Raw genomic sequence first — 115,343 nt, 5'->3', positions numbered from 1 at the left:
TGCAACGTCCACGGCAGATCAGACCGCTCCTCAACCCGCGAGAACACCGACACCGAACGCCGACCCACAGCATCCCCAGCTCCCACCACCACCTGAACCTGCACACCACCCGACACCGGCACCACCAACGGCGCCTGAAGGGCGAGTTCCTCCAGCACCCCGCACCCGGCGTTGTCACCAGCGCGGATCGCGAGCTCTACAAAAGCGGCACCGGGAAAGATAACCGAAGTCCCGATCGCATGGTCGGCGAGCCAGGGGTGCGTGGCGAGGGAGACGCGGCCGGTGAGCACCACACCGTCCGAGTCGGCGAGCATGACCGCTGCGCCGAGCAGCGGATGTCCGGCAGCGATCAGGCCTGCGGAGGCCACGTCCGCCCGGCTCTGCGGACTTTCGACCCAGTACCGCTCGCGCTGGAAGGGGTAGGTGGGCAGGTCGATGCGGCGGGCGCCGGCGCCCGCGAAGAACGCCGACCAGTCCATCACCACACCAGAGGCATGGAGTTGGGCGACTGCGGTCACCAGCGCGGCTGGCTCCGGCCGGTTGCGGCGGGTCGCAGCGACCAGTACGGCATTCTCGCCAACCACCGATTGCTGCGCCAACCCAGTCAACACACCATCCGGGCCCAGCTCCAGGAACCGACTGACACCGTCCGCCTCCAAGGTACGCATGGCATCCGCGAAACGCACCGGTTCCCGCACCTGCCGCACCCAGTACTCCGGCGAGGCCAACTCCGCGCCCAGCACACCGGTCACCGTCGAGACCACCGGGACCGACGGCTCCCGATACTCCAACTCCCCAGCCACCGCAAGGAACTCGTCGAGCATCGGCTCCATCAACACCGAATGGAACGCGTGCGACACCGCCAGCCGCGACGTCTTACGGCCCAGCGCCCCGAAATGCGCGGCGACGTCGAGGACCGCGTCCTCATCACCCGAAACCACCACCGCCTGCGGCCCGTTCACCGCCGCCACGCCAACCCGGTCACCCAGCAGCGGCACAACCTCCGCCTCACCCGCCTGCAACGCCACCATCGCACCGCCCTCCGGCAGCGCCTCCATCAACCGACCACGCGCCGCGACCAGCCTGGCCGCATCCTGAAGGGAAAACACCCCCGCGACGTGGGCGGCGGCAATCTCACCGACCGAATGCCCCGCCACGAAGTCCGGGCGCACGCCCCACGACTCCACCAGACGGAACAACGCCACCTCGAACGCGAACAACGCCGGCTGCGCGAACCCCGTACGGTTCAACAACCCGACGTCCTCACCCCACACCACCTCCCGCAACGGCCGGCCCAACCACCCGTCCAACTCCGCCACCACCGCGTCGAACGCCGACGCGAACACCGGGAACGCCGCGCACAGCTCACGCCCCATCCCCAACCGCTGCGCACCCTGACCCGTGAACACAAACGCCGAACGACCCGTGCCACTGCCACGGCCGACCAGCACACCCGGGTCCGGCACACCCTCGGCCAGTGCACTCAGCGCCCGCCGCAACTCACCGGCATCGGAACCGACCGCAACAGCCCGATGCTCGAACACCCCGCGTGACGTCGCCAACGAGAACGCCACATCCAACAGCGCCTCATCGCCCACCAGAGACAACAACCGCTGCGCCTGCGCCGCCACGGCCCCCGGCGTCCGCCCCGACACCACCCACGGCACCACCGGAACCGGCACAGGACCGTCGGCCAGGACAGAGGCCTCGACGCCCCCCTGGTCCGGCGCCTCCTCCACGATCACATGCGCATTCGTCCCGCTCAGACCGAACGAGGACACACCCGCCCGGCGCGGACGCCCCTCGGCGGGCGGCCAGGCGCGGCTGTCCGAGAGCAGCCGGACGTGGCCGGCCTCCCAGTCGACCTGTGGTGTCGGCCGGTCGACGTGGAGGGTCTTCGGCAGGGTGTCGTTCCGGATCGCCATGACCATTTTGATCACGCCGGCGACACCGGCGGCGGCCTGGGCGTGCCCGAAGTTGGACTTGATCGACCCCAGCCAGAGGGGCTGATCCGCGGACCGGTCCTGCCCGTACGTCGCCAGCAGCGCCTGCGCCTCGATCGGGTCACCCAGCCGCGTCCCCGTCCCGTGCGCCTCGACCGCGTCGACGTCCGCCGACGACAGGCCCGCGTTGGCCAACGCCTGCCGGATCACCCGCTGTTGGGCCGGACCGTTGGGCGCGGTCAGACCGCTGGACGCACCGTCCTGGTTGACCGCGCTGCCGCGGAGCACGGCGAGCACCTGGTGGCCGTTGCGCCGCGCGTCGGACAACCGCTCCAGCAGCAGCACACCCGCACCCTCGGCCCAGCCCGTACCGTCCGCCGCACCGGCGAAGGACTTGCACCGGCCGTCCGGCGCCAGGCCCCGCTGCTCGCTGAAGTAGAGCAGCATCTCGGGCGTGGCCATCACCGTCACCCCGCCGGCCAGGGCGAGCGAGCACTCCCCCGACCGCAGCGCCTGCGCCGCCAGGTGCAGCGACACCAGCGACGACGAACACGCCGTGTCGACGCTCACTGCGGGGCCCTCCAGGCCCAGGGTGTAGGCGATCCGGCCGGAGACGAAGCTGCCTGCGCTGCCGCCGTCGTAGTCGTGGTACATCACGCCCGCGTAGACCCCGGTACGGCTGCCGCGGAGGGCGGCGGGGTCGATACCGGCGCGCTCCAGCGTCTCCCAGCAGACTTCCAGCAGCAGGCGCTGCTGGGGGTCCATCACCAGGGCCTCGCGGGGCGAGATGCCGAAGAAGGCCGCGTCGAAGTCGGCGGCGTCGTAGAGGAACCCGCCGTCGCGGGTGTAGCTCTTGCCGGGCCTGCCGGGCTCCGGGTCGTAGACGGCGGGGTCCCAGCCGCGGTCGGCGGGGAATCCGCCGACGGCGTCGACGCCGTCGGCGACCAGCCGCCACAGGTCCTCGGGCGAGGCGACGCCGCCCGGGAAACGGCAGCCCATGGCCACGACGGCGACGGGTTCGGTGGCGGCCGCGGTCAGCCTGCCCGATTCCTTGCGCAGCCGTTCGTTCTCCAGCAGCGACTTGCGCAGCGCGTCGACGACCTGCTCAACCGATGTGGTCACGTCACCCTCGAATTCGTCAGTCAGGTCGGTCAGTTGCCGTCGCCGGCCGCGAGGGCCGCGCGTACCAGGTCGTCGATGCCCATGTTCTTGATCGCTTCGGTGCGGTCCTCGGGCTCCCCGCCGTCCGTGCCGCTCTCGGGCCGTTCCGAACCGTCTTCTGCTGTCACGAGGTTCAGCAGCGCGTCGAGCAGGCCGGCTTCGCGCAGTCGCGCGACGGGGATGGACTGCAGGGTGCGGCGGACGGACTCGTCGTCGGGCGGTGCCGCGGAGGCCGTGGCAGGTGCGGCCACGGCGGCGGGGAGCAGTTCGGCGAGCAGGAACCCGGCCAGGTCCTGGGAGTTGGGGTAGTCGAACATCAGCGTGGCGGGGAGCCGCAGCCCGGTGGCGGTACGCAGCCGGTTGCGCAGTTCGATGGCTCCGAGGGAGTCGAGTCCGAGTTCGGTGAAACCCCGGGTCCGGGGGACGGCGGCGGGGTCGTCGTGGCCGAGGACGGCGGCGGCGTGGCCGAGGACGAGTTCCAGCAGGTACCGGTCTCGCTCGACCGGCCGGAGCGCGATGAGCCGGCGCTCCAGCGTGGCGGTGTCGACCGCGGGGCTGCCGGTGCGCGTGCGACGGCGCGGGCCGGGGCCCGCCAGGCCTCGGAGCAGCGCGGGTACGTCGGCGGCCCGGTCACGCAGGGTGGCGCGGTCGAGCCGGACGAGTGCGAGGACGGCGTGCGGGGCGCGGAGGGCGTCGTCGAAGAGGGCGAGGCCCTCGGCGAAGGAGAGTTCGGTGACGCCGGAGCGGTTCACCCGCCGCAGGTCGGCTGCGCCGAGTTCCTCGCCAGCGTCCGCGGTGCCCTCCCACAGGCCCCAGGCGAGGGACGTGGCGGGCAGTCCTCGGGCGGCGCGGTGTTCGGCGAGGGCGTCGAGGAAGACGTTGGCGGCGGCGTAGTTGCCCTGGCCGGCGGCGAGCACCATACCGCCGGCCGACGAGTAGAGGACGAAGGCGGTCAGGTCGAGGTCACGGGTGAGTTCGTGCAGGTGCCAGGCCGCGTCGACCTTGGGGCGCAGGACCCGGGCGACCTGCTCGGGGGTGAGCGCGCCGACGAGGCCGTTGTCCATGACGCCGGCCGCGTGCACCACGGCGGTGAGGGGGTGCTCGGCCGGAATGTCGGCGAGCAGGGCGGCGAGTGCGGTGCGGTCGGCGGCGTCGACGGCGGCCAGGCGGACGTGGGCGCCCAGCGCGGTGAGCTCGTCGTGGAGGGTTCGCGCGCCGGGTGCCTCAGCGCCCCGGCGGCTGGCGAGGACGAGGTGGCGTACGCCGTGTCCGGTGACCAGGTGGCGGGCGAGCCGGGAGCCGAGCAGACCGGTGCCACCGGTGATGAGTACGGTGCCCTGGGCGTTCCAGGCGGCGACTCGGCCGTTACCGGCGCCGGCCGGGGCGACGGCGGTGAACCTGGGCGCGAGGTACTTGCCCTGACGGATCGCCAGTTCGGTCTCTTCCGTGGCCTGGGCGGCGGCAGCCAGGGCGCGCGTGGACTCGGGGGTCCCGTCCAGGTCGACGACGGCGAAGCGGCCGGGGTTCTCGGCCTGCGCGGACCGTATGGCGCCCCACAGCGGGGCCTGCGCCAGGTTCACGGAGTCGGCGGGGTGCCGGGTGGTGACGGCATGGGTGGTGACGAGGGTGAGCCGGACTGCGGCGAACCGCTCGTCGGCGAGCCATGCGCCGAGGATGGCGAGCAGGCGTCGGGTCCCTTCCAGGACCTGGGCGGGGAGACCTTCCGCGCCGGCGCCGGCCTGCCCGGCCGGGTCCGGGCAGGCCAGCAGGACCGTCCCGGGGATGGGCCGGCCCGCGTCGGCCGCGGCGCGCAGGGCGGCCAGGTCGGGGTAGGAGCGGTGGGCGGCGTCGAGCCCGTGCGGGAGCGAACCGATGACGGCGATCACCGGGTCTCCGGACGCGGACTCGGAGTCCGGCTCGGACACGGAAAGGGATGCGGATAGGGATGTCGAGTCGGGCTCGAGGGCCGGCGGCTCGACGGGCCGCCAGGCGATGTGGAAGAGGGAGTCGTGGGGTGCGCCGCCGGCCGCGAGCTGGTCGGCGGTGACCTCACGGACGACCAGCGACTCGACCGCGGCGACCGGCGCGCCGGTCGGGTCGGTGACGGCGAGCGCCACGGCGTCGGGCGCCGGTTTGGTGAGGTGCACCCGCAGCACGGCGGCGCCGGGGGCGTGCAGGCGGACGCCCGTCCAGGCGAACGGCAGGGCGGTGCGGTCGGCCTCGGCGCGGCCCTCGTCCAGGACGCGTTCCACGTGCAGGGCGGCGTCGAGCAGCGCGGGGTGGAGGCCGTACGCGGCGGCGTCTGCGCGGTTGTCCGGGGGCAGCGCGACCTCGGCGAAGAGTTCGTCGCCGCGCCGCCAGGCGGCCTTGAGGCCCTGGAAGGCCGGACCGTAGCCGTAACCGAGCGCGGCGAGATCGGGGTACAGGCCGCTGACGTCGACGGGGTGGGCGTCGGCGGGGGGCCAGACGAGGTGCCCGTCGGGGGCCGGTCCGGTGCCCGTGGCGAGGATGCCGCGAGCGTGGCGGGTCCACGGCCGGTCGGCTGCGAGGTCGGCTGCCCGGGAGTAGACGGCGACGGCGCGCCTGCCGGGTCCTTCGCCGCCGTCGGCGGTGTCGCGTTCGGGTCCGACGACCACCTGGACGGCGACGCCGCCCAGCTCGGGTACCGGCAGCGGCGCCTCCTGGGTGAGTTCCTCCAGCGCTTCGAGGCCGGCGGCCTGTCCGGCCCGCAGGGCCATCTCGACGAAAGCCGTGCCGGGCAGCAGGACGGTGCCGAGCACCCGGTGGTCGGCCAGCCAGGGGTGGGTGTCCAGGGCGAGGCGGCCGGTGAGTACGGGCGCACCGGTCTCCGGGGAGTGGAGCACGGCGCCGAGCAGCGGGTGTCCGGCGGCGGTCTGGCCGAGTCCGGCGGCGTCGCCCACGGGGGCGGACGCGTCCAGCCAGTAGCGGCGGCGGTGGAAGGCGTAGGTGGGCAGGGCGACGGGGGCGGGGCTCTGCGGGCCGAAGTACGCGGCCCAGTCGGGGCTCCGGCCGTCGGCGTGCAGCCGGGCCAGCGCGGTGGCGAGCGTTTCGCTCTCGTCGCGGTCCCTGCGCAGGGCGGGGAGGACGAGCGCGGTGTCGGCCTGGTCGGTGAGGCAGTCCTCGGCCATGGCGCAGAGCACGCCGTCGGGTCCCAGTTCGAGGTAGCGGGTGGTGCCCTCGGCTTCGAGGAAGCGGATGCCGTCGGCGAAGCGGACCGCTTCGCGGGCGTGCCGCACCCAGTACTCGGGCGAGCACAGTTCGTCGGCGGCGACGGCCTTTCCGGTGAGGGTGGAGACCAGCTGGTGGGTGGGCGGGGCGTAGCGGAGTCCCTCGGCGACGCGCCGGAGGTCGGCGAGCATCGGGTCCATCAGCGGGGAGTGGAAGGCGTGTGAGACCTGGAGCCGGCTGGTGCGGCGGCCCTGGGCCCGGAGGTGCTCGGCGACGGCGAGGACGGCCTCCTCGGGGCCGGAGACGACCACCGAGCGGGGACCGTTGACCGCGGCGATGCCGGTCCCGTCGGTGAGCAGGGGCTGGACCTCCTCCGCGGCTGCCTGTACGGCGATCATGGCTCCGCCGGCCGGCAGGGCCTGCATCAGCCGCCCCCGGGCGGCCACCAGCGTGGCGGCGTCGGCGAGGGAGAGGACTCCGACGGCGTGGGCGGCGGCGAGTTCGCCGACGGAGTGGCCCAGGACCCGGTCGGGGCGCAGCCCGAAGGCCTCGACGAGGCGGAAGAGCGCCACTTCGAGGGCGAACAGCGCCGGCTGCGCGTACCCGGTCCGGTTCAGCAGTTCGGCTTCGGGTGAGCCGGGCGGGGCGAACATCAGCTCGCGCAGGGGCCGGTCGAGGTGCGGGTCGAGTTCGGCGCACGCTGCGTCCAGGGCGGCGGCGAAGGCCGGGTGGGCCTCGTGGAGGCGGCGGCCCATGCCGGGGCGCTGCGCGCCCTGACCGGAGAAGAGGAAGGCGGTCAGGCCGCCGGTGCGGGTCCGGCCCCGGACCACTGCCGTGCCGTCCGCCGCGATGCCATCCGGGCCGGCGCCGACGGTGCCGGAGGCGAGGGCGGCGAGGGCCTGCAGGGCGGTGCCGCGGTCGGTGGCGAGGACGACGGCGCGGTGCTCCAGGGCGGTGCGGGTGGTCGCCAGGGAGTGGCCGAGGTCGACGAGGTCCGTCTCGGGGTGGGCGGTGAGGTGGGCGTGCAGCCGCTCGGCCTGGCCGGGCAGGGCGGCGTCCGCGGCGGCGGACAGCACCAGCGGCACGGCCGTGGCCGGCGTCCGCCGGGGCCGAGCGGGGGCGGCGTCGGGGGCGGTCGGACCGGCCGGATCGGTGGCGGGCGCCGGTTCGGGGGCCTGCTCGACGATCACGTGGGCGTTGGTGCCGCTCAGGCCGAAGGAGGAGATCCCGGCGCGGCGCGGCGCGGACCGCTCGGGCCAAGGCCGGGCCTCGGTGAGCAGCCGGACCGCACCGGCCGACCAGTCGACCTCGGGCGAGGGCCGGTCGACGTGGAGGGTCCTGGGCAGGACGCCGTGACGGATCGCCATGACCGTCTTGATGACGCCGCTGACTCCTGCGGCGGCCTGGGCGTGGCCGATGTTGGACTTGATGGAGCCGAGCCAGACCGGGTCGTCGTCGGAGCGGCCCCGACCGTAGGTGGCCAGCAGGGCCTGGGCTTCGATCGGGTCGCCGAGCCGGGTGCCGGTGCCGTGGCCCTCGACGAGGTCGACGTCGGCGGGCCCGAGGCCCGCGGCGGCCAGGGCCCGCTGGATCACCCGCTGTTGCGAGGGGCCGTTGGGGGCGGTGAGGCCGTTGCTGGCGCCGTCCTGGTTGATGGCGGAACCGCGGATCACCGCGAGGACCTGGTGGCCGTTGCGCTGCGCGTCGGAGAGCCGCTCCAGGAGCAGCACCCCGAGGCCCTCGGACCATCCCGTGCCGTCGGCGGCGCCGGCGAAGGCCTTGCAACGACCGTCCGCGGACAGGCCGCGCTGCTGGCTGAACTCGACGAAGATCTCCGGGGTGGACATCACCGTGACGCCGCCGGCGAGGGCCATGCCCACCTCGCCGTTGCGCAGCGCCTGGCAGGCCATGTGCAGGGCGACCAGCGAGGAGGAGCAGGCGGTGTCCACGCTGACGGCGGGGCCCTCCAGGCCGAGCGTGTAGGCGACGCGGCCGGTGAGGATGCTGGCGGCGGTTCCGTTGCCGAGGTAGCCGGCCAGGTCGTCGGGGACGTGCGCCAGGCGGGTGCCGTAGTCGTGGTACATGACGCCGGCGTAGACGCCGGTCTGGCTGCCGCGCATCCGTGCCGGGTCGATGCCGGCGCGTTCGAAGACCTCCCAGGAGGCCTCCAGCAGCAGGCGCTGCTGGGGGTCCATGGCGAGGGCCTCGCGCGGTGAGATGCCGAAGAACGCCGGGTCGAAGTCGGCGGCGTCGTAGAGGAAGCCGCCGTCGCGGGCGTAGGTCCGCCCGGGCAGGCCCGGTTCGGGGTCGTAGACGCCGTCGATGTCCCAGCCTCGGTCGGTGGGGAACCCGGCGACGGCGTCGCGGCCGTCGGCGACCAGGTCCCACAGGTCGTCGGCGGATCGCACCCCGCCGGGGAAGCGGCAGCTGATGCCGATGATCGCGATGGGCTCGTCGTCGCGGACGGCGGCGGGCGCCGGCGGGGGCGTGTCCGGGGCGGCGGGTCCGTCGGCGAGCTGGGCGGCGAGGAAGTCCGCGGCCGCGCGGGCGGTGGGGTGGTCGAACACGAGGGTGGCCGGCAGCCGCAGGCCGGTCGCGGTGTTGAGGGCGTTGCGCAGTTCCACGGCGGCGAGCGAGTCGAAGCCGAGGTCCCTGAACGCCCGGTCGGGGCCCACCGTGCCGGCGTCGGCGTGTCCGAGGACGGCGGCGACATGGGTGGCGACCAGGTCCAGCAGGGTGCGTTCGCGGTCCGCCCCGGTGAGCGCGCCGAGGGTGCGGCGCAGGTCGCTGCCGGCGGCGGGCCGGTCGCGGCCGGCGGACGGGCGGGCCGCGGGACGGGCGGCGGCCCGCAGCAGTGGCGGGATACCGTCGCCGCGGGCGTGCAGGGCGGCGGGGGCGATGTGCAGCGGCGCCAGCGCGGCGTGTCCGGTGCGCAGCGCCTCGTCGAGGAGCCGCAGGCCGTCGGCGGCGGTCAGCGCGGGCAGGCCGAGACGCTCCATGCGTTCCAGGTCGGCTGAGCCGAGTTCGCCGCCGAGGCCGGTGTTGACGGCCCACATGCCGTAGGCGAGGGAGGTTGCGGGCAGGGCGGCGGCGTGGCGGTGGTGGGCGAGGGCGTCGAGGAAGACGTTGGCGGCGGCGTAGTTGCCCTGGCCGGCGGGCAGCACCAGGCCGCCGGCGGAGGAGAAGAGGACGAAGGCGGTGAGGTCGGCGTCGCGGGTGAGTTCGTGCAGGTGCCAGGCGGCGTCGGCCTTGGGCCGCAGGACGGTGTCGAGCTGACGGGAGGTGAGCGAGCCGATCAGGCCCGGGTCGACGACCCCTGCGGCGTGCACCACGGCGGTCAGCGGGTGGTCGGCGGGGACGGCGGCGAGCAGCGCGGCGAGCGCGTCCCGGTCGGCGGCGTCGCAGGCGGCCACGGTGACCTGGGCCCCGAGTTCCTGCAGTTCGGCGCGGAGGGTGGCGGCGTCCGGGGCGTCCGGGCCCCGCCTGCTGGTGAGCAGCAGGTGGCGTACGCCGTGTTCGGCTGCCAGGTGGCGGGCGACGAGGGCGCCGAGGCCGCCGGTGCCGCCGGTGACGAGGACGGTGCCGGTGGTGTCCCAGGGCGAGGGTGCGGCTGCGGCCGGTACGAGGGCCCTGGCGAGCCGGGGTATCCGGGCCTGTCCTTCGCGCAGGGCGAGTTCGGGTTCGCCGAGGGCGGCGGCGGCGGGGAGCGCCTGCCGGGACTGCTCGGTGTCGTCGGTGTCGACGAGCAGCAGGCGGCCGGGGTTCTCGGCCTGGGCCGCGCGGACCAGGCCCCAGACGGGGGCCTGGGCGAGCGCCGTGAGGTCGGCGTCCGAGGTGACGGCGACGGCCCCCCGGGTGACCACGGCCAGGGTCGCCGTGCTGAAGCGCTCGTCGGCCAGCCAGCCCCGGATGAGGTCGAGGACGTGGCCGGTGGTGGCCCGGACGGCTCCGGGGAGGTCGCCGGCGTCCGGCACGGGGCAGGGTGCCAGGACGAGGTCGGGCAGGTCGCCGGCGTCGGCGGCTTCGGCCAGCGAGGCCAGGTCGGGGTAGCCGGGCGTGCCGGCGGGGCCCGCCGGGACGGCGCCGAGCACGGCGCAGCGCGGCGCGGCGGCGGGATCGCCGGCGACGGGTGTCCACCGGAGCTGGAGGAGGGAGTCGGCGAGGGTGCCCCGGGCGGCGTCGAGCTGGTCGGCCGACACGGGCCGGGAGATCAGCGACCGGACGCTCATGACGGGTCGTCCGCTCTCGTCGGCGACCGCCATCGCGGACTCCTCGGCGCCACGGATCCGGCGGACCCACACGCGCAGAGCGGATGCTCCGGAGGCGTGCAGGCGAACGCCGCTCCAGGCGAACGGGAGCAGGGTGTCGGAGCCGCCGTCCTCCTGCTGGTCGACCAGGATGTCGGCGTGCATGGCGGCGTCGAGCAGGGCCGGGTGCAGGCCGTAGCGGGCGGCTTCGCCGCGTACCGCGCCGGCTTCGGGACCGTCGGGGAGGGCGACCTCGGCGAAGAGTTCGTCGCCGCGGCGCCAGGCGGCGCGCATGCCCCGGAACGCCGGGCCGTAGTGGTAGCCGCGGTCGCGCAGCCGGTCGTAGGCGCCGGTCAGGTCGACGGGGGTGGCGCCGGGCGGCGGCCACTGGGTGAGGTCCACCGGCGGTTCCTGGTGCCCGGGGGCGAGGAAGCCGGCGGCGTGGCGGGTCCAGGTCTGCTCGGCGGGGTCACCCGGCGCGTCGTCGCGTCGGGAGTGGATGTGCAGCGTGCGGCGGCCTGACTCGTCGGGCGGGCCGGCGACGACGCGCAGGGCGACGCCGCCGTGTTCGGGCAGGACGAGTGGTGCTTCGAGGGTGAGTTCTTCGAGCAGGTCGCAGCCGACCTGGTCGCCGGCGCGGATCGCCAGTTCGACGAAGCCGGTGCCGGGGAGCAGGACGGAGCCCAGCACGCCGTGGTCGGCGACCCACGGCTGGCCGGATCGGGAGAGCCGGCCGGAGAGGACGACGGCGCCCGATTCGGGGGACAGCGCGGCCGCGCCGAGGAGGGGGTGTTCGACGGGGTCGAGTCCGGCGGAGCCGACGTCCCCGGCGGCAGGCGCGGCGTCCAGCCAGTAGCGCTGCCGCTGGAAGGGGTAGGTGGGCAGGTCCAGGTGGCCGTGACCGCGGTCGCCGAGGAGGGTCTCCCAGTCCACGGCGGTGCCGCGGGTCCACAGGGCGCCGACGGCGGCGAGCAGGCAGCGTTGCTCGTCGCGGTCGCGGCGCAGGAGCGGGACGAAGGCGGTGTCCCGGTCGGCGCCGACGGACGCACCACCGAGGGCGCTGAGTGCGCCGTCGGGGCCGATCTCGGCGAAGGTGGTGGTGCCCTCGGCGGCCAGCGTGCGGACGGCGTCCGCGAAGCGGACGCTCCCGCGGACATGGCGCACCCAGTAGCCGGGCTCGCACAGCTCGTCGGCGGTGGCGAGCCCGCCCGTGAGGGTCGAGACAACGGGAATCCGCGGCGGCCGGTAACCGAGCCCCTCGGCGACCTGGCGGAACTCGTCGAGCATCGGCTCCATCAGGATTGAGTGGAACGCGTGCGACACCGCCAGCCGCGACGTCTTGCGGCCCAGCGCCTCAAAATGCGCGGCGACGTCGAGGACCGCGTCCTCGTCGCCCGAGACCACCACCGCCTGCGGCCCGTTCACCGCCGCCACGCCAACCCGGTCACCCAGCAGCGGTGCGACCTCCGCCTCACCCGCCTGCAGCGCCACCATCGCACCGCCCTCCGGCAGCGCCTCCATCAACCGACCACGCGCCGCCACCAGACGAGCCGCGTCCGGGAGGGAGAACACCCCCGCGACGTGGGCGGCAGCAATCTCACCGACCGAATGCCCGGCGAGGAAGTCCGGACGCACACCCCACGACTCCACCAGACGGAACAACGCCACCTCGAACGCGAACAACGCCGGCTGCGCGAACCCCGTACGGTTCAGCAGCCCGATGTCCTCACCCCACACCACCTCCCGCAACGGCCGGTCCAACAGCCCGTCCAGCTCCGCCACCACCGCGTCGAACGCCGACGCGAACACCGGGAACGCCCCGCACAGCTCACGCCCCATCCCGAGTCGCTGCGCACCCTGACCCGTGAACACGAACGCGAGCCCGCCCTCCTGTACCGTGCCGGCCGTCGACAGGCCGTCCAGGGCGGCGGCGAGTTCGGCGCGGTCGGTGCCGACCGCCACCGCGCGGTGTTCCAGAGCTGCCCGGGTGGTGGCCAGTGCCCTTGCGGCGGTGGCGAGTTCCTCCTCCTGCAGGTCTGCGGTGAGGGCGTGCAACTGCGCTGCCCGGGCCTGCAGGGCGGCGGGCGTCCTGGCGGACAGCACCCAGGGCAGCGGGGGGCCGGCCGGTTCGGACGCGCCGCCCGGGGGCAGCAGGTCCGCGGCGGCCGCGGGGGGCAGGTCCGGGGCCTGTTCGACGATCACGTGGGCGTTGGTGCCGCTGATGCCGAACGAGGAGACACCCGCACGGCGCGGGTGCCCGTTCTCGGGCCACGGCACGGCCTCGGTGAGCAGCCGCACGGCCCCGGCGGACCAGTCCACCTGGTCGGAGGGCGTCTCGGCGTGCAGGGTGGCCGGCAGCGTGCCGTGCCGCATGGCCGCCACCATCTTGATGATGCCCGCGACTCCGGAGGCGGCCTGAGTGTGGCCCATGTTGGACTTCACCGAACCCAGCCACAGCGGCCGGCCGCCCTCGGGGCGGCCCTGGCCGTACGTGGCCAGCAGGGCCTGGGCCTCGATCGGATCGCCGAGCCGGGTGCCGGTGCCGTGGCCCTCGACGGCGTCGACCTCGGCCGGGGTGAGGCCGGCGTCGGCGAGGGCCTGCATGATCACCCGCTGCTGGGCGGGGCCGTTGGGCGCGGTCAGCCCGTTGGACGCGCCGTCGGAGTTGACGGCGGAGCCACGCACCACCGCCAGCACCTGGTGACCGTTGCGCCGCGCGTCGGACAGCCGCTCCAGGAGCAGCAGCCCGACGCCTTCGCTCCAGCCGGTGCCGTCGGCGCCGGCGCCGAAGGACTTGCACCGGCCGTCGGCCGCCAGACCGCGCTGCCGGCTCATGTCCAGGAAGGTGTCCGGGGTGGACATCACGGTGGCGCCGCCGGCCAGGGCGAGCGTGCACTCTCCTCGGCGGAGGGCGTCGGCGGCCCAGTGCAGGGCGACCAGCGAGGAGGAGCAGGCGGTGTCGACCGTCACCGCGGGCCCCTCCAGGCCCATGGTGTAGGCGACCCGGCCGGAGGCCATGCTGGCGAGGCTGCCGTTGCCGTGGTAGGCGGCCACGTCCTCGGGGAGCGGGCCGAGCCGGAGCCCCCAGTCGTGGTACATCACGCCGGCGAAGACGCCGGTGCGGCTGCCCCGCAGGGTGGTCGGGTCGATCCCGGCCCGCTCTACGGCCTCCCAGGCGGCCTCCAGCAGCAGCCGCTGCTGCGGGTCCATCGCGTGGGCCTCGCGGGGGCTGATACCGAAGAAGTCCGGGTCGAAATGGGCCGCGTCGTACAGGAAGCCGCCCACGGTGGAGTACGTCCGACCCGGCTTGCCGATCTCCGGGTCGTACAGGTCGGTGGCCCAGCCGCGGTCGGTCGGGAAGCCCGAGATGACGTCGGCACCGGCCGACACCAGGCGCCACAGGTCCTCGGGGGAGGTGACGCCGCCGGGGTAGCGGCAGGCCATGCCGACGATCGCGATCGGCTCGTCGGTGGCGGGCCGGACGGCGACCGCGGCCTCGGGGGCGGGGCCGGCCTCGCCGAGCAGCCGGTCGCCCAGGTGCCGGGCCAGTGCGGCTGCGTTCGGGTGATCGAAGGTCAGGGTGGCGTTCAGGCGCAGTCCGGTGGCGGCGGCGAGCCGGTTGCGCAGCTCGACGGCGGCGAGCGAGTCGAAGCCGAGCTCGTTGAAGGCCTTGGCGGCGTGGACCTCCCCGGCGCCGTCGTAGCCGAGCACGGCGGCCGCATGGGTGCGGACCAGATCGAGCAGGATCGCGGCGCGGTCCGCCTCGGCGAGCGGCGCGAGGCGCTGTGCCAGGGGGACGGCCGCCTGCACGGGCCCTCCGGTCGCGGTGGGGCGGGCGGGTTCGCGGACCAGGCCGCGCAGGATCGCCGGGACGCCGTCGGAGCGGTCCCGCAGGGCCCGGGTGTCCACCCGCAGCGGCAACACGGCGGCGCCGGCGTGGGCGAGCGCCTCGTCCAGCAGCCGCAGGTTCTCCGCGAAGGTCAGCGGTTCCAGGCCCAGGCGCCTGATCCGCTGGACGGCGGTGTCGTCCAGGCCGGCGCCCATGCCGGCGTCCCCCGTCCACAGGCCCCAGGCGAGCGAGGTGGCCGGCTGCCCCGCGGCGGCGCGGTGGACGGCCAGGGCATCCAGGAAGAGGTTGGCGGCGGCGTAGTTGGCCTGGCCGGCGCCGTCGAGCAGGGTGGCGGCGGAGGAGTACAGGACGAAGGCCGACAGGTCGTGGTCGCGGGTGAGTTCGTGCAGGGCCCAGGCGGCGTCGACCTTGGGCCGCAGCACCGTCTCCAGCCGCTGCGGGCCGAGCGAGCCGACCAGGCCGTCGTCGATCACGCCGGCGGTGTGGACCACGCCGGTCAGAGGGTGCTCGGCGGGGATCGCCGCCAGCAGCGCGGCCAGCCGTGAGCGGTCGGCCACGTCGCAGGCGGACGCGGTGACCGAGGCGCCCAGCGCGGCTAGTTCGGCGAGGAGTTCGCGGGCACCGGGGGCATCGGGGCCCCTCCGGCTGGTGAGCAGCAGGTGGCGTACGCCGTGTTCGGTGACCAGGTGCCGGGCGAGGGCGGCGCCGAGGCCGCCGGTCCCGCCGGTGACCAGGACGGTGCCCGCGGCGCTCCAGGGCATGGGCCGGCCCGGGTCCGTCGAGGTGGCCGCGGCCAGCCGGGGCACCAGGATCTCGCCGTGCCGCAGGGCGAGTTCGGGCTCGTCGGCAGCGACGGCGAGGGCGGCGGCCGAGGCGAGCGCGGTCTCGGAGGCGTCGGTGCCGTCGAGGTCCAGCAGCACCAGGCGGCCGGGGTTCTCCGCCTGGGCGGAGCGGACCAGGCCCCACACGGGTGCCTGGACGAGATCGGGCTGGGCGCCGTCCTCGGTGGCGACGGCGCCGTGGGTGGCGATCACCAGCCGGGAGTCGGAGCGGCGCTCGTCGGCGAGCCAGCGCTGCACCACGGCGAGCACCTCGCCGGTGACCGCGCGGACCGCGGCCGGCGGGGGTTCCTCGCCGCTCCGCAGGACGCGGTGGAGCACCAGGACGGGAGTGCCGCCCGCCGGGCCGGCCGCCTCCGAAGGACCGGCCGGGGCCGGGGGTTCGGCCGACGTCGGGGAATCGGCCGAAGGCGGCAGTTCGGGCAGGGCGGTCGCCTCGCCGTCGGGGGTGCCCGGCATCGGCTGCCACCGCACCCGGTACAGCGAGCCGGGCCGGCCGGCCCGGGCGGCCCGCACTCCGGCGGCCGGGACCGGGCGTACCACCAGGGAGTCCACGGAGGCCACCGGCGCTCCCGTGGAGTCCGCGATCGCCAGCGAGATCTCGTCCCGGGACGGCGCCACGATGCGGACCCGCACCGCATGGGCGCCCGCGGAGTGCAGGGTCACCCCGCTCCAGGAGAAGGGGACGCGCGGTGGCCCGGGGGCTGCCGCGGCCGAGTCCGAGGCATGGTCCGAGGCGTGCAGCGCGGCGTCCAGCAGGGCCGGATGCAGGCCGTACGCGGCGGCGTCGGCCCGGGTCTGCTCGGGCAGGGCCACCTCGGCGAAGACCTCGGAGCCGCGCCGCCAGAGCGCCCGGACCCCCTGAAAGCCGGGTCCGTAGCCGTAGCCCTGGTCCGCCAGGTCCGCGTAGAGGCCGCTGACGTCGACGGGTCGCGCGTCCGCCGGCGGCCACGGGCCGCCCAGCGCCGCCAGTGCCTGCGCGGCTGTGGCGGCGGGCGTGGCGGCGGGCGCCAGCACGCCTTCGGCGTGCCGCACCCAGAGGTCCTCCGGGGCGGAGTCCTCGGGACGCGAGTAGAACTCGACCGTGCGCCGGCCGGCGGCGTCGGCGGGGCCGACCACGACCTGCAGGGCCGTGCCGCCGGCCGGCGGCAGCGGCAGCGGCGCGTGCAGGGTCAGTTCGTCCACCCGGGAGCAGCCGACGTGGTCGCCGGCCCGCACGGCCAGGTCCACGAATGCCGTGCCGGGCAGCAGGGCCACGCCCGCGATCACGTGGTCGGCCAGCCACGGGTGGGAGCGCAGGGATACCCGGCCGGTCAGGACGGCTCCGTCGGAGCCGGCCAGGCCGACCGCCGCGCCGAGCAGCGGGTGTCGGGCGGCGATCTGCCCGAAGCCGGACGGGTCGGTGCCGGACGGCGGCGCGCTCATCCAGTACCGCCGTTGCTGGAAGGCGTAGGTGGGCAGCGGGACGCGGTGCGGACCGCGGTCCGGGAGCAGCGCGGACCAGTCCAGGGTGGCGCCGCGGGCGGTGGCCAGGGCCACTGCGGAGAGGGTCTCGCGCGGCTCCGCCCGCCCGCCGCGCAGCAGCGGCGCGAACACGGCGTCGTCGGCGTGGGCGGGCAGGCAGTCCGGTCCCATGGCGCTCAGCACCGCGTCCGGTCCCAGCTCCAGGAAGGTGCGCACCCCCTGGTCGGCCAGCCAGCGGACGCCGTCGGCGAAGCGCACCGCCTCGCGGACGTGGCGGACCCAGTACTCCGGCGAGCAGAGTTCCTCGGCGTTGGCCAGGCGCCCGGTCAGGTGCGACACGACCGGGATCCGCGGCGCGGAGTAGGTGAGGATGCCGGCGACCCGGCGGAAGTCGTCGAGCATCGGCTCCATCAGCGGCGAGTGGAACGCGTGGCTCACCCGCAGCACCCGGGTGCGCCGGCCCAGGTCGGCGAACCGCGCGGCCAGCGCCAGGGTCGGCTGCTCGGCCCCGGAGATCACCACCGAGCCCGGGCCGTTGACTGCGGCGATGCCCACCTGGTCGGTGAGCAGCGGCCGGACCTCCTCCTCGGCGGCCCGGACTGCGACCATGGCGCCGCCGGCCGGCAGTTCCTGCATCAGCCGGCCGCGGGCCCCGACCAGGGTGGCGGCGTCCTCCAGGCCGAGGACTCCGGCGGCGTGCGCGGCGACGATCTCGCCGATCGAGTGCCCGGCGAGGAAGTCCGGCCGTACCCCCCAGGATTCGACCAGCCGGAACAGCGCCACCTCGACGGCGAACAGGGCCGCCTGGGCGTACATCGTCCGGTCGAGCAGGGCCGCCTCGGCAGTGCCCTCCTCGGCGAAGAGCACGTCCCACAGGGAGACGTCCAGTTGGAGGTCGAGGTAGCCGACGGCCTCCTCCAGGGCGTCGGCGAAGACCGGGTACGCGCCGTACAGCTCGCGTCCCATCGCCAGGCGCTGACTGCCCTGCCCGGTGAAGAGGAAGGCCAGCCGGCCCGCGGAGCGGCTGCCGGTGTACGCGCCGGGGGCCTGCGGCTCCCCTGCGGCGAGGGCGCGCAGGGTGCGCAGGAGGGCGGCCCGGTCGTCGGCGACCACGACCGCGCGGTGCTCCAGCGCGGCACGGGTGGTCGCCAGGGAGTGGCCGAGGTCGGCGAGCGGGGTGGCCGGGTGGGCCGACACGAAGGTCAGCAGCCGGTCGGCCTGGGCGCGCAGGGCGGCCTCGGTGCCGCCGGAGACCATCAGGAGGGTCGGGGGCCGGGCCGCGGACCCGTCCGGCGCGTCCGACCCGTCCGGCGCCTCCGGGGGCTCGGGTGTCTCGTGCGGGGGCTGCCCGGGCGCGGGGTCCGGGTGCGGCGGTTCCTCCAGGATGACGTGTGCGTTGGTGCCGCTGATGCCGAAGCCCGAGACGGCGGCGCGGCGCGGCTTGGCGCCGGGCTCCCAGGGCACCTCCTCGGTCAGCAGCCGGACCGTTCCGGCCGACCAGTCGACGTTGGGCGAGGGGGCGTCAACGTGCAGCGTCCTCGGCAGCACGCCGTGCCGCATCGCCATGATCATCTTGACGATGCCCGCCACTCCGGCGGCGGCCTGGGTGTGGCCGAGGTTGGACTTCACCGAGCCCAGCCAGAGCGGGTCACGTGGCGACCGGTCCCTGCCGTAGGTGGCGATCAGCGCCTGGGCCTCGATCGGGTCTCCGAGGGTGGTACCGGTACCGTGCGCGTCGACCGCGTCCACCTCGCCGGGGGTGAGCCCGGCGGCGGCCAGTGCCTGGCGGATCACCCGCTGCTGCGCGGGGCCGCTCGGGGCGGTCAGTCCGTTGCTCGCGCCGTCCTGGTTGATCGACGAGCCGCGGATCAGAGCCAGCACCGGATGCCCGTTGCGCCGGGCGTCCGACAACCGCTCGACGACCAGCAGCCCGGCTCCCTCGGCGAAGCCGGTACCGTCGGCGGCCGCGGCGAACGCCTTCACCAGACCGTCCGGGGCGAGCCCGCGCTGTTTGCTGAACTCCATGAACAGCCCGGGGCCGCTGAGCACCGTCACGCCGCCGGCCAGGGCCAGCGAGCACTCTCCGCGAAGCACCGACTGGACGGCGAGGTGCAGCGCGACCAGCGAGCCGGAGCAGGCCGTGTCGAGGGTCAGCGCCGGGCCCTCCAGACCCAGCGTGTACGCCACCCGGCCGGAGGTGACGCTGAGGGCGCTGCCGGTCACCAGGTAGCCGGCCAGCTGCTCGGGGGCCTCGTGCATCCGCACGCCGTACTCGGTCGCGCCCGCGGCCACGAAGACGCCGGTCCGGCTGCCGCGCAGCGACGAGGGGTCGATCCCGGTGCGCTCCAGGGCCTCCCATGCGGTCTCCAGCATCAGCCGCTGCTGCGGATCCATCGCCAGCGCCTCGCGCCGGCTGATACCGAAGAACTCGGCGTCGAACCCGGCGACGTCGTGCAGGAACCCGCCGATCCGGGTGGAGCTGCCGCCGGCCGCGCCGGGACCGGCGGCGAAGAGGGCGTCGAGGTTCCAGTCCCGGTCGGCGGGGAACTCGCCCACCGCGCTGCGGCCCTGCGAGACCAGCTCCCACAGGTCCTCGGCGGACCGCACCCCGCCCGGGAACCGGCCGCTGAACCCGACGACGGCCACCGGATCGTCGTCGGACCGCGGCTGCGCCGGGGCGTCCCGGTCCACCGGCTCGGCCGGAAGTCCCAGCACCTGCGCGCGCAGGAAGCCCGCGAGCAGCGCCGGGCTCGGATGGTCGAAGGCGATCGTGACCGGCAGCGCCAGCCCGGTGGCGGCCGTCAGCCGCGCGTGCAGTTCGACCAGGCCCAGCGAGTCCAGCCCGAGGTCCAGGAAGGGCCGCCGGGTGTCGGTGATCGCGCCCTCCCCCGGCCGAACCCGGCTCACGACCTCCTGTGCGTGTCCGCTCACCAGGTCGAGCAGCAGCCTGATCTGCTCCGACACCGGCAGTTCCGCCAGGCGCCGCGCCAGGTCCGGACCGGGCTCCGCCCCCGTGCCGGGCGCCTGTTCTGGATCGGGGACGATGCCTGCGGACCGGGACATCTGCACACTCCAAGTTCGGCGTCGTTCGGCGTCGTTACGGCGTCGCTCGTGCGGGGGAACCGACCACGGCCGGAATCGCACGCTACGGCGGTGAAAACACGCGGCGGCACCCCTACGGACCCGGGTGTTCCCACCCGAGGCCGCGGAGCCGTCGCGGCCGGGGGTCGGATAGGGGTCCGGCAGGGGTTTCCCCCGTAGCGCCGTCCGCCGGTCAGCGGATTGAATGGGCGTGCGCCGGGTCGCCCGCGGTCCGGGCCCGGCTCCCGGGCCGTCCGCACAGGCCGGAGCGCGCCCCCGAGCGGCGGCGCGCCCGTACACAGGCCGCCGTTCGAAGAGGAAGTCGGTGAGGGCCATGACGAGCTTGTCCGCCACGAAGGGCACCTGGGTACGGCGGTTCCACCCGGCCGACGACGCCGCGACGCGGCTGGTCTGCTTCCCGCACGCCGGCGGCTCGGCCACCTACTACTTCCCGGTGTCCCAGGCACTGTCGCCCGGCATCGACGTGCTCGCCGTCCAGTACCCCGGCCGCCACGAGCGGCGCACCGAGCCGTGCATCGACGACCTGCGCAGGCTCGCGGACTGCGTGGTGGACGAGCTCCAGGCGTGGACCGACCGGCCGCTGGCCCTGTTCGGGCACAGCCTGGGTGCCACGCTGGCCTTCGAGGTGGCGCTGCGTCTGGAGGCGGCCGGCACGGTGCCGCAGGGCCTGTTCGCCTCCGGCCGCAGGGCGCCGTCACGGCACAGGGAGGGCCGGGTGCACCTGGGCGACGACGCGGAGCTGATCGCCACGCTGCAGCGGATGAGCGGCACCGACCAGCGGGCGCTGGCCGACGACGAACTGCTCGACATGGTGCTGCCCGCGCTGCGCGGCGACTACAAGGCTGCGGAGACCTACCGCTACCGGCCCGGCCCCCCGCTGAGCTGCCCGCTGGTCGTGCTGACGGGTGACAGCGACTCCGAGGTGACCGAGGAGGAGGCCGAGGCGTGGCGGGAGCACACCACGGGCTCGTTCGCCCGGCACCGGTTCACCGGCGGGCACTTCTTCCTCAACACCCACGCCCGGTCCGTGATCGGGCTGATCGCTGGTCATCCGGCGCTGCGGTGACCGAGCCCGGCGACCGGACCGCCTGCGAGAAGGGGACTGCGATGGCGTACCGGGCGCACGGGGTACCGGGGCGGGCGACCTCCCCCGAGGACGGCGGCAGCAGGCGGTGATCGAGGAACTGCTGCCCGCGCAGGTCGAGGCCGCCGAGGCCTTCCACGACCCGGCCGAACCACCGCCGCTCTTCCCCGAGGAGGAACGGCTGGTCGCCGGCGCCGTGGCGCAGCGCCGCCAGGAGTTCGGCACCGTACGGGCCTGCGCCCGCACCGCACTGGCGCGGCTCGGCGTCCCCGCGGCGCCGATCCTCCGGGGCGAGCGCGGGGCTCCGCGCTGGCCCGCCTCCGTGGTGGGCAGCATGACGCACTGCGCGGGCTACCGGGCGGCCGCGGTGGCCCGCAGTGTCGACGTGGTGACGATCGGCCTCGACGCCGAGCCCGACGAGCCCTTGAAGAACGGCGGGGTGCTGGACCTGGTGACCGTCGCCGAGGAACGCGCCTGGCTGGCGGGCGCGGCCGCCCGGTGGCCGGACGTCCACTGGGACAGGCTGGTGTTCAGCGCCAAGGAGAGCGTCTACAAGGCGTGGTTCCCGCTCACGGGCCGCTGGCTGGACTTCGAGGAGGCCGTGATCACCGTCGATCCCGGCGCGGGCACCTTCGCCGCCCGGCTGCTCGTCCCCGGACCGGAGGTGGCGGGGATACGCCTGCCGGGATTCAGCGGCCGCTGGCTGATCCGCGACGGACTGATCCTCACCGCGATCGTGGTGGCCGCGGCATCCCCCGCAGCCGGGGATGACGGCGGTTCGCGCGCTCACCCCTCCACTCGTCGGGGACCCGCGTTCAGGGCGGGGTACAGGACGAGCGAGGAGGCGACGCCGACCGCCCAGCCGTAGTCGGCGAGGGGTATGAGGACGGGGTTGACGGGGAGAACGGCGGGGCCGGACTCCGATGACAGGGCCACTCGCCCGATGCCGTGGTCCGAGAGCCGGTCCCGGCACTCGTCCGTGGTGAGCTACGTCAAGGTGGGGTGCGCCCCCGGCGGGGGCTGCCCGGGCGGGAGGCCGGCGCGCCCGTCCAGGAGTTCGCCACCGGTCATCAGCGGCACGGCGCACACGCGATCGCCGCACGGACGGTCACTGGTCGCCGGTACCCGAGTGGCGCGGACGACCGGACCACTCGGGTTCCACGGCCTCCCACTCCTGCTCCCAGGCTGCCGCCGTCCGCCGGTTGATCACGCGGCACCCGAGGGCGTAGCCCGTGACGGCGGCGCCGGACAGGGCGGCCATGGCCCCCGCCCCGGAGAGGGCGGCACTCGTGGCGATCTCTGTTCCCGGACGGGGCGGCGCCACCGGCTTGCCCCGGTCGTCCACCCAGAGCCCGACCGTCGCCCCCACACCGGTGTCCGGAGGGACTTCGACCGTCCCTGCGCCGTGGACCGCGGCCGGGAACTCCCAGACCGCCTGGGCGTGGAAGACGCCCATCGCGTCGGCCTCGTCCTCCACGGCCTCCGCGACGGTGCTCGCGGTGATCCGGTGACGGTGTTGCTCCTCGTACCGGGCCTCGCTCTCCCCGGCCCGCAGGACGGCGAGGGCCGCCAGCAGCGCGGGGACGAACGCGACGAGCAGTGCGGCCGTGAGCGCGACGACGAGGCGGCTGCGCTGCACGTCGGCCGGGCGGGTCGGGGGGCAGGGATCCCGGCCCGCCGCCCGGCGGATGTGCCGCCGGAGGGTGGTCCGGCCGACGCGCCCGGTGGACCTTCGACGTCCGGGTGTCATGGTGCGCCTCCTCCGAGGGAGGGCCGGGGGCACGTGCGCGGGCCCGAGGGCGGGAACGACCTCATGATCCGAACCGGGTGCCGGTGACGAACTCCGGGTGGATCCTCAGGTAGCCCAGAGCCGGCTGGCGTCCCCACCGCCGGGGGCCCCGATCGCGCAGGTCCGCGACCGTCGCGGGATCGCTCACCGTGTGGGACCGGCCGACGATGAGCACGGTCCACCCGCGAAGGGTCTGCTCGTCGAAGCGGTCCGCCTGGAACCCGACCACCGCCCCGTCCATCAGATCCGCCCGCCAGCCCGTCGGCAGGGGGATGACCACCTCGCCGACCGCGTCCAGGGTGAAACTGGCCGGCGTCACGGCGGGCATCGCGTCATCGGTGTGGATGAGGCGCCCGATCGCCGTCTGCCGGAGCAGGTCCAGGCTCTGCTCCCGCGTGCACTCCTCGACTGCGGCACCGGCCACCGGTCGTGCGTCAGGAGATGCCATCAGATCCCCCTCCGCCGCTGCCGCCGCTGGGCTCACGGCAGGCGGTCGCACGGTGTGCCGGAGGACGGGACGCGCCGGGCCGCCCGAAAGTGCTCCGGCGGACCGGGGCTGACGCGCTCAGCGATCGCCGCAGCGCAGGCAGCCGGCCTCGGCGGCCCGAGGGCTGGGCGCGGGGGTGTCTCCTCTGCATGGCGCCGGCCTCCTACCTTGAAGTCCAGTGGGCGGAAACCCCCGCCTACTGGTCAGCGTGCGCGCCCCCGACGCCTCGCGGCTGGGGCCGCTCGGGCAGCCCGGGTGCGCCGAACGGCCCTACTCCTCCTCACTCCTCCTCCTGCTCGTCGGGCTCAAGGCCGGCAGGAGGTCTCCCGCCCCAGTGGCTGGGGATCAGGCGGAAGGCACGACGGCAACGGGGCAGTGGGCGTGGTGGACGACGGCCTGGCTGACCGACCCGAGCCGGCTGAAGGGACCCCCCGTCCTCCCGTGGCGGCCCACGACGACGAGCTGGTGCGTCTTCGACAGAGCTACCAGGTGCTTGGCGGGCCCGGACCGTACGACGTCCTCCTCGACCGGCACGTCGGGGTACTTCTCCTGCCATCCGGCCATGACTTCGGCGAGGAGCCGCTGCTCCTCCGCCTCGACGTGGCCGGCCTCGTACACCGGTGGAAGCGCGTGACCGGGTCCGAGGACGAGCGGGGAGCTCCAGGCGTGCACCGCGCGGAGCGGCAGGCCGCGGCGGCGGGCGGTGTCGAAGGCGAACTCCAGGAGTTGCTCGGACGGGTCGCGCCCCTCCACCCCGACCGCGATGCCGCCGGTCGACGCCTCGCCCGTCGACGCCTCTCCGGTGGACCGAACGACCACGACGGGGCAGGCGGCGTGGGCGGCGACATGCAGACTCGTGGATCCGACGAGCAGTTCCCGGAAGCCACCGGAGCCCCGGGAGCCGACGACGAGCAGGGCGGCTGCGGCGCTCAGCGCGACGAGTGCGTCGCGCGGGCTCGCGTCCACGACCTCGCTGCCGACCCCCAGGTCGCGGTGACGCCCGGCGGTCCGCCGCGCGAGCAGCTGCAGCGCTTCCTCCTCCGCCTTCCTGGCCGCCGGTGCGTCCGGCGGGGGCGCCGCCCGGGCCGGCTCCCACTGCCACGCACGGACGAGATGCAGAGGCAGTCCCCGGGACTTCGCCTCGTCCGCGGCCCAGTCGACGGCCGCGCCCGCGCTCGCGGATTCGTCGACGCCGACGATCACTGGATGTGCCATGACATGCTCCTTCGCTCCGGAAAGACCGGGCTCCGGGCCGGGGCCGACTGTCGCCGGCCCTGGTTCCGATCGTCGGACGGCACTCTCCTGCCGTCAACCGGCGCCGCCGTCCTGCTCGCGGGCTGACACGGGCCCGGGCGCCGGCGCGATGCCGCTCAGCGCGGGCCGGGCCGCGGCTCCGGCCGGTCGGGCTGAGGCAGCGGTACCCGCCAGAGCAGCCTGGTCCCGCCGTCGGGGCCCGCTCCCGCCCGGAAGCTCCCGCCCAGGCGCTTGGCCCGCTCCGCGAGGTTGGCGAGGCCGCTGCGAGGCCCGCCGGGCGGGAGGCCGACGCCGTCGTCGGTGACCGTCAGCCGCAGCTCTCCGTCGGCGCTCAGGGCCACCTCGACCCTGCGGGCGTGCGCGTGGCGGACCGCGTTCGACAGGGCCTCCCCCAGGACGGCGACCACCTCGTCGGCGACCGGCGGCGGCACCCGGAGGTCCAGGAGCCCGTCCATCCTCAGCCCGGGCGCGAAGCCGAGGCCGGCGGCGGCCCGGTCGACCGTACCGACCACCCTCCCCCGCAGTCCGTGCGCGGCCGGGCCGCGCTCCCTGGTCCGCAGCCCGAAGATGCTGGAGCGAATCGTCCGCACGGTTTCGTCGAGGTCGTCGATGGCCCGCAGCACCCGCTCCGACGCCTCGGGATGCTCGATGAAACGCGTTGCGCCCTGCAGGGTCATACCGGTCGCGAACAGCCGCTGAATCGCCAGGTCGTGCAGGTCCCGGGCGATCCGGTCGCGCTCCTCCAGCAACGCGACCTGTTCGGAGTCCCGGCGGTGCTCGGCCAGCTCCATCGCCAGGGCCGCCTGTCCCGCGAAGCCCGCCAGCGGCGCCGACTCCTCCGGTCCGAAGACCGGCCTGCCCGCCGCCCGGGCCAGCATCAGCACCCCGCTGACGCCGCCGGCCACCCTTCCGATCGGCACGGCCACGGCCGGCCCGAGGCCGGCCCATCGCGGCGGCCCGGCAGTGATCCTCGGGTCCTTGTGCACGTCGACGGTGGTGACCAGCCCGCCGGTCTCGACGGCGGCGCCCACGAAGGACCCCTCCCGCGGCAGGACGAGACCGCGGTGCCTGTCGGCCTCCAGCCCCAAGGCGACCCGCACCTCCAGGCTGCCGCCACCGGGGATGAGCAGGGCCACGACGGTCAGGTCCGCGCCGGCGATAGCGGCCGCGCGCGCAATCAGCAGGTCCAGCACCTCCTGCTGCGAGCTGCCCGACAGGAGACTGCTGGTCACCTCCGCGCTCGCCGCCAGCCAGCGCTCGCGGAGCCTCGCCCGGGTGTAGAGCCGGGCGTTGTCGATCGCCACTCCGGCCGCCACGGCCAGCGTCGCGAGGATCGACTCGTCCTCGGCGTCGAACTGTGCGCCGCCGCGCTTCTCGGTCAGGTAGAGGTTGCCGAACACCTTGTCGCGGACCCGGATCGGCACGCCGAGGAAGCTGTGCATGGACGGGTGGTGCTCCGGCACGCCGTACGAGGACGGGTGGTCGGAGATCTCCGCCAGGCGCAGCGGTGCGGGGTGGCTGATGAGCTCGCCCAGCAGCCCGTGCCCCTGCGGGAGCGGTCCGATGCGCTCGATCTGCTCCCGGTCGAGACCGACGGGGATGAACTGCGACAGCCGCTGGTCCTCGCCGATGACGCCCAGCGCCCCGTACTCGGCGTCCACCAGGGTGACGGCGGCCTCGACGATGTGCTGGAGCACCTGGCCCAGGTCGAGGTCCCGGCCGACCGCGAGCACCGCCTCCAGAAGACCGTGGATGCGGCTCGTGGTGCCGCGCGCCGCGTCCGGACGCGCCTGCAGCGCGCTCAGGAGGTCGTCGAGCCCCGGCTGCGGCGGACGGACGGGGCCCGGCTCCGAGGGTGAGCCCACCAGATCGCTCCGTTCGCATCCGCCGTGTGCTGCCGCTGCCCCCGGGCTCCAGGGTAGGGCGGCCGTCCCGCGCTGTCCCCGCGGACCGCACCTCGTGCCCACGGCGTTGCGGTGCCCGCACGGGCAGCGCTCACAGGGTCCGACCGGGCATGCCGGTCGTCACCGAGGCCCTGCCGCGTCGGGGGTGCCGCCGGGCTCGGGACCGCCCTGATCGAGCCGGAACGGCGGGTAGGTGTCGGTCATCAGTGCGGCGTACGCGGCGACCCGCAGCACCCAGCGGTCGAGGCCGACGACGAGATCGTGGATGCCGGGTGGATACCGGCCGGTCACGGCCAGGGCGACGCCGGCGAACAGCACCAGCAGCATCACGAGGCCCCCGCTGACCCAGTCCTCCTTTCCTCCCCCGACGAAGATCGCCACAAGGGCGTACTGCGGCAGCGCCAGCAGCCACCACTTGACCAGCACCAGGCCGCGCGACAACTGCCCGGGGTAGGCGATGTCCAGGCGCGCCGGGTAGTCGGGCTCCTCCGCCAGGCTGAACGGCGGGTACCGGTCGGTGCCCAGTGCCCCGTACGCGTAGTAGGACACCCGCCACGACCAGCGCAGCACGCCCAGGTTGAAGTCGAAGACCGGGCGCGGATAGCGGCCGGTGAAGAGGATCGCGAAGAAGGCGGCCACGCTGAGCAGGAAGAACGCGATCCAGAGGAAGAACAGGACGATCCAGTGCGGGATCGCCAGGATCCACTTCACCAGCCACAGCCAGCGGGACAGTGGCAGGTCGAGCCGTGCGTCCACGCGCACCGGTCGGCCGGTCGCCGAGAAAGCCATACGGATCATCTCCCTGGGATGTTGCCGGGGTCACCCGACCTGGACTGTGCGTATCACCGCGCACCGGGCCCGTGGTCCTCGGCGTCCAGGACGTCCGGCACCGCCAGCCGGGGTGTCGGCGGTCCTTCCGGCCCGTAGCCGAAACGTATGAGCACCTGCACGTGGCCCGGGCCCTGCCGCGGGCTGCGGGCGGTGCTGCGCAGCTCCGGCCATTCCATGGCCTGGTGCAGGATCGATGCCCGCACCTGGTGCACGGTCGCGACCAGCAGCACATGCTCCAGTGCCATCCCGGCGCGGAGCCAGTCCACCGGCGCATCGCCCCGGGTGGTGAGGACGGCGATGCACGGCTCCGCCTCGAACGGCGCCGGCGGCAGGGGCACCGACGGGTGGATGGCGGAGAAGTCCCGCATCGGCATCCGCCCGGCGCTGTCCTGCGGACCGAGCGCGACGGGGGGAATCCCGTACGCGGGGGCACCGGGCCCCTGGATCCAGCTGCGGCTCTCCGTGCTGCGCAGGGGATCGGTGGTGTTGCGGCGCTCGGCCTCCGCGGTCAGCCGCAGCAGCCCCGCTCTCTCCGCGCCGGCCGGGAAGCGCAGCAGCGCCTCCTCCGCCGTCGCGGTCTCGGCGAGCTCGTCGAGCACCGCGGCCGGAACCGGCGGGCCGGTGAACGGGGACCGGACGCTGTGCCGCCGCCAGATCGCGCCGTAGAGCGCGGCGGTGCCGGGGAGCTGGGTGCGGGAGGGCTCGTCGAGCTCGATCGCCGCCATCAGGTCGGGTTCGGTGGAGTCGGGCAGCAGCCGCACCACCGGTGCCCAGCCCATCCGGCGGGCAGCGATGCGAAGGTTCAGGACCGCCGCTCCCACGGAGATGTGCAGGGCACGCCCGTCGGGGTCGGTGACCGGGAGCGCGCGCTCCCGGAGCGCGCGCACCTGGAGCGCGCGCACCTGGAGCGTCGACGTGGCCCGGTCCAGCCGGAAGTGCCAGGGCTGGCTGTTGTGGATGGACGGGGCGGCGACGGCGGCGGAGACCAGTCTCTCCAGCGCCGCGGCGTCGAGGGCCAAAGTGTCCATGGTGTTCTCCCTGGATCTGCGGGCTCAGCCGGCCGCCGGCCCGGCGGGGCCGCCTCTCAAGGTGTCGAGGCGGTGCCGGTACTCGCCGGCGTCGATCTCGCCCCGGGCGAAGCGCTCGGCGAGCAGCTGCTCCGGTGACGGCGGCGGGGTGGCCGGCCGGTCGGGCGGGCGCTGCTGGGGCGGGTGGCCGAGGTAGCGGGTCAGGGCGACGGCGAGGACGACCAGCAGGCCCAGGACCAGTAGCACGCTGATGGCCATCAGGCCGAAACCCCAACCGCCCATGTCATGGTCGTTCCATTGCCTCATCGCGGGCTCCCGGTCGCGGGTGCGAAGTTGTTTCCTCACTCCTCACGGTGCGCCTTGCCACGGGATCCTGGCTTGGGCCGACCGGCTCAATCTGCCGGGCCGGGCGGGCTCAGTGCGGCCCGCCCGGCCGGCCGCCGGGGTCGGCGTGGGCGGCGATCACGGCGGCCTGCAGCCGGCGTTCCACGCCGAGTTTGGCGAGCAGCCGCGACACGTGGTTCTTCACGGTCTTCTCGGCGAGGTAGAGCTCCTGGCCGATCTCCCGGTTGGTCCTCCCCTCGCCCACCAGCGCCAGGATCTCCCGCTCGCGCGGGGTCAGCCGGGCCAGGGCCGCCTCGCTCCCGCTCTCGTCGTGGTGGCGCAGGCTCTCCATCAGTCTGCGGGTGGTGGCCGGATCCAGCATCGACTGCCCGGAGGCCACCGTACGGACCGCACCGACCAGATCGGCGCCCTTGACCTGCTTCAGGACGTATCCGGCGGCACCGGCCATGATCGCGTCCAGCAGGGCGTCGTCATCGTCGAAGGAGGTCAGCATCAGGCACGCCAGCCCCGGCATCCGGTCGCGCAACTCGCGGCAGACCGTCACCCCGTCGCCGTCCGGCAGCCGTACGTCCAGCACCGCGACCTGCGGCCGCAGGGCGGGTACCCGGGCCAGTGCCTCCGCGCAGGTGCCGCCCTCACCGACGACCTCGATGTCCGCCTCGGCCCCCAGCAGGTCCCGCACCCCGCGTCGCACCACCTCGTGATCGTCCAGCAGGAACACGCGCACGGGCTGCCCGGCCTCGCGGGCTTCGGTCACGTCCATCGATCATCTCCTGCGCCGGACAGCACCCTGGTTCGATTCTCCTCTCAGCCACCGCGTTCCGGACAGCACGGCACCCCATCTGGTTCATATTCATGAACTTCAATCAGATACAAGTCTATTGACGTGCCCTCAGCAGGCCCCTAGGGTCCGACGAAAGCACTTTTCCCACCCGGATGTGGCATCCGGCTGTACGAACCGTTCACGTATCCGAACACGTCGCGTTCCCCCCACCCCGAATCGCGACGGCGGCGCCGACCCCGTGCGCCGCTCCCCCCACGCGCCGTGCGGCACTCCCGCACGGGCTGCGGGGACGGATCCGCCATCCCCACCGTGCAGCTCCCCCACCGCTCGTTCCGCCGACCACCCCGGTCGGACGAACCCACCCATCTGGAGAAGATCGATGCAACTCAGGGCAGTCATCGCGTCCGCAGTCCTCGTGGCCGGCGCACTCGTCACGATGTCCGGCACGGCGCAGGCCGCGACCACCACCCGCTACGAGGCCGAGAGCTCCCCGGCCACCTGCGCCGGGACGGTCGACTCCGACTGGGCCGGCTACTCCGGCAGCGGGTTCTGCAACGGCACCAACGCGGTCGGCGGCGTCGTGCAGTTCACCGTGAACGCCCCGGCCGCGGGCACCGCGACGCTGAAGGTCCGCTTCGGCAACGGCACCACCACCGCGCGGCCCGCAACCCTCACCGTGAACGGATCGGCGGCCTCGGCGGTGTCGTTCGAGAGCACCGGCGCCTGGGCGACGTGGGTGACGAAGACGCTCACGGTGCCGGTGAACGCGGGCAGCAACACCGTCCGGTTCACCCCGACCACCGCCGCCGGCCTGCCCAACATCGACTACCTCGACGTCGAGGTGGCGGACACCACCACGCCGCCGCCCACCGGCAGCGCACTGTACGTGGCGCCGGGCGGCAGCGACGGCGCGGCCGGAACGCAGTCCGCCCCGACCACGCTCACCTCGGCGATCAGCCGCGTCACCCCCGGCGGGACGATCTACCTGCGCGGCGGGACGTACTCCTACGCGCAGACGGTCACCATCCCGGACGGCAAGAACGGCACGTCCAGCGCCCGCACCACGCTGTCCGCCTACCCCGGCGAGACCCCGGTGCTCAACTTCGCGGCGCAGGCCGAGGACCCGGCCAACCGCGGACTCGCCCTGAACGGGTCGTACTGGCGCATCAACGGCATCGTCGTCGAGCGCGCCGGCGACAACGGGATCTTCGTCAGCGGCAGCAACAACGTCATCGAGCGCACGGTGACGCGGTTCAACCGCGACTCGGGGCTGCAGATCTCGCGGGTCTCCTCCAGCACCCCCAGCAGCCAGTGGCCGGCCAACAACCTCGTCCTGAGCTCGGAGTCGCACGACAACGCCGACGCCACCGGCGAGAACGCCGACGGCTTCGCCGCGAAGCTCACCGTCGGCACCGGGAACGTCTTCCGCTACACGGTCTCGCACAACAACATCGACGACGGCTGGGACCTCTACACCAAGACCGACACCGGTCCGATCGGCCCGGTCACCATCGAGGACTCCCTCTCCTACAACAACGGCACCCTCAGCAACGGCACCGTGAACGCCAACGGCGACCGCAACGGCTACAAGCTCGGCGGCGAGGACATCCCGGTCAACCACGTCGTCCGGCGCAGCATCGCCTACAACAACGGCCACCACGGGTTCACCTACAACAGCAACCCCGGCACGATGACGGTGTCGAACAACGTCAGCATCGACAACGCCGAACGCAACTTCTCGTTCGACAAGGGCACGTCGGTCTACCGGAACAACACGTCGTGCCGCAGCGGCAGCGGGTCGAACGACAAGACCGTCGGTGACGCGGACAGCTCGAACCAGTTCTGGGCCGGGACGAACGGGTCCCGGTGCTCCTCGTACACCGGCGCCCTGAAGTGGTCGTTCGCTGCGGACGGCCACCTCGTCGTGACCTTCGGCGGCGCCGTGGTGACGCCGTAGCCGCCGCCGACGGCCGGCCCGCCGGCCCCGGGCGCCACCGGGGCTGAGGGGGCCCGGCAGCGCGGACACGAGCAGGAACCGGGCCGGCCCGGACCGCTGGGGGCGGTCCGGGCCGGCGCTCGTCCGACTGCCCCGCAGGGGTGCCCCGGGCTCGTGGCCCGTCCGGTGGCCGTCAGGCGGTGGTGTTCTCCTGCTCCGCCTCGACCTCGGCGTTCCACTCCCGCTTGGAGGCCTGCCAGCCGTCCTCGTTGTGGCCGAGCCGCCAGTAGCCGGAGATCGACAGGTCCTCGCGCGGGATCTGGCGCTCCACCCGCAGCAGCGCGCGCAGCTCCTTGACGAAACCCGCCTCGCCGTGGACGAAGGCGTGCACCCGGCCCGGCGGGAACTCCAGCCCGCGCACGGCCTCGACCAGCAGCTCGCCGACCGGCCGCCCGCCGCGGTGCAGCCACACGACGTCCACGTCGGAGCTGAACTTCTGCTCCTCCTCGGGGCCGGTGACCTCGATGAACGCGCGCACCTCGGCGCCGGACGGCAGCGACTCCAGGGCCGCCGCGATCGCGGGCAGGGCGCTCTCGTCGCCGGCCAGCAGGTGCCAGTCGGCGCCGGTGTCGGGCGCGTAGCCGCCACCGGGGCCGTTGAACCGGACGACGTCACCGGGCCGGGCGCGCACGGCCCACGGGCCGGCGAGGCCTTCGTCGCCGTGGACCACGAAGTCGAGTGCCAGTTCGCGCAGGACGGCGTCCCAGCTGCGCACCGTGTACGTCCGGGTCACCGGCCACTGCGCGCGCGGGAACTCCTCGCGGATCTGCTCCAGGTCGAAGGGCTCCGGGTAGCTCACGCCCTCGGCCGGGAACAGCAGCTTCACGTAGTGGTCGGTCGAGGTGCCCGCCGTGAACGCGGCGAGCCCCTCCCCGCCGAGGACCACCCGCTGCATGTGCGGGGTCAGCCGCTCCGTGCGGACGACGTGCGCGGTGTGCGGCTTGCGGGGCCTGCGTACCGGTTGCTCTGCCATGGGCCCTCCTGGGCTGTCGGTGTCCGGGGTCGTCAACACAGCACGCTAGCCCGTCCGTCCCGGAGCCCGTGCGGCCCCCTCCGGCCCCCGGCCGTGCACGGACCGGACCGCGGGCCCCGGCCGGGAGGATGCCTCCCGCGTCGCACGGCAGCACAATGGGCGATACCCACCATTTTCTACCGGTTCCCACCGGATCGGAGACATCCGTGAAGGACCTCGAATTCGAGCAGAAGCGTACGTTGACCCGCCTTGAGGCCGCCGATCAGCTCGCGGCACTCGCGGCCGCGCTGAGACACGGTGGCCGCGCCGAACTCGAACTCGGCCCCGGCAAGCTGACCCTGCACATCCCCGACGAGCTGCGCAGCGAGGTCGAGGTGGAGGTCGGGGACGGGCAGATCGAGCTGGAGATCGAACTCAAGTGGTCCACGGCCCCGGCCGGGGAAGCCGGGGCCGCTGCCGGGGATGACGCTGACTGAACCCCGGCGGCGGCGGGTCGGCAGCTCGGCCGGCCACCGATCCGGTCCGCCCGGTCGGCACCGCAGGCGCCGTGGACGCCGTGGACGCCGTTAGGGCGAACCGGTGGTCGGCGGCCCGCAGAGGTGTGCGGGCGGGGGCGGGGTGGGACGGGTGCCCCGGGTGGCGGTCCGCGGCCCGAACCGGCGACGAAGGGGCGCGCGTGATCACCACCACCGAGACCGGTGTCACCCTGGAGGTGAACGGCGAACGCCACGACCTCCGGCTCGACAACCGGTGCACCCTGCTGGACGTGCTGCGCGAGGAGCTGGGGCTGACCGGCGCCAAGAAGGGCTGCAACCACGGGCAGTGCGGAGCGTGCACGGTGCTCCTGGACGGCCGGCGCGTGAACAGCTGCCTGGTGCTCGCCGTCACGGCGGACGGCTCGGCGGTGACCACGGTCGAGGGCCTCGCGACCGCCGGCGGCCTGCACCCGGTGCAGCAGGCGTTCCTCGACCACGACGCCTTCCAGTGCGGGTTCTGCACCCCCGGGCAGCTCTGCTCCGCCGTGGGGCTGCTCGCCGAGGCGCGGGCCGACGGCGAGGTCCTGGAGGAGTCCGCGGTACGGGAGCGGATGAGTGGCAACATCTGCCGGTGCGGCGCCTACCCGCACATCGTGCGGGCCATCCTGGAGACGGCCGGATGAGGGAGTTCGCCTACCTGCGGCCCACCGACCCGGCGGAGGCCGTGCAGCTGCTCGCCGGCGCGCCCGAAGCCCGCTACCTGGCCGGCGGCACCAACCTGGTCGACCTGATGAAACTGGGCGTCGAGCGGCCCCGGCTGCTCGTCGACCTGGGCCGGCTGCCGCTCGGCGGCGTCACGCCCACCGAGGACGGCGGCCTGCGGATCGGCGCCCTGGTGCCCAACGCCGACCTGGCGGCCGACCCACGGGTGCGCGCGGCGTACCCGGTGCTGTCGCAGGCGCTGCTCGCCGGCGCGTCCGGGCAGCTTCGCAACCGGGCGACGACCGGCGGCAACCTGTTGCAGCGCACCCGCTGCCTGTACTTCCAGGACACCGCCAAGCCGTGCAACCGGCGCAGCCCCGGCACCGGCTGCCCCGCCCGCGAGGGCGTGCACCGCGACCTCGCGGTGCTGGGTGCCTCCGAGCACTGCGTCACCACCCACCCCTCGGACCTCGCGGTCGCGCTCGCGGCGCTCGACGCCGTCGTGGAGCTGCTCGGCCCCGACGGCGCCCGTACCCTGCCGGTCACCGACCTGTACCGGCTGCCCGGCGACCGGCCGCACGAGGAGCACCGGCTGCTGCCCGGCGAGCTGATCGCCGCCGTCACCCTCCCGCCTCCGGCGCCCGGCGCGCGGTGCGCCTACCGGAAGGTCCGAGACCGTGCCTCGTACGCCTTCGCGCTCGCCTCGGCCGCGGGCGTCCTCGCGGTGCGGGCCGGCCGGGTGGCGCACGTGAGGCTCGCCCTCGGCGGGGTCGCACCGAAGCCGTGGCGCGCCTGGACGGCCGAACAGCGGCTCGTCGGCGGGCCTGCGGACGAGGCGTCGTTCACGGCCGCGCTGGAGGCGGAGCTCGCCGACGCCCGGCCGCTGCGCGACAACGCGTACAAGGTGCCGCTGGCCCGCGGCCTGGCCGTGCGCCTGCTGTGCGACCTCGCCGCGAAGGGAGCGGACCGATGAACGGCCACGAACGTCTGGAGGGCCGGGAGAAGGTCACCGGCACGGCCCGCTACGCCGACGACCGGCGCCCGCCCGGCTGCCTGTACGCCAGCCCGGTGCCCGCCACCGTGGCGCGGGGCTCGGTCACCGCGATCGACACCTCGGCGGCCCTCGCCGGCCGTCACGTGCTGGCGGTGCTCACCCACCTGGACGCCCCGCGCCTCGCGAAGGCCGACGACCCCACGCTGGCGGTCCTGCAGTCGGCCCGCGTCGCGCACCGCGGGCAGTACGTGGCACTGGCCGTCGCCGAGACCCTGGAGGCGGCCGAACAGGCGGCCGCCGAGGTGCGGGTGACGTACGCGGCGGAGCCCCACGACGTCGTGCTGGTCGAGGACCACCCCGGCATCTACGCCCCCGAGCAGGCCAACGGCGGGCACCCGGCCGACCGGGTCCGGGGCGACCTGGACGCCGCCTGGGACGCCGCCGAGGTGCGGATCGACGCGACCTACCGGATCCCGCCGCTGCACAACCACCCCATGGAGCCGCACGCCGCGACCGCCTGGTGGGAGGACGGACGGCTGACCGTGTACGACTCCAGCCAGGGCACCGGGGAGGTGCGGCGGACGCTGGCCGCGCTGTTCGGGCTGGAGACCGGGCAGGTGCTGGCGGTGAGCGAGCACGTCGGCGGCGGTTTCGGCTGCAAGGGCACGCCCCGGCCGCACGTGGTGCTGGCCGCGATGGCGGCCCGGGCGGTGGGCCGGCCGGTGCGGCTCGCCCTGCCGCGCGCACAGCTCGCCGCCGTGGTGGGCCACCGCGCGCCGACCGTGCAGCGGGTACGGCTGGCGGCGCGCCGGGACGGGCGGATCGAGGGGCTGGCCCAGGAGATCCTGACCCGGTCCTCGACGCTCAGGGAGTTCGTGGAACAGGCCGCGGTGCCGGCCCGGGTGATGTACCGCTCCCCCGCGTCGCGGACCACCCACCGGGTGGTGCGCCAGGACGTGCCGACGCCGTCCTGGATGCGGGCCCCGGGCGAGGCTCCGGGCATGTTCGCGCTGGAATCCGCGATGGACGAACTGGCGGTGGCCTGCGGTGTCGACCCGGTGGAGCTGCGGCTGCGCAACGAGCCCGACACCGAACCCGACAGCGGCCGGCCCTTCTCCAGCCGGCACCTGACGGAGTGCCTGCGGGAGGGGGCCCGCCGCTTCGGCTGGGAGCGGCGCGGCCCGACGGGGCACGCCGAGGGCCGGCTGCTGGTCGGTACGGGCGTGGCGGCGTCCACCTACCCCGTCCTGATCGGCCCGGCCGCAGCCGAGGTGCGGGCGGAGGCCGACGGCACCTTCGTGGTGCGGGTCAACGCCACCGACATCGGGACGGGCGCCCGGACGGTGCTCGCGGTCATCGCCGCCGAGGTGCTGGCCGTGCCCGTGGACCGCGTCCGGGCGGAGATCGGGCGCAGCGACCTGCCGCGCGGCGGCGTGGCGGGCGGCTCCAGCGGTACTTCGTCCTGGGGGTGGGCGGTCCACGCGGCGGCGTCCGGGCTGGCGCGGCGCCTCGCGGACGGTGGCCCGGTGCCCGCGGAGGGCCTGTCGGCGAGCGCCGACACCCAGGAGCTCGTCGGGCGGGGCTCGGAGTACGCGCGGCACGCGTTCGGCGCGCAGTTCGCGGAGGTGCAGGTCGACCGGGACACCGGCGAGGTACGGCTGCGGCGGCTGCTCGGCGTGTTCGCGGCCGGGCGGATCCTGAACCCGCGCACGGCCCGGTCGCAGCTGGTCGGCGGCATGGTGATGGGCGCGTCCATGGCGCTGCTGGAGGAGTCCACGATGGACGCCCGGTTCGGCGACCACGCGGAGCGGGACCTCGCCTCGTACCACGTCGCGGTGAACGCCGACGTACCGGACGTGCAGGCGTACTGGATCGAGGAGGAGGACCGGCACGTCAGCCCGATGGGCTCGAAGGGCATCGGCGAGATCGGCATCGTCGGCACGGCCGCGGCGGTCACCAACGCGGTGCACCACGCGACCGGCGTGCGGGTGCGAGACCTGCCGGTCGGCACCCGCTCCCTGCTCGGGCGGCTCGGCGGGCCGTGAGCCCCGGCGGCGCGCTGCCCCGCCGGCGGCGGCCGGGCCGGCTCCCGGGCGGACGGCGACGGACGGCGACGGACGACGACGGCAGTCGGGAGTCGGGGTCGGGAGTGCGCGACGGCGTGAGCCGGGCATGCGAACGATTTCTCGGGGCAGGCGGAGCGGGCCCGGAACGCCAGGAAGAACACCCTTGCCCCGGAGGGCAGATGGCCGACCTCGGAACAACCCTGCGCGACACCGCACGGACGGCAGCCTGATGGGCGGCCCGACAGGGATCCTCATCGCGCTGCTCCTGCCCGTCGGCTGCCTGATCGCCGTACTGGCACTCGGCCGCCTGGAGGACCGCCTGCTGAAACCGCCTGCGCACCGCCGCCACCGCGCCGTCGGAAACCCGGCCGGCAACCCGGCCGGCACGCGGCGCCCGGTGCGGGCCGGTGCCGGCCGCACCCCGGAGTAGCGGACGCGGGGCGCACGCTGTTCGCGTGCGCCCCGCCCCGGGACCGGGATCCGCCGGCCGCGTACTACCAGCGGTACCAGCGGTTGCGGCTGCCCGAGGAGTGCGTACCGCGGGCCACGAAGCCCACCAGCCAGACCACCAGCACGATGATCGCGACCCACCAGAGGATCTTGAGTGCGAAACCCGCACCGAACAGGAGCAGCGCAAGGAGCAGGACCAGAAGAAGGGGAACCATCGAAACCTCCGCAGTGAGTGTCGGAGAAGCGGCTGCCCCGCCCCGGTCTGCATATTCGTAGGAATCTTCCCGGCCCGGCGGGGCAGGCGCCCCGCCGGCGGACCAGTCACCGGGCACCCGCCGGTGAGTCCCGCCCCCGCACCCCGAAAGGCCAGAGATGAACGGCAGTTCCCGCCCGGCCGACCCGCCGGACAACGCCGGCGGCCCGGGACGGGACGAAACCGTTCAGGAACGGGCGGACCGGCTGTGGAACGAGACCCTGCAGGAGGTCCGCGTCACCCAGACCGGCGCACAGATCCTCTTCGGTTTCCTCCTCAGCGTCGCCTTCACCCCCCGTTTCGCCACGCTGCAGAGCTTCGACAAGACCCTCTACACGGTCACCGTCGTCCTGGGTGCCTGCGCCACCGGCGCCCTCATCGCACCGGTGGCCTTCCGCCGCTATCTCGCCGGCCACAACCTCAAACCGCAGCTCAACCGCACCGCCGCCACACTGATCAGCACCGGCCTCGCGCTCCTCGCACTGACCATCGGCGCCGCGCTCCTGCTGCTCCTGCGCACGGCGACCGGCAACCCCACCCTCGCCTGGATTCTCAGCGGATCCGTACTGGCCTGGTTCGCCACCACCTGGGTCCTGCTGCCCCAACTGCTCCTGCACCGCGCCGAGCACAAGCACGTCGACTCCGACCGCTGACCCCGGCACTCACCCCGACCGATCCCGGCCACCGACCCCGGCCACCGATCCCGGCCTGCGGACGGGCGAACCCGCAGGATGCGGCTCCCGTCGCGAAATGGGGGTAGAGGGGGTTCATGCCCCGACGAAGCGATCGCTCCTGCCCCCTCCAGCGCCTGATCATGCAGGCGCACGCGTGGAGCAGCCCCGCTGCACCACCGACGGCTGCACCACCTGCGGGCGCTCCGCCGACGGCCGACCGTCCGAAGTCACCGTCGCCGCCTGCCGAACGACTGGCCGCGTGGTGGGCAGCCCGGGTCTTGGCGGAGAGGAGGAGCTCGCGCGGATAGGGGCGGTGCCACCGTCCTGGTGGCCGAGCGGCAGTGGCACCCGCCCCTCGTCAGGGGATGTCGCCGATCCAGCGCAGCACCTCGGGCCGGCCGCGGACGGGGTCGTACAGGGATCGTCCGCCGGGATACCGGCACCCCGCGCACGACAGGGCCAGACCCTGCGCGCGCTCGTCAGCGGTCAGCAGCGAGGCCTCCACGAAAGCGCCGTCCAGCGGGCCCCCGACCAGCTCCACCACTGCGAGCCCGTCCCCGTGCCGCGCGGCACGGCCGGGGCCGGGGCCGGGGGCCCACAGCCAGCCCTCCAGGTCCGGCCAGGACGGCTCCACGGGCTCCCCGTTCCCGCCAGTCGATCCGGCCACGCCGGTCCTCCTTCGGACGCTCCCCTCCGGCGCGCGCCGGCCGATCGACCGTCTACCCCGTACCCGGCCCGCGACCCGTGCGTCCTGGCTACGATCGCGCTTCGCCGACGTCTGCGGGGGCCGGCGCTACCCGGGCGCGTGGTCCGTCCTGCCTACTGGACGATCACGACCTCCAGGGTGCGAGGTCCGTGGACTCCCTCCACGCGGTCGAGTTCGATGTCGCTGGTGGCGGAGGGGCCGGAGATCCAGGTCTGCGGGCGGGCCGGGTCGAGCAGCGGGAGCGCCTGCGGGACGGAGGCGACCACCTGGCCGGCCAGCACGACGCAGATGTGGTGGTCGGGGACGAGGGTGAGCAGGCGCCGGCCCTGGCCCGGGCCGGCGTCGAGGACGAGGGTGCCGGTCTCGGCGATGGCGAGGGCGCAGCCGGTGATCACGCTGTCGGTGTCGTCGAGTCGGCGGGCGGTCAGGGTGCCGTCGTCGGGCAGTTGACCGGCGGTGGTCTCGGTGAGCCAGTCCTGCGGGAGGCCGGCGGGGACGACGAGGGTGCGGGTGCCTCGGTCGGTGAGCAGACGGGCGAGGAGGGCGGGCAGGGCGTCGGGGGTGGTGCGGTGGACGAGGGCGCGGTAGTCGGTGAGGTTCTCGGCGAGGAGGTCCAGGAGGGCCTGGGGGTCGTCGGGGGTGTGGGTGTGGAGGTAGTCGCGTCGGACGGGGTGGTCGGCGGGTTGCTCGTCGGTGGGGATGTCGGTGAGGGCGTGGCGGATGCGGGCGAGGACGGTGTCGCGGGAGGTGCTCATCGGGGGCCGTCCTTGCGGTCGCGGTTCTTCGCCCACCAGTCGCGGAAGGGTTCGGCGGGCATCTCGGGCAGGTCGCGGGTGTCGGTCCAGGCCTTGGCGGGGCCGATCGGCAGTCGCCTGGGGTGCAGGGCACGGCTCTTCGCCGCCAGGCGTTCGGCTGCGGTGAGCGCGGCGGGGTGGTCCAGCAGCCAGGTCGCCGCCTTCATCGCGGCCCGCTCGACGCGGTGCCCTCCGGATTCGACGACCTGTTCGCGCAGGTGGACGAGGACTTCGGGGATGTCGATGGCGACCGGGCACACCTCGTAGCAGGCCCCGCACAGGGTGGAGGCGAACGGCAGCGAGGCGTCCACCTCGCTCTGCAGGCCGCGCAGTTGGGGGGTGAGGATGGCGCCGATCGGGCCCGGGTACGGGGAGCCGTAGGCGTGGCCGCCGGCCCGCTCGTAGACCGGGCAGACGTTCAGGCACGCCGAGCAGCGGATGCAGCGCAGGGCCTGGCGGCCGACCTCGTCGGCGAGGGTGTCGGTGCGGCCGTTGTCGAGCAGGACGAGGTGGAACTCCTGCGGACCGTCGCCGTCGGTGGTTCCCGTCCAGGTGGAGGTGTAGGGGTTCATCCGCTCGGCGGTGGAGGAGCGCGGCAGGAGCTGGAGGAACACCTCCAGGTCGCGCCAGGTCGGGACGACCTTCTCGATCCCGACCACCGAGATCAGCGTCTCCGGCAGGGTCAGGCACATCCGGCCGTTGCCCTCCGACTCGACGACGACCAGGGTGCCGGTCTCCGCGACCAGGAAGTTCGCGCCGGAGACGGCGACCTTCGCGCGCAGGAACTTCTCCCGCAGGTGCAGGCGGGCGGCCTCCGCCAGGTCGGCCGGGCGGTCCGTCAGCCCCTCGGGGGCCGGGCGGCCCCAGCGGCCCATCGCCCCGGCGAAGATGTCCCGGATCTCGCTGCGGTTCTTGTGGATCGCGGGCACGAGGATGTGCGAGGGCAGGTCGTCGCCGAGCTGCACGATCAGCTCGGCCAGGTCGGTCTCGTAGGCGGTGATGCCCTCGGCGGCCAGCGCCTCGTTCAGGCCGATCTCCTGCGTGGCCATCGACTTGACCTTGACCACCTCCCGCTCGCCCTTCGCGTGCACGAGGTCGGCGACGATCCGGTTCGCCTCCGCCGCGTCCGCCGCCCAGTGCACCACTCCCCCGGCCGCCGTCACCGCCTCCTCCGCCTGCAGCAGGTAGCGGTCGAGATGGCGCAGCGTGCGGTCCTTGATGTCCTTGCCGGCTGACCGCAGTTGGGCCCAGTCGTCGAGTTCGGTGACGGCGGTGGCGCGTTTGTCGCGGATGGTGCGGGTGGCGCGGGTGAGGTTGGCGCGCAGCTGCGTGTTCTGGGTGGAGGTTTTCGCGGCCTTCGGGAAGGCCGGCATGCCCAGGTAGGTGCCGCTCATACGAGGGTCTCCGTCTCAGTCGAGGCCAGGATCTCGGCCAGATGCACCGCCCGCATCGCAGCCCCCTGGCGGCGCAGCGTGCCGTCGATGTGCAGGAGGCAGGAGTTGTCGGCGCCGCAGAGCACTTCGGCGCCGGTGGCGACCGCATGGCGGACCTTGTCGGCGCCCATCGCGGCGGAGACGTCGGGGTTCTTCACCGCGAAGGTGCCGCCGAAGCCGCAGCACTCCTCCGCCCCCGGCAGCTCCCGCAACTCCAGGCCCTTCACCGCCTCCAGCAGGCGGCGCGGCCGGTCCCCCAACCCCAGCATCCGCAGGCCGTGGCAGGACGGGTGGTAGGTGACGGTGTGCGGGAAGTACGCGCCGACATCCACCACGCCCAGCACGTCCACCAGGAACTCCGTCAGCTCGTACACGCGCGGGACCAGCGAGGCCGCCACGTCGCCGAGTTCACCACCTCGGCCCTCCGCCGCCGCCTTCGCGCCGATCCGCGGATAGTTGTCGCGGACCATCGCCGCACACGAGCCCGACGGCGTCACGACGTAGTCGTAGCCGGCGAACGCCCGCCCCATCCGGCGGACCAACGGCTCCGTCTCCCGCCGGTACCCGGTGTTGAACTGGGGCTGCCCGCAACACGTCTGCCCCGCCGGGAAGTCCACCTCCACACCCAGGCGCTCCAGCAACGCCACGACGGCCCGGCCGGTACCCGGATGGACGGCGTCGTTGACGCAGGTGATGAACAGTGCCACGCGCATCGCAGCTCCCTCGTCTCTCCCGGTGGAGTGGGGGCTCGTACGACGCCGGTGCCCGGGCCGCCGCGAAGGCCACGGGCTGTCGCCGCCGCGCGGTGACTGCCGACGACGAGCCGTCACATCTCGTGCCGGTCGGAGACGATACCCTGCGCCCCTGCCTGGACCAGGCTGTTCCGCCTTCTCCGTCGGGCAGGCGCGGCAGGACTGCGGGGAGTCAGGCGTCGCGGCTCAGCCGGCGGGCGGCTCAGGGCGGAACGGAGCGCGGCCCGGGCGCGGATGCAGGCGCGGGTGTGTCAGAGCCTTTCCTCCAGGCGGATCGCCTTCCGGAGCGCTTCCTGGGCTTCGCCCCCGTGGCCCTCGTGCTGTTCGAGGAGGGCTCCGGCGATCGCGTCGAGTTTGCGTTGGAGGGCGTGCTCCGCACGGCGCTCGGCGTTCTTGAGCAGCGCCAGGAGGAGCAGCGTGACCGCGGTCATGGTGTCGCCCACGAGGATCTGCCACTCCGTCGAGAGACCGGCCGCGTGAGCCGCGACGAACGCCGCCACCAACAGGACGCAGAACACGGAGAACGCCGGTGAGCTGGTGAGATTGGAGGCGGCTTCGGCCAGCCGCTCGAAGCGGCCGCGCGCGCCGTCACTGCGCTCGGCGGGGTGGGAGAGCGTCATGCCTTCTGCCTACCATTCGTCGTCTGCCGCCGGGCCCGGCGCCACGCGGGGCGTCGCCGTCCCCGTTCCGGGGCGATCGCCCGGACAGGCCGCCGCAAGGGCGGGCCGGCGGGCCGCGACCCCAGGCGACGGTTCGCTGCGGTGACCCTGCGATCCGGCTCACCGGTTGTGGCGCTCACCGGCTGCTCCGGTCGTCGTCGGCGCAGCCGCGGATCACGGCGAAGGCCGCTGCGGACAGCAGGGCCCAGCAGCCGGTGAATGCCCAGAACACGGCGGCCGCCGAAGTCCGGAGCCCGGCCGCCGTCAGCCCGAGGCCCAGCGCGCCCAGTGCCAGGACGGTGCGCGGGCGCAGTCCGCAGACCACGTCCACGGCCCGGCCCCGCAGCTCCAGAGCGGCCCTGCGCAGGGCCGCGTCCAGATCACGGCGTCCCGGCTGTTGAGGCTCCGCCCCGGCCCGTACCGCCTGTTCCCGCCCGTCCGTCATCACGTGCCTCTCCGTGCCGCAGCAGCTGTCCGCCGGAACGGCTGCCCCGGATCCGCCCGGCCAATCGCCCGGAGTGACGGCCGAGGCGCTGAGGGCGCGAAGGCCTGGGAGGCCGAGAAGGCGGAGAAGGCGGACCTGGTCGGCAGGGTCGTGGCGGCGCTGGCCGTCCGCACCTGCGTCAAGGCGTCACGGCACGGTCCGACTGTCCCGGACCGTCTGTGCAGAGGCCCGGGACGGTGATGAGAGGCCCCGCCGGTTCGCAGCCGCCACTCGGCACCTACCCGCCCAGCCGCCGGATACCCGCTTCCGGGAGTGACGGCGGCCGGGTGGCCCGGAGCTTCGGGTTGGTGAGGGCGGCGGGGTGGACGGTGCCGGTGCCCCAGCGGTGGTTGGCGCGGTCGATGACGGGCTCCAGCGTCCGGTTGTTCTCGGTGGCCGTGTCGAGGGTGAGCTGGACGAAGCCGTGCTCGGCCGCGGCGAGGCCGTTGACGCGGGCGGTGACGGCGCGGATCCGGGCGCGCTGGAGGCCGAGTGCCCCGAACAGGGCGTACAGGGTCTCCTGGAGGAGCGGGGTGTGGGCGGTCGCCTCCCGCAGGGTCCGGGAGCGGGTGGTGGTGCTGCGGTCGGCGTAGGTGATCTGCAGCTCCACGGTGCGGGCGGTCTTGTGGCCGGTGCGCAGGCGGGCGCCGAGGTCAACGGCGAGCCCGAGGAGCGCCTGGCGGACCTCGTCGGGGTCGAGGACGTCGCGGTCGAAGCGGCGGCTGGCGGCGATGCTCGTCGGCGGGCCGGCGACCGTGACGCCGCGCGGGTCGATGCCCTGGGCGCGCTGGTGCAGGAGCCGGCCGGTGCTGCCGCCCGCGATCCGCTGGAGGGTGGCGAGCGGCAGGCCGGCGAGGTCTCCGACGCTCTCGATGCCGTACCGGCGCAGGCTGCGGGCGAGCACCGGGCCGACGCCCGGCAGCGCCTCGACGGGGCGGCCGCGCAGGAACCGGCCGGTCGCCTCCGGGCCGGCGTCGAGGATGCGGACCTCGCCCGGGGCGCAGGTCTCGGCGGCCATGGTGGCGAGCATGCGGTTGGGGCCGCCGCCGATCGCCACGGTGAGGCCGTAGCGGGCGAGCAGCCGGGTCTGCAGCAGGTCGGCGAGGCCGGCCGGGGTGCGGTCGAAGTAGCCGAGCGCGCCGGTGACGTCCATCAGCGCGCCCTCCGGCGGCAGGGCCTGCGCGACGGGTGAGACGTCGGCGAGCGCGGTGAACAACTGCGCGTACACCTCGAACGAGGGCCGGGTGAAGTGCAGGTGGAGGATCGCCCGGTCGCGGGTCATCCGGCGCTCCCCTGGCTCGCGTGCCACAGCCGCCCGGCCCCCGGGCCGGGGGCGCGGCGTCCGGCGGTCGCGTCCGGCTCGTCGTGGGCGGCCTGCGGCTGCGGGCCGGCGGCCAGCAGGGCGCGCACCGCGGCGGTGCCGCCGGCGGCGTGGGCGTCGGCGACGTCCTGCAAGTTCCACGCGCAGACCCCGATGACCGTCACGGACCTGCCGCGGCGCGAGATCGTGCCGCGGGCCAGCAGCAGGAAGTGGTGGAAGAGGTTGTGGGCGGCCTGTTCGTGGGTGTCGTCGAAGTAGGTGAGGTCGACCTGTCCGCCCTCGGATCCGTCGTCCAGGGAGACGAAGATGGTGCGGCGCCCGGAGCGCATCGGCGGGGTCTGGATGGCGACCTTCGCTCCGGCCACCAGCACCGCCTCCCCCGCCGGACAGTCCTTCAGCCGGTGCGAGGGGGTGACGCCGAGTTCGGCGAGCAGCGGGTGGAAGGGCTGCATGAGGTGGCGGCTGGCGTCCATGCCGATGACTTCCAGTTCGGCCTGCGTCTCCTCGGCCGTCGTCATCACGGGCAGGCCGCTCGCCCCGGGCTCGGGCGGTGCGGGCGCCGCGAGGACGAGCTGGTCGGGGATGGCGGTGGTGCGGTGCTGCCGGTGGAGTTCGTCGACCTGCAGCAGGAGTTCGCGGCGGTGGGCGCCGGGGGCGAGGGCGTCGAGGGCGCCGATGCGCACCAGGCGGTCGGCGACCGGCTGGGTGGGGCGGGCGCGGGCCCAGAAGTCGGCGACGTCGGTGTAGGGGCGGCCGGCGGCGATCCGGGCGGCCTGGTCGTCGGTGATGCCGTGGACGTCGGCCAGCGAGATCCGCAGGCCGAGCCGTCCGTCGGGGAGCCGTTCGGTACGGTAGTCGGTGCCGGAGTGCTGGACGTCGACGGGCAGGATCGGCACGCCGCGGCGGCGGGCGTCGGCGAGGACGAGCCGCTTGGGGTACATGCCGGGGTCGTGCTCCAGCAGGCCCGCGTAGAACGGCGCCGGGTAGTGCGCCTTCAGCCAGGCGGACTGGAGGGTGGGCAGGGCGAAGGCGACGGCGTGCGCGCGGGCGAAGCCGTAGGCGCCCATGTTCCTGAGCATCTTCCAGACCTGGTCGACGACGTCCGGGTGGTAGCCGGCGGCTGCGGCGCGCTCGCGGTACCAGGCCTCCAGCGCGGGCATCCGCTCGGCCCTGGACAGGGCCCGGCGGGCCTCCTCCCCCATCGCGAGGTCGGTGCGGGTCATCGTGGCGAACACTCCGGCGACCTGCTCGTTGAAGATGATCACGCCGTAGGAGGAGCGCAGCCACGGCTCCAGGTCGGGGTGCGGGTAGGTGACGGGCTTCTCGCCGTGCCGGCCGAGGAGGAAGGGCCGGATCATGTCGGCCTGCACCGGGCCCGGGCGGAACAGCGAGATCTCGGCGACCAGGTCGGCGAACGTGGACGGCTGGAGGCGGCCGAGCAGGTCCTTCTGGCCGGGGGACTCCAACTGGAAGACCCCGAGGCTCTCGCCCTCGCACAACAGCTCGTAGGCGGCCGGGTCGGTGAGCGGGACGTGGGCCCGGTCGTCGAGGTCGATCCGCCGCCCGGTGGTGCGTTCGATCTCCTGCACCGCGTACGCCATCGAGGACTGCATCCGGACGCCGAGGACGTCGAGCTTGAGGAGGCCGAGGCCGTCGCGCTCGACGTCCTCCTTGTCGAACTGGGTGGCGGGGAAGCCCTCGGTGGCGGTGGGGACGACCGGTGTGCGGCGCAGCAGGGTGTCGTCGGAGAGGATGACGCCGCAGGGGTGCATGGCGGTGCCGCGCGGGAGCGCGTCGAGGCCCTCCACCAGGTCCCAGAGGGGGCCGTAGCGGTGGGCCTGCCCGGCGACCTGGCGCAGTTCCGGCAGTTCGCGCATCGCGGTCCTCACCGAGCGGGCGGTGATGTGGGGGAAGGCCTTGGCGAGGCGCCCGACCTCGTCGGGGGGCAGGCCCAGCGCGGTGCCGGCGTCGCGGATCGCCCAGCGGACCCGGTAGGTCTCGGGCATGGAGAGGGTGCAGACCCGGTCGGTGCCGAAGCGCTGCATGATCCGGCGGTAGACGTCGAGGCGGCGGGCGGACTCCACGTCGATGTCGATGTCCGGGAGGGAATTCCTCCTGAGGTTGAGGAACCGCTCGAAGACCAGCTCGTGGTCGAGCGGGTTGGCGAAGGAGACGCCGAGCAGGTGCACCACCAGGGAGCCGGCGCCGGAGCCCCGGGCCTGCACCCGGATGCCCATCTCCTTGACGTCGTCGACGACCTGGGCGACGGTCAGGAAGTACGTCGGCCAGCCCAGCGTGGAGATGACCCGCAGTTCCTCCTCCAGCCTGCGGCGCATCGTGGCGGAGCGGTCGTAGCCGTGGCGGACCATCGCCGCCTCGCAGCGCTCGCGCAGGGTGCGCGCCGAGGTGCCGGGGGCGGCGCCGATGACGTGCTCCTCGGGGAAGTGCACCCGCCCGATCCCGAGGTCGGACTCGGGGTCGAGGCGGCAGTCACCGGCGGTGCGGGCGGTTGCCGCGAGCAGGTGCGCCGCCGCGCCCTCGCCCTGGCCGGCCGCCCGTACGACCTCCTCGGCGAGCTCCGCCATCTCGGCGGCGCCCTTCAGGGAGCGCTCGCCGTTGCAGGTGCGGCCGGGCTGGATCGGCATGAGCAGGCGGGCGGAGTCCAGGACGTCGGCGACCGGTGCCTGCTCGCGGTCGGTGTAGCGGACGGCGTTGGTGAGCACCGCGAGGACGTCCAGTTCGCGGGCGAGGCCGACGGTGCGCGCGGCCAGCCGCAACGAGCCCGCTCCGGTGCCGGTGCGGCGGTGGTGGACGGCCTCCAGGCGCAGGTGCGGGCCGAAGACCTCCCGCCACGGTGCGAGGAGTTCGGTGGCGCGGTCCGGGCGCCCGTCGGCCAGGGCCCGGACGGGCTCGGACGCGGGCCCGAGGAGAACGGTCAGCCCCTGCGGGTGCTCGCGCAGGGCCGTCCAGGGGACGACGGGCTGGCCGCCGCCGGCCCGGTCCCGCTCGGCCCAGGCGGCGGTGATCAGCGCGCAGAGGCCGGCCCAGCCGGCCGCGTCACGGGCCAGCAGGGTGACCCGGGGCGCCGACTCGTCGACGAAGGCCCCGCCCCGGGCGGGGCTGCGCCGGCCGGACGGCTGCGCCTCGCGGGCGGCCGGGCGGACGCGGGCGACCGCGAGGTCGGCGCCGAAGACCGGCCGGATGCCGGCCTTCGCACAGGCCTTGGCGAAGCGGACGGCGCCGGCGACGGTGTCGCGGTCGGTCAGGGCGAGGGCGGTGAGGCCGAGCTCGGCCGCGCGCCCGGCCAGCCCGTCCGGCATCGAGGCGCCGTAGCGGACCGAGTACCCGGAGGCGACGTGCAGATGCGTGAACAACGGTGGTCGCCTCCCAGCTCCACGACCCCCTGACTCATCTCCGGCGCCCCCACCTCTCCGTCCACCCTAGAGCTATTCGAACAAGAAATCGAACACGAATCGGCCGGCACCGGTGCGCGTTCACCTGTACGGACGCAGTGCACCAGATCGAACACGGAGCGTCACCGCATCCGGGCATCCACGAGCACCGCATGAAGAGAGGAGCGATCCGCCATGTGCGGCCACAGGGCCATCCCCTCGCACGGGCGACCCCCGTCGGCACACCAGTGCGGGCCGGCAACAGGATGTTAACCGGACCAGCACAATTTCCTCCCAGGTACAGGCTTTGCCTTCCGCATGCCCATGCTTTACTGACTCTTGACGCAGCATCAGGTCACCGGGGGGTCACCGACGGTCAGCGGCGCGCGGGTCACCCGTGCCCGGCGCCCGACTCAGCCCTCAGGGCCCACCGATCTGCGCCGACGGCCCTCTGCCCGATCCGACCGCCCGCCCCCGCCGTCCACGGCGAGGAGGCAGAAGGAGGCACACCCTCATGGACCCGCTGATCGACCGCGCCCGGGCCTTCCCGCAGCGCGCCGGCCTGGCCGGCCGCGAGCTCGACGGCCTCGCCACCGGCCAGTCACCGCAAGCGCTCTTCATCACCTGCTCGGACTCCCGGGTGGTGCCCGCCCTCATCACCGGAGCAGACCCCGGCGATCTCTTCGAACTCCGCACCGCGGGCAACATCGTCCCGCCGTACCGCACGGACACCGCCGCCGGCGAGACCGCCACCATCGAGTACGCCGTGGACGTCCTCGGCGTGCGCGACATCGTGGTGTGCGGCCACTCGCACTGCGGGGCAGTCGGCGCGGTGGTCCGCGGCGACGACCTCAGCGTGACGCCCGCCGTCCGCTCCTGGCTGCGCAACGCCGACCGCGGCGTTCTGCGGGCCGACGGGACGGACGTCTTCGACCCGACCGTCGCCGGGCCGGTGCAACGGCATGTCCTCGCGCAGCTGGACCAGCTGCGCGGCTACCCGGGCATCGCCCGGCGGCTGCTCGACCACCGGGTCCGGCTCCACGGCTGGTTCTACGAGGTCCACACCGGGCTGGTGCTCGCGCACCGCGCCGACTCCGGACTCTTCCTCCCGCTGTGACGGGGCCCCTGCCCACCGTCCGCACCATCTATCCGAGGACCTGATGATTCGTCGTCCCGCCCTTCGGCCCGCCGCCCACCGCCCCTCCGGCCGATTCCGGCCCGCCCACCTGCGAGCCGACCTGGCCGCCTCCCTCGTCGTCTTCCTGGTCGCACTGCCGCTCTGCGTCGGCGTGGCCGTCGCCTCCGGCGTCCCGGCCGAACTCGGCCTGGTCACCGGCATCGTCGGCGGACTGCTCACCGGGCTGCTGCCCGGCAGCAGCCTCCAGGTGTCCGGCCCCGCCGCAGGGCTCACCGTCCTGGTGTTCGCCGCCGTCCAGGAGTACGGGATCGCCACCCTCGGCGTGATCACCGCCGCCGCCGGGCTGCTCCAGCTCGCCATGGGCGCCCTGCGCCTCGGGCGGCTGTTCCGCGCCATCTCGGTCTCGGTCGTCCAGGGCATGCTGGCGGGAATCGGACTCGTGCTGATCTCCGGCCAGCTCTACGCCCTGGCCGACGCGAAAGCGCCCAGGAGCGGACTCGACAAGCTCACGGGCCTGCCCGGCCTCCTCGCCGACACCGCCACCTCGTCGCAGGCACTCACCGCCGCCGCCATCGGCGTCGGCACCATAGCCGTCCTGGTGCTCTGGCCCGGACTGCCCGCCCGGGTCCGGATCGTGCCCGCGCCGCTGGTCGCCGTCGCCGCGGCCACCGCCGCCACCGCGCTGTTCGACCTCTCCGTCGGCAAGGTCGAGGTCGCCGGCCTGGCCGGGGTCGTCGACCTCCCCGGCGGAGAGGACCTGGCTGCGCTCGGCAACGCCGGCGTCCTCGGCACCGTGCTCGCGTTCGCCCTGATCGCCTCCGCCGAGAGCCTGTTCAGCGCCGCCGCGGTGGACCGCCTGCACGACGGCCCGCGCACCCGGTACGACCGGGAGCTGATCGCCCAGGGGGTCGGCAACACCGTCTGCGGCGTGCTCGGCGCCCTCCCGATGACCGCCGTCATCGTGCGCAGCGCGGCCAACGTCCAGGCCGGGGCGCGGACCAAGGCCTCCCGCGTGCTGCACGGCCTCTGGCTGCTGCTGTTCGCCGCGCTGTTCCCCGCCGCCCTCTCGGTCATCCCGCTCGCCGCACTGGCCGGCGTCCTGGTGCACGCCGGGGCCAAGCTGGTACCGGCCAAGGCGCTCGTCCCGCTGTGGCGGGCGCACCGCGGGGAGGCCGTGATCCTGGTGGCCACGGCGGTCGCCGTCGTCGCGACCAATCTCTTCGAGGGCGTGCTGCTCGGCCTGCTGCTCGCCGTGCTGAAGAGCGCCTGGGACACCTCGCACCTGCACGTGGACGTCGACGAGCCCGGGGACGGCACGGTCGGGGTGACGCTGGCCGGCAGCGCCACCTTCCTGCGCCTGCCCCGGCTCCTGGACACGTTGGAGCAGTTGCCCGCCGGCCGGATCGTCCACCTGGACCTCACCGGCCTGCGCCACCTCGACCACGCCTGCCGCAGCGCGCTGGAGGCCTGGGAGGAACGCCACAACCGGGTGGGCGAGACCGCTGTCGTGCGTGTCCCGGCCGCCGTCTGACCGACCGTCGACTCCCCTGCCGGAGCGGTGCGGGCCGCCCCGGCAGGGCACCCCGGGCCGGGGTGGGCGGGAGTGCGCGACCCCGCGTCCGCGTACTGTCTTCCTCGTGTCAGCCTCACCTCTTCATCGTGTCGCCGTCCTTGTCCTCGAAGGCGCGAAGCCTCTCGATGTGGGCATCCCCGCACAGGTGTTCACGACGCGCGCGAGCATGCCGTACGAGGTGCGGGTGTGCGGCGCGGCGCCCGGGCCCGTGACCGGCGGCGACGGCCTCTCGTACTACGTCGCGCACGGCCTGGACGCGCTCGCGTGGGCCGACATCGTCTTCGTACCCGGCTACCGGTTCCCGGACCGCACCGAACCGCCGCAGGCCGTCATCGACGCGCTGATCGCCGCCCACGACCGGGGCGCGCGGCTCGCCGCCATCTCGACGGGCGCGTTCGCGCTCGCCGCCACGGGCCTGCTCGACGGCAGGCGCGCCACCACGCACTGGCACTACACGCGGGCACTGGCGGCGAAGCGCCCCCTCGTACGGGTCGACGAGAACGTGCTGTTCGTGGACGAGGGCAGCGTGCTGACGTCGGCCGGAGCGGCCTCGGGGATCGACCTGTGCCTGCACATCCTGCGCGGTGATCTCGGCGTGGCGGCGTCCAACCACGCGGCCCGGCGCCTGGTCGCAGCGCCCTACCGCAGCGGCGGTCAGGCCCAGTACGTGCCGCGCAGTGTGCCCGAGCCGCTCGGCGAGCGGTTCGCCGCCACCCGCGAGTGGGCGCTGCGGCGGCTCGGCGAGCCGCTGACGCTGGAATCGCTCGCGCGGCACGCGGGGGTGTCGCCGCGCACCTTCTCGCGGCGCTTCGTCGAGGACACCGGGCACACGCCGATGCAGTGGGTCATGCGCGCCCGCATCGACGTGGCCCGGGAGCTGCTGGAGCGTTCGCAGCGCGGTGTCGAGCAGATCGCCGCCGACGTCGGTCTCGGCACCGGCGCGAACCTGCGGCTGCACTTCCAGCGCATCCTCGACACCACGCCGAGCGAGTACCGGCGCACCTTCGCCCAGGGCGAGTAGCCCGCCGCACGGCGTGGCGCGATCCTTTCGAACCGTGGCGATCACCATGCTGTCACCGGTGGCGGCGCCGGGAGAACCTTGTTCCGAACCCGAAACCGGAAGGAAACACCCATGACTCGCATCGCCATCAACGGATTCGGCCGCATCGGGCGCAACGTGCTGCGCGCGCTGCTGGAGCGCGACAGCAACCTGGAGATCGTCGCCGTCAACGACCTCACCGAGCCCGCGACCCTCGCCCGGCTGCTCGCCTACGACACCACGGCGGGCCGGCTCGGCCGCCCGGTGACCGCCGACGGGGACACCCTCGTCGTCGACGGCCGGCGCATCACCGTACTCGCCGAGCGCGAGCCGGCGCAGCTGCCGTGGGCCGAACTCGGCGTCGACATCGTGCTGGAGGCGACCGGCCGCTTCACCTCGGCCAAGGCCGCCCGTGCCCACCTGGACGCAGGTGCGAAGCGGGTCCTGGTCAGCGCGCCGGCCGACGGCGCCGACGTCACGCTCGCGTTCGGGGTCAACACCGACGCGTACGACCCGGCCCTGCACACCATCGTCTCGAACGCCTCGTGCACCACCAACGCGCTCGCGCCGCTGGCCGCGGTGCTCGACGATCTCGCCGGTATCGAGCACGGCTTCATGACCACGGTGCACGCCTACACGCAGGAGCAGAACCTTCAGGACGGCCCGCACCGCGACCCCCGTCGCGCCCGCGCCGCCGCCGTGAACATCGTGCCGACCACGACGGGCGCCGCCAAGGCGATCGGGCTCGTCCTGCCGAACCTGGAGGGCAAGCTGTCGGGCGACTCGATCCGGGTGCCCGTCCCGGTGGGGTCGATCGTGGAGCTCAACACCACCGTGGCCCGCGACGTGACCCGCGAGGAGGTCCTGGCGGCGTACCGCACCGCGGCGGAGGGCCCGCTCGCCGGCGTGCTGGAGTACTCGGAGGACCCGCTGGTCTCCTCCGACATCACGGGCAACCCGGCCTCGTCGATCTTCGACTCGGCCCTCACCCGCGTCGACGGCCGCCACATCAAGGTCGTCGCCTGGTACGACAACGAGTGGGGCTTCTCGAACCGTGTGATCGACACGCTCGAACTGCTCGCCGCCACCGGCTGAGCGGGGCCCGGGGCGCGCGAACGGGAACACGCCGTCCGACGGGCCCCTGTCAGCCCCCGGCCCAGGCGTCCGCGGCCTCGGCGACGTCGGCCTCGTCGTCGGCGCGCTGCAGGCCGTGGAGGACGCCGTAGCCGAAGGTGTCGCCGCCCCGGGCCCGCACCTCGGCGACCAGCTCCAGCAGCGACTGCTCGGTGACCCTGGCGTCCTGGCGGCGGCCCAGCGCCTGCTGGACGTGCTTCGCCCGCCTGCCGAGCCGCTTCGCCGGCCGGCCGGCCGAGGCGCGGTGCACCTCTGCGGTGTAGCGGGCGCGCTTGGCGGCCTTCCGCGCCCCGTGCAGGGCGGCGTCGCGCTCCGGGCCCGGGGGCAGCTTCAGGGCGCGGGCGAAACGGCGGCCGGTGCGGCGCCGCTCACGCAGCAGGATCCGCCGGGCCCGCCGGCCGCCGCGCGAGGCCTTCGCCCGCAGCGGCGGCCGCTCGGCGAGCTCCTCCAGTTCGTCGAGCAGCGCGAAGTAGCGGCGCCCCTCCATCACGTGGACGGCGGCGCGGTGGGCGTGCGCGTAGCGGTGGCCGAACCAGTCGCGCAGCTCCGCCGCCGTCTGCTCCGGCCGGGCCGCGAGCGGCAGGGACTGCGCCTGCGCGACCAGGCGCTCGCCCGTCGTCTCGGCGTCCCTGGCCCGCCCCAGCACCTGTCCGAGCAGGCGCAGTTCCTCGGCGACCGGGTCGGTGCGCGCACCGACCAGCAGGCTCCGGTGCGCGGTGAGGGCGCTGCGGAGGCGGCGGGCGCAGACCCGCATGCGGTGCACGGAATCGGGCTCGTCGATCCGCACGAGCCCGTCGAGCGTGAGCAGGTCGGCGACCTGCTCACGCAGGTAGGCGGTCAGGGCCGCACCGACGCTGCCGGCGGGCGGGGCCGGCTGCGGCCCGGCCGGCCCGGGCCCGGTGGACCGGTGCCCGGGGCGTCCCGGGGCGAGGTGTTCCGGGGCGGGGTGTTCCGGGGCGCGGCCGTGCGCGGCCAGGGCGCGGGCGACCTTGGAGGCGGCTGCCGACCGTGCCAGACCGGCGTCCTCAAGGCGGGCCCCGACGGCGTCCAGGAGCTCGGCCGGGCCTCCCTCGGCCAGCTCCACCTCGGTCTCGGACCATGCCACGGGCCCGGGGAGGGCCTGGCGCCCGGAGGCCGGGGCAGCGCCCTCGGGCAGCTCGGCCGACACGTCGTCGCGGGTCAGCTCGGCCAGGGTGCGGCCGTCGGCGCCGAGCAGCAGTTCGCGCTCCCGGTGCGTCCGCAGGCGCATCACGGGGAGCAGCCGTCCGCCCCGGGCGAGCGCGGCGGTACGGGCGAGGAGTTCGGGCGGCGGCCCGGCCCCGGCCGGGCCGGGCGGAAGGCGGTACTCCGTCCGGTGCTCGCCCTCGGCCCCGGCGCCGGCCGGCACCTTCAGGTGCCACCCCGCGTCGTCCCCGCCGGTGCGCCTGCGGAGTGTGCGGCCGTGGGCCAGCAGCCTCAGGTCCGCGGTGTCGTAGTAGAGGGCCTCAAGCGTCTGCGCCCCGGCCGTCCGGAGGTCCGTGACCTGCGGCAGACCGGCCGGGTCCAGGGCCTGGCCGGGCTTGCCGTCGTAGCTGCGCTCGGTCTCCTGGTGGATGGACGCCATGGAGTTCGCCTACCCGGTCCGGGGCTCCTCAACCGGCTGCCCGGCACGGCGGTACGGCACCCATAGGTCGTCGGAGGCCCGCCGGAGCCGGACCCGGCCGGTTCACGTCGCGAGTACGGCGGCCGGAGCGGATCCGGCCCGGGCGGTGAGGGTGCGGCTGTAGCGGCGCAGCAGAAGGACGGCCGTGGTGGCGAGGCCGATGAGCAGGCCGAGCCAGAGGCCGCGGGTCTCGCCGCCGAGCGGGTAGGCGAGCAGCCAGGAGGCGGGCAGGCCGACCAGCCAGTAGCCGACGAGCGTGATGCGGAAGCCGCTCCTGGTGTCGTCGAGGCCGCGTAGCAGGCCGACGCCGATGTTCTGGGCGCAGTCGAAGAACTGGAGGGCGGCGACGACCACCAGCAGGCCGGTGGCGATCTGCAGACCCTGCCGGTCGGTGGCCGAGCCGGCGTCGAAGTAGGGCCGCAGGACGAGGTGGGGCACCGTGAGGTAGGCGATGCCCACGACCGTCGTCACCACCGCGCCGCAGGCGAGTGCGGTGTTCTTGATGCGGCGGGCGGCGCCGTACTCGCCGAGGGCGAGTTCACGGCTGACGTTGATGGAGGCCGCGTGGGAGAGGCCGACGGCGACCTGGAAGACGATGTAGATGAGCTGGTTGACCGCGGTGTGCGCGGCGAGCGCGGCGGCGCCGAAGCTGCCGGCCAGCAGCGCCGTGACGGAGAAGAAGCCGGCTTCGGAGCCGTAGGTGGCGGCGATGGGGGTGCCGAGGCCGAGCAGTCGGCGCACGGTCGGGGCGTCGGCCTTCCAGAAGTCCGGGCTGAGCAGCGGGGCGAGCCGCGGGTCGCGGCGGGCGCTGGTGTACAGGGCGAGGAAGGAGAGCAGGTAGACGGTGCTGGTGGCGACGCCGATGCCGGTGAGGCCGAGCTTCGGCAGCCCCCAGGTGCCGTGGATGAAGGCCCAGTTGAGGGCCGCGTTGACGGCGACGGAGGCGATGGTGATCTGCAGGAGGGCCTGCGGGCGGCGCATGCCGACGGTGAACTGGCGGATCGCCTGGAACCAGAGGCAGGGCAGCAGGCCGGGGGCGAGGGCCGCGAGCATGCCCTGGGCCCGGTGGGCGACGGCGGCGTCCTGGCCGAGGACGGTCGCCGCCTGGCCTATCAGGATCATCAGGGCCGCGCCGGCCAGGCCGGCGAGGGTGGCGACGGCCATGGCCGCCCGTACCAGGCCGCGGACCTCCTGGTCGGACCTCGCCGTCGCACCGGGGTCCGGTGCCGTCGCGCCGGGGCCCGCTGCCGTCACGCCGGGGCCCGGGCCGGAGTCCGGGGTGGCGAGTTCGGCGCGGGCCGCCGCGGCCGCCACCTGGTTGCCGACGGAGGTGACCAGGCCGACGCCCATCGTGCGGAGCTGGTTGAAGATCACCAGGGCGAGGCCGCCGGCGGCGAGGGCCTCGGTGCCGAGGACGCCCATCATGACGGTGTCGGTGGTGGTGAGGGCGACCTGGGCGAGCTGGGTGAGGGCGAGGGGGACGGCGAGGGCGGCGAGGGCGCGGCTGTCGCGGGCCAGGGTGGTCAGCTGCTGCTGCATGGTGGGGATCACGTTTCTGAAAGTCAGGGCCTGCGGAGTTTGGTGAGGGTCTCGTCGATGTCGGCCTCGACAGCGTCGTCGATGAGGTTGCGGGCGTTCATCCAGTCGTCGTTGAAGACGGTGTCCATGTACTTCTCGCCGCCGTCGTTGATGAAGGCGACCATAACGGCGCCCGGCGGGAGGGCCGGCAGGCGGGTCAGGGCCTCGTGGACGACGCCGCCGGCGGAGCCGCCGATCAGCAGGCCGGTGCGGCGGGCGACGACGCGGGCGGTGGCGAACGCCTCGACGTCGCCGACCTTGACGCCTTCGTCGATGAGGTCGAAGTCGACGAGCAGTCCGAGGGTGGCGCCTTCGGGGGTGCCGGTGCCGGACTGGTAGTAGTCGTGGGCGGGCGGCCCGAAGGCGATGGACCCCTTGGGTTCGACGCCGATGACGGCGACCCCGGGGGCGTGCTTCCGGAGCTCCAGGGCGGTGCCGCACAGGCCGCCGCCGGTGCCGACCGCGCCGATGAACACGTCGACGCGGTTGTCGAGGGCCTGGGCGATCTCGCGGCCGACGGCGTAGTAACCGACGGCGTTGCTGGGGTTGTTGTGCTGCTCCGTGAAGAAGGTGTTGTCCTTCCCGCGGGCCATGTCCTCGGCGAGCTCCTCGCGGGCGGCGGTGTTGAGCTCCTCGCCGCCGTCCTCGGTGACGTGGACGAGTTCGGTGCCCATGGCCCGCATGCCGCGCAGCTTGTCGACGGCGGCGTGGTTGTCGACGACGGCGGTGAAGCGGTAGCCGCGTTCGGCGGCGACCACGGCGAGGCCGAGTCCGGTGTTGCCGGAGGTGGACTCGATGATGTGGCCGCCGGGCCGCAGCTCGCCGCGCTCCTCCGCGTCGGTGATCATCTGGCGGGCCATCCGGATCTTGGCGCTTCCGGTGGGGTTGTACATCTCCAGTTTCAGCAGCAGGCGGGCGCCGTTGTCGGCGCGGGCGAGCTCGAACAGCGGCGTGCAGCCGATCAGGTCGGAGATCCGGGTGACCACCGGTGGGCGGAACAGGGCGTCGGTCATGGCAGGGGGCTCCGTCGGGGGCGGGGTGGGGGCGGGGTCAGCAGGCCGGGCGGTGGTCGAGCCGCCAGCGCGGCCGGCCGTCCGCCCGGTGGACGACGACCTTGGGCGGCAGTGGCAGGTCGTGGAAGGGGGACTCGTTGGAGTCCATCTGGTAGCCGGCGGTGTTGGGGTAGACGAGCAGGTCGCCGGCCCGGGGCCGGGTGGGGAAGGCGATCTTGCGCCAGGTGAGCAGGTCGGAATCCAGGCAGCTGGCCCCGCCCACGCAGGCCCGGTACTCCGGGCCCGTGCGGTGACGGCCACCGGTGAGGAGTACCGGGTCGGGCAGGAACTCGCTGTCGAACCACTGCTCGGACAGGCTCAGGCTGGTGCCGTCGACGGTGACGATCCCGTACCCGGCCCGGTCCTTGACGCCCTGGACGGCGAACACGGACGATCCGGCGCCGGCCAGCAGGGCGCGGCCCGGTTCCAGGAGCAGCATGACGCCGGCTTCGCGCAGACGGGCCGCCAGCGTCGCGCCCGTACCGTGCGGGCGGGCGGCCAGGACGGCGCGCAGAGCGTCGGCCCCGGCGACGGGCGAGTGGTAGGGGTAGAAGTCGTCCGGGGCGAAGGACTTCCGGGCGTGGTAGTCGTCCGGGCCCTGGGCGGCGAGGAACGCCTCCCAGTGTCCGGCCGAGGTGTAGTCGACGGCGAAGCCGCCGCCGATGCTGATCCGGTCGGCCTGGAGCCCCAGGATCCTGGCCTTGAGGCAGAGTTCGACGAGTTCGCCGGCGAGGTCGGCGCGGGGCTGCACCGCGTAGCCGGACAGGTGGAAGCTGAAGCCCTCCATCCGGATCCGGTCCCCGGCCTCGGCGCAGCGCAGCAGGGCGGTGTCCAGCTGCTCGTCGTCCAGGCCGAACCGGCTCCTGGGCTGGGAGGGCGGGAACCGGCGCAGGAGGACGCGGACCGGCCGCGGGGTGTCCAGGTGCAGGACGCGCTCCAGCTCGTCGAGGGAGTCGACGGCGATCAGCGCGCCCTGGAGAGCGGCCACCTGCAGCAGTCGGCCGGCCTTGGCCGGTCCGGTGACGACGAGGTTCTCGCCGCGTACGCCGTGGCCGAGGGCCTCGCGCAGTTCGCCGTGGCTGGCGACGTCCACGCCGGCGCCCTGCCGGGCGCAGCGCTCGACGAACGCGGCGGCCTTGTTGGCCTTCTTGGCGAAGTACACCGTCCCGTCCACCCCCGACTCGTCCAGCGCGGTGCGGAAGGCGGCCAGGTTGGCGTCGAACCGCTCGGGCAGCACGAAGTGGAACGGGCCGCCGAAGGCGTACGACAACTCCTGCAGCAGGCCGCCGGCCAGGATCTCGTCGTGCCAGGGGTCCGGGCGGGCGGGGAGGGTCAGCGCCACAGGGCGACCTCGGTGCCGAGGTCCTGTTCGGCGGCGAGCTCGGCGAAGCGGTGGCCGAGCGCGATGTCGGTGACGACCAGTCCGCTGTTGTAGGCGAAGATCCGCTGGCCGGGTGCGGTGCGGGCGGCGGCGGCGCCGGCCAGGGCGGCGGGCAGCTCCAGGTCGACGGCGCGGAGCTTGCCGTCGGCGTCGGCCATGTCGGTGCCGGTGACCTGCATCTGGGCCTCGCTGGTGGCGATCACGCGGTCGGCCCGGTGCAGGGTGGAGGGCGCCAGGCCGTGGCCGACCAGGACGGCGACCGCTCCGGGCTTGAGCCAGTCGGCCTCGACGGCGGCGGGCGTGTGGGCGCCGGCGGTGGCGAGGATGACGTCCGCGTCGCCGGCGGCCTGCCGGAGGTCGGTGACCAACTCCGGCTCCCGGCCGGGGAAGTAACGGTGCAGCTGTTCGCGGACGGCGGCGATGCCCTCGGGGTGGGTGCCCGACAGCAGCAGGCGCTCCAGGTGCGGGAGGGTGGTGAGCAGGAACGGCAGCGCGAGGCGGCCCTGGGTGCCGGTGCCGATCACCAGCGCGGTGCGGGCGTCGGGGACGGCGCACTCGCGGGCGAGCAGGGCGGAGACGGCGGGGGTGCGCAGGGAGCCGATCCGGGAGCAGTCCATCATCGCGACCGGCAGGCCGGTGACGTCGTCGTAGATGCTGAGCGTCGTGTAGTAGTGCTGCTCCTCGCGCCCCTTGTCCAGGCCGTGCTTGTACGAGGTCTTGATGGCCACCACGTTGCGCACGCCGTCCCGGCCGAGCATCGCGTAGGAGACGGAGTGCCCGTCGGCGGGCTTGACGGTGAGCTTGCGCGGGTTGTCGGAGCGGCCGGCGGCGAGGGTCCGGTAGGCCTGTTCGACGGTGTCGACGACGTCGGCGAGCGTGATGTCGATGCCGGCGAGGTCGCTGGTGCTCAGGACGCGCAGGGTGCCGTCGTGGGGCGTCACGGTGTCCTGGGAGGTCATGGGGGTGTCCCTTCGAGGGGTGGGCGCGGCGGGGTGGTGCCGGTGTCGGGTGGTGCCGGTGGCGTTCAGGCGGCCCAGGCTTCGAGGGCGGCCTGGCCGTAGCCGTGCTCGGCGGCCTCCGCCGCGGGGCGGGTGCGGCGGCCGGGCACCCGGACGGAGGCGCGCTTGAGCCAGCGGTCGGTGCCGTCGTAGCGGGCCCGGAACGGGACGCGTCCGTGCACGACCAGGTCGTTGTCGACCACCAGGACGTCGCCGGGCCGAAGGCTCACCGCGACGGAGACGCGGGCGAGTTCGTCCGCCAGCCGCCCGTAGGCGGCGCGCCACGGCTCCTGCGCCTCGTCGAGCGGGGTGTAGGCGGGGTCGAAGCGCAGGGTGAGGCCGGTCTCGCCGGCGAAGAGGGTCGGCACCGGCGCGGGCCCGCCGCCGAACCGCTGGGCCTCCTCGTAGGCGTCGTCGGGCAGGATCGGGGCGACCGGGCGGGTGAGTTCGGCGATGTCGTCGTCCGACAGTTCGGCCAGGCGGATGCTGGCCGCGGTGGTCGCGATGCTGTCGTGGTTGCGCATGCAGCACAGCAGCAGCAGGTGGGCGCGGCCGGGGTGGAAGGCGTCCTCGGTGTGCGGGGTGAGCAGCACGCTGCTGGACGCGCCGGTCTGGACGGTCTCGTGGCCCGGTGAGGGGACGATGTTGTGGACGAAGCGGCCGTCCTGCTGGCCGTCCCAGGCGATCGGAGTGCCCATCAGCGCGGAGACCAGCAGCAGGACGACGTCCCAGACGGCGCCGGCCTGGCCGACCGTGGACCAGTGGCCGGGGGTGGGGCCGAGTTCGGCGTCGTCGACGTGCAGTCCGCGCAGCACGAAGAGGCCGTCGGCGGTGTCCACCGGGCGGAGTGCGTCGTGCAGTTGGCGGCTGAGCCGCCGGCCGGCGGGGGCGAGGCCGGCGAGCAGGGCGGGGCTGGTGGCGGAGCCGTGGATGTCCAGCAGTTCGGCCGCGGTGGTGGTGAGCTCGGCGACGTGGTGGGCGTCGAGCAGGCGTACCGGGGCAGGGGCGGCGGCGGTGGGCACGGAGGCACCTTCCGTTGCGTGGGCAGGCGGGAGTGCGGGCGCACGGCGGTGACGCGGCCCGGCGGCAGGGTCTGGAAGGAGGCGCAGTAGGCATCGGTCCGGCGCGGCTCGGGCAGCCGGACACCGAGGAACGTAACAACGACCGAGAAGTAAGGCAAGCCTTACCGAATCGATTGACTACATTTGTGTCGTCGATCACAGCGTTGGTGCACGAGCGACACCTGCGGGCGCAATGCGCCTGACCAGGAAGCCAGTTGACGTCGCATCGGAGATGGTCACCCGTCAGCCAAACTGCCCGGAACGGGTTGCACGGGCCTGCGAACTTAGGATAGGTAAACCTAAGCAACTTCTGCTCGACCTGAAACGAGGAACGACGTGAGCGTCACCAGACGACAGCTGCTGTGGGCCGGTGCCGGGATCGGGGCGGCCGGTGCGCTCGCGGCCTGCAGCAGCGGCACCGGTGGGTCGAAGGATGCGGCGGCGTCCGGCGCTTCCTCCGAACAGCCCCGCAGTGGTGGGACGTTGAAGGTCGGCGCGCTGGGCAAGGCGTCCGCCGTCACCCGTGACCCGCACGGCTCGCAGGCCAACGAGAGCGACTACCTGATCCTCAGCCTGGTCTACGACACCCTCGCGGTGCCCGGCGAGAGCACCAACACCGCGCCCCGGCTGGCCACGGGCTGGAAGCCGTCGGAGGACCTGAAGACCTGGCAGTTCACCATCGCCGAGGGCGCGAAGTTCCACGACGGCACCCCGGTCACCGCCGACGACGTCGTCTTCTCGCTCAAGCGCCTGCGCGCCACCCCGGCCGGCGCCTCCCGGCTGCCCGGCATCAAGGCCGAGGGCATCAGCGCCGCCGGCCCGAAGACCGTCGTCCTGGTCTCCGACTACGCCAACGCCGACCTTCCGCTGCTCACCCGCCTGACCACCTTCGTCGTCAAGAAGGACACCAAGGACGATGCCATCGCCGGCGCGCCCGGCACCGGCCCCTTCAAGCTCGACTGGTTCCGCGACGGCAACGCCCGCCTGGTGCGCAACGAGGACTGGTACGGCGGCAAGGTGCTGCTCGACGCCATCGAGGTGAGCATCTTCGAGAGCCCGCAGGCCCTGGCCAACGCCCTGCTCGCCGGCCAGGTCGACGTCGCCTCCAACGTCGGCGCGGTCGCCGCCCGCACCGCCGAGAGCCGCAAGGACATCCAGATCCTGCGCCGTCCCAACGACATGGCGATGCCCGTCGTGATGCGCACCGCCGACGGCCCGTTCGCCGACCCGAAGGTCCGCGAGGCGCTGCGCCTCGCGGTGGACCGTGAGGCGATGGTCAAGCAGGTCCTCTCCGGCTACGGCACGATCGGCAACGACGTCCTCGGCACCGGCGACCCGGCGTTCGCCAAGGACCTGCCCCAGCGCCGGCGCGACCTGGACAGGGCGAAGCAGCTGCTGACCGAGGCCGGCTTCGACACGTCCAAGACCTACGACCTGCTCACCACGGAGGACATCTCCGGGCTCGCGGAGTCCGCGACGCTCTTCGCCACCCAGGTCCGCGAGGCCGGGGTGAAGATCAACGTGGTGAAGCAGGACTCGAAGAACTTCTGGGACGAGAGCTGGCTCAAGGCGCCGCTGTACACCACGTACTGGGGCACCAACGACTCCGTGGTGTTCTTCGCCTCCAAGACCATGGTCTCGGAGTCCGGCCAGAACGAGGCGGGGTGGAAGGAGCCCTCCTTCGACGAGGCCTACCGCAAGGCGCTGGGCACCGCCGACCCGGCGGAGCGCGCCAAGGCGCTGCACCAGTTGCAGGAGATCGAGTACGCGAAGTCCGGCTACCTGCTGTGGGGCATGGCCGACGGCATCGACCTCGCCGGCACGGCCGTGCGCAACCTGCCCAAGCTCCCCGGCTACGGCCGCGTCCAGCTTGAGAAGACCTGGCTGGCCCGTTGATCCCGGCAGCCCCCGCCGACGGCGGCGCCGCGCCGAAGGCCCGGTCCGGGCCGGCCCGCATCCTCCCCGGTGCGGGCCGGGCCGGGCGGCCGGTCGTCCGGCGCCTCGGCATGCTCGTCCTCCTGCTGGCCGCGGTCTTCGCCGCGATCGAGCTCCTGCCGGGCGATGCGGCCGACGCCACCGCGGAACGCGGCGAGAGCGCCGCCGACATGGCCGCCCGCCGGGCCGCGCTCGGGCTCGACCGGCCGGTCGCCGAACGGTTCTGGGACTGGATGACCGGCCTGCCCACCGGCGACCTCGGCACCACGGCGCACGGCCGGCCCGTCACCACCGTGCTGGCCGGGCCGTTCCCGAACACCCTGGTGCTCGGCACGCTCGCACTCGCACTGAGCATCACCGGCGCCCTCGCCCTGGGCAGTTGGGCCACCCTGCGGCCCGGCGGGCGGGTCGACCGGGCCGTCTCCGTCGCCTCCACCGCCGCGTTCGCCCTCCCCGAGTTCGTGGTCTCCGTCGCCCTGCTGCTGGTGTTCTCCCAGTGGACGGGCTGGCTCCCCGCGGTGACCCTCACCGGCTCGGACGGCGCCCCCGCGTCCTGGGACATGCTCGTACTGCCGCTGCTCTCGCTGGCGGTCCCGCAGATCGGCTGGAACACCCGGATCGTCCGCGGCGCCCTCGCCGACCAGGCCGCCCTCCCGCACGTCCAGGCCGCGATCCTCGACGGCCTGCCCCGCCGCCGGATCCTCAGCCACCACATGCTGCCCGGCGCCCTGCCGGCCATCGCGGTCTCCACCGCCACCTCCGCGGGCATGCTGCTGGGCGGGGCCGTCGTCGTCGAGACGCTCTTCAACTACCCCGGCATCGGCGCCGTCCTGGCCGGCGCCATCGCCGACCGCGACACCCCGCTGGTGGCCGGGGTCGTCGCCGCCACCGGCGCGGTCATCAGCGCGCTCCTCCTGCTGGCCGACCTGATCCGCGACCGCACCCTGGGGGCGCGCCGATGACCACCGCAGCCCTCGCCCCACCGGCCCGCCGGCCCCGCGCCCGGACCCTGGCCCGGGTGCTCCCCGCGCTGCTGCTCGTCCTCTTGGCGCTGAGCGGCCCGCTCCTCGCGCCCGGCGCCACCGACCTGCCGGTCACCGCCCCCTACGGCGCCGCCGACGACACCGCCGCCCTCGGCGGCGACCTGCTGGGCCGGGACGTCCTCAGCCGGCTGCTGTCCGGCGGCGCGCCCCTGATCGCCACCGCCCTGGCCATCGCCCTGGCGGTCACCGCCGCCGCCACCGCGATCGGCATCCTCGCGGCCCTGCGCCCGCGCCTGGGCCGCTGGGTCGAACGCGCCGCGGACCTCGCCATCCTGCTCCCGGCCGTCCTCGGCATCATGCTCGTCGCCCTCGCCTGGCCCACGGGCGGGCGCCTCGCCATCGGCGCGGCCGCCGTCGTCCTCGGCGTCCCCTACGCCGTGCGGGTCGTCGCGGCGGCCGCGGCCCCCGTCGCCGCCACCGGATACATCGAGACCGCCGCCGCCGGAGGCGAACGCCTCTGGTACCTGATGGCCCGCGAAGTGCTGCCCAACCTCCGGTCCACCCTGCTCGCCCTGTTCGGCCTGCGGTTCGTCGAAGGCGTCTACGTCGTCTCCATCGCCGCGTTCCTCCAGCTCGGACCACAACCGCCCGAGGCGGACTGGGCCCTGATGATCCGCGAGAACGCTCCCGGCATCATGCTCAACCCCTGGGCCGTGGCGGCGCCGTGCCTGGCCATCGGCCTGCTCGCCGTCAGCGTCAACCTCGCCGCCGAAGCCCTCGCACCGGCCCGGCCCACCCCGGAGACCCCCCTGTGAGCCCCACCGCCCCGGCCGCCCAGGCCACCGGACTCTCCATCGCCCTCGCCGACGGCACCCCGCTGCTCGACAACGCCACCCTCAGCCTGCGGCCCGGCCGCGTCCACGCGGTCACCGGCCCGTCCGGAGCCGGCAAGACCACCCTGCTGCGCGCCCTCGTGGGCGCCGTCGCGCCCGGCGCCGCCGTCACCGGCGGCACGGTCACCGTCCTCGGGCACGACATCCTCGCCCTGCCTCCCGAACGGCTGCGACGCCTGCGCCGCGAGAACCTCGCCTACCTCGGCCAGGACCCGGGATCCGGCCTCAACCCCCGGATGCGGGTGGACCGCCTGATCACCGAGACGGCGGCGGACCGCTCCCGAGCCACCCTGCTAGGCCTCCTCGCGACCGTCCGCCTCCCCACCGACCAGCAGCTGGAACGACGCCGCCCCGCAGCCCTGTCCGGCGGCCAGCAACGCCGCGTCGCCCTGGCCCGCGCCCTCGCCCGCCGCCCCGACATCCTGCTCCTGGACGAGCCGACCGCCGGACTCGACGCGGCACTGCGCGACGAGATCGCCGACCTGGTACGCGAACTCGCCCGGCAGCACGGCCTCGCCGTCGTGCTCTCCAGCCACGACCCGGAGTTCGTGGCCCGCTGCGCCGACGACACCCTGGCCCTGCGCCCGGCCGCCACGCGCGCACCCGCCCGGGGCGTCCCCGCGCCCCGCCCCGCCCCGGCGCAGGCACCACCCGGCACGCACCGGGCCGCCGAGGCCGTTCTGACGGTGCGTTCCCTGCACGCCCACGTCGGAACCGGCCGCACCCGCCGCCAGGTGCTAGCCGAGGTCGACCTCGACGTGCTCCCCGGCACCCTGACCGCGGTCGTCGGCCCCTCCGGCTGCGGCAAGACCACCCTGGTACGCACCCTCGCCGGTCTCCACCGGGCCGCCGCCGGGACCCTCACCCTCCACGGCCACCCGCTCGCCGACACCCTCCGACGGCGGGACCGCGACCAGCTGCGCCGGGTCCAACTCGTCCCGCAGAACCCGCTGGGCGCCCTCAATCCCGCCCGCACCACCGGCGCGACCCTCACCCGCCCGCTCAAGCTGCACCACGCCCTGTCGGCCGGGCAGCGGGCCGACCGGGTCGCGGAACTCCTGGCCGCCGTCGGCCTGCCGGAGGAGTTCGCCGCCCGCTACCCCCACGAACTGTCCGGCGGACAGCGGCAGCGGGTCTCCATCGCCCGCGCCCTGGCCGCCGAGCCCGACGTCCTGCTGTGCGACGAAGTCACCTCCGCGCTCGACGCCGGTACCGCCGACGGGATCATGACCCTGCTGCGCGACCTGCGGAGCGCCCGGGGCCTGGCCGTCGTCCTCGTCAGCCACGACCTCCCGCTCGTCTCCCGCCACGCCGACGCCGTCCTCACGCTCGACGGTCGGGGCAGAGCCGTGCCGGCCGGCCGCCACCCGGCCGCGACCTGAGCCGTGCCACCCGGCCGCCGCTCCCGGAGGCGGCGGCCGCGTCCGGCTCCGGAGACGCTACGGACCGACCGCGCGCGCCCGGCCGCCGTGGGCCGCCCCACTCGCGCACACCCGCCGCAGCAGGTACTTCAGCTGGATGCGCTCCCCCCGCGTCAGCGACGCCAGCAGGACGTCCTGGGTGGCCGTGGCGTCACCCTGCAGGGCGTCCAGCGCCGCCTGCCCGGCCGGGGTGAGCATCACCAACTGCTGCCGGCCCCCGGCGTGGACGACCAGCGAGTGGACCAGTCCCGCTGCCAGCAGGTCGTCGACGACCCGCTCCGCGTCCGCCTCCGACGCCCCGACCTGCACCGCCAGATCGAGCCTGGCATGAGGGCCCAGCCTCGCCAACGTCGAGAGGACCAGCTGGTGGACCCTGCTCATCCCACGGTCCCTCAGGCGCTCCCCCAGCAGCGCGTCCGCCGCCGCGGCCGCCGCGGACAGGAGATGGATCACCTGCTCGGAGGGCGTCGACGAGCCCTGTCCCCTTTCGTACACACCACGTCCAATCGCTGGGGAGGGCGGCACCACCTCCGGCCGGGGCCACGCGAGGCCCTCCGGCCGTGCCCGCCGTCGTGCTCCGGGCACGGTGCACACACGGGCCCGTTCGTACGCAGTGCTCCGCGCCGGCAGGTGCGCGAAGCAATCCGAGGCTTACCGTACCTGCCGATCAGCGATCGGTCTACATCGATGTCGTCACTCGGACGGATCAGCGGCCCCGCACCGCCTCGGCGGCGAACTCGACGTACTCGTGCAGCCCGTACGCCAGCGCCGGCGCGGACAGGGCCGATACCGCCACCAGCGTCAGGAGCCCGGCGACGGCCGCCCGCGCCGAGCGGGCGACGGGCCGGACCGGCCGGGGCCCGAGCAGGGCTTCGACCCGCTGCGGGACCGGCCCCGTGCTCACCGACAGCAGCAGCCTGCGGCTTCCGCCCTCCCGCGCGGCCGAGGCTCCGGCCAGCGCCGCGCGCGCGATCGCGGCCGCGGCCAGCCGACGGTCACCGGACGAGGCGCAGGCCTCCTCGTCCGCCCAGCGCTCCAGGTGGAAGTCCAGGGCCGGGCGCAGGCCGCGCAGGGCCGGGTGCACCCCGGCCGCCAGGTGGGCGGCGACGGACATCAGGTGGTGGCGGCCCGTGAGATGGGCCCGCTCGTGGGCGAGCAGGACTTCGCGTTCCGCCGGGCCCAGTGCCCGGAGCATCCCCTGCGTCACGACGACCCGTCCGCCGCGCCGGCGCAGCGCGGGCAGGGCGAACGCGTCCGGGGCGTCACTCGGCACCACCAGCAGGTCGCCCTCGGGCACCGCGTCCGCCGTCGACGCCCAGGCGCGCGCCAGCACGGAACGCTGCTCGCGCCAGCGGCGCACCACCACCACCGACTGCGCTGCCAGCACCACCCCGGCCGCACCGGCGACCGGCAGGGCGGCCGGCCACGCGGCCGCCACCCGCGACACGGGCAGGTGTTCCAGATGGGCGAGGAACGGCACGTGGAACAGTCCGGCCAACGCCGCCACGGTGCCGCCCGCGAGCAGGACCGCCGCCCCGGTGAGGACGGCGCACGCCTCGCGCGGCGGAAGGACGCCCGCCAGGCGGCGGGCCGCCGGCGCCGCGCCCCAGGGCAGCAGCAGGGCCAGCACGACGAGGGCCAGGACCAGGGTCACGCACGCTCCCCGGGGCCCTCGGATTCCAGCAGGAGACGGCGCAGGACGTCCTCGTCACCCTCGGAGAGCGAGGACACGAACCGCTTCAGCACCAGCTCCCGGCTCGGATCGCCCTCCAGCTCCCGGCGCATCCGCCCGGCGGCCAGCCCGGCTGCGTCGTCCGCCGCCAGGTAGGCGAAGCCCCGCCCCGAGCGGATCCGCACGAGCGTCCCCTTCTCGTGGAGGCGGATCAGGATGGTCGCCACGGTCGTCCTGGCCAGGCCCCGGCCCAGCGATGCGTTGACCTGCTGCGGGGTCATCGGCCCCCCGGCCGCCCACAGGACCGCCAGCACATCCGCGACGAGCTCGCCGTGCGGGCGCCTCGCGTCCCGGCCGTCGTCCACCATCCCACTCCTGCCCTGCTGACTTCCCGGCCGAACACGTCCGGATCTCCGTAAGGTATGCCTATCCAACTCTACGGGTACAGGATCCGGGCACGGCGCGGTGACCCTGCGGGCAGGCGTCCGGGCCCGGGAGGATCGGCCCAGGTCATGGCCCCGCACCGGGCCCGGCCGCGCCGGGCGGGTGATCACGGGGTCACACCCGCCCGGCACGGTGGCGTCAGCCGGCCGGCTCCGCGCGGACCTCGCGGGCCGCGGCGACCAGGTGCTCCAGCGAGGCGCGGGTCTCGGGCCAGCCGCGGGTCTTCAGGCCGCAGTCGGGGTTGACCCAGAGCCGCGCCGCCGGGATGGCGGCGAGGGCGGCGCGCAGCAGGGCGGCGGCCTCCGCGGTGCTCGGCACCCGGGGCGAGTGGATGTCGTAGATGCCGGGGCCGACCTCGCGCGGGTAGCCGGCCTCGGCCAGCTCGTGGGCGACCTGCATGTGCGAGCGGGCCGCCTCCAGGGAGATCACGTCGGCGTCGAGCTCGTCGATCGCGGTCATGATCTCGCCGAACTCGGCGTAGCACATGTGGGTGTGGACCTGGGTGTCCGCGCGGACCCCGGAGGTGCTGAGCCGGAACGCCTCGGTGGCCCACGCCAGGTACGCGGGCCGGTCGGCGGCGCGCAGCGGCAGGGTCTCGCGCAGGGCGGGCTCGTCCACCTGGATGACGGCGGCGCCGGCCGCCTCCAGGTCGTTCACCTCGTCGCGCAGGGCGAGGGCGACCTGGCGGGCGGTGTCGGCGATCGGCTGGTCGTCGCGGACGAAGGACCAGGCGAGCATCGTGACGGGGCCGGTGAGCATGCCCTTGACCGGACGGCTCGTCAGGTCCTGGGCGTAGCGGTACCAGTCGACGGTCATCGGGTGCGGGCGGGAGAGATCGCCGGCCAGCACGGGCGGGCGGACGTAGCGGGTGCCGTAGGACTGCACCCAGCCCTGCTGGGTGGCCAGGTAGCCGGTGAGCTGTTCGGCGAAGTACTGGACCATGTCGTTGCGTTCGGGCTCGCCGTGCACCAGGACGTCGAGGCCGGCCTTCTCCTGGTAGGCGATGACCTCACGGACCTCGGCGCGCATCCGGTCCTGGTAGGTGCCGCCGTCGATCCGGCCGGCCCGCAGGTCGGCGCGGGCGGTGCGCAGCTCCGTGGTCTGCGGGAAGGAGCCGATGGTGGTGGTCGGCAGCAGCGGTAGGTTCAGCCGGGCCCGCTGGGCGACGGCGCGCTCGGGGTAGGCCTGGAGGCGGCGGGCGTCCCCGGCGGTGGTGGCTGCCGCGCGGGCACGGACGGCCGGGTCGTGGGTGAGGGCGGAGGCGGCGCGGGAGGCCAGGTCGGCCCGGTTGGCGGCGAGTTCGGCGGTGATCGCGTGGGTGCCCTCGCGCAGGCCCCGGGCGAGGGTGGTGATCTCACCGGTCTTCTGCCGGGCGAAGGCCAGCCAGCGCGCCACCTGCGGGTCGAGGTCGCGCTCGGCGCCGGCGTCGAGCGGGACGTGCAGCAGGGAGCAGGAGGGGGCGACGTCCACCCGGTCGGCCAGGCCGAGCAGGGTGGCCAGGGTGGTCAGCGACTTCTCCAGGTCGTTGATCCAGATGTTGCGGCCGTCCACCACGCCTGCGACCAGGCGCTTGCCGGGGAGGCCGCCGACGGCCGCGAGGTCGTCCAGGTTGGCGGCGCCGGGGCCGGTGAAGTCCAGGCCGACGCCCTCGACGGGGGCCTTGGCGAGGACTTTCAGCGCCTCGCCGGCGCGGTCGAAGTAGGTGGCGACCAGGATGCTCGGCCGGGCGGTGAGCGCACCGAGCTCGCGCAAGACCCTTGCGGCGGCGCTCAGTTCGGCCGGGCTGCGGTCCTGGACGAGGGCGGGCTCGTCGAGCTGGACCCAGTCGGCGCCGGCCGCGCGCAGGTCCGCGAGCAGTTCGGCGTAGACGGGCAGCAGCCGGTCGAGCAGGGTGAGCGGCTGGAAGTCGGCGCCGACGCCGGGAGCGGGCTTGGCGAGCAGCAGGTAGGTCAGCGGGCCGACCAGCACCGGGCGGGCGCGGTGGCCCAGCGCCAGGGCCTCACGCAGTTCGGAGACGGCCTTGGCGGAGTTCGCGGCGAAGACCGTGTCCGGCCCCAACTCGGGCACCAGGTAGTGGTAGTTGGTGTCGAACCACTTGGTCATCTCCAGCGGTGCGGCGTCCTGGGTGCCGCGGGCCATGGCGAAGTAGCCGTCCAGCGGATCGGCGTCGACGGCGGCCCGGTGGCGCGGCGGGATCGCGCCGACGGCGACCGTGGCGTCCAGCACGTGGTCGTACAACGAGAAGTCGCCGGTGGGCAGTTCGGTGACGCCGGCCTCGGCCAGCCGGTGCCAGTTGTCGCGCCGCAGGCCCGCGGCGGTGGCCCGCAGGGCGTCGGCGTCGACCCGACCGGCCCAGTAGCCCTCGACCGCCTTCTTCAGCTCCCGGTTCGGGCCCTGCCTCGGGTAGCCGTACACGGTGGACTGCGGGGTGGCCGACGGACGAGCGCCGGGCTGCGGCTGCGGGGTACCGGACTGCGGGGTGGTGGAACTCGATGACACGGAACTCTCCTTCGCGAGTCGCGTTGCGATCCCGGGAGAGCACGGGGGCGCGAAGGAACACAGCAGTGGGGGCGCGGCACCAGGATGTGCCCGCCCGCTCCGCCGACCCGCCCACGAGGTCACCGAGATCACCGCGTGCGGGGTGCACGCGGGCAGTGGCAGGTCTTCGGACTCATGGGCACACCCGCCCTGGAAGGGCGGACACCTACTGGCCGTCGCTTCCCGGGCCCCTGCTGGGGCCCAGTGCATGTGACGGCGGTCGTTCCCATTCACCGCTGCGGGGCAGTCCCGGATTCACACCGGGTTCCCTCTTGCGACGCGCCTGCCTGGCTGGCAGGGCGAACCGACTGCGAGGCACAGCCTAGGCCCTCCGGACCGGCCCCGTCGGCGATCGTCCGGATGCCGGTACCCGGCGGCGCCGTCACCCCGGGCCGGAACGGGTACCCGCGGCGGCGCCCGCGCCGGTGATTCGCCCGGGGAACGCCGGATGCGGCACAGTGTGGCCATGAGCGCGGACACGGACCACCGGGACCCGGTCGGGCAGCTCGGCGGGCCGAGCACCGCTCCCCGGCGACGTCCGGTGCAGCAGCGCAGCCAGGAACGGTACGAGCGCATCCTCGACGCCTGCGCGAGCCTGCTGGACGAGGTCGGCGCCACCGCCCTGACCACCAAGGCGGTGGCCCAGCGGGCCCAGGTGCCGATCGGCACGCTCTACCAGTTCTTCGCCGGCAAGGAGAGCCTGCTCGCCGCCCTGGCCGCCCGGAACCTGGAGCGCTACCTGGAGCGTCTCGCCCGCCGGCTGGAGGCCGAGGCCCCGCCGGGCGTGCCCGGCTTCGTCGACCTCGCGGTGGAGGAGTTCGTCGCCATGAAGCGGGCCGTACCCGGATTCGGGCAGGTCGACTTCGGCCTGGTCGACCCGAGCCCGACGGGCGTCCTCGACGACCGGCACCTGCTGGACACGACACTCGACAACAACGCGACCGTGGCGGTGCGGCTGCAGGCCCTCGGCGGCGACCTGTTCACCGACCGGGCCGGGCGGCCGGGCGGCCCGGTGGTCCTGCGGGTGGCGCTGGAGTCGGCGGACGCCGTCCTCAAACTCGCCTTCCGCAGCGACCCCGACGGCGACCCCGTGCTGATCGCCGAATGCAAGCGCCTGCTCCGCGGCTACCTCTCGGACCGGCCCGCGGGCGCCTGACCAGCGGCACCGAAGCGTTGCGGGCCGGCCCGGCCGGCAGCACAGTGGAAGCAGGACGGCTGCCGGCGGCCCGGCCGGCCCGGGCGCGGCGGCCTGCCTGTCGGCGGCACGAGGGCCGTCACTACCTAAGGAGCAGATCGTGCATGCAGCGGTAGGTGACCAGCTCCACATCCACAGCAGGTCGGTGGGCATGGCGGACCGCACGGGCGAGATCACCGAGGTCCGCGGCCCCAACGGGGAGCCGCCGTACCTGGTGTCCTTCGAGGACGGCCACGAGGGGCTCGTCTACCCGGGACCGGACACCGTCGTCGAGCACAGCAAGAAGATCAGCTGACGCGCACCGTCCGTCCCGCGCCCGCCCGGCGCGGGACGGACCACTAGCGTGTCCGCGCCGCTGCCCGGCCCGCTGGACGGCCTGGCCCCGCTGCTGGAGCACTACGGCTACCCGGCGCTGGCCGCCTTCGTGCTGCTCGACAACTGCGGCATCCCCGCGCCCGGCCAGACCATCCTGGTGCTGGCGGCCGTCTACGCCGGTACGGGGCACCTGAACCTCGCCGCCGTGATCGTCATCGCCCTCGTCGCCGCGATCGCCGGGAACACCCTCGGCTACGTCATCGGGCGCACCGGCGGCCGGGCCTTCGTCCACCGCTGGGGCAGCTACGTGCTGCTCACGCCGGCCCGGATGGAACGCGCGGACGGCTTCTTCGACCGGCACGGCGGCAAGGTCGTCACGGTGGCCCGCTTCGTGGACGGGCTGCGCCAGGCCAACGGCATCATCGCCGGCACCACCGGCATGGACGCGCGCCGCTTCACCTTCTTCAACGTCCTCGGCGCGGTGCTGTGGGTCGGTGTCTGGTCGGCCTTCGGCTATCTCGCGGGCGCCAACATCGGCACCGTGTACGAGCGTGTGGTGCGCTACCAGCTGTGGCTGCTGGTGGCGCTCGGTGTCGTCGTCGCCGCCCTGGCCGTGCACCAGGTGCTGCGCCGGCGGGCCCGCCGGTAGCGGCCGCGGCACCCGGCCGGCCCCGTCAGCCGAAGCTGAACGGCAGCACCTCGAACGACGAGGCGTACCGCACGCCCAGCCGGGTGCCGGCGGCGCGGGCGAAGCCCTCCAGGAAGTCCGCCGCGTTCGCCATGTCGCCGCCGAGCCCCTCCAGGTACGCCTTGTGGGCCCGCAGCGAGGCCACCCCGACGTCGAAGAAGTCCGTGGTGTCCACCGCGTGCCGGGCGTCCGGGGAGCCGGCCGCCCAGAGTTCGCGCACTCCGTCCCAGGGCTGGTGCCCCTCGTCGACCAGGTCGGGAAAGACCCAGCGGTTCCCCGCGTCACGGACGGCGTCCAGGGTGGCGCGGCCGGTGGCGATGTGGTCGGCCTGGTTGGGCATGACGCCGCCGTAGGTGTCCCGGAAGTTGGTGGTGAGGACGATCTCCGGGCGGTGCCGGCGGATCACCCGCGCGATGTCGCGGCGCAGCGTCAGCCCGTGTTCCAGCACGCCGTCCGGATGGCCGAGGAACTCCACCTCGTGCACGCCGACCAGGGCCGCCGAGGCGACCTGCTCGGCCTCGCGGACGGGGCGGCACCGCTCGGGGGGCAGCGAGTCGATGCCGGCCTCGCCACTGGTGACCATCACGTAGACCACCCGTCTGCCCTGTGAGGTCCAGCGGGCCACCGCGGCGGCCGCGCCGTACTCCATGTCGTCGGGGTGGGCGACGACGGCCACGGCGGTCTGCCAGTCCTCGCGGAGCGCCTGGTACGGCTCGGGCTGCTGCTCGTTCATCGGGACCTCGCTCGTTCCTCGGCCGCGGCTCCCGGTCGCGGCACCGGCCCCCTTGGCAACGGTACGCCGGGGGGCCGGGCCGGGAGAACCGGCGGCTCAGCCGGCCGACCGGAGGGAGTAGTTGAAGTCGGTACTGCCGAAGTGGCCCATCAGCCGGAGCCAGAACGGCATGAGCATCTCCATCCCGCGGGCCCCCTTGACGTCGCCGAGGTCCAGCACCGACCCGGCCGGCCAGCCGAACTCCTCCAGCAGGGCGGTGACCACGGCCTTCGCGTCGGGGTCGTCGCCCGCGACGAAGGCGTTGTGCTCCCCCGGCACCCGGCCCGGTTCCACCATCACGGGGGCGCTCATCGTGTTCAGCGCCTTCACCACCCGGGCCTGCGGGAACTCCCGCTGGATCTGCTCGGCGACGCTGTCGGTACACACCGGGTCGAGGCTGACCTCGCCCTCCGCCGAGAAGACCAGCGGGTTGGAGACGTCGACCAGGACCTTCCCGGCGAGGGTGTCGGCCCCGGCCGCCCGCAGGGCCTTGAGCGAGACGGTGCCGGCCGTGGCGTTGATGACCACCTCGCCGAAGGCGGCGGCGTCGGCGAAGGTGCCGCCGTGCCCGAGCGGGCCGGCCTTCTCGGCCCAGGCCCCGGCGGCGGTGTTGTCCTTCGTCCGCGAGCCGACCGTCACCTCGTGACCGAGGGAGACCAGCTTGTCCGCCAGGGTCCGGCCGACCGTCCCCGTACCGATGATTCCGAATCGCACCGCAGTCTCCCGTTCGTCGCGCTCCACCGTTGTGGATCAGCAGGCTGACGATACGTCATGCCCTGGTGCAGCGGACCGGACGGCCCGCTGCACCGGGCCGGGTTACTCCACGGTGACGCTCTTGGCGAGGTTGCGCGGCTTGTCGACGTCCCGGCCGAGGGCGACGGCGGCGTGGTAGGCGAACAGCTGCAGCGGGATGTTGAGGAGCAGCGGGTCGAGCTCGGGCTCGCTCTTGGGGATGAGGATGCAGGCGTCGGCGAGCCGGGCGTCGGGGGTGCGGTGGGCGACCGCGATGACGCGGCCGGCGCGGGCCTTGATCTCACCGAGGGTGGTGAGGTTCTTGTCGAGCAGTTCGTCGTCGGGCACGAGCGCGACGGTGGGCAGCTCGGGGTTGATCAGTGCGAGCGGGCCGTGCTTCAGCTCGCTGGCGGGGTACGCCTCGGCGTGGACGTAGCTGATCTCCTTCAGCTTCTGCGCGCCCTCGCGGGCGACCGGGAAGCCGCGCACCCGGCCGATGAACATCATGCCCTCGCACTCGGCGTACTCCTGGGCGAGCTTGGCGATCTCCCCGTCGTTCTCCAGGATCTCCCGGATCTGGCCGGGCAGTGCCTTGAGGCCGGCCACGATGCGCCGGCCGTCGGCGGGCGACAGGTCGTGGATCCGGCCGAAGTGCAGGGCGAGCAGCGCGAAGGCGACCACGGTGGAGGTGAACGCCTTGGTCGAGGCGACCGAGATCTCGGGCCCGGCGTGCAGGTAGATGCCGCCGTCGCACTCGCGCGCGATCGCGCTGCCGACGGTGTTGACGACGCCGAGGACGCGGCCGCCCTTGCGCTTGATCTCCTGGACGGCGGCGAGCGTGTCGTAGGTCTCGCCGGACTGGCTGACCGCGACGTACAGGGTGTCGGCCTCGATGACGGGGTTGCGGTAGCGGAACTCGGAGGCGGGCTCGCTGTGCGCGGGGATCCGGGACAGCTCCTCGATCAGCTGGGCGCCCATCTCGCCGGCGTAGTAGGCGGAGCCGCAGCCGAGGATCTTCACCCGGCGGATCTCGCGCAGCTCGCGGGCGTCGAGGTTGAGGCCGCCGAGGTGCGCGGTGGCGAAGCGCTCGTCGAGGCGGCCGCTGAGGGTGCGCTCGACCGAGCCGGGCTGCTCGTTGATCTCCTTGAGCAGGAAGTGCTCGTAGCCGGCGGTGTCGTAGGAGTCGATCTCCCAGTCGACGGTGGACGGCTGGCGGTGCGTGGTGCGGGCGTCCTCGGTGAAGGTGCGGAAGCCGTCGGCGCGCACGGTCGCGAGCTCGCCGTCCTCCAGGTGGACGACCTGGCGGGTGTAGCGGACGAGCGCGGAGACGTCCGAGGCGACGAACATCTCCTTCTCGCCGATGCCGAGCACGATCGGGCTGCCGTTGCGGGCGACCACGATCCGGTCGGGCTGCTCGGCGTCGAGGACGGCGATGCCGTAGGTGCCGACGACCTTGCCGAGGGCGGCGCGGACGGCGTCCTCCAGCTCGGTGCCCTCGGTGGCGTGCGCGGCGATGAGGTGGGCGAGCACCTCGGTGTCCGTCTCGGACAGGAACGTCACGCCGTCGGCGGTGAGCTTGGCCCGCAGCTCGTCGGCGTTCTCGATGATGCCGTTGTGGACGACGGCGATGCGCTCGGAGTTGTCCAGGTGCGGGTGCGCGTTGGCGTCGCTGGGCTCGCCGTGGGTGGCCCAGCGGGTGTGGCCGATGCCGGTGGTGCCCTTGAAGCGGGCGGGTACGGCGGCGGCGAGGTCGGCGACCCTGCCCTTGACCTTGCGCAGCTTGAGACCGCCGGTGCGGCCGCTGACGGCGACGCCGGCGGAGTCGTAGCCGCGGTACTCAAGCCGCTGCAGGCCCTCCAGCAGGAAGGGGGTCGCGTCCTTGGGGCCGATGTAGGCAACGATTCCGCACATGGGTCGCTGGCTCCTCGTGAATCGGATCGGGTGGAGGGAGAGGGTGGGAGGGAGGTGCCGGCTCAGCCGTAGACGATCCGGCGCAGCTGACGGGCCGACAGCTCGGGGGCCGCGACCCGGCGCGCCGGCAGCTCGTCGGCCAGCCGGGCGAAGATCTTCTCGTTGGTGAGTCCGCGTGCCTGCAGCTCACCGTGCCGGCGGCGGACGTACTCCTCGGTGCTCTCGGAGAAGTACGCCAGCACCTCCGCGACGACCCGCGCTGCCTCCCGCGGCCCGAGCGGGCTGGTGCGGGTGAGGTGGGCGAGCAGGTCCTCGTGGGGGTGCGTTGAGCTGGACACGAGTGGGGAGCCTAGGCGGCGGCCGGAGCGGAATCAAAGATCCTGCCCGAAATCGGGCAGATCTTCAGACATTCAGCTCAACGGCCTGATCGGGCGCCGTTCGGGAGGGCTCGGCGGCGCCGGCGCCGGCCCGCCGCCATTCGGAGCACCCGGCCGCACCGGCCGCCGGAGCCGGCCTGACGCGTACAGGCCCTGTGCCGCACGGGCCGAGGGCGTGTCAAGGGCCCGGTGCGATGTGCGGTAGCGTCGCCGACATCTCCCGAATGGTGGTCAGAAACCAGGGTTGCCGATCCGGGTCCGTCAGGATGGGGGACGAACCGTCCGTCTAGATCCGCCGGGGGATCAACACCATGCAACCGCGAGTATTCGCGATTCTCACCGCCTTCCTGCTCGGGGTCCTGGGCCTGGGGTCGGTGGCCGTCACCGACTGGACCCCGGCCGCCACCTCGGCCGCCCCGGCGCTCCCCGCCGCACCGTCGGCCGGCAGCGCGGCGCCGCCGGCCACCGCCGCCTCGGCGACCCCCACCGGCGACCCGGCCGTCTGGACCCGCAGCACGCTGCGGAACAAGATGATGGCCGAGATGGAGAAGACCGACCCGGGCGTCGCACTGGCCGATCTGGACCGGATCACCAAGGAGCAGCCGTACACCGTGCGGTTCTGCCACCCGATCGCGCACGAGCTGGGGCACCAGGCCGTCAAGCGCTACAACGAGGACTTCCAGAAGGTCATCTCCTTCCCGCACGAGACCTGCGCCGCCGGCTACCTGCACGGCGCGGTCGAGGAGATGCTGAACGCCTCCAAGCAGCCCGAGGTCGACCTCCTCAAGCTCTGCGCGCCCGCCAACAAGGGCGCCTGCATCCACGGCGTGGGCCACGGCACGATGTTCGTCGCCAAGCAGGACGTCACCGCGGCCCGCGCGCTGTGCAACAAGTTCACCTCCGACACCAACCGGATCCGCTGCTCGGAGGGCCTGTTCATGCAGCTCTTCGGCCCGGACGAGGAGGACGAGAAGGCGAAGGCGAACCTGCCCGCCGACAAGATCGCCGCCGAGCCGCTGTACCCGTGCCCCGAGCAGCCGGCCCTGTTCCAGTCGGCCTGCTTCTTCTACGCGCCGACCTACTACCTCAGCTCGCACGACTACGCCAACCACCCCGAGGCCTTCGCGGACGCCCTCAAGTGGTGCCTGAACGCCAAGGCGAGCGGCGGCACCGCCGACTGCAGCCGCGGGGTGGGCTCGCGCACCATGAAGTACAACCTGGACCGCGAGGACTGGGCCGCCCAGCAGTGCGCGACGGCCGCCGACGCCTCGCAGCGCAAGAACTGCGCGGAGGGCCTGGTCAGCTACTACACCGTCAACTACACGGACGGCGGTGCGGCCGGCCGGCTCTGCGCCAAGATCACCAACAAGGAGATGCAGGGCTACTGCCGCTCCGCCGCCGGGCTCTCCAGCACCCTCGACTGACCCGGCCCGCCCAGGGAGGCCCCCGCCGTCCGCTCATCGGACGGCGGGGGCCTCTCAGCGTTCACCGCACTCCCCGCGCCCCGTAGGATCGGGGCATCCAGGTGCGCCGAGGACGCCGCGCCGTCAGGCCCCCACCTGCTGGAGCAGCACCATATGAGCCCCGCCGCCTCCCCCGCCGCACCCGACGACTTCCGCGCCGCCGCCCACAGCGCCGCCGACCTGGTCTCCGACTACCTCGCCGGCCTGTCCGAGCGCCCGGTCTGGCAGCCGATGGACCCGTCCGACCGGCAGGCGCTGCTCGACGCGCCGCTGCCCGAGGACGGCGTGCCGCTGGCCGGCCTGCTGGACTTCATCGGCGAACAGGTGATGCCCGCCCCGATGGGCAACGGCAACCCGCGCTTCTTCGGCTGGGTCAACTCCGCCCCCGCCCCGGCCGGGGTGCTCGCCACCCTGGCCGCGTCCGCGATGAACCCCAGCTCGGCCGGCGGCGACCACGCGGACGTCCACCTGGAGCGGGCCGTCGTGCGCTGGATCGCCGAGCTGGTCGGCTTCCCGCACCCGGCCGGCGGCGGCCTGCTGACCTCCGGCACCTCGATGGCGACCATCGTCTGCCTGGCCGCCGCCCGGGGCCGCGCCGCCCGCCGGGCCGGCTGGGACGTCCGTGAGGACGGCCTCGCGGGCATGCCGCCACTGGTCGCGTACGCCACCGGCGAGACCCACTCCTGCGTCCGCAAGGCCGCCGAACTGCTGGGCCTGGGCAGCAGGCACCTGCGGACGGTGGCGACCGGCCCGGACGGCCTGCTCGACATCGACGCGCTGCGGGCCGCCGTCGCCCGGGACCGCGCGGACGGGCTGCTGCCCTTCCTGGTCGTCGCCTCGGCCGGCACCGTCGGCACCGGCGCCGTGGACGCCTTCGGCCCCATCGCGGACCTCTGCGCCGAGCAGGAACTGTGGATGCACGTGGACGGGGCCTACGGCGCCTTCGGCGTGCTCGACCCGGCCGTCGCGCACCGCTACGCGGGCCTGGAGCGCGCCGACTCGCTCGCCCTCGACCCGCACAAGTGGCTCGGCGTCCCGGTGGACTGCGGCTGCGCGCTGGTGCGCGACACCGACGAGCTGCGCGGCACCTTCAGCCTCGTCCCCTCCTACCTGCGCGACGAGGCGGCCGGTTCGCTCGGCTGGTTCTCCGAGTACGGCATGGAGCAGACCCGCCCCTTCCGCTCGCTGAAGGTCTGGGCGACCATCGCCCACCGTGGCCGCCAGGGCATCGCGGACGACATCTCCCGCTGCACCGCGCTGGCCCGCCGGCTCGGCGAGCTGGTGGAGGCGGCGCCGGAGCTGGAGCTGCTGGCGCCCGTGCAGACCTCGATCGTGGCGTTCCGGTACCGCGCTCCCGGCCTGGACGAGGAGGCGGTGAACACCGTCAACCGCGAGCTGCCGGTGGCCGTCCAGCTGCGCGGGCGGGTGTTCGTCACCGGGGCGCTGCTGGAGGGCCGCGAGATGCTCCGGGCGTGCCTGCTGAACGCCGCCACCACGGAGGCCGACCTCGCACTGCTGGTCTCCGAAGTCGTCGCCGCCGGAGCCGGCCTGACGGGTCGTCCTGCCGCCAACTGAACCGGCGCGGATTCCGGCCCGTGGAAACGGGCCGGAATCGCCGCGGAAATGATCGAGTGCGCGTGCGAATGGTCCGGGAAGACATTTACCCACAGGTCACGGGGGATTCGTGATCGTGAAACACCGGACCGGCAACATCGTGGCATGGAACATCTGACGAACGGCCGATCCCTCACCCCGACGACCTCCCGCGCGACCCGGCGCGGCGCCAGAATCCACCGCTGGCGTCGCGACTCCGTCGAGCTCGCCGCGATCTTCCTCTCGGTCACCGCCGCCGACCTGGTGGCCAAGATCGTGGTGCACGGCCCCGACGGCCCGCTCGTCCTCGCCGCCTCGGCGACCGTCCTGCTCGCCACGGCGCTGTTCCACACCTGGTGGGCACACCGCCACCTGCACGGGCCGCCGCCGTCGCCCGAGGGCGCCGCACCGCCCACCGCCGACCCGGCGGAGCAGGCGGAGCTGAAGGGCCCGCTGCACGACTTCGAGCAGACCACGCTCTGGCGGGTCCGCACCACCGTCGAGGACTCCCCCGGCAGCCTGGCCCGGGTGTGCACCGCGTTCGCGGCGCAGCACGTCAACATCATCTCGATGCAGTCGCACCCGCTGCCGACCGGCACCGTCGACGAGTTCCTGGTCCGCGCCCCGCTGACCCTCAGCCGGGCCGAGCTGACCCGCACGGTGGCCTCGGCCGGCGGCCACGACATCTGGACGGACCCGGCCGACGCGCACGACCTGGTCGACGTCCCCACGCACGTGCTGGCGCTCGCCACCCGCACCGCGCTGGACGCCGCCGAGCTGCCGATCGCCCTGCGCCAGCTGTTCGGCCGGTGCACGATCCGCCAGTTCCCCGGCGCCGGGAAGCGGGCGACGGCCGGCGTGGACGGCCACGTGATGCGGCTGCCCGCCCCCTCCGGGGACCTGATCGAGCTGACCCGCCCGCACCTGCCGTTCACCCCGACCGAGTTCGCCCGGGCCCAGGCCCTGGTGGAGCTGGACACCCTGCTCGGCCCGCGCGTCCCGCAGGTCACGGCACGGCTGACGCTGCCCGCCGGCGCCGACCTGACCGTCCGCCGGGCCGACGCCGGTGACAAGGAGGCCGCGCTGGCCATGCACCGGCGCTGCTCCACCGACACCCTGCGCAAGCGCTACCACGGCCCGGTCGGCGACGCCGAGCGCTACCTCGACCACCTGCTCGACGCCCGGCACGGCCAGACCCTCACCGTCGAGGCCGCCGACGGGCAGATCGTCGCCCTCGGGCACCTGATGTGGGACGACGCCAGCGCGGAGGTCGCCGTCCTGGTCGAGGACGCCTGGCAGCGCCGCGGGCTCGGGCTCGACCTGATGCGGCGGATGTCGGCGCTCGCCCTGGAGGCCGGGATCGAGAGCGTGTACGCCATCACGCAGGCGTCCAACACCGGGCTGATCGCCACCATGCGCAAGCTGTCCGCCCCGCTCGACTACCAGGTCGAGGACGGCACCCTGGTGATCACCGCGCACCTCGCCGAGGCCTCCGCCGAACTGCCCGCCCCCTGGCCCAGCCGCCCCGGCCGCTGATCCGGCCACTCACCCCGAACGTCTCCTCGCACCCTCACCCGCTGCCCCGCGCCCGTCCCCGGCGCGGGGCAGCGGCCTGCCCGCGTCCCGGCTCCGGCTCACGACTCCGGACGGTGACGCAGATCACGCCCCCCACCGAGCGGCGCGGCACCACTGCGTCGTCCGGTGACGGGCAGGTGTGAGTAAGGGGAGAGAAGGTGAGGGCGACCGGTGACGAGGGGCATCCCGGGGGAAAGCCTGGTCGCACCGGTCGCCGTGGCCGGGCCCGCGCGGGGCGGCTCCCCCGGCACCCGGGTCCGGTGCCTCCGACGGGCGTACCACAGCCGCCGTCCGAGGGGCCGTCAGGGCTCAATCCCGGCAATCCCGGCAGGCAGTGCCGGGTGCGGGGCTCGGTCCCGGGCCTGGGAGTCGGTAGGCTGGGGCCGTCCCCGCCGCCCGACGGTCCGTTGACCGGCCCCCGGGCGGTGCCGCAGCAAGGAGGAACCACTGAGCATGGCAGGCACCGAAACGGAGGCCACAGGCGCGCGCGACGCCTCGCTGCCCGCCCGCGCCAAGATCGCCGTCACGGCCGGCCGGGTGGCCGCCGCCGTCTCACGCAAGGCCGGCCGCGGCAGCGGCTCGGTCATCGGCGGCAAGATCGCCCTCAGGCTCGACCCCGATCTGCTCGCCACCCTCGCCGACCACCTCGACGTCATCCTGGTCAGCGCCACCAACGGCAAGACCACCACGACCCGGCTGATCGCCGAGGCCCTGGGGGCCGCCGGCCCGGTCGTCTCCAACGCGCTCGGCGCCAACATGCCGGCCGGCATCACCTCCGCCCTGGCGGGCGGCTCGGACGCCCGGTTCGGCGTGATCGAGGTCGACGAGAAGTACCTCGCCGGGGTCGCCCGCGACACCCGGCCGAAGGCGATCGCCCTGCTCAACCTCTCCCGCGACCAGCTCGACCGCGCGGCCGAGACCCGGATGATGGCCGAGAAGTGGCGCGAGGGCCTCAAGGACTCCGAAGCCGTCATCATCGCCAACGCGGACGACCCGCTGGTGACCTGGGCCGCCTCCTCCTGCAAGAAGGTGGTCTGGGTGGCCGCCGGACAGGCCTGGAAGGAGGACGCCTGGTCCTGCCCCGCCTGCGGCGGCGTGATGCAGCGCCCCGGCGACGACTGGTTCTGCCAGGACTGCGGCTTCCGCCGGCCCAACCCGCACTGGGCCCTCCAGGGCACCCACGTGGTCGACCCGCAGCGCGGCGCCTGGCCGATCCAGCTCCAGCTGCCCGGCCGGGCCAACCTCGCCAACGCGACCAGCTCGGCCGCCGTGGCCGCCGTGTTCGGCGTGCCCCCGCAGGTCGCGCTGGACCGGATGCGCGCGGTCACCGCCGTGGCCGGCCGCTACGACGTCGTCCAGTACCAGGGCCGCGACATCAGGCTTCTGCTGGCGAAGAACCCGGCCGGCTGGCTGGAGACCTTCTCCCTGATCGACGGGCCGCCGACCCCGGTGTTCCTCTCGGTGAACGCGATGGACGCCGACGGCACCGACACCTCCTGGCTGTGGGACGTCGACTACGAGCGGCTCGCCGGGCACCCGGTGTTCGTGATGGGCCAGCGCAAGCTGGACCTCGCGGTGCGCCTGGAGGTCGCCGGGCTGCAGTTCCACGTGGTGGACTCGCTGGAGCAGGCTGTCCGGATGGCGCCCCCCGGGCGGATCGAGGCGATCGCCAACTACACCGCTTTCCAGCAGCTCAGGAAGGTCGTGGCGGGCTGATGACGACTCCAGGAACCGGCCCGGGCACCGGGCCGAACGGAAGGCCTTCGAGGATGAGTGAGAGCAGCCTGCGGCTGGTCTGGGTCTACCCGGACCTGCTCAGCACCTACGGCGACCGGGGCAACGCCCTGGTCGTGGAGCGCCGCGCCCGCCAGCGCGGGCTGGGGGTGACCCGGATCGACGTCCGGTCCGACCAGGCCGTGCCGACCAGTGGTGACATCTACCTGATCGGCGGCGGCGAGGACCGTCCGCAGCGGCTGGCCGCCGAGCGGCTGCGCCAGGACACCGGGCTGGTCCGGGCGTCCGAGAACGGTGCGATCATCTTCTCGGTCTGCGCCGGCTACCAGATCCTCGGCCACGAGTTCATCAACGACATCGGCGAGCGCGAGCCCGGCCTCGGCCTGCTCGACGTCTGGAGCACCCGCGGCGAGGGCGCCCGCAACGTGGGCGACGTGCTCGCCGACGTGGATCCGCGGCTGAACCTGCCGCAGCTCACCGGCTTCGAGAACCACCAGGGCATCACCCACCTCGGCGAGGGCGTCTCCCCGCTCGCGCAGGTGGCCGTGGGCGGCGGCAACGGCACCGGGGACGGCACGGAGGGCGCCTGGCGGGACACCGTCTTCGGCACCTACCTGCACGGCCCCGTGATGGCCCGCAACCCCGCCGTCGCGGACATGCTGATCAAGCTCGCGCTGGACGTCAGCGCGCTGCCGCCGGTCGACACCACCTGGTACGACGCGCTGCGCGCGGAGCGGATCGCCTCGACCCGCCAGCCCGCGTAGCACCGGTCCACGGGGGCCGGGTGACCGCATCGCGGGCACCCGGCCCACCGACAATCGAATACGTACGACAATAGGGAAGCTGGCCGCACACCCTCTTCGGCAGCCGGCAGCATTCCACGGGAGCGCCGATGGCGCCGCTGCCGTGTCGGTTCCTGTCCGGCCGGACACAGGGGCCCGCTATATGCTCGACCTCGTGATCGCCTTCGAGCGGAATCGCTCGATCCGATCAGCGCTTCACCTCTCGGCCACCTCCGCGCCACCCCGGCGCGGGAGCGGAACGCTACGGTGACTGCGTGGTCCCAGCCTGGTAGTCCGGCCGTTCCTCGGTTCTGCTCGGGAGTTGCAAAGCAATGCGTATTGGTGTGCTGACCAGCGGCGGTGACTGCCCCGGCCTGAACGCTGTGATCCGCTCCGTGGTCCACCGGGGGGTAGTCGACCACGGCGACGAGATCATCGGCTTCCAGGACGGCTGGCGCGGCCTTCTCGAGGGCGTCCATCGCCCTCTGACCCTCGACTCCGTGAGTGGCATCCTCGCCCAGGGCGGCACGATCCTGGGCTCCTCGCGCGTCCAGCCCAGCCACCTGCGCGACGGCGTCGAGCGCGCCAAGAAGCACTGCGAGGACCTCGGGATCGACGCGGTCATCCCGATCGGCGGCGAGGGCACCCTCAAGGCGGCCAAGCTGATGAGCGACGGCGGGGTCCCCGTCGTCGGCGTGCCGAAGACCATCGACAACGACATCGCCTGCACGGACGTGACGTTCGGTTTCGACACCGCCGTCTCGGTCGCGACCGACGCCCTCGACCGGCTCAAGACCACGGCCGAGTCGCACCAACGCGTCATGGTCGTCGAGCTCATGGGCCGCCACACCGGCTGGATCGCCCTGCACGCGGGCATGGCCGCCGGCGCCCACGCCATCGTGGTGCCCGAGCGCCCCTTCCACATCGACCGGCTCACCGCCGTCGTCCGCGAGCGCTTCGACCGCAACAAGAAGTTCGCGATCGTGGTGTGCGCCGAGGGTGCCAAGCCCGAGCCCGGCACCATGCACTGGGAGGAGGGCGTGAAGGACATCTACGGTCACGAGCGCTTCACCGGTGTCGCCAACCAGCTCTCCCGCGAGCTGGAGCACCGCCTCGGCAAGGAGGCCAAGCCGGTCATCCTCGGCCACACCCAGCGCGGCGGCACCCCCACCGCGTACGACCGCGTGCTCGCCACCCGCTTCGGCTGGCACGCCGTCGAGGCCGTCCACAAGGGCGCCTTCGGCCACATCACCGCCCTGCAGGGCACCGACATCAACCTGGTGCCGCTCGCCGAGGCCGTCGCCGAGCTGAAGACCGTCCCGCCGGAGCGCTACCTCGAAGCCGAGACCGTCATCTGACGCCACCCGGCCCACCCCGCTTCGCCTCGTACGGCTCCGGCCCCCGGGATCCACTTCCCGGGGGCCGGAGCCGTCGGAAGCCACTGCCGTAGGGGGGGTGCCGCCGAGCATTTCCTCCCCGCGCGGATCGCGCGACGCGCCCCGCCCTGTGCGGCGAGCCCTCCCCCCTCCCCCGCACCGGCCTGGCTACGGTGACGGCATGGAGATCCTCGCGTACGGCGTCCAGGAAGATGAGCGGCCCCTGCTGGAGCAGGCCTTCGCCGAACGGCACGCACTGCGCAGCCTGGCCGTGTTCCTCAACCGGGACACCGCCCCGCTCGCCGTCGGCCACACCGTCGTCAGCAGCAGCGTCAACGACGTCCTGGACGCCGAGACCCTCGCCGTCCTCGCCGACGGCGGGACGAAGCTGATCGCCCAGCGTTCCACCGGCTTCAACAACATCGACCTGGACGCCGCCGCCCGGCTCGGCCTCACCGTCGCCCGGGTCTCCTACTACAGCCCTTACGCCGTTGCTGAACACGCTTGGACCCTGGCACTGGCCGTGAACCGCCGGCTGACCCGGGCCGCGAACCGCTCCCGCGAGTTCGACTTCCGCCTCGACGGACTGATGGGCCGCGACATCCACGGCATGACCATCGGCGTCGTCGGCACCGGCAAGATCGGCGAGTGCTTCGCCCGCATCGCCCACGGCTTCGGCACCCGCCTCATCGGCTGGGACATCGCCCCCAACCCCGCCTGCCTCGAACTCGGCATGGAATACGTCGAACGCGAGGAACTCTTCGCCACCAGCGACCTCATCAGCCTTCACGTCCCCCTGCTCCCCGCCACCCACCACCTCGTCGACACCGCCGCCCTCGCCCTGATGAAGAACGACGCCATCCTCATCAACTCCAGCCGGGGCGGCCTCGTCGACACCGCCGCCCTCGTCGAGACCCTGCGCGCCGGCAAACTCTCCGGCGTCGGCCTCGACGTCTACGAGGAGGAAACCGGCGTCTTCTTCTACGACCGCTCCGTCGAAGGCATCAGCGACGACACCCTCGCCCGCCTCGTCACCTTCCCCCAGGTCCTCGTCACCAGCCACCAGGCCTACTTCACCCGCACCGCCGTCGGCCAGATCATCGACGCCACCGCCCGCAACATCCACGACTTCGAAGCCGGCCACACCAACGAGAACACCCTCGTCCCCAAGAACACGGACACCTGACCACAGAGCATCGCGGGCCGGGCCGGTACGGGCAGCGTGGGCCGCGGTGGCCTCGGCGATCGGCGTGAGCGGTGCGGATCAGCGAGTGCATCCACACCTCCGAGGCCAACGACGTCAACACCCGCGGGCCCCGCGCAACCGACACACGAAGGCGGGCGCGAGGCTTCCGCCCGGCCACCCCTGCCGCCGGTCGTCCCCGGGGTGGCCCGAAGGGACGGCGCCGCGGCGCGGGCCGGGCGCCGAAGGCGCGATCCCCACCGGACGGCGTAACCCGGGAGGCCGGAGCGCCGGCGGATGGCGAAGATCGAATGTGGCGCGACGGACGCGCGGACGAACGGGACGAGGTGGCGCCTGATGAGTGCTGGGGACGTACCAGCCGACGGCCGGCCGGCCAGGGCGAGGGCCGCCGGCGCGGTCGCCGCCGCAGCCACGCCGCAGAAGATCAGCTGGCTGACGCTGGCGTTCATGACGACCAGTTCGGTGGCGAGCCTGCGGGCCGCGCCCACCATGGCCGTGTACGGCCTCGCCTGCGTCTTCCTCTACCTGCTGCCCGCGGTCGTGTTCCTGCTGCCCACCGCCCTGGTGTCGGCGGAGCTGGCCTCCGGGTGGAGCGGCGGCGTCTACAACTGGGTCGCGCAGGGCCTGTCGAAGCCACTGGCCTTCCTCGCCGTCTGGTGCCAGTTCGCCATGACGATCTTCTACTACCCCAGCCTGCTGGCCTTCGTGGCCAGCACGATCTCCTACGTGATCAACCCGGCGCTGGCCAGCAACGGCCTCTACACGGCGATCGTCATCGTCGTCCTGTACTGGACCGGCGTCTGGGTGTCCTCCCGCGGCACCAACGCCGTCGCGGGACTGGCCTCCGGGGGCCTGATCATCGGGACGCTGATCCCCGGTGTGCTGCTGGTCCTGCTCGGGTTCGTCTTCCTCGGGCAGGGCAACGCCTCCGCCGCACCGATGGACTCCTCGCACATCTTCCCCCAGTGGACCGGCATCGCCAGCCTGGTGCTCATCGTGAACAACTTCCTCAGCTACTCCGGCATGGAGATGAACGCGGTCCACGTCAACAAGCTGCGCAACCCGGCCAAGGAGTTCCCGAAGTCGATGTTCCTGGCCATGGGCATGGTGCTGCTGATCTTCATCCTGCCGGCCCTGGCCATCAGCTGGGTCATCCCGGCCGACCAGCTCAGCCTCACCGCCGGTGTCATGCAGGCCTTCGACGCCTTCTTCCAGTACTTCCACATCGGCTGGCTGGTCCCGATCGTCGCCTTCGCCCTGTGCGCCGCCTCGCTCGGCGGCATGCTCACCTGGCTCGCCGGCCCCTCCAAGGGCCTGCTGCTGATCTCCCGCCAGGAGGGCTACCTCCCGCCGTTCCTGCAGAAGCTCAACAAGCACGGCATCCAGCAGAACATCCTGGTCACCCAGGGCCTGCTCACGACGGTCATCGCCCTGCTGTACGCGCTGATCCCGAACGTGTCCAGCGTCTACTGGATCTTCTCGGTCATCACCACCCAGGTCTACCTGATCATGTACCTGCTGATGTTCCTCGCCGCCATCCAGCTGCGCCGCAAGATGCCCGACCACCCCCGCGGCTACCGCGCCCCGCTGCTCACCACGCTCTGCGTCGTCGGCTTCGTCGCCTCGGCGCTGGCCATGGTGATCGGGTTCATCCCCTCCTCCCAGTTCGGCAACGGCAGCAACCTGGCCTACATCGGCATCGTCGGCGGCGGCCTGCTGCTGCTCGGAGTGATCATGCCGTTCGGCTTCCTGAAGGCACGCAAGCCCAGCTGGCGCCAGCCCGACGCCGACGCCGACGCGGTGGACGGAGGAGCGGCATGAGCGCCACCCGGATGTGGTCCCAGCACCGGTGGATCTACATCGGCGCGATCGTGGTACTGGTCGCCATGATGATCATCGGACTGTTCACGTACACCCAGCAGAAGAACACCAACGAGGCCTACCGGAAGGCGAACCAGCTGAACGAGGCCCTCGTCGCGAAGGGCTTCGCCGCCCGCAACCCGAACAACATCGCCAACACCCTGGGCACCGACGGCGGCGTGGTCTGCGAAGACCCCAACTCGGACCTGAGGCGGGGCCTGTGGCTCGTCCAGATCGCCAACGGCGCCGGCGGCCCCGGCATGCGGCCGGTCATCGCCGACCGGTTGATCCTGGAAGCCGGCGCCGAGGTGGTCAAGGTCTACTGCCCGGACAAGCTGGACGCCTACCAGAAGAAGATCAACAACCTCAAGACCTCCGACGTCATCAACCCCTGAAGCAGCCGCCCGGCACCGAAGGCACGGCCCCGGCTCCAGGGCCGTGCGGCGCCGGACGGGCCGGAGGCCGCACAAGGCCCGGGCCCGCTCAGGGAACCGTGGAGAAGTCTCGTCCTCGCAGGTCACAAGACATCTCCTCGCTCCCGGCCCCACCCCCGGCAGACATTCAACCGGTGGATCCGGGCTCAGCGGCCCCGGCCTCGGGGGCCGCAACACCCTCGAACGCGCTCAAGCCCACACGGGAGAGCACCCGGGTCACACCGGCGAGCCGTTGCCGTTCGGCCGTGCAGTTCGCACAGCCGCCGAGATGCTCGGCGCTCGCAGCGTCCAGCCCTCCTGCCCGCGCTCCGGTCAGGGCCAGGACGGCCAGCTCTTTCCTGGTCTGCTCGCACTGCACAGCCATTCCTCCGACATCGGCTTCACTTGCCACGCCTGAAATCTCCCAGCCCGGAAGGAGTCCGTACCGTCCTGCGGATCCAGCCGGCACGACCGCGGAGGGACACCTCGCACTACTCGCTCCTCGCTACTCGCCGACCAGACCTCGCTCCTCCAGCGCCTTGCGGAGCGCGCGCACGGCGTAGAAGGCGCGACTCTTGACGGTGCCGGCCGGGATGCCGAGGTGCTCGGCGGTCTGGGCGACACTGAACTCCAGGTAGTACATGAGCTTGATGACCGTCCGCTGCTGGTCGTTCAGCTCCTGCAGTGCGTCAAGCACCACGTGGAGAGTGAGCGCGGTGTCCGGAGCCTCCCAGACGGCGTGGAGCTCCTCGACCGGCAGCAGGTCGAGCGGCCGAAGCTGCCGAGCACGGTGATGGTCGACGACCAGGTTCCTGACCACGGTGAAGAGCCACGGCCGGACGCGCTCGTCGCGGGCAGCCAGCAACCGGGCGTGCTTCCAGGCCCGGGCCGCCGTCTCCTGGAGGATGTCCTCGGCCTTGTGCCAGTCGCCGTCCAACAGCCGGGCGGCGTACCGCAGCAGCAGCGGGCCGTACTGGTCGTAGACAGTCCGGACGAAGGTGTCGCGGTCGACGTCCGGCACGGTGTGCGGGACATGCGCCCGACCGGGGGCGAGAGTGCGGGTCCCCGCTTCCATGGTCCCGTTCATAGGTGGCGCCCAATCATGTTCCGTGAGTCTGTGATGTGTCTCCCGCCAGGAGGCGGGCAGGCAGGACCACGCTCTCCGGAACACCTTGACCAAACCTTGTCGTCCACTTGCCGCGTCGGGCCGTCACGCTTGTCATGGCGGCGCACCCGCGTACACCCGGCCCATGGGCGAGCAGCGCAGTCGGAGCGGCGGGCCTACCCGGACCGCCCTGCCCGGATTCGTGAGGACCGCTGGAGAAACGCGCAGGCAGTTCCCCCGTGCGTCCGGTCGATACGTGTCCGTTCGCCGCACGGACCAGCTGTCGAGGGCCGCCCTCACCTATGCGGCAGCGCGGTGGCCGTCCCGCCCGCGCCGGCATGCGTGCGGGTCCGGCGCAGTCTCACGTCTCATGCTTCGGTCGCGCCGGTTGCCGGCACGTTCAGGACGGCGAGCCGGACCCGGATGGCCTTCTGGCCTTCGAAAGCGTCCCTCCCCGGTCCGCCGGCGTCTTCCAGGGCCCGGGTCCAGGCCGCGCGTGCGCCCTCTCGGTCGCCCATGGCCAGATGGGTGTCGCCGATGTACATGAGCGACCGGATCGCGTGTTTGCGGTCGCGGCTCTCCTCGAACACCTCCAGTGCCCGGTGGTGGGAGGCCAGCGCCTCCCGGTGCCGGCCGAGGGTGTGACAGGCACGGCCCAGGCTGTCCCAGCACATCGCCTCCCGCCACGGTGCGTCCAGACTCCGGAACACCGTGATGGCCTCCTTGCTGTAGGCGATGCCCTGTTCGGGTCGGCCCAGGAGCGTGTGGTACGTGGCCACCGCGTTCAGGGGGTCGGACATCCACAGGGGGTCCTCGGTCGCCCGGGCCAGCTCCAGCGATCGCTCCGCCCGCGCCAGGGCTTCTTCGTTGCGGCCCAGCAGACCGAGCACGTACGAGGCCGCGTACTGGGTGCGGACCTGCTCGATGAGGGCCTCCGGGTCGTCGGAGGAGTCGAAGTGAGCGGCTGAGAGGTCCAGCCGGCTCATGGCCTCGCCCTGTCGGCCCAGCTGGCCGTGCAGGACACCCATCATGCGCAGACACCGCCCCTGCTCGAAGCGGTCACCCAGGCGGCGGGCGGAGTCCAGGGCGTGGGACAGCACGGTGATGCCCTCCGACCAGCGTTCGTGGCGGTTCAGATGCTCCTTCAGCACCCGGGCCAGGTCGGTGACGTTGCGGTCGAGACCCTGGGCGACGGCGGTCTGGAACAACCGGATCAGCACCGGCTGTTCGGCGGTGAACCAGCGCGCCACCTGCTCGTGGTCCCCGAGCTGTTCGGGGACGGTGCCGGGGCTGAGCGGACCGGGCGCCACGGGCTTCGGCTCGTGGTTCAGCAACCGGTTTCCGGCGTGGCCGGTGAAGGCGTAGTGGTCCAGGACGCGGATGGTGGCGTCACGGCGTTCGGCGGGGGTGTCCTGGTCGTCGGTGAGTTCGGCGGCGTAGTCGCGGAGCAGGTCGTGCAGGGCGTAGCGGCCGGGCAGGGACTGTTCGACGAGGCGGACCTGGGTCAGCTCGGTGAGCAGGCGGCGGGCCCGGGGAAGGGGGAGCATGGCGAGGCTGGCGACGGCGGGGGCGGTGATGTCGGGCCCGGGATGCAGGGCGATGAGGCGGAAGAGGCGGGCGGCGGACCGGTCGAGGGCCCGGTAGGACCAGGAGAAGACGGTGCGCGGATCGGTGTGGGCGTCGAGGGCGGTGAGGGCGTCGAGGCGGCTGCCGGTTGCGCGCAGGTCGTCGGCGATGGCGCTCAGGGGGAAGGTGGGGTTGAGGGCGGCACGGGCCGCGATGACGGCCAGCGCCAGGGGCAGGTGCCCGCACAGCCGGATGATCCCGGTGGTGGCGTCCGGCTCGGCCTCCAGGCGTTCGTCCCCGAGGCGGCGGGCCAGTATCTCGTGGGCCTCCGTTTCGGAGGGCAGCGTGAGGGTCAGGGGGCGCGCACCGCTGCCGGCGATGAGTCCGGCGAGCTGGCTGCGGCTGGTGACCAGGGTCAGGCAGCCGGATCCGTTCGGCAGCAGGGGCCGGACCTGCTCCTCGTCGCGGGCGTTGTCCAGGACGACGAGGATGCGTCGCCCGGTCAGCGTGCTGCGGAACAGGGCGGTGCGGGCGGTGCTGTCCGCCGGGATCCGATCGGCGGGGACACCCAGTGCGGTGAGGAAGCCGTGCAGGACGTGGGCGGGGTCCAGGGCGGGCGTATCGGGATGAAAGCCGCACAGGTTGACGAACAGTTGACCGTCGGGGAACAGGTGGGCGACCTGGTGGGCATGGTGGACCGCGAAGGTGGTCTTGCCCACTCCGGGTGCCCCGCCGATGACCACGACGCGGGCGGTGCCCGGGCCCGGGCGGTCCAGCACGTCGCGCGTGGCGGAGATCCAGGCTGACTCGGCCACCCGGCCGGCGAAGACCGCCAGGTCGTGGGGCAACTGCGCCGGACGCGCCGGCGATGAGGGGTGGCTCTCCGGCATCGGCGCCCCGGGGGCCGCGGGCCCGTCGGTCCTCACCGCCGACGGTGCACGGGAGCGCTGGGAGCGCTCCCGTCCGGTACCAGGTGACGGCGGCGTCGTACGGGTGCCCGGCGACGGCGGCGGGGCGAGGACCGGCAGGTCGTGGTGGAGGATGCCGTGGTGGAGGGCGCGCAGTTCTGGGCCGGGGTCGAGGCCGAGTTCGTCGGCGAGGTGCCGTCGCAGGTCTTCGTAGCGCAACAGCGCTTCGGGGTGGCGGCCCGCCAGGTACAAGGCGCGCAGGAGCAGGGCCCAGCCGGTCTCGTGCAGGGGATGACGGGCGGTCAGCTGCTCGGCGGCGGAAACCGCTCGCGGGACCTGACCGTCCAGCAGCAAGGCGGTGGCGTGCAGTTCGGCGGCGCTCTGCCGCAGACCCTCCAGTCGGGCGATCTCCGGCGCGGCGAATGCGTGGTCGGTGGCGTCGGCCAGGGCGGCACCGCGCCACATGCCCAGTGCCCGCTCGACGGTCCCCAGCGCATCCGCGGCTCGGCCGGCCGCCAGGTCCAGCCGGGCGTGCAGGACCGCCTCCGCGAAGCGGACCGTGTCCCGGCTCTCCGGCGGCACCCGCAGGACGTACCCGGCGGGCTCGGTCACCAGGATCTCGAAGCGTCCGGGTCCGCGTCGCCGTGGTTCCAGCACCGCACGCAGCTTGCTGACATGCGCGTGCAGGGACGGCATCACGACAGCCGGGGGCCGCCCCTGCCACAGGTCCTCGCACAGCGTCTCCGACGCGACCGCGTGGCTGTCGGCGAGCAGCAGCCGGATCAGCAGCAGTCGCTGCTTGCGTCGGCCGGGGTCCACCGGCGCACCGTCGCGACACACGACCAACGGCCCCAGGACCGCGATCTGCACGCCTTGCCCTCCGGCCGGATCCGGGTCAACCGGCTGCCCGTACCGGGTGTTGCCCGACCCCACCATGTGTGCCCGTCTCCCCTTCCCCGCTCGGCGGCAGGTCCGCCCCCGGCCGGTGCACGGACACACGCACGGTAAACCGAGTGGCTGCGTACGGGCGGGTACGTCTCTGCATGCGGACCGCCTGCCGTTCGGCCACGGCGGCGAGCCGGTGGTGGCGCCGGGCAGCGTCCGGTGTGGGGGCTCACGGGCCGGCACCGAGGGCAAGGTGTCCCGGTGCCCGTCCCTGAACCGCACGAGAAAACTGCCGCACGCAAGGAGTGAACCGGACGTGCCGGCTCGTCGTGTCTCTGGCAGAAGACCTCGGCGCCGGCACCCGGCGCGAGGCCACCGGGACAGGGGAATGCCGCCCTCCCGGTGGTGAGCCGGACCGCAGCGCGGCGGTCCGCCCCGCCGGACCGGCGCGGCTCACCGAGCCTCGTCCCTCCCTCTGTCCACCGTGTCCCCGGCGGCGGACCGAGCCGCTTTCCGGCCTGCCCCGGCACTACGTTCACCCGCACGAGAAGGACGTTGATGATGCGCATCACCCACCCGACCCGCCCCGTCCGGCTGCTCGGCATCGCGGTCGCCGGCCTGTCCGTCACAGCCGCATCCCTGTCCGGCGTGGCCGATGCGGCGCCCCGTGCCCCGGTCCGGCCGACGATCGTGTTGGAGCACGGGGCGTTCGCCGACGCCTCCAGCTGGGACGGCGTCGTCCAGCGCCTGGAGCGGGCGGGCTATCCGGTGGTGGCCGCCGCCAACCCGCTGCGCGGCCCGGCCGACGACGCCGCCTACCTGCGCAGTGTCCTCGACCGCATCGAAGGGCCCGTGGTCCTGGTCGGCCACTCCTACGGCGGCACCGTCATCAGCCAGGCCGCCGCCGGACTCGAGAACAAGGTCAAGGCGCTGGTCTACATCGCGGCGTTCCTGCCCGACACGGGCGAGAGCTCGCTCGGGCTGACGAACAGGTTCCCCGGCAGCACCCTCGGCAACGCGGTCGAACCGGTGAACTACACGCTGCCGGACGGCAGTCAGGGCGCCGACGTCTACATCAAGCCCGACAGGTTCCGCCAGCAGTTCGCGGCGGACGTGCCCGCCGCCAGGGCGCGGCTGATGGCCGCCGGACAGCGTCCGGTCGCCGCTGCCGCACTGGAGGAGGCGTCCACCCAGGCCGCCTGGAAGACCATTCCCTCCTGGTCCCTGGTCACCACCCAGGACCTCAACATCCCGGTGGCCGCCCAGCGTTTCATGTCGGAGCGGGCACACGCCCGCACCACCGAGGTCAACGCCTCCCACGCGGTGTCCGTCTCCCGCCCCGATGCCGTCACGCGCGTCGTCGAGGACGCGGCCCGGAGCGTCCGCTGACCGGATTCCGGCCGCCGACCCGCACCATCCAGCACACCGAGACCCACCAACACCGAGAGGCAGCAATCACCATGGCGTTCATCACCGTCGGCCAGGAGAACTCCACCGACATCGAGCTGTACTACGAGGACCACGGCACCGGGCAGCCGGTCGTGCTCATCCACGGCTACCCGCTCGACGGCCACTCCTGGGAGAAGCAGTCCGCCGCCCTGCTGGCGGCCGGCTACCGCGTCATCACCTACGACCGGCGCGGCTTCGGCCGCTCCAGCCGGCCCACCACCGGCTACGACTACGACACCTTCGCCGCAGACCTCAACACCGTCCTGGAGACCCTCGACCTCGACAACGCCGTCCTCGTCGGCTTCTCCATGGGCACCGGCGAAGTCGGCCGCTACCTTGGGACCTACGGTTCCGGCCGGATCGCCAAGGCCGCCTTCCTCGCCTCCCTGGAGCCGTTCCTGCTCAAGACCGACGACAACCCCGATGGCATCGACGGAAACCTCTTCGAGGGCATCAAGCAGGATGTCACCGCCGACCGCTACGCCTACTTCACCGCGTTCTACCAGGACTTCTACAACCTGGACGAGAACCTGGGCACCCGGATCAGCGAGGAGGCCGTGCGCAACAGCTGGAACGTCGCCGCCGGCGCCTCCTGGTACGCCTCGCTGGCCTGCGTGTCGACCTGGACCACCGACTTCCGCACCGACATCGCGAAGATCGACGTACCGGCTCTGATCCTGCACGGCACCGCCGACCGCATCCTGCCGATCGAGGCGACCGCAGAGCCGTTCCTCAAGGCCCTTCCGCAGGCCGAGTACGTCGTCGTCGAGGGCGCCCCGCACGGCCTGCTCTGGACCCACGCCCAGGAGGTCACCGACGCCCTCCTCGCCTTCCTGGCCAAGTGACGAACCCGCCCCCTCCCCGGTGAGCAATCCGTGACCCGTACTCCGCCGCCGTGCCCACGGCGGCGGAGTGCGGTCACCCGTCGCGGGGCATCGCGCACACGGTGGGACCGCTGCGACGCCGATCGACGACCTGTCAGGTGACCCGGGGCGAGCCGAGGACCCTGTGGCGTCGGCGGCAGCGGCGGGCCTCAGTCGGCATGAACGGCCGGGCTGTTGCGGGCCCGGCCGTAGGCGGCACTGTCGTGGCTGTAGCGGCGAGCGAGCCGGGCGAACATCAGCCGGTCGTCGCTGCTCCAGTGGCCGGTGATCTCCTCGAAGGCGCGGCGCTGCTCGGCCGCGTACCGGCGGCGCTGCACCTCTCCCTGCGCGGTGAGCTCCAGGACGGTGCGGCGGCCGTCACCCTGGGACGCCACGCGGCGTACCAGACCCTCGGCGATGCACGCCGAGATCAACCGGCTGGCGGCGGACTGGAGGTAGGCCATCTCGACGGCGACCTCGCCGACCGTGATCTCACCCGCCGCGTCGCAGATCACGTTCAGCAGGACATTGCGGGCGAGGTCCTTGCCAGTGCCCGGCGCGCGGCGGCGCAGCCGCGACAGGGCCGGCCCGATGCCGTCCAGGACCTGCTCCTCGTCGGGCGAAGAACCGGGGGCCGGGGGATTCTGCGCGTCGCTCATGGGCCCAGTCTAGGGCGAGGCACACAGGCTGCATGTTCATCACTGTTCGCAAGTGCATAACAAATGTCATATGCTTGCCGAGTGGTACGCACTGATCGGCAACACGGGAGTGAGACATGCAGATGACCACCGACGCCAGCACCACCACCTTCATCACCGGAGCCCGGATCTTCGACGGCACCAAGGTGACCGAACCGACCACGGTGCTCCTGAAGGACGGGAGGATCGCGTCGTTGGGCGGCCCGGCGCCGAGCGGCACCGAGACCGTGGACGCCACCGGTGGCACGCTGCTGCCCGGGCTGATCGACGCCCACGTCCACACCAGCCGGCCGGCGCTCGCGCTGGCACTGCGGTTCGGCGTCACCACCGAACTGGAGATGCAGGGCACCAACACCCGCGACAACCGGGCCTCCATCAGCGATGACGACACCGTCGCGGACGTCCGCTCCTCAGGATTCGGCCTCACCCCGCCCGGCGGCCACCCCAGCGAACTGTTCCCGGAGGGCTTCCGCCCCGGGCCGCCCCCCGGGGCCCGCCCGCAGGGCCCCGCCCCGGTCATGCCCTTCGTCACCACCCCTGCCGAAGCCGTCTCCTACATCCCCCGGCTCATCGAGAGCGGCTCGGACTACATCAAGTTCATGGTCGACGACGGCAGCATCGAAGGGCACCCCGGCCTGCCCATGCTCGACCAGGACACCCTCACCGCCGGCGTCGCCGAAGCCAAGAAGCACGGCATGCTCACCGTCGCCCACACCCTCACTGTCGACTCCACCCGGATGGCTGTCGAAGCCGGCGTCGACGGCCTCGTCCATCTGTTCATGGACCAGCCCCACACCCCCGAGATCATCGCGATGATCAAGGACTCCGGCGTGTTCATCGTCCCGTGCGCCGTCCTCAACGCCTCCATGATGGGCATCACCGGCAGCGACCTCGCGGACGACCGCCGCGTCTCCTCCCGCCTGGACGCCGACTGGGACAGCACTCTGCGGTCCAGCTTCGGCCACTACCCCCAGGGCAAGATCCAGGACGTCCTCGACAGCATCAAGGCCCTTCACGACGCGGGCGTCGACATCCTCGCCGGAACCGACGCCTCCCAGCCCCTGCCCTTCCTCGGCGGCCTCGCCCACGGCGCCAGCGTCCACCACGAACTCCAGTACCTGGTGCAGGCCGGGCTCACCCCCCTCCAGGCCCTGCGGGCCGCCACCGAAGTCACCGCCCGCCGCTTCGGCCTCACCGACCGGGGCCGCATCGCCGAAGGCCTGCGCGCCGATCTGCTCCTGGTCGACGGAGACCCCACCACCACCATCGCCGACACCCTCAACACCCGCGCCGTCTGGCGCCGGGGCACCCGGCTCACCACAGCCTGAGTCCGCCCGGCTCCCGGCACGGACCGGCGCGCCCCTGAACCAGGCCGGTCGGCCGGCCGGGCCCGAGGGCCGCACCCCGGAGAAGCTGACTTCATGTCAATGACATTGCCGTGCATTATCGTTGCCCGACAAGGGTCAGTACGCGATGCGCCGTGCCGGGTCGGTGCGACATTGAAGGGGGAGTCCGATGAGCAGTCTCAGCAAGGGTCTGGAACGAATCGAAGTAGGCCTGTTGTGGGATCCGAGCCCTGTGGGCTCGGCACGTCACGATCTGGACCTGGTCGCCGCGACGTACACCACCGACGCCCTGTCCGGCACCCCCGCCTACCTGGTTCACTTCGACAGCCGCGCTCCCGACGGCACGATCACACTCACCAGGGACAGCCCTGACGGCAAGGGCCTCGGCGTCGACGAGCGCCTGCTCCTGGAACTCGACCGGCTGGCGCACCGCTACCTCCGGGTCGTCGTGGGCGTCGCCATCCAGCAGAACGCCGGCCGGCTGACGTTCGGGGACATAGCGAACCCCGTGGTGAAGATCCGGAACGGGCGCGAGGAGTTCGCGGTCGTGGACTTCGCAGCCGCCGGTGAGGCAACGGCGGCGAGGGTCGCGGAGTTCGTCCGGGACAGCTCAGGGGCCTGGGGATTCCGGCCCGGGGTCCACGGCTTCGATGCCGATCCGGCGACCTTCGCGACGATCCTGGGCACCTGACCCCTGTTGGCGCCGGCCGGCCTGCCTGCCCCTGACCCGTGGGGTGCGGCCGGTCATCGGCATGGACCCCGGGCCGGACATGCTCCGACTCGGGGTGACAGCACAACTCCCGGGCCCTGCCGCACGAAACCGGCACGGCAGCGGGCATCAGCGCAACCGACTCCGCCCTTCCCCGGATCCGCGCTCCCCCGGGCACGAGATCCGATGGATCTCACTCGCCGGGCCGGGCCTCGCCAAAATGGCCTGCCCGGGAGACCCGTACCCCGGGCTGCGACAGCGGGACGGCCCGAAGAGCCGGGTAGCGCACGATCAGGACGGCCTCGACGTCCCCGGACGGTGCGCAGTACAGATGTGGAACGTCGGCGGCCCAGCGGGCGTGTTCGCCGGCCCTCACCAGACGGGGTGACGAGGCGTCACCGAGGCGTGCGGTGCCCGCCAGAACGACCATGTGCTCCTCGGTTCCGGGGGCGTGGGCGGCGGACTCCTGGACCGTGCCGGCACGGATCCGCACGCGGTACACCTCGCTGGTTGCGGCCGCGTCCTCGAAGCGCTCGGTCAGGACGGCGTCCACCGCACTGCCGGAGATCTCCGCTCCCGCTGCCGCACCGGCCAGGATCCGACCGAGTGGGACCTCAAGCGCGGTCGTGAGCGCGTACAGGGTTTCCAGCGTGGGATTACGCCGGCCGCCCTCCAGCTCCGAGAGCGTGCCCTTCCCGACCTTCGACCGCCGGGCCAGTTCGGACAGTGACAGCCCCCGCTCGGCCCGCAGTTCCCGGATGCGTCGGCCTACTTGGTCAGCCAGCTCCATGATCGCCCTCCCGCTGCTCCGCCTCGTTGACTGCGGTCTCCACGGGGCCTATCGTTCCATATTCAGAACGTTCTGTTTGCGGAACGCGACCATCGGATTCCTGCACCGCCGGTCCATCGGTCCGGTGACACGCGGCCCGGAACCACAGGCCCTCGCCAGGCCGAAACCCGAGAACAAGGAGTGGCATGACAACGCCGAGCGGACCTCTGCCCACCCGCAGTCAACCTGTGGCCCGAGCCTTGGTGGCGGCCGGGATCCCCGGCAGGATCCGCCGGTTGGCAGAATCGGCGCGCACGGCCGCCGAAGCCGCCGACGCCCTGGGCTGCGAAGTCGGCGCCATCGCCAACAGCCTCGTCTTCATCTCCGATGACGTGCCCGTCATGGTCCTCACGAGCGGCCGCCACCGGGTGGACACCGCGGAACTCGCCACCCGCTGGGGGCGTGGCGAACTCCGCCGCGCCACGGCCGAGCAGGTCCGCCAGGCCACGGGACAGGCCATCGGCGGCGTCGCCCCCGTCGGCCACCCCAACCTGCTTCCCACCGTCGTCGACCGAGCCCTCGCGGACTACCCGAGAATCTGGGCCGCCGCCGGCACCCCGCACACCGTCTTCCCCACGACTGCGGACGAACTGGTCCGACTGACCGGCGGACGACTTCTCCCCGTCGTCGGCTCTGTACTCTGAACGGCCCTGTCCCGTAGTCGGTGGCCAGGAAGGTGACGGGCGGCGTTCTCGTCGGCACGCGCAGGGCCTCAGGAGGGTGGTGGCGTGCTCCGCCTTCCTGCGGACCTTGGTGAGGATGCGCCGGTTCCCGAGGTCGGCGAACCCGCGCTCGCGGGCTGACGGGCCAGTTCGCCTCTTCTGTGGCGCGCAGTGGTGGTCTCGCCGGAGCGGCCGGGCTTCGCCGGCCGGGAGCCGCGACGGCGGCCGAGGGAGTTCGTCCCCTGCTGCTGCCACCGAGCCGCGGCCTACGGGCCGGTCAGGGGCTGACCGCGAGCACCAGGTACGCGGCGAGGACCGAGAGGTGGACGGCCCCCTGGAGCGGCGTCGCCCGGCGCGGGATCACCGTCAGCGTGCCGATCGCCACCGTCAGCGCGAGCAGCACCATGTGGGTCGGGCCCAGGCCCAGGACGAGCGGGCCGCTGAGCCACACGGAGGCCACCGCCACCGCGGGTACGGTCAACCCGATGCTCGCCAGCGCGGAGCCGAGCGCCAGGTTGAGGCTGGTCTGCACCCGGTTGCCGGCGGCCGCCCGCAGCGCCGCGATCGTCTCCGGCAGCAGGACGAGCAGGGCGATCACCACCCCGACCACCGAGGCGGGCAGGCCCGCGTCGGCGACCACCGACTCGATGGTCGGCGACACGACCTTCGCCAGGCCCACCACCGCGGCCAGGGCGACCCCGAGCAGGGCCAGGCTCGTCAGGGCAGCCCGCGAGCTGGGCAGTTCACCGTGGTCGTCCTCGTCCAACACCTCCCCCTCGGGGGTGACCTGCAGGAAGTAGTCCCGGTGGCGGAGCGTCTGGGTCGCGACGAAGAGCCCGTACAGGCCGAGTGAGGCCACGGCGGCGAAGGTGAGCTGGGCGGTGTTGAACTGCGGGCCGGGCGTGCTGGTGGTGAACGTCGGCAGCACCAGGCTGAGGGTGGCGAGCGTCGCGATGGTGGCGAAGGCCGCGCCGGTGCCCTCGGCGTTGAAGACGGCGACGCGGTGGCGCAGGGCCGTCAGCAGGATCGACAGGCCGAGGATGCCGTTGCAGGTGATCATGACGGCGGCGAAGACGGTGTCGCGGGCGAGCGTGGCGTTCTTCTCCGGCGCGCCGGCCATGAGCGTCACGATCAACGCCACCTCGATGATCGTCACCGCCACGGCCAGCACCAGCGACCCGAAGGGCTCCCCCACCCGGTGCGCGATCACCTCCGCGTGGTGCACCGCCGCGAGCACCGCCCCGGCCAGGAACACCCCCACCACGGCCACCACCACACCCGGCAGCGACCGCCCCCACGTCAGCGCCAGGGCCACCAGCGCCAGCAGCGGCACGGTGACGGTCCATCGGGTGACGCCTGCGCGGATTCGGTCGATCATCCGTCGAGCTTCGCATCCCGACCCGCGCCCGGCACGGCGCCACCCCGGGGTGTCGCCGTCGCCCCCCAGCCCGGTGGTCCGAAGGGCGGCCGTTGCTGCGGCAGGGCGTCACGGGCTGCCGGGTGACCGTGGGGGTGGGGGGCGAGCCGGCGGCGGACCGCCGCCGGGCGGGGTTCGCCGCCCGCCCACCGGGATGTCCGCGGCGGGCAGGCCGCACCTCCCTGGTCCGCCCGGTACCGGCTGCCGGCCGACACCGCAGGAACGAGGCCTCCGACCGGGGCGGCTTCCGCCGGCGCGTACGGGGGTCACCCACAGGTGGCGCCGGAGCTCCTCCAGGTGGTGGCGTCGAGCATGGCGGTGGTAGCGAGGGCCTCGGGAGGGAAGGGCTTACCGTTCTTGAGCTTGTCGTACATGGTCCGGACGGCCAGGGCGCCGACGTCTCGGCCGTTGATGAAGAGGGCGGCCCTCATACCGGAGGGCTTGCTGCCGCTCCAGTCCTTGCAGGCGAGGTAGCCGCCGAGGCCGACGCCGATGACGTTGTCGGCGCTGACACCGGCGTTCTGGAGGGCGGTGACGGCGCCGCGGACGTTCTCGTCGTTGCAGCCCCAGACCACCCAGTGTCTGACGCCGGCACCGTCCACGCCGATTCTCGACGCGACCTTGAGCTGAGCGCCCTGCACGGTGTTGTCCGTACCCACGTCGAAGGAGCGGACCCTGCCGGCGACCTGCTCGAAGGCCTGGCCCGCCGCGTTGATCCGCTCCCGGCAGACGTTCACGTCCTGCTGCCAGGCGTACACGATCCGGGTGTCGCCAGGCGCCCAGCCCGCCTTCCGGTACTCCTCGCCCGCACGCCGGCCGACCTGGGCGCCCATCTGCTCCCCGCTGAACCCCACCCGGGGTACCAGGTTCTGACGCGAGCAGACACTCGGGTCCGGAAGGTCGGTGCAGATCTGGTCGTCGGAGGCGAGAAGTGCCACCCCGGCCTCATCGGCGGTCCTCGCGACCTCAGGACCGATCGCCGGATCGGGGACGACGGCTATCACCCCCGCCGTCCGGTCGGCGATTGCGGAGCGCAGCGCGCTCAGCGCCTTCGTCGCGTCGCTGCCGACGTCCACCACGGTCAGGTCCATCCCGAGTTCGGCGGCCTGGGCCTTGGCGCCGGCCGCCTGGTCGAGGAAGTACTCCTGGTCGCCCTGCTTCTGCAGGTAGGTGACGGAGATCCTCGCCGAGGCGGGAGGCGCCCCGTCACCGGAGTCGGCCGGCCCGTGGTCGGCGGAGCACCCGGTGAGCAGCCCGGCCGCGAGGAGGAGGCAGGCGGGGGCCGCGAGGTACCCGGCACGGCGGTGGAACATCACAAGTCTCCTGTACGAGTTGCCGAGTGTGGAGGCGGCGGGCTGCCGGTTGCCGGGTCCGGCGGCGCCGTAGTTCCTGCCGTCGAGGTGCCGGCGGATCTGCTCGGGCGACACGGAGCGGTCGATCTGGACGGCGTAGGTGCGGTGGCCGCTCCGGCAGCCGCCGCACCCGCGCTCGCCGCTGCCGATACCGGTCGACTCGTTGCACGGGCCGCCCGGGTGGGGGTGCCAGGGCCGAGCCCGCCGCAGCGGCGAGCGTGACGGCACATCGGAGGAGTCCTCTCATGGTTCCACCTGGGTGCGGGGGCACGACGGAGGTCGGCAGCCGGCGCGACCGAAAACGCCTGTTCCATATTGAGCATTGGTGTTGATTTGCTTGTCAATAGGCGCGACAGAACAGGGAGTTGTACACATTATCCAACAGGACTGCGGCGCTGGTCACGGCCGGATCAGGTTCACGTGGCGGGGGCCGGGGTGAGGCGGAGCGTCAGGATCTGGAAGGGCCGCAGCGACAGCCGGACTTCGGAGCCCACCACGGTGTGGCTGCCGTCCTGGGCCAGGGGGCGCTCCAGCAGGTCGGTGGCCACGACGGCGGCCAGGGCGAAACCGGGCGTCAGCGTGGCCCGGGCCCTTCCGCCGTGGGCCTCGTAGAGGCGGACGATGACGTCGTCGGAGCGGTCGTCGGCGAGTTTGACGGCCGACACCAGGACGGCGGCGTGGTCGACGGAGACCAGTGGCGCCACGGTGGCGGTGCCAAGCACGGTCCGCTCGGGGAGGTTCAGCCGGTAGCCCTCCTCGATCGCCTCGGGGACCTCGACCCCGATCAGCAGCCCGTAGCGCAGCCGGTGCCGGCCCTGGTCCGCCTCGGGGTCGGGGAAGCGGGGCGCCCGGAGCAGCGAGAGCCGCACGGTGGTGGTGGTGCCACCGTCCGGGCGGGTGTCGCGGGTGACGTCATGGCCGTAGGTGGAGTCGTTGACCAGCGCCGCACCCCAGCCGCGCTCGCCGACGTGCAGGAAGCGGTGTGCACAGACCTCGAACTTGGCCGCGTCCCAGCTGGTGTTGGTGTGGGTCGGCCGTTCCACGTGCCCGAAGGGGATCTCCGCGGTGGAGTGGGCGGCCCGCACGTCCAGCGGGAAGGCCGCCTTGAGCAGCTTCTCGCGTTCGTGCCAGTCGATCACCGTGTCGATGTCGAGCCGTCGGCTGCCCTGGTCCAGGGTCAGCGTCTGCTCGATCCTGGAGGACCCGAAGGTCCGCACGATGTGGATGCCGGTGCCCGTCGCACGGACCGACTCGGCGTCGGTGAGGTCCAGGACCGTGTTGCGGTAGAAGGCGTCGATGTCCCAGGCGTCCCACTGGTTGGGGAAGTCCTGGTGCAGTTGCAGCAGGTTGCCGAGGGTGCCCGGGGCGAGTGCCTCCCGGTCGGCGCCGAGGTCGTGGGCCGAGGTGATCAGCCCGCGGCCGTCGACCACGATGCGCACCAGCGCGTTCTCCAGGACGAGTTGGTCACCCGAACGGGTCGGGGCGGTCGCCGGCGGCCGGGGCGGCCGGGGCACGGCACCCATGGCCGGGACGCCGTCGCGGGCGTGCGGGGCGGCGTTGAAGACGACCGCCTGCCCGTCCGGGCCGGGAGGCCCGGCCAGGGTGCGCTGGGCCTGGCCGACGAGCTGCTCCAGTTCGCTGGTCACCGCGAGGTAGGTCTCCTGCGCCTCGCGGTGCACCCAGGCGATGGAGGTGCCGGGCAGGATGTCGTGGAACTGGTGCAGCAGTACGGTCTTCCACAACCGGTCCAGCGCCTCGTAGGGGTAGGCCGCACCGTGCTCCACGGCGGCGGTGGCCGCCCACAGCTCGGCCTCGCGGAGCAGGTGCTCGCTGCGCCGGTTGCCCTGCTTGGTCGCCAACTGGCTTGTCAGAGTGCCGCGGTGGAACTCCAGGTAGAGCTCGCCGACCCATACGGGTGCGTCGGGGTAGTCGGCAAGCGCTCCCGCGAAGAACTCTCCGGGCGTCTCGACGACGACCTTCGCCGACCCCTCCAGGTCGGCCAGCCGGGCGGCGCGGGCCAGCATCTCACGGGTGGGGCCGCCGCCCCCGTCGCCGTAGCCGAACGGGACCATCGAGCGGTTGGTGCGGGCCTTGTCCTGGAAGTTGCGCTCGCTGTGGGCGACCTCGGCGCCGGAGAGTTCGCTGTTGTAGGTGTCGACCGGCGGGAAGTGGCTGAAGATCCGGGTGCCGTCGATGCCCTCCCACCAGAAGGTGTGGTGCGGGAACTTGTTGGTGGTGTTCCAGGAGATCTTCTGGGTCAGGAACCAGCGCACCCCGGCGAGTTTCATCACCTGCGGGAGTGCGGCGTTGTAGCCGAAGGTGTCCGGCAGCCACATGTCCTCGGTCTCGACGCCGAACTCCTCCAGGTAGAAGCGCTTGCCGTGGACGAACTGGCGCGCCAGCGACTCCCCTCCGGTGATGTTGGTGTCCGGCTCCACCCACAGGCTGCCGGTGGGCAGGAACTGCCCCGTCGCCGCCTTCTCCCCGACCCGGGCGTAGACCTCCGGCCGGTGCTGCTTGAGCCAGGCCAGTTGCTGTGCCTGGGACATGGCGAACCTGAAGCCGGGGTGGTCGTCCATCAGCTGGGTCACGTTGGAGACCGTCCGGGCCACCTTGCGGACGGTCTCGCGCAGCGGCCAGAGCCACGCGGAGTCGATGTGGGCATGGCCGATCGCGGAGATCCGGTGGGCCCTGGCGCTCGCGGGTGCGGCCAGGGCGGGGGCCAGCAGCGCGCGGGCGGCGGCGGCCGTGCCGCTGACGTCCTGGAGGTCCACCGCGTCCAGCGCCCGTTCGACGTCCTGCAGCAGCTGCCACCGGCGGGTGGATCCGGACGGCAGCTCGTGGGCCAACTGGCCGAGTACGTCCAGGTCCTGGACCAGCTCGAACACGACGCGGTCGAACACCGCCAGGTCCGCCCGGCGCAGCCGGTACAGCGGCTCACCCGGCGGGGCGCCGGCGTCGCGGAGCCAGGGGGCGCGGTCGCCCAGCCTCGTGGGGTGGAAGGAGAGGTCGTCCGGCCCGGTGTGCATGACCACCGGATTGGCGGCGGCCTCGATGTAGTACTCGAACGCCGCGCCGCCGTGCGCCGGTGCGCCGATCGGCAGGTGGGTGTTGCGGGGGTTGAGCGCCTTGACCGCGGTGCCGTCCGGGCGGTAGACCAGCCCCTCGGCGGAGAACCCGGGCTCCGTGCTGCCGAAGCCCAGGTCCAGTACCGCCTCCAAGGTCAGCCCGTCCCAGTCCTCCGGGACGGTGCCGCTGATCCGGAACCAGCAGGTCGCCCAGGCCGGCCCCCAGCGGTCGCCGACCCCGGCCGGCCGGTACCGGGCGCGGAGCGCCACCGGGACGGGGACCGGCTCGCCACGGACGTCCCAGATCCCGACGCCGAGCGGGACGGCGCGCGCGTGCACCGCGGGTCGAAGGCGCTGGTCCAGCACCCGGGCGAGCCTTGCCTCGGTCACGGCGGGGTCGTTGTGCACTGCTGGCCTCCTGGGCGGGACGGGTGGCGGGGGCATTGCGGGGAGGGGCTCAGCCCTTGAGGGCGCCGCCGAGGGCGAAGCCGCCGCCGAGCCTGCGGGCGAGCAGCAGGTAGAGCATCAGCACCGGCACGGAGTAGATGACCGAGAAGGCCGAGAGCTGCCCGTACTGGGTCTGGTTGTGGGCGCTGAGGAAGGTGAACACGCTGACCGAGGCGGGCAGCTTCTCCGGCGACAGCAGCAGGATGAAGGGCACGAAGAAGTTGCCCCACATCCCGATGAAAGTGAAGACCGTCACCACGACGATGCCGGGCCGCATCAGCGGCAGGACGATCCGCCACAGCACCTGCATGCTGTTCGCGCCGTCGATCCTGGCGGCCTCCTCCAGTACGACCGGCACACCGTCCATGAAGCTCTTCATGAGCCAGATCCCGAACGGCAGCGCCGCGGCGCCCAGGAAGAGCGTGGTCGCGAGCATCGAGTCGATCAGGTCGACCTGCACGAACATGCTGTAGACCGGGATCATCACCGCGGTGATCGGCAGGCCGGTGCTGAAGAGGACGGTGTAGAGGAACGGCCGTCGCAGCCGGGACCGCAGGCGCGACAGCGGATAGGCGGCCAGCACCGAGCACAGTACGCACACCAGGGTGCCCCCGCCGCACAGCAGCAGCCCGTTCAGCATCGGCCGGTAGGTGGTGTCGGCGTCGAGCACGGCACGGAAGTTGGCCGTCGTCGGGGACGGCACGGTGAGCTCGAAGCCGGAGCGCGAGCTGACGGACGCCAGCAGCATCCACAGCAGCGGCACGAGGTAGAGCAGCGAGAACAGCAGCAGCAGGACGTTGACGGACGCACGTCCGGTACTGCCCCGGCGCCGGTGCCCGCGCGGCCGGGGAGCGGCCGGTGGGGTCGGCAGCCGCGGGCGGTCCACGCTCGTGCGCGGGGGGCTGTCGGAGACGGCCATTCAGTCCTCCTCCACCTTCAGCATCCGGATGTAGACGGCGGAGAACAGGCCGCCCACGGCGAGCAGCACCAGCGCCACGGCCGTCCCGTAGCCGATCAGGCTGTTCTGGAAGGCCTGCTGGTACATGAAGACCGGCAGCGTCTGCGAGCTGTTTCCGGGGCCGCCCCGGGTCATCGTGTAGATGAGACCGAACACGGACAGCGTCTGCAGGGTGACCAGCATCAGATTGGTCAGCACGGACCGCCGGATGACCGGCAGGGTCACCCGCCACAGCCGCTGCCAAGGTCCGGCGCCGTCCACCTCCGCCGCCTCGACCAGCTCCTGCGGCACCTCGTTCAGGGCGGCGGAGAACACCAGCATCGAGAACGCCGTGCCCCGCCAGACGTTGGCGACGCAGACCGCCAGGACGGGCAGGGTGTACAGCCAGTTCTGCTGCGGCAGGTGCAGCAGCCGGAGGATCGCGTTGAGCGAGCCCTGCTGGTAGAAGAAGGCGTACATCAGGTAGCCGGCCACCACCTCGGGCAGGATCCAGGCCGCGACGACGACGGCGCCGGTGATCGACCGGACCGGCTTGGACGCCTTCTCCATCAGCACGGCCAGGGCCAGCCCCAGGCTGTTCTGGCCGATCACGGCCGAACCGATCACGAACACCAGGGTCAGTTCGACGGCGTTCAGGAAGTCCGGATCGCCGACCGCGCGGGTGAAGTTCCGCAGGCCGGCGAAGTGCGTACCGGAGGCACCGGTGAGCTGCAGGTCGGTGAAGGCGTAGTAGACGCAGTACCCGATCGGACCGGCCAGGAACACCAGCAGCAGCACCACCGAGGGCAGCAGCGGCAGGCCCCGCAGCAGACCCCGCAGCGGGGCGCGCGGGGTCAGGGCCGGGACGCCGCTCACCGGGTGCTGCGTACGGTCTTGTCCGCGCCGACCGCCGACGAGACCCCGCTGTCGTAGGCGGTGGCGGCCTCGGCGACGGAGCTCTGACCTGTGGTCACCGCCTCCATGGCCTTCTGGATGGCGCTGGACACCTGGGTGTAGGCGGGCAGGCCCGGGCGGTAGTAGGTGTTGGCGACCAGCGCGCTGAAGAACGCGTTGGTCGGCAGCGCCTCCAGGTAGGAGGCGTCGGCGGCCACGTCCTTGCGGACCGCGATGGTGGCGTTCACGCTGTTCCACGCGGCGGAGGCGGATTCGGTCTCCAACGACTGGAGGAACTTCCAGGCGAGGTCCGGGCTCTTGGCCTTGGCCGGGATCGACCAGGCCCAGCCACCGGACATGCTGATCCTGCCGGGGGCCTGGCCGTTCTGTGTCGGCATCGCGGCCATGCCCATCGTCGCCTCCCACTGCGGCCACGGCTGGGGGCCGGTCCTGATCCAGTTGTTGGGCATCCAGGAGCCGTCGATGTCCATGGCGAGCTTGCCCTGCGGGATGAGCTGGGTGGCGACGGCGGACGCGAAGTCGACGCCCAGCGCCTGCTGCGCGGAGGGAGCGAGGCCCTGGCTGTAGACGGTGTGGACGAAGTCGAGTGCGTCCTTGAAGCCCTGGCTGCCGACCACCCACTTCTGCTGCCCGGCGTCGTACAGCGCGCTGCCGGCGGCCGGTGTTCCGTACAGCAGCATCTCGAAGCCCTGCATGGACGACTGCTCACCGCCGGCGGTGCCGGTGTAGAGGTTGAGCGGGGTGACCCCGGGGACCTCGGACTTGATCGTCCTGGCCGCGCCGAGCACGTCTTCCCAGGTGTTCGGCTGCCAGGGCACCGGCAGGCCGGCCTGCGCGAAGATCTCCTTGTTGTACCAGATGCCACGGGTGTCGGTGTTGTCCGGAACCCCGTAGATCCTGCCGTCGGCGGCGTACTTCATCGCGGCCTTGGCCGGGTCGGCGTACTGGCTCCAGTCGGCCCAGGAACCGAGGTAGCCGTCGAGCGGTCTGAGGTAGCCGGCCGCCACGTCCGAGTTGATGATCGCGGTGTCCTCGTAGACCAGGTCGGGCGCGGTCGAGGGGGAGCGCATCATCAGCTGGATCTTGGTGTAGTAGTCGTTCTCGGCGGCCGTGACCGGGATGAGCTTGACCGTGGTGCCCGGATTCGCCTTCTCGAACGCGGTGACCATGGGCCCCAGGTAGTTCGCCTGGACCTTGTTGCTGTTGTTCAGCTGCTGCTGGTAGACGACCTTGATCGTCTTCTCGGTGCCGCCCGCGCCGGAGGCCGGCTTCGATCCCGAAGCGCAGCCCGACGCGGTCAACGCCAGAGCGACTGCGACACCGATGGCACCGGGAAGAGCTTTCCGCACGCTGAACCTCCAGTGATGGACGCACTACTGCCGGGCCGACGCTAAATCCATTGGATGGACTAAGTCAACGCTCCGGACCTGTAGACTTCCGCTGCAACTGGTGCACGTCGGACCCGTGCGCAGGGACAGAAGAGATGAGCAGCGGTGACGCAGGGCGGGACGAATCTTCCCCGGGTCGGGGGCTACAACCAGGCGGTCGTCCTGGACGCGATCCGCACCGCAGGCCCGGTGAGCCGGGTCGAACTCGTCCCGCTCACCGGACTGACCAGCCAGACCGTCTCCAACGTGGTCCGGAGGCTGCTCGACGCCGGCCTGGTCGCGGAGGCCGGGCACGCCCCCTCCAGCGGTGGCAAGCCGCGCACACTGCTGTCCCCGCGTGCGGACGGCGCCTACGCGGTGGGCGTGCATCTGGACCCGGAGGTCGCCGTGGTCGTGCTGGTGAACCTGGTCGGCGAGGTGGTCGCCAGCAGGCGGCTGCGGCTGAGCGATCCCAGCAACCCGGCGGACGTGGTGGAGCGGGCGGCGGGCGCGGCGCGGCGACTCGCCGCCGGGTCCGGGGTCGACCCCGCCCGGCTGCTGGGCACCGGGATCGCCACCCCCGGCCCGATCGACGCGCAGGCCGGGGCCGTCGTCTCGCCGCCGAACTTCTCCGGCTGGGGGCGGGTGCCGCTGCTGGAGATGTTCAGGACGGCCACCGGCATGCCGGTGGCCATGGACAACGACGCCACGGCAGCCGCCATCGGCGAACGCTGGATCGGCGGCAGGGCCCGCACCGGCAGCTTCCTGTTCATCTACCTGGGCACCGGGGTCGGCGCCGGCATCGTCCTCAACAACACCGTCCTGCACGGGGATTCCGGCAACGCGGGCGAGTTCGGCCACATGGCGGTCGAACCCGGCGCACTGGTCTGCCACTGCGGCGGCAGCAACTGCCTGGGGCCCTACGTCACCCCGGCCGCCGTCATCGCGGATCTCCTGGACCGCCACGGCCGGGAGGCCGCGACCCGCATCGGCGTGACGGGGGCCGCCGAGGCACTGCACACGGACTGGAAAGCACTGCGCCAGGCCGTACGCCGGGACGATCCGGCCGCCCGCGACGCGGTCCGCAAGGCCGCACGGCTGGTCGGCCAGGCCGTCCGGGGCGCGGTCGCACTGCTGGACGTGAGCCGCGTGGTGCTGGGCGGCGGGGCTCTGCGCGGCATCGAGTCCATCGTGTGCGAGGAGGTCGACACGGCCGTCAACGCGATGGCGAACGCCACCCGCCCGGTCGCCGTCGAGAAGAGCGTGATCGGCGACGCCGTGGGCGCGGTCGGCGCCGCGTCGCTCATCCTGCACGGCAACTACGCCCCCGGCTGGGGCATGCTCACCGAACAGTCCCCCTGAGCCGGGGCGGCCCCGAAACCCGCCGGACGCACCGCCGGAGGACAGGCGAAACGCCTCGTCGCGTTCGCCTAGTGAACGGTGCCAGGGCCCCGCATGCATTGCCATGGTCAAGTACTGACCCCTCCAGCAGGGTTGACCCCGAAGGCTGCTCCGTCCTAGCCTCAACTCCTGACAGCGTTCATGTGGCAGATAGCTGTTCACGTACATGACCGAGTAGCCACGGCCTGAGCCTTCCCTCCCTCCCTCCGTCGCGCGGAGGCACACGCCGTCCGGGACCGCATCCCCCACCCCGGGAGGGCACCCCGCACACGAACTCCCCGACTCCCCCGCAGGGAAGGGGCAGCACCCTCCGCGCGACCCTCACCGGGGCCGTCGGCGCGACCCGTCGACAGGCTCCGACCGCGCGCCGGCCGCCGCATCGAGTTCAGACACCACGGGCATCGCGACGCCGGTCCGGACTCGGAGCGGCGGCAGCGGTTCCCGGTGCACCGCCGGCCGCATACGCCACAGAGCACACCGCACATGCGGCCGACTCGCGAAGAAGGCCTCGGACGGTTTGGCCGACATCAACGCGAACACGTCCGGCATCACCTTCGTCACCTCCCAGGGGCCCCGGCGCGACACAAGTGGCCGCCGGGCCGGCCTGCCGCGCTCCCCCGCTGCCGTACGCGTGATCTCCGAGATCGCCGTATGCCTGCGGCACGGCAGGATGTCCGGCCCCCTTTTCGCCTCCGGCACCTCAGCCTCGTTCTCTTCGAAAGCAGCCGGGCCCGGAGCGGGTTCGGTGTGACGTCATATCCCCTACCTCCCGATGGAGTTGTCCAATGCCGAAGAAGCGTCATGTCCCCAGGTGGATGGCGGTGGTGGCGGCGATCGGGCTCGCCGTCCTCTCCCTCCCCGCCCAGAGCCCGGTCGCCGAGGCCGCCCAGAACCCCTGGATGAACACCGGCCTGACGCCGGCCCAGCGGGCCGACAGCCTGCTGTCCGCGATGACCCAGGCCGAGAAGCTGACCATGCTGCACGGCGGCGCGTCCTGCGGTTACGTCGGCTGCGTCGACGGGAACAGCCGCCTCGGAATACCGCCGCTGCACCTGCAGGACGGGCCGGTCGGAGTGGGTGACGGCCTCAGCGGCGTCACCCAGCTGGCCTCGCCGGTGTCCGGGGCGGCGACCTGGGACACCGCCCTGATGCAGAAGTACGGCGAGGTCCTCGGTGCCGAGCAGTGGGGCAAGGGCGTCAACATCGAGCTCGGCCCGACGGTGAACATCGTGCGGGATCCGCGCTGGGGCCGGGCCTTCGAGTCCTTCGGCGAAGACCCCTACCTGGCCGGCCAGATCGGCGTCGCGGACATCCGGGGCATCCAGAGCCAGGGCCCGATGGCGCAGGTCAAGCACTACGCGGCGTACAACCAGGAGACCAACCGTTTCGGCCTGGAGGACAACGTCATCGTGTCCGACCGGGCGACCCGGGAGATCTACACCCCCGCGTTCGAGGCGGCCGTCAAGGGCGGCGTCGACTCGGTGATGTGCTCGTACAACCTGATCAACGGCCCGCACGCCTGCGAGAACGGCCCGATGCAGAACGGCATCCTCAAGGGCGACATGGGATTCACCGGCTTCATCACGGCCGACTGGGGCGCCACCCACTCCACCGTCGCCTCGGCCAACAACGGCCTGGACATGGAGATGCCGGACAGCAGGTACTACGGCAGCGCACTGACCACGGCGGTGAACAACGGCCAGGTCTCACAGGCCACCCTGAACGACCACACCCGGCGCATCCTCACCTCGATGTTCCGGCAGGGCCTGTTCGACAGGACCCAGAACGGCAACATCAACGCCGTGGTCACCACGGCCGAGCACCTCACCACGGCGAAGCAGGTCGCGATCCAGGGCAGCGTGCTGCTGAAGAACGCGAACAACGTGCTGCCGTTCACCGGTAACACGCACACCGTGGCCGTCCTCGGCAGCGGCGGCGGCGCCGGCGCGATGACCCAGGGCGGCGGCAGCGCCGGGGTGACGGCCTCCGGCATCGTCACCCCGTACCAGGGGCTGAAGGCCCGCGGCGGCAGCGCCGTCAACGTCACCTACGCCCAGGGCGGCACCCGATCGGACGGCGCTCTGCCGCCCATCGACACCAGTCTGCTCACCCCCTCCTCGGGCTCGGGACACGGCCTCACCGCCGACTACTTCAACAACCAGACGCTGTCCCTGCCGGTCGTGGCATCGAGGGTCGAGCCCACCGTGGACTCCGCCTGGAACGGCGGCGCCCCGGTTCAGGGCACCTCCGGGGGCAGCTGGTCCGGGCGCTGGAGCGGAAAGGTGACCCCACCGACGACCGGTACCTACACCTTCTCGCTGACCAGCGACGACGGCAGCCGGCTGTTCGTGAACGGCCAGCAGATCATCGACCAGTGGCAGCCGCAGGCCTCGACCACCAGGACCGGCACGATCGCGCTGACGGCGGGCCAGCCGGTCAGTATCCAGGTGGACTACTACCAGGCCGGCGGCGCGTCCAACCTCACACTCGGCTGGCTGCAGCCCGGCCAGAACCTGCACGACCAGGCGATCACGGCGGCCCGTAGCGCCGACGTGGCGGTGGTCTTCGCGAACAAGTTCGAGTCCGAGGGCAGCGACATCGGCGACATCAACCTCCCCGCCGACCAGAACAAGCTGATCTCCGACGTCGCCGCCGTGAACCCGAACACCGTGGTCGTGGTGAACAGCGGATCGGCGGTGACGATGCCGTGGGCGAACTCGGTGCGCGGCATCGTCGAAGCCTGGTACCCGGGCCAGGAGTACGGCAACGCCCTGGCATCACTGCTGTTCGGCGATTCCAACTTCTCCGGCAAGCTGCCGGTGACGTTCCCGAAGTCGCTGGCCGACGTGCCGGCGAGCACCCCGGCGCAGTTCCCCGGCCAGAACAACACGGTGCAGTACTCCGAGGGGATCAACGTCGGATACCGCTGGTACGACAAGCAGAACATCGCCCCGGCCTACCCGTTCGGCTACGGCCTGTCCTACACCACCTTCGGCTACGGCAATCTGACGGTCGGAAGCCCGGACGGCAGCGGCGGCGTCGCCGTGTCGTTCGACGTGACCAACACCGGCTCGAAGGCCGGCTCGGAGATCGCCCAGGTCTACGTCGGGCAGCCGTCCAGCAGCGGCGAACCGCCGCACAACCTGCGCGGCTTCCAGCGGGTCACGCTCAACCCGGGAGCGACCCAGCGGGTGAACCTCACCCTCGACGCGCGCAGCTTCCAGTTCTGGAACGGCTCCTGGACCACCGCCGCCGGCCCGCAGGCGATCAGCGTCGGCTCCTCCTCGCGTGATCTGCGCCTGAACGGCTCGGTGACGATCACGAACACCCCGGCCACCCAGACCGGCCCGATCAAGGGTGCCGAGTCCGGCCGGTGCGTCGACGTGCCGAACTCGAGCCAGGCCGACTCCACCGTGGTCACGCTCTGGGACTGCAACAACGGCACCAACCAGAGCTGGACCCTGACCGCCGACCAGGAACTGAAGGTCTACGGCACCAAGTGCCTGGACGCCGCCGCCGGCGGCACCGCCGACGGCACGGCGGTCCAGATCTACGACTGCAACAACACCGCCGCGCAGAAGTGGACCCTCAGGGCCGACGGCACCGTCGTCGGCACCGGCTCCGGCAAGTGCCTGGACGCCAAGGCCCGCGGCACCGCGAACAGCACCCCGATCCAGCTGTGGACCTGCAACGACCTGCCCAACCAGAAGTGGTCCCGCAGCTAGCTCCCGCAGCCCGGCCGCCCCGCCGGCCCCCTGTGCGTGCCGACCACGCGCAGGGGGCCGGCGGTGTCACCCGGCGGTCGGGGATCCGGGGACGGGAGCCTCCGGCAGGTACCCGAAGGCGGGAGGGTCGGCCCGGCTGCCGTCCACGGCGCCGAGGATCGATCGCAGTTGGTGCAGGGTGTCCTGAAGCGTCGCGGCCGGCACGGCGGCCAGTACGCGCTGGAGCGCCGTCGTGGCCGCGGCGGTCGTGGCCAGGGTGGTGGTGACACCCTCGGGTGTCAGCCGGACGTTGTGGCTCCGCCCGTCCGACGGGTCGGGGACGCGGCTCACGAGCCCGCGTGCGTCGAGCCGGCGCAGGACGTTGCTCAGTCCGCCGGTGGTCAGCAGCAGGCGCGCCGCCAGCTCCTTCGGCCGCTGCTCGTAGGGGGCGCCGACGGAACGCAACGCGGCGAGCACGTCGAGTTCCGCGGGGGTGAGGCCCTGCGCTGCCAGAGTGGGAGCGATGGCCTGCTCGAAGACGGTCTGCAGGCGCACGACGTGCTGGGAGAACGTCAGCGCGAGGCGCTCGTCGCCGGAGGCGTCCACTCGGTCTGCGGTCATGACTCCACCCTATCCGATGAAAGCTTTAGTGATAGTCTTCAGGAAAGCTATTCAGAAAGGAACCCTCGCCATGGCAGCTGTCACCGCGATCGAAGGCGTCCGTGTGTTCACGGGCGAGAGCCTGACGGAGCCCCGGCGGGTGTACGTCGAGGGGGCGACGATCGTCGCCGGGGGGACTCCCGACACGGTCGTCGACGGTACGGGCCGGACACTCCTGCCGGGCCTGATCGACTCGCACATGCACGTGCTCGGCCGGCAGGACCTGGCGGACCTGGCCCGGTGGGGCGTCACGACCGGCCTCGACATGGCGGCCTGGCCGCTCCCGTTCGTCACCGAGATGCGCGCGCAGAAGGGCGTGGCGCAGATCCTCAGCGCGACCACCCCGGCGGTGGGCCCCGGCGGGAACCACGCCAGGATGCCCGGGTTCCCGGCCGACGGCATCGTCACGACCCCGCAGGAGGCCCGCGCGTTCGTGGAGCGCCGTGTCGCGGACGGCGCCGACTACATCAAGATCGTCACGGAGGCCGCCCCGCCGGCCGGCATGGACCAGGAGACCGTCGCCGCGATCGTCACCGCCGCACACGAACGCGGGCTCCAGGTCGTGGCGCACTCGATCACCACCGGCGCCTTCCGCGTCGCGGTCGGAGCCGGCGTCGACATCAGCACCCACGCGCCCCTGGACGCCGTCCTCGACGACGAGACCGTCGAGCACATGCGGACCGCCGGGACGGTCTCCTCCCCCACCCTGACGATGATGCGGGGCATCGCCTCGGCGCGGGCCGGTACCGGGCTCAGGTACGAGTACGCCCGCGACACGGTGACCAGGCTCCACCGGGCCGGCATCCGGCTCCTGGTCGGCACCGACGCGAACTCCGCGCCCGGGGTCCCGTTCGCCCCCAGGCACGGCGAGTCCCTGCACGACGAGCTGGAGCTCCTGGTCGAGGCCGGCCTCACCCCCCTCGAAGTGCTCCGCTCGGCAACCACCCTCACGGCGCAGACGTTCGGCCTCGAGGACCGCGGCGTGATCGAACCGGGCCGGCGCGCCGACCTGCTCCTGGTCGACGGCGACCCGACCACGGACATCACCGCCACCCGCGACATCGCCGGGGTCTGGATCGCCGGGGAGCGCATCCGATAGGTCACGGACGCGCCACCCCCACCACCCCGGCCGGCCGGCCGGCGGCACGGTGCCGCCG

General features: G+C 73.4%; 82 protein-coding genes and 1 riboswitch (1 of these 83 running past the window's edge). Of the genes, 37 read left to right on the top strand and 45 right to left on the bottom strand.

Annotated elements, in window-relative coordinates; genetic code table 11:
- Together ACFUK0_RS06210 and ACFUK0_RS06205 are read right to left on the bottom strand one after the other, a co-directional pair.
- Positions 1-3,065 carry part of the coding region annotated (locus tag ACFUK0_RS06210) for a type I polyketide synthase (RefSeq protein ID WP_380246876.1) on the bottom strand (this coding region is incomplete at its 3' end). The annotated region extends 1,267 nt beyond the left edge of the window, so 3,065 of the 4,332 annotated nt are shown.
- A gap of 29 nt (positions 3,066-3,094) precedes the next feature.
- The gene (locus ACFUK0_RS06205) at positions 3,095-19,756 is read right to left on the bottom strand and encodes a type I polyketide synthase (RefSeq protein WP_380246875.1); all 16,662 of its coding nucleotides are present in this window, start codon (positions 19,754-19,756) and stop codon (positions 3,095-3,097) included.
- Between the two features lie 352 nt (positions 19,757-20,108).
- Here ACFUK0_RS06205 and ACFUK0_RS06200 point away from each other — a divergent pair, with 352 nt between their 5' ends.
- Positions 20,109-20,861, top strand: a complete 753-nt coding sequence (locus ACFUK0_RS06200) for a thioesterase II family protein (protein ID WP_380246874.1) — start codon at positions 20,109-20,111, stop codon at positions 20,859-20,861.
- Between the two features lie 106 nt (positions 20,862-20,967).
- Positions 20,968-21,747, top strand: coding sequence for a 4'-phosphopantetheinyl transferase (locus ACFUK0_RS06195; protein WP_380246873.1), 780 nt, complete (start codon positions 20,968-20,970; stop codon positions 21,745-21,747).
- 240 nt (positions 21,748-21,987) lie between these two features.
- On the opposite strand, the gene ACFUK0_RS06190 is transcribed toward ACFUK0_RS06195, so the two are convergent.
- The 8 genes from ACFUK0_RS06190 to ACFUK0_RS06155 all read right to left on the bottom strand — a co-directional run bounded on the left by ACFUK0_RS06190 (position 21,988) and on the right by ACFUK0_RS06155 (position 29,280).
- Entirely contained in the window at positions 21,988-22,629 is a 642-nt protein-coding gene (locus ACFUK0_RS06190; RefSeq protein ID WP_380246872.1) for a hypothetical protein, read from the bottom strand.
- Between the two features lie 61 nt (positions 22,630-22,690).
- A complete protein-coding gene (locus ACFUK0_RS06185) occupies positions 22,691-23,116 on the bottom strand; it encodes a pyridoxamine 5'-phosphate oxidase family protein (protein WP_380246871.1) in 426 nt (141 codons plus the stop codon).
- A 384-nt stretch (positions 23,117-23,500) separates the two neighbouring features.
- On the bottom strand, positions 23,501-24,370 hold the full coding sequence (locus tag ACFUK0_RS06180; RefSeq protein WP_380246870.1) for a universal stress protein: 870 nt from the start codon (positions 24,368-24,370) through the stop codon (positions 23,501-23,503).
- 155 nt (positions 24,371-24,525) lie between these two features.
- Positions 24,526-26,274: a GAF domain-containing protein gene (locus tag ACFUK0_RS06175; protein ID WP_380246869.1), complete on the bottom strand. Its 1,749-nt coding sequence runs from the start codon at positions 26,272-26,274 to the stop codon at positions 24,526-24,528.
- Positions 26,275-26,433: 159 nt separating this feature from the next.
- On the bottom strand, positions 26,434-27,102 hold the full coding sequence (locus ACFUK0_RS06170) for a DUF4389 domain-containing protein (RefSeq protein WP_380246868.1): 669 nt from the start codon (positions 27,100-27,102) through the stop codon (positions 26,434-26,436).
- 53 nt (positions 27,103-27,155) lie between these two features.
- Positions 27,156-28,172, bottom strand: coding sequence for an Acg family FMN-binding oxidoreductase (locus ACFUK0_RS06165; protein WP_380246867.1), 1,017 nt, complete (start codon positions 28,170-28,172; stop codon positions 27,156-27,158).
- Between the two features lie 24 nt (positions 28,173-28,196).
- Positions 28,197-28,478: an SHOCT domain-containing protein gene (locus ACFUK0_RS06160; protein WP_380246866.1), complete on the bottom strand. Its 282-nt coding sequence runs from the start codon at positions 28,476-28,478 to the stop codon at positions 28,197-28,199.
- A 109-nt stretch (positions 28,479-28,587) separates the two neighbouring features.
- Positions 28,588-29,280: a response regulator gene (locus tag ACFUK0_RS06155; protein ID WP_380246865.1), complete on the bottom strand. Its 693-nt coding sequence runs from the start codon at positions 29,278-29,280 to the stop codon at positions 28,588-28,590.
- A gap of 400 nt (positions 29,281-29,680) precedes the next feature.
- Here ACFUK0_RS06155 and ACFUK0_RS06150 point away from each other — a divergent pair, with 400 nt between their 5' ends.
- The gene (locus ACFUK0_RS06150) at positions 29,681-31,258 is read left to right on the top strand and encodes a carbohydrate-binding protein (RefSeq protein WP_380246864.1); all 1,578 of its coding nucleotides are present in this window, start codon (positions 29,681-29,683) and stop codon (positions 31,256-31,258) included.
- A 172-nt stretch (positions 31,259-31,430) separates the two neighbouring features.
- Here ACFUK0_RS06150 and ACFUK0_RS06145 read toward each other — a convergent pair whose 3' ends face one another.
- Positions 31,431-32,270 (bottom strand): siderophore-interacting protein, encoded by an 840-nt coding sequence (locus ACFUK0_RS06145; protein WP_380246863.1) that lies wholly within the window; start codon positions 32,268-32,270, stop codon positions 31,431-31,433.
- Positions 32,271-32,476: 206 nt separating this feature from the next.
- Here ACFUK0_RS06145 and ACFUK0_RS06140 point away from each other — a divergent pair, with 206 nt between their 5' ends.
- The 5 genes from ACFUK0_RS06140 (at position 32,477) to ACFUK0_RS06120 (ending at position 36,938) form a co-directional block, all read left to right on the top strand.
- Positions 32,477-32,746, top strand: a complete 270-nt coding sequence (locus ACFUK0_RS06140) for an amphi-Trp domain-containing protein (RefSeq protein WP_380246862.1) — start codon at positions 32,477-32,479, stop codon at positions 32,744-32,746.
- A gap of 200 nt (positions 32,747-32,946) precedes the next feature.
- Complete coding sequence (locus tag ACFUK0_RS06135) at positions 32,947-33,429, top strand: (2Fe-2S)-binding protein (protein WP_380246861.1); 483 nt, start codon at positions 32,947-32,949, stop codon at positions 33,427-33,429.
- Positions 33,426-34,421 (top strand): FAD binding domain-containing protein, encoded by a 996-nt coding sequence (locus ACFUK0_RS06130; RefSeq protein WP_380246860.1) that lies wholly within the window; start codon positions 33,426-33,428, stop codon positions 34,419-34,421. Before ACFUK0_RS06135 ends, ACFUK0_RS06130 begins: the two co-directional genes overlap by 4 nt.
- Positions 34,418-36,487, top strand: a complete 2,070-nt coding sequence (locus ACFUK0_RS06125) for a xanthine dehydrogenase family protein molybdopterin-binding subunit (protein WP_380246858.1) — start codon at positions 34,418-34,420, stop codon at positions 36,485-36,487. Before ACFUK0_RS06130 ends, ACFUK0_RS06125 begins: the two co-directional genes overlap by 4 nt.
- 250 nt (positions 36,488-36,737) lie before the next feature.
- The gene (locus ACFUK0_RS06120; protein WP_380246857.1) at positions 36,738-36,938 is read left to right on the top strand and encodes a hypothetical protein; all 201 of its coding nucleotides are present in this window, start codon (positions 36,738-36,740) and stop codon (positions 36,936-36,938) included.
- A 64-nt stretch (positions 36,939-37,002) separates the two neighbouring features.
- On the opposite strand, the gene ACFUK0_RS06115 is transcribed toward ACFUK0_RS06120, so the two are convergent.
- Complete coding sequence (locus tag ACFUK0_RS06115; protein ID WP_380246856.1) at positions 37,003-37,173, bottom strand: hydrophobic protein; 171 nt, start codon at positions 37,171-37,173, stop codon at positions 37,003-37,005.
- A 157-nt stretch (positions 37,174-37,330) separates the two neighbouring features.
- On the opposite strand from ACFUK0_RS06115, the gene ACFUK0_RS06110 reads away from it, so the two are divergent.
- Entirely contained in the window at positions 37,331-37,864 is a 534-nt protein-coding gene (locus tag ACFUK0_RS06110; protein ID WP_380246855.1) for a DUF6328 family protein, read from the top strand.
- 379 nt (positions 37,865-38,243) lie between these two features.
- Here the strand turns inward: ACFUK0_RS06110 and ACFUK0_RS06105 are convergent, their stop codons facing one another.
- From ACFUK0_RS06105 to ACFUK0_RS06070, 8 genes are all read right to left on the bottom strand, one after another.
- The gene (locus tag ACFUK0_RS06105) at positions 38,244-38,552 is read right to left on the bottom strand and encodes a hypothetical protein (protein ID WP_380246854.1); all 309 of its coding nucleotides are present in this window, start codon (positions 38,550-38,552) and stop codon (positions 38,244-38,246) included.
- A 152-nt stretch (positions 38,553-38,704) separates the two neighbouring features.
- Positions 38,705-39,346, bottom strand: a complete 642-nt coding sequence (locus ACFUK0_RS06100) for a lactate utilization protein C (RefSeq protein ID WP_380246853.1) — start codon at positions 39,344-39,346, stop codon at positions 38,705-38,707.
- A complete protein-coding gene (locus ACFUK0_RS06095) occupies positions 39,343-40,779 on the bottom strand; it encodes a LutB/LldF family L-lactate oxidation iron-sulfur protein (protein WP_380246852.1) in 1,437 nt (478 codons plus the stop codon). Before ACFUK0_RS06095 ends, ACFUK0_RS06100 begins: the two co-directional genes overlap by 4 nt.
- Positions 40,776-41,531 (bottom strand): (Fe-S)-binding protein, encoded by a 756-nt coding sequence (locus ACFUK0_RS06090; protein ID WP_380246851.1) that lies wholly within the window; start codon positions 41,529-41,531, stop codon positions 40,776-40,778. Before ACFUK0_RS06090 ends, ACFUK0_RS06095 begins: the two co-directional genes overlap by 4 nt.
- A gap of 290 nt (positions 41,532-41,821) precedes the next feature.
- Positions 41,822-42,190, bottom strand: coding sequence for a low affinity iron permease family protein (locus ACFUK0_RS06085; protein ID WP_380246850.1), 369 nt, complete (start codon positions 42,188-42,190; stop codon positions 41,822-41,824).
- Positions 42,191-42,365: 175 nt separating this feature from the next.
- Positions 42,366-42,674 carry a hypothetical protein gene (locus ACFUK0_RS06080; RefSeq protein ID WP_380246849.1) on the bottom strand — a complete coding sequence of 103 codons (309 nt, stop codon included), beginning with the start codon at positions 42,672-42,674 and terminating at the stop codon, positions 42,366-42,368.
- A 277-nt stretch (positions 42,675-42,951) separates the two neighbouring features.
- On the bottom strand, positions 42,952-43,995 hold the full coding sequence (locus tag ACFUK0_RS06075; protein WP_380246848.1) for a hypothetical protein: 1,044 nt from the start codon (positions 43,993-43,995) through the stop codon (positions 42,952-42,954).
- On the bottom strand, positions 43,992-47,408 hold the full coding sequence (locus ACFUK0_RS06070; protein ID WP_380246847.1) for a DNA polymerase III subunit alpha: 3,417 nt from the start codon (positions 47,406-47,408) through the stop codon (positions 43,992-43,994). The genes ACFUK0_RS06075 and ACFUK0_RS06070 overlap by 4 nt, the downstream gene beginning before the upstream one ends.
- Positions 47,409-47,940: 532 nt before the next feature.
- On the opposite strand from ACFUK0_RS06070, the gene ACFUK0_RS06065 reads away from it, so the two are divergent.
- The 4 genes from ACFUK0_RS06065 (at position 47,941) to gap (ending at position 52,271) form a co-directional block, all read left to right on the top strand.
- Complete coding sequence (locus tag ACFUK0_RS06065) at positions 47,941-48,543, top strand: carbonic anhydrase (protein WP_380246846.1); 603 nt, start codon at positions 47,941-47,943, stop codon at positions 48,541-48,543.
- Positions 48,544-48,586: 43 nt separating this feature from the next.
- Positions 48,587-50,095, top strand: a complete 1,509-nt coding sequence (locus ACFUK0_RS06060) for a SulP family inorganic anion transporter (protein WP_380246845.1) — start codon at positions 48,587-48,589, stop codon at positions 50,093-50,095.
- Positions 50,096-50,201: 106 nt separating this feature from the next.
- Positions 50,202-51,158: a GlxA family transcriptional regulator gene (locus ACFUK0_RS06055; protein WP_380246844.1), complete on the top strand. Its 957-nt coding sequence runs from the start codon at positions 50,202-50,204 to the stop codon at positions 51,156-51,158.
- A gap of 111 nt (positions 51,159-51,269) precedes the next feature.
- Entirely contained in the window at positions 51,270-52,271 is a 1,002-nt protein-coding gene (gap, locus tag ACFUK0_RS06050) for a type I glyceraldehyde-3-phosphate dehydrogenase (protein WP_380246843.1), read from the top strand.
- Positions 52,272-52,320: 49 nt separating this feature from the next.
- On the opposite strand, the gene ACFUK0_RS06045 is transcribed toward gap, so the two are convergent.
- From ACFUK0_RS06045 to ACFUK0_RS06020, 6 genes are all read right to left on the bottom strand, one after another.
- A complete protein-coding gene (locus ACFUK0_RS06045) occupies positions 52,321-53,913 on the bottom strand; it encodes a CHAD domain-containing protein (RefSeq protein ID WP_380246842.1) in 1,593 nt (530 codons plus the stop codon).
- Positions 53,914-54,015: 102 nt separating this feature from the next.
- Complete coding sequence (locus ACFUK0_RS06040; RefSeq protein ID WP_380246879.1) at positions 54,016-55,491, bottom strand: MATE family efflux transporter; 1,476 nt, start codon at positions 55,489-55,491, stop codon at positions 54,016-54,018.
- Between the two features lie 23 nt (positions 55,492-55,514).
- Positions 55,515-56,543, bottom strand: coding sequence for a cysteine synthase family protein (locus tag ACFUK0_RS06035; protein ID WP_380246841.1), 1,029 nt, complete (start codon positions 56,541-56,543; stop codon positions 55,515-55,517).
- A gap of 37 nt (positions 56,544-56,580) precedes the next feature.
- Positions 56,581-57,924 carry a Y4yA family PLP-dependent enzyme gene (locus ACFUK0_RS06030; RefSeq protein ID WP_380246840.1) on the bottom strand — a complete coding sequence of 448 codons (1,344 nt, stop codon included), beginning with the start codon at positions 57,922-57,924 and terminating at the stop codon, positions 56,581-56,583.
- Entirely contained in the window at positions 57,915-58,922 is a 1,008-nt protein-coding gene (locus tag ACFUK0_RS06025) for an ornithine cyclodeaminase family protein (RefSeq protein ID WP_380246839.1), read from the bottom strand. The genes ACFUK0_RS06030 and ACFUK0_RS06025 overlap by 10 nt, the downstream gene beginning before the upstream one ends.
- A 65-nt stretch (positions 58,923-58,987) precedes the next feature.
- Positions 58,988-59,983 carry a TauD/TfdA family dioxygenase gene (locus ACFUK0_RS06020; RefSeq protein ID WP_380246838.1) on the bottom strand — a complete coding sequence of 332 codons (996 nt, stop codon included), beginning with the start codon at positions 59,981-59,983 and terminating at the stop codon, positions 58,988-58,990.
- A gap of 375 nt (positions 59,984-60,358) precedes the next feature.
- Between ACFUK0_RS06020 and ACFUK0_RS06015 the strand changes: the two genes are divergently transcribed.
- Genes ACFUK0_RS06015 through ACFUK0_RS06000 form a run of 4 tightly spaced genes read left to right on the top strand, consistent with a single transcriptional unit; the run spans position 60,359 to position 65,215 of the window.
- Positions 60,359-61,918: an ABC transporter substrate-binding protein gene (locus ACFUK0_RS06015; RefSeq protein WP_380246837.1), complete on the top strand. Its 1,560-nt coding sequence runs from the start codon at positions 60,359-60,361 to the stop codon at positions 61,916-61,918.
- On the top strand, positions 61,903-62,919 hold the full coding sequence (locus ACFUK0_RS06010) for an ABC transporter permease (protein WP_380246878.1): 1,017 nt from the start codon (positions 61,903-61,905) through the stop codon (positions 62,917-62,919). The genes ACFUK0_RS06015 and ACFUK0_RS06010 overlap by 16 nt, the downstream gene beginning before the upstream one ends.
- A complete protein-coding gene (locus ACFUK0_RS06005) occupies positions 62,916-63,755 on the top strand; it encodes an ABC transporter permease subunit (protein ID WP_380246836.1) in 840 nt (279 codons plus the stop codon). The genes ACFUK0_RS06010 and ACFUK0_RS06005 overlap by 4 nt, the downstream gene beginning before the upstream one ends.
- On the top strand, positions 63,752-65,215 hold the full coding sequence (locus ACFUK0_RS06000; RefSeq protein ID WP_380246835.1) for an ABC transporter ATP-binding protein: 1,464 nt from the start codon (positions 63,752-63,754) through the stop codon (positions 65,213-65,215). The genes ACFUK0_RS06005 and ACFUK0_RS06000 overlap by 4 nt, the downstream gene beginning before the upstream one ends.
- 57 nt (positions 65,216-65,272) lie before the next feature.
- Here the strand turns inward: ACFUK0_RS06000 and ACFUK0_RS05995 are convergent, their stop codons facing one another.
- From ACFUK0_RS05995 to metE, 4 genes are all read right to left on the bottom strand, one after another.
- Complete coding sequence (locus ACFUK0_RS05995; protein WP_380246834.1) at positions 65,273-65,635, bottom strand: MarR family winged helix-turn-helix transcriptional regulator; 363 nt, start codon at positions 65,633-65,635, stop codon at positions 65,273-65,275.
- Positions 65,636-65,960: 325 nt separating this feature from the next.
- Positions 65,961-66,908 (bottom strand): M48 family metalloprotease, encoded by a 948-nt coding sequence (locus ACFUK0_RS05990; RefSeq protein WP_380246833.1) that lies wholly within the window; start codon positions 66,906-66,908, stop codon positions 65,961-65,963.
- The gene (locus tag ACFUK0_RS05985) at positions 66,905-67,294 is read right to left on the bottom strand and encodes a BlaI/MecI/CopY family transcriptional regulator (protein ID WP_380246832.1); all 390 of its coding nucleotides are present in this window, start codon (positions 67,292-67,294) and stop codon (positions 66,905-66,907) included. The genes ACFUK0_RS05990 and ACFUK0_RS05985 overlap by 4 nt, the downstream gene beginning before the upstream one ends.
- A 214-nt stretch (positions 67,295-67,508) precedes the next feature.
- Positions 67,509-69,785, bottom strand: coding sequence for a 5-methyltetrahydropteroyltriglutamate--homocysteine S-methyltransferase (metE, locus tag ACFUK0_RS05980; protein ID WP_380246877.1), 2,277 nt, complete (start codon positions 69,783-69,785; stop codon positions 67,509-67,511).
- Between the two features lie 223 nt (positions 69,786-70,008).
- Positions 70,009-70,232: riboswitch (cobalamin riboswitch) on the bottom strand.
- A 142-nt stretch (positions 70,233-70,374) separates the two neighbouring features.
- On the opposite strand from metE, the gene ACFUK0_RS05975 reads away from it, so the two are divergent.
- The 3 genes from ACFUK0_RS05975 to ACFUK0_RS05965 all read left to right on the top strand — a co-directional run bounded on the left by ACFUK0_RS05975 (position 70,375) and on the right by ACFUK0_RS05965 (position 72,067).
- Positions 70,375-71,064 carry a TetR family transcriptional regulator gene (locus ACFUK0_RS05975; protein WP_380246831.1) on the top strand — a complete coding sequence of 230 codons (690 nt, stop codon included), beginning with the start codon at positions 70,375-70,377 and terminating at the stop codon, positions 71,062-71,064.
- Positions 71,065-71,203: 139 nt separating this feature from the next.
- Positions 71,204-71,398, top strand: a complete 195-nt coding sequence (locus ACFUK0_RS05970) for a DUF1918 domain-containing protein (RefSeq protein WP_380246830.1) — start codon at positions 71,204-71,206, stop codon at positions 71,396-71,398.
- A 48-nt stretch (positions 71,399-71,446) separates the two neighbouring features.
- Positions 71,447-72,067 carry a DedA family protein gene (locus ACFUK0_RS05965; RefSeq protein ID WP_380246829.1) on the top strand — a complete coding sequence of 207 codons (621 nt, stop codon included), beginning with the start codon at positions 71,447-71,449 and terminating at the stop codon, positions 72,065-72,067.
- Between the two features lie 25 nt (positions 72,068-72,092).
- On the opposite strand, the gene ACFUK0_RS05960 is transcribed toward ACFUK0_RS05965, so the two are convergent.
- From ACFUK0_RS05960 to ACFUK0_RS05945, 4 genes are all read right to left on the bottom strand, one after another.
- Complete coding sequence (locus ACFUK0_RS05960) at positions 72,093-72,839, bottom strand: PIG-L deacetylase family protein (RefSeq protein WP_380246828.1); 747 nt, start codon at positions 72,837-72,839, stop codon at positions 72,093-72,095.
- A gap of 96 nt (positions 72,840-72,935) precedes the next feature.
- Positions 72,936-73,592, bottom strand: a complete 657-nt coding sequence (locus ACFUK0_RS05955; RefSeq protein ID WP_380246827.1) for an NADPH-dependent F420 reductase — start codon at positions 73,590-73,592, stop codon at positions 72,936-72,938.
- Between the two features lie 102 nt (positions 73,593-73,694).
- Positions 73,695-75,521, bottom strand: coding sequence for a glutamine--fructose-6-phosphate transaminase (isomerizing) (gene glmS / locus ACFUK0_RS05950; RefSeq protein WP_380246826.1), 1,827 nt, complete (start codon positions 75,519-75,521; stop codon positions 73,695-73,697).
- Positions 75,522-75,583: 62 nt separating this feature from the next.
- Positions 75,584-75,859 (bottom strand): hypothetical protein, encoded by a 276-nt coding sequence (locus tag ACFUK0_RS05945; protein WP_380246825.1) that lies wholly within the window; start codon positions 75,857-75,859, stop codon positions 75,584-75,586.
- A gap of 350 nt (positions 75,860-76,209) precedes the next feature.
- Between ACFUK0_RS05945 and ACFUK0_RS05940 the strand changes: the two genes are divergently transcribed.
- From ACFUK0_RS05940 to ACFUK0_RS05900, 9 genes are all read left to right on the top strand, one after another.
- On the top strand, positions 76,210-77,322 hold the full coding sequence (locus ACFUK0_RS05940) for a hypothetical protein (protein ID WP_380246824.1): 1,113 nt from the start codon (positions 76,210-76,212) through the stop codon (positions 77,320-77,322).
- Between the two features lie 153 nt (positions 77,323-77,475).
- Positions 77,476-78,936: a pyridoxal phosphate-dependent decarboxylase family protein gene (locus ACFUK0_RS05935; protein WP_380246823.1), complete on the top strand. Its 1,461-nt coding sequence runs from the start codon at positions 77,476-77,478 to the stop codon at positions 78,934-78,936.
- Between the two features lie 144 nt (positions 78,937-79,080).
- Positions 79,081-80,490 carry a GNAT family N-acetyltransferase gene (locus ACFUK0_RS05930; protein WP_380246822.1) on the top strand — a complete coding sequence of 470 codons (1,410 nt, stop codon included), beginning with the start codon at positions 79,081-79,083 and terminating at the stop codon, positions 80,488-80,490.
- A 492-nt stretch (positions 80,491-80,982) separates the two neighbouring features.
- A complete protein-coding gene (locus ACFUK0_RS05925) occupies positions 80,983-82,245 on the top strand; it encodes a MurT ligase domain-containing protein (protein WP_380246821.1) in 1,263 nt (420 codons plus the stop codon).
- A 53-nt stretch (positions 82,246-82,298) separates the two neighbouring features.
- Positions 82,299-83,027, top strand: a complete 729-nt coding sequence (locus tag ACFUK0_RS05920; RefSeq protein ID WP_380246820.1) for a type 1 glutamine amidotransferase — start codon at positions 82,299-82,301, stop codon at positions 83,025-83,027.
- Between the two features lie 350 nt (positions 83,028-83,377).
- Complete coding sequence (locus ACFUK0_RS05915) at positions 83,378-84,403, top strand: 6-phosphofructokinase (protein ID WP_380246819.1); 1,026 nt, start codon at positions 83,378-83,380, stop codon at positions 84,401-84,403.
- A 199-nt stretch (positions 84,404-84,602) separates the two neighbouring features.
- Positions 84,603-85,607 carry a 2-hydroxyacid dehydrogenase gene (locus ACFUK0_RS05910; protein ID WP_380246818.1) on the top strand — a complete coding sequence of 335 codons (1,005 nt, stop codon included), beginning with the start codon at positions 84,603-84,605 and terminating at the stop codon, positions 85,605-85,607.
- 354 nt (positions 85,608-85,961) lie between these two features.
- Entirely contained in the window at positions 85,962-87,446 is a 1,485-nt protein-coding gene (locus ACFUK0_RS05905) for an APC family permease (protein WP_380246817.1), read from the top strand.
- Entirely contained in the window at positions 87,443-87,880 is a 438-nt protein-coding gene (locus ACFUK0_RS05900; protein ID WP_380246816.1) for a hypothetical protein, read from the top strand. Before ACFUK0_RS05905 ends, ACFUK0_RS05900 begins: the two co-directional genes overlap by 4 nt.
- 523 nt (positions 87,881-88,403) lie before the next feature.
- On the opposite strand, the gene ACFUK0_RS05895 is transcribed toward ACFUK0_RS05900, so the two are convergent.
- Entirely contained in the window at positions 88,404-88,973 is a 570-nt protein-coding gene (locus tag ACFUK0_RS05895; protein ID WP_380246815.1) for a sigma-70 family RNA polymerase sigma factor, read from the bottom strand.
- A 398-nt stretch (positions 88,974-89,371) separates the two neighbouring features.
- Complete coding sequence (locus ACFUK0_RS05890) at positions 89,372-92,296, bottom strand: BTAD domain-containing putative transcriptional regulator (RefSeq protein ID WP_380246814.1); 2,925 nt, start codon at positions 92,294-92,296, stop codon at positions 89,372-89,374.
- Positions 92,297-92,923: 627 nt separating this feature from the next.
- Here ACFUK0_RS05890 and ACFUK0_RS05885 point away from each other — a divergent pair.
- Both ACFUK0_RS05885 and ACFUK0_RS05880 read left to right on the top strand, forming a co-directional pair.
- Positions 92,924-93,751, top strand: coding sequence for an alpha/beta fold hydrolase (locus ACFUK0_RS05885; protein WP_380246813.1), 828 nt, complete (start codon positions 92,924-92,926; stop codon positions 93,749-93,751).
- A gap of 71 nt (positions 93,752-93,822) precedes the next feature.
- Positions 93,823-94,656: an alpha/beta fold hydrolase gene (locus ACFUK0_RS05880; protein ID WP_380246812.1), complete on the top strand. Its 834-nt coding sequence runs from the start codon at positions 93,823-93,825 to the stop codon at positions 94,654-94,656.
- 188 nt (positions 94,657-94,844) lie between these two features.
- Here ACFUK0_RS05880 and ACFUK0_RS05875 read toward each other — a convergent pair whose 3' ends face one another.
- Positions 94,845-95,333: a MarR family winged helix-turn-helix transcriptional regulator gene (locus ACFUK0_RS05875; protein ID WP_380246811.1), complete on the bottom strand. Its 489-nt coding sequence runs from the start codon at positions 95,331-95,333 to the stop codon at positions 94,845-94,847.
- A 116-nt stretch (positions 95,334-95,449) separates the two neighbouring features.
- On the opposite strand from ACFUK0_RS05875, the gene ACFUK0_RS05870 reads away from it, so the two are divergent.
- Both ACFUK0_RS05870 and ACFUK0_RS05865 read left to right on the top strand, forming a co-directional pair.
- Complete coding sequence (locus tag ACFUK0_RS05870) at positions 95,450-96,700, top strand: amidohydrolase family protein (RefSeq protein WP_380246810.1); 1,251 nt, start codon at positions 95,450-95,452, stop codon at positions 96,698-96,700.
- 187 nt (positions 96,701-96,887) lie between these two features.
- Positions 96,888-97,409: a TerD family protein gene (locus ACFUK0_RS05865; RefSeq protein WP_380246809.1), complete on the top strand. Its 522-nt coding sequence runs from the start codon at positions 96,888-96,890 to the stop codon at positions 97,407-97,409.
- 211 nt (positions 97,410-97,620) lie between these two features.
- Here the strand turns inward: ACFUK0_RS05865 and ACFUK0_RS05860 are convergent, their stop codons facing one another.
- Complete coding sequence (locus ACFUK0_RS05860; protein ID WP_380246808.1) at positions 97,621-98,217, bottom strand: helix-turn-helix domain-containing protein; 597 nt, start codon at positions 98,215-98,217, stop codon at positions 97,621-97,623.
- Between the two features lie 185 nt (positions 98,218-98,402).
- On the opposite strand from ACFUK0_RS05860, the gene ACFUK0_RS05855 reads away from it, so the two are divergent.
- On the top strand, positions 98,403-98,900 hold the full coding sequence (locus ACFUK0_RS05855) for a YbaK/EbsC family protein (protein WP_380246807.1): 498 nt from the start codon (positions 98,403-98,405) through the stop codon (positions 98,898-98,900).
- A gap of 295 nt (positions 98,901-99,195) precedes the next feature.
- On the opposite strand, the gene ACFUK0_RS05850 is transcribed toward ACFUK0_RS05855, so the two are convergent.
- From ACFUK0_RS05850 to ACFUK0_RS05825, 6 genes are all read right to left on the bottom strand, one after another.
- Entirely contained in the window at positions 99,196-100,296 is a 1,101-nt protein-coding gene (locus ACFUK0_RS05850) for a calcium:proton antiporter (protein WP_380246806.1), read from the bottom strand.
- 305 nt (positions 100,297-100,601) lie between these two features.
- The gene (locus tag ACFUK0_RS05845) at positions 100,602-101,915 is read right to left on the bottom strand and encodes a substrate-binding domain-containing protein (protein ID WP_380246805.1); all 1,314 of its coding nucleotides are present in this window, start codon (positions 101,913-101,915) and stop codon (positions 100,602-100,604) included.
- Positions 101,916-102,103: 188 nt separating this feature from the next.
- Entirely contained in the window at positions 102,104-105,163 is a 3,060-nt protein-coding gene (locus ACFUK0_RS05840) for an alpha-mannosidase (RefSeq protein ID WP_380246804.1), read from the bottom strand.
- A 49-nt stretch (positions 105,164-105,212) separates the two neighbouring features.
- A complete protein-coding gene (locus tag ACFUK0_RS05835; protein ID WP_380246803.1) occupies positions 105,213-106,121 on the bottom strand; it encodes a carbohydrate ABC transporter permease in 909 nt (302 codons plus the stop codon).
- Positions 106,122-107,015 (bottom strand): carbohydrate ABC transporter permease, encoded by an 894-nt coding sequence (locus ACFUK0_RS05830; RefSeq protein ID WP_380246802.1) that lies wholly within the window; start codon positions 107,013-107,015, stop codon positions 106,122-106,124.
- The gene (locus ACFUK0_RS05825; protein ID WP_380246801.1) at positions 107,012-108,403 is read right to left on the bottom strand and encodes an extracellular solute-binding protein; all 1,392 of its coding nucleotides are present in this window, start codon (positions 108,401-108,403) and stop codon (positions 107,012-107,014) included. The genes ACFUK0_RS05830 and ACFUK0_RS05825 overlap by 4 nt, the downstream gene beginning before the upstream one ends.
- 144 nt (positions 108,404-108,547) lie before the next feature.
- Here ACFUK0_RS05825 and ACFUK0_RS05820 point away from each other — a divergent pair, with 144 nt between their 5' ends.
- Together ACFUK0_RS05820 and ACFUK0_RS05815 are read left to right on the top strand one after the other, a co-directional pair.
- Complete coding sequence (locus ACFUK0_RS05820; protein WP_380246800.1) at positions 108,548-109,783, top strand: ROK family protein; 1,236 nt, start codon at positions 108,548-108,550, stop codon at positions 109,781-109,783.
- An 824-nt stretch (positions 109,784-110,607) separates the two neighbouring features.
- Positions 110,608-113,547, top strand: coding sequence for a glycoside hydrolase family 3 C-terminal domain-containing protein (locus tag ACFUK0_RS05815; RefSeq protein ID WP_380246799.1), 2,940 nt, complete (start codon positions 110,608-110,610; stop codon positions 113,545-113,547).
- 66 nt (positions 113,548-113,613) lie between these two features.
- Here ACFUK0_RS05815 and ACFUK0_RS05810 read toward each other — a convergent pair whose 3' ends face one another.
- Positions 113,614-114,147, bottom strand: a complete 534-nt coding sequence (locus tag ACFUK0_RS05810; RefSeq protein ID WP_380246798.1) for a MarR family winged helix-turn-helix transcriptional regulator — start codon at positions 114,145-114,147, stop codon at positions 113,614-113,616.
- Positions 114,148-114,217: 70 nt separating this feature from the next.
- Between ACFUK0_RS05810 and ACFUK0_RS05805 the strand changes: the two genes are divergently transcribed.
- Positions 114,218-115,285: an amidohydrolase family protein gene (locus tag ACFUK0_RS05805; RefSeq protein WP_380246797.1), complete on the top strand. Its 1,068-nt coding sequence runs from the start codon at positions 114,218-114,220 to the stop codon at positions 115,283-115,285.
- Positions 115,286-115,343: the final 58 nt, after the last annotated feature.

The sequence above is a fragment of the Kitasatospora sp. NPDC057223 genome, from assembly GCF_042669755.1.
Classification (GTDB): Bacteria; Actinomycetota; Actinomycetes; order Streptomycetales; family Streptomycetaceae; genus Kitasatospora.
Note: the sequence above shows the minus strand (reverse complement) of the source record. Positions and strands in the feature narration are given on the sequence as shown.

Excerpts from the sequence above, each read along its gene's own strand:
- ACFUK0_RS06205 (WP_380246875.1), bottom strand. The coding sequence starts at position 19,756 with ATGTCCCGGTCCGCAGGCATCGTCCCCGATCCAGAACAGGCGCCCGGC.
- ACFUK0_RS06200 (WP_380246874.1), top strand. The coding sequence starts at position 20,109 with ATGACGAGCTTGTCCGCCACGAAGGGCACCTGGGTACGGCGGTTCCAC.
- ACFUK0_RS06190 (WP_380246872.1), bottom strand. The coding sequence starts at position 22,629 with ATGACACCCGGACGTCGAAGGTCCACCGGGCGCGTCGGCCGGACCACC.
- ACFUK0_RS06185 (WP_380246871.1), bottom strand. The coding sequence starts at position 23,116 with ATGGCATCTCCTGACGCACGACCGGTGGCCGGTGCCGCAGTCGAGGAG.
- ACFUK0_RS06180 (WP_380246870.1), bottom strand. The coding sequence starts at position 24,370 with ATGGCACATCCAGTGATCGTCGGCGTCGACGAATCCGCGAGCGCGGGC.
- ACFUK0_RS06170 (WP_380246868.1), bottom strand. The coding sequence starts at position 27,102 with ATGGCTTTCTCGGCGACCGGCCGACCGGTGCGCGTGGACGCACGGCTC.
- ACFUK0_RS06165 (WP_380246867.1), bottom strand. The coding sequence starts at position 28,172 with ATGGACACTTTGGCCCTCGACGCCGCGGCGCTGGAGAGACTGGTCTCC.
- ACFUK0_RS06160 (WP_380246866.1), bottom strand. The coding sequence starts at position 28,478 with ATGAGGCAATGGAACGACCATGACATGGGCGGTTGGGGTTTCGGCCTG.
- ACFUK0_RS06155 (WP_380246865.1), bottom strand. The coding sequence starts at position 29,280 with ATGGACGTGACCGAAGCCCGCGAGGCCGGGCAGCCCGTGCGCGTGTTC.
- ACFUK0_RS06150 (WP_380246864.1), top strand. The coding sequence starts at position 29,681 with ATGCAACTCAGGGCAGTCATCGCGTCCGCAGTCCTCGTGGCCGGCGCA.
- ACFUK0_RS06145 (WP_380246863.1), bottom strand. The coding sequence starts at position 32,270 with ATGGCAGAGCAACCGGTACGCAGGCCCCGCAAGCCGCACACCGCGCAC.
- ACFUK0_RS06130 (WP_380246860.1), top strand. The coding sequence starts at position 33,426 with ATGAGGGAGTTCGCCTACCTGCGGCCCACCGACCCGGCGGAGGCCGTG.
- ACFUK0_RS06125 (WP_380246858.1), top strand. The coding sequence starts at position 34,418 with ATGAACGGCCACGAACGTCTGGAGGGCCGGGAGAAGGTCACCGGCACG.
- ACFUK0_RS06120 (WP_380246857.1), top strand. The coding sequence starts at position 36,738 with ATGGGCGGCCCGACAGGGATCCTCATCGCGCTGCTCCTGCCCGTCGGC.
- ACFUK0_RS06115 (WP_380246856.1), bottom strand. The coding sequence starts at position 37,173 with ATGGTTCCCCTTCTTCTGGTCCTGCTCCTTGCGCTGCTCCTGTTCGGT.
- ACFUK0_RS06110 (WP_380246855.1), top strand. The coding sequence starts at position 37,331 with ATGAACGGCAGTTCCCGCCCGGCCGACCCGCCGGACAACGCCGGCGGC.
- ACFUK0_RS06100 (WP_380246853.1), bottom strand. The coding sequence starts at position 39,346 with ATGAGCACCTCCCGCGACACCGTCCTCGCCCGCATCCGCCACGCCCTC.
- ACFUK0_RS06095 (WP_380246852.1), bottom strand. The coding sequence starts at position 40,779 with ATGAGCGGCACCTACCTGGGCATGCCGGCCTTCCCGAAGGCCGCGAAA.
- ACFUK0_RS06090 (WP_380246851.1), bottom strand. The coding sequence starts at position 41,531 with ATGCGCGTGGCACTGTTCATCACCTGCGTCAACGACGCCGTCCATCCG.
- ACFUK0_RS06085 (WP_380246850.1), bottom strand. The coding sequence starts at position 42,190 with ATGACGCTCTCCCACCCCGCCGAGCGCAGTGACGGCGCGCGCGGCCGC.
- ACFUK0_RS06080 (WP_380246849.1), bottom strand. The coding sequence starts at position 42,674 with ATGACGGACGGGCGGGAACAGGCGGTACGGGCCGGGGCGGAGCCTCAA.
- ACFUK0_RS06075 (WP_380246848.1), bottom strand. The coding sequence starts at position 43,995 with ATGACCCGCGACCGGGCGATCCTCCACCTGCACTTCACCCGGCCCTCG.
- ACFUK0_RS06065 (WP_380246846.1), top strand. The coding sequence starts at position 47,941 with ATGGACCCGCTGATCGACCGCGCCCGGGCCTTCCCGCAGCGCGCCGGC.
- ACFUK0_RS06060 (WP_380246845.1), top strand. The coding sequence starts at position 48,587 with ATGATTCGTCGTCCCGCCCTTCGGCCCGCCGCCCACCGCCCCTCCGGC.
- gap (WP_380246843.1), top strand. The coding sequence starts at position 51,270 with ATGACTCGCATCGCCATCAACGGATTCGGCCGCATCGGGCGCAACGTG.
- ACFUK0_RS06045 (WP_380246842.1), bottom strand. The coding sequence starts at position 53,913 with ATGGCGTCCATCCACCAGGAGACCGAGCGCAGCTACGACGGCAAGCCC.
- ACFUK0_RS06040 (WP_380246879.1), bottom strand. The coding sequence starts at position 55,491 with ATGCAGCAGCAGCTGACCACCCTGGCCCGCGACAGCCGCGCCCTCGCC.
- ACFUK0_RS06035 (WP_380246841.1), bottom strand. The coding sequence starts at position 56,543 with ATGACCGACGCCCTGTTCCGCCCACCGGTGGTCACCCGGATCTCCGAC.
- ACFUK0_RS06025 (WP_380246839.1), bottom strand. The coding sequence starts at position 58,922 with ATGACCTCCCAGGACACCGTGACGCCCCACGACGGCACCCTGCGCGTC.
- ACFUK0_RS06005 (WP_380246836.1), top strand. The coding sequence starts at position 62,916 with ATGACCACCGCAGCCCTCGCCCCACCGGCCCGCCGGCCCCGCGCCCGG.
- ACFUK0_RS05995 (WP_380246834.1), bottom strand. The coding sequence starts at position 65,635 with ATGAGCAGGGTCCACCAGCTGGTCCTCTCGACGTTGGCGAGGCTGGGC.
- ACFUK0_RS05985 (WP_380246832.1), bottom strand. The coding sequence starts at position 67,294 with ATGGTGGACGACGGCCGGGACGCGAGGCGCCCGCACGGCGAGCTCGTC.
- ACFUK0_RS05975 (WP_380246831.1), top strand. The coding sequence starts at position 70,375 with ATGAGCGCGGACACGGACCACCGGGACCCGGTCGGGCAGCTCGGCGGG.
- ACFUK0_RS05960 (WP_380246828.1), bottom strand. The coding sequence starts at position 72,839 with ATGAACGAGCAGCAGCCCGAGCCGTACCAGGCGCTCCGCGAGGACTGG.
- glmS (WP_380246826.1), bottom strand. The coding sequence starts at position 75,521 with ATGTGCGGAATCGTTGCCTACATCGGCCCCAAGGACGCGACCCCCTTC.
- ACFUK0_RS05940 (WP_380246824.1), top strand. The coding sequence starts at position 76,210 with ATGCAACCGCGAGTATTCGCGATTCTCACCGCCTTCCTGCTCGGGGTC.
- ACFUK0_RS05935 (WP_380246823.1), top strand. The coding sequence starts at position 77,476 with ATGAGCCCCGCCGCCTCCCCCGCCGCACCCGACGACTTCCGCGCCGCC.
- ACFUK0_RS05930 (WP_380246822.1), top strand. The coding sequence starts at position 79,081 with ATGGAACATCTGACGAACGGCCGATCCCTCACCCCGACGACCTCCCGC.
- ACFUK0_RS05925 (WP_380246821.1), top strand. The coding sequence starts at position 80,983 with ATGGCAGGCACCGAAACGGAGGCCACAGGCGCGCGCGACGCCTCGCTG.
- ACFUK0_RS05920 (WP_380246820.1), top strand. The coding sequence starts at position 82,299 with ATGAGTGAGAGCAGCCTGCGGCTGGTCTGGGTCTACCCGGACCTGCTC.
- ACFUK0_RS05915 (WP_380246819.1), top strand. The coding sequence starts at position 83,378 with ATGCGTATTGGTGTGCTGACCAGCGGCGGTGACTGCCCCGGCCTGAAC.
- ACFUK0_RS05910 (WP_380246818.1), top strand. The coding sequence starts at position 84,603 with ATGGAGATCCTCGCGTACGGCGTCCAGGAAGATGAGCGGCCCCTGCTG.
- ACFUK0_RS05905 (WP_380246817.1), top strand. The coding sequence starts at position 85,962 with ATGAGTGCTGGGGACGTACCAGCCGACGGCCGGCCGGCCAGGGCGAGG.
- ACFUK0_RS05900 (WP_380246816.1), top strand. The coding sequence starts at position 87,443 with ATGAGCGCCACCCGGATGTGGTCCCAGCACCGGTGGATCTACATCGGC.
- ACFUK0_RS05895 (WP_380246815.1), bottom strand. The coding sequence starts at position 88,973 with ATGGAAGCGGGGACCCGCACTCTCGCCCCCGGTCGGGCGCATGTCCCG.
- ACFUK0_RS05885 (WP_380246813.1), top strand. The coding sequence starts at position 92,924 with ATGCGCATCACCCACCCGACCCGCCCCGTCCGGCTGCTCGGCATCGCG.
- ACFUK0_RS05880 (WP_380246812.1), top strand. The coding sequence starts at position 93,823 with ATGGCGTTCATCACCGTCGGCCAGGAGAACTCCACCGACATCGAGCTG.
- ACFUK0_RS05875 (WP_380246811.1), bottom strand. The coding sequence starts at position 95,333 with ATGAGCGACGCGCAGAATCCCCCGGCCCCCGGTTCTTCGCCCGACGAG.
- ACFUK0_RS05870 (WP_380246810.1), top strand. The coding sequence starts at position 95,450 with ATGCAGATGACCACCGACGCCAGCACCACCACCTTCATCACCGGAGCC.
- ACFUK0_RS05865 (WP_380246809.1), top strand. The coding sequence starts at position 96,888 with ATGAGCAGTCTCAGCAAGGGTCTGGAACGAATCGAAGTAGGCCTGTTG.
- ACFUK0_RS05860 (WP_380246808.1), bottom strand. The coding sequence starts at position 98,217 with ATGGAGCTGGCTGACCAAGTAGGCCGACGCATCCGGGAACTGCGGGCC.
- ACFUK0_RS05855 (WP_380246807.1), top strand. The coding sequence starts at position 98,403 with ATGACAACGCCGAGCGGACCTCTGCCCACCCGCAGTCAACCTGTGGCC.
- ACFUK0_RS05850 (WP_380246806.1), bottom strand. The coding sequence starts at position 100,296 with ATGATCGACCGAATCCGCGCAGGCGTCACCCGATGGACCGTCACCGTG.
- ACFUK0_RS05835 (WP_380246803.1), bottom strand. The coding sequence starts at position 106,121 with ATGGCCGTCTCCGACAGCCCCCCGCGCACGAGCGTGGACCGCCCGCGG.
- ACFUK0_RS05815 (WP_380246799.1), top strand. The coding sequence starts at position 110,608 with ATGCCGAAGAAGCGTCATGTCCCCAGGTGGATGGCGGTGGTGGCGGCG.
- ACFUK0_RS05810 (WP_380246798.1), bottom strand. The coding sequence starts at position 114,147 with ATGACCGCAGACCGAGTGGACGCCTCCGGCGACGAGCGCCTCGCGCTG.
- ACFUK0_RS05805 (WP_380246797.1), top strand. The coding sequence starts at position 114,218 with ATGGCAGCTGTCACCGCGATCGAAGGCGTCCGTGTGTTCACGGGCGAG.